We start from the raw sequence: 115,343 nt of genomic DNA, 5'->3' as shown, positions 1-115,343 counted from the left end.
TCCCTTGTGGTTTCCTCGATTATGATCGGCGTCATCACCTATATCAGTGTTCTGGAACGCAAGAAAGAGATCGGTATCCTGCGCGCGATCGGTGCTTCGAAACGCAATATTTCGCAGGTCTTCAATGCCGAAACCTTCATCATCGGACTCTGTGCAGGACTGATCGGCATCGGGCTCTCGCTGCTTCTGATGATTCCGGGCAACCTTCTGATCCACCATCTGGCGGATACGACGAAGGTCAGTGCTTCTCTTCCGCTCGTCCCGGCGCTTGTTCTGATTGCACTCAGCGTCGTTCTGACCCTGATCGGCGGTCTGATTCCGTCGAAGAAAGCGGCAAAAAGCGATCCGGTTACGGCACTCCGGACAGAATAATCTGATCCTTAAAACACACTTTGCAAGTACGCAAAAAGCGGCCGGCAGAGGCTTTTCAAAAGTCCCGCCGGCCGCTTTTTTCTATCTTAAACTTTTATTTTTCTTCCAGAAAAAATCCATGCTCTGTCCGCACCAGTGTCGTCTCATAGAAGGTCTTTGCGAACTGCACCAGATAAGCAGTATCTTTGGCGCCTGCCGTCTCATACGGGGAATGCATCGCAAGCTGAGCCATTCCGATATCCACGCTTGTCACCGAGACAAGAGAGTTCAGAATTGCGCCGAGCGTGCTTCCGCCCGGAATGTCGGCGTGGTTTGCGAATACCTGGCACGGTACGCCGGCCTTCTCGCAAATCATCTTTGTTACGGCTTCCGAAACAGCATCGGTCGTGTATTTCTGGTTTGCACTCTGTTTGATGACAACGCCGCCGTTCATGTAGACGCGGCTCTTCGGATCGTATTTCTCCGCATGCGCCGGATGGAACGCATGTGCATTATCGGCAGAAACCATAAAGCTTCCCGCAAGATCTCTGTGGTAAGCGATCGTATCTTTTCCGCACGCTGCGTTGATGTGCTGCAGGGTCTCAGTCAGGAACGACGAATCTGCGCCCTGTTTGGTAAGGCTTCCGACTTCCTCGTTGTCAAAGATTGCACAGACATTAACCTGACCTGTCGCTTTTGCGGCAAGGAATCCTTTTAAGGAACCGAATGCGCTCTGCAGATCGTCGAGGCGGCCGCTGGACAGAAATTCTTTGCTGGCGCCCCAGATAGAGCCCTCCACGCGGTTGTACAGATAAAGTTCCATCGAGAGGATGTCCTCTTTTGCCGTATCCGGCAGAAACAGCTCATAGAAATGATCTTTCGCTGTCTCATCACCGAGAATCGGGAGCATGTCGGTCTGCACACTGTATTTGATTCCGTTGTTGATGTCGCGGTTCAGATGAATCGGCAAATTCGGGATCGTCACCAGATCTCGTCCGGCATCAACCAGCACGGATTTCACGCTGTTTCCGTCACGTACCACCATGCGGCCCGCCAGGGAAAGCGGACGGTCAAACCATGGGGAACGGATCATTCCGCCGTAGCCCTCCACGTTCAGGCGGGTATAATGACCATCCGTCACGAATGGGTCCTCTCCCTTTACTTTAAACGTCGGACAGTCGCTGTGGCTTGCGATGATCTGGTAGCTGGAAAATGCGCTCTCCGGGATCTGGAACGCAATCACCGAGGATTCATTTCTCGTCACATAATATTTTCCGCCCGGAACGAGACTCCATTCTTTTGTCTCCTCCAGTTTTGTATATCCATTTTCGTTCAGCAGATCACTGGCTTCTTTTACCACATGAAACGGGCTTTTGCACCGCATGATAAAATCGAGCAGCTCCTGCGCTGTATTCAGGTATTCCATAGTTTTTCTCCTTTGCATATATTCAAACGCTTCTTCTATTTTATAAAATCCCGCTGTCTTTTTCAAGACCCAAAAACCTGTGGGAACTTACTGTATCACTCGCAATCATCGTTTCGAATCGGATATTCGCAATCCGCTTCGCTACTCGCACATAAAACCAGCCGCTGCTTCACAAAAAAATCCCGCACAGACAGATTTTTATTTTCTGTCGTGCGGGACTTACTTTTTCCGTTTTTTCTGCTATGCAGAAACCTGATTTCCGGTATACAACTGATAATATTTTCCTTTCTGTTCCATCAGCTGATCATGGGTACCGCGCTCAATAATTTGTCCCTGCTCAAGAACCATGATACAATCGGCGTTTCGTACGGTAGACAGACGATGTGCGATAACAAAGGTTGTTCTTCCGCTCATCAGCTTATCCATACCATCCTGAACAATGCGCTCGGTACGGGTATCAATGGAGCTTGTCGCCTCATCGAGAATCAGTACCGGCGGATCCGCAATGGCTGCACGCGCGATCGCAAGAAGCTGCCGCTGACCCTGGGACAGATTCGCACCGTCTCCGGTCAGCATTGTGTCATAGCCCTGCGGCAGACGCATAATGAACCCGTGCGCATTCGCCAGTTTTGCTGCTGCTACAACCTCATCCTCCGTCGCATCGAGCTTTCCGAAGGCAATATTTTCTCTTACCGTTCCCGTAAACAGATGTGTATCCTGCAAAACAATGCCAAGCGATCTTCTCAGATCGTCTTTTTTGATCTTTCCAATATTGATCTCATCGTAACGGATCTTACCTTTCTGAATATCATAAAAACGGTTGATCAGATTGGTAATGGTTGTTTTTCCGGCTCCGGTGGAACCGACAAACGCGATCTTCTGACCCGGCTCCGCAAACAGTGATACATCGTGCAGAACGATTTTATCCGGGTTATAGCCGAAATCAACATGTTCGAATACCACACGGCCCTGCAGCTCGCGGTAATCCACAGATCCATCTGCCTGGTGCGTATGCTTCCATGCCCATTTTCCGGTACGCTCTTTCGTCTCGGTGAGTTTTCCGTTTTCTTCCTTCGCATTGACAAGCGTTACATACCCCTCGTCCAGCTCCGGCTCTTCATCCATCAGGCGGAAAATACGTTCGGCTCCTGCAAGTGCCATAACGATTGCGTTCAACTGCTGGCTGACCTGGTTGATCGGCATGTTAAAACTCTTGTTGAAGGTCAGAAAGCTTGCCAGACCACCGAGCGTAAAGCCACCGACATTGCCAAGGGCAAGTGCACCGCCGACAATCGCACAGACAACATAGCTCATATTTCCAAGCTGTGCATTGATCGGTCCGATGACATTCGCAAACGCATTGGCATTGTAAGCACTCTCATACAGATTGTTATTAATTTCTTTGAATTTTTCGATATTCTCCTCTTCATGACAGAATACCTTGACAACCTTCTGGCCATCCATCATCTCTTCGATAAAGCCGTTGACTTTACCAAGATCCCTCTGCTGTTTTACAAAGAAATTTCCGGAAAATCCGGCCACCTTTTTTGTCACTCCCAGCATGATAGATACCATAACCAGCGTTGTAATCGTCAGCGGGATGTTCAGAATCAGCATACTGACAAAGACACTGACAATCGTGATTGCACTGTTGATGATCTGCGGGATACTCTGACTGATCATCTGGCGCAGAGTATCAATATCATTTGTATAAATCGACATAATATCGCCGTGCGCATGCGTATCAAAATATTTGATTGGCAGCTTTTCCATATTGCCGAACAGATCATTTCTCAGATTCCGCAGGGTTCCCTGGGACACATAAATCATGGTACGGTTCTGAATGAACGCAGCCACAATACCGATCCCGTAAAATCCGGCCACCCGCAAAATTGCGTGGAGCAGCGGGCCAAAATCCGGATCCGGCTGGGTCAGCATCGGCGTGATATAGCCGTCAATCAGCGTTTTCATAAACATCGTTCCCTGTACGTTTGCCAGGACGTTGACAAAAATCGCAATGACAACAGCGATGCAATGTACGGTATAATCCTTTAATGCATATTTCATAATTCTGGTAAAGATCTTCATCGGATTCTTGACCTGCGGTTTCACCCCTCTTGGAGGTCTTGCGCCCGGCCCCTTTACCTGCTGTACTCTCTCTGCCATTCCTTACTCACCTCTCTTTTCGTCAAAGTCTCCGCCGCCACCGGTCTGAGACTCATATACTTCCCGGTAAATTTCATTGGTTTTCAGTAATTCCTCATGGCTTCCAAAACCATTTACTTTTCCGTTCTCCATGACAATGATACGGTCTGCGTCCTGCACACTGGAAATACGCTGTGCAATGATCAGCTTTGTCGTTTCAGGAATCTCGGTCAGGAATGCCTTCCGGATTTTTGCATCGGTTGCGGTATCGACAGCACTTGTACTGTCATCCAGAATCAGCACCTTTGGTTTTTTCAGCAGCGCTCGTGCGATACAGAGGCGCTGTTTCTGGCCGCCGGATACGTTGGATCCGCCCTGCTCGATGTAGGTGTTGTAGCCCTCCGGCATCCGGTCGATAAATTCATCAGCGCAGGCAAGACGGCAGACACGCTTGCACTCTTCTTCCGAAGCATTTTTATCACCCCAGCGAAGATTGTCGAGAATGGTACCGGAAAACAGCACATTTTTCTGTAAAACAACGGCTACTTCATTTCGCAGAGTTTCCATATCGTAGGAACGGACATCCTTTCCGCCGACTTTGATGGAGCCTTCCGTGACATCGTACAGACGGCTGATCAGGTTGACAAGACTCGTCTTCGCACTTCCGGTTCCGCCGATGATACCGATGGTCTCACCGGATTTGATCGAAAGGTTGATATCCGAAAGAACCGGCTCGCCTGCTCCCTTTTTGTAGTTGAAGTAGACGTGATCGAAGGTAATGCTTCCGTCCGGAATATCAAAGTCCGGATTCTCCGGATTGTCGAGATCGCTCTTCTCATTCAGAACCTCGGTAATACGGCGCGCACTCGCAAGGCTCATCGTGATCATAACGAATACCATCGAAAGCATCATGAGGCTCATCAAAATGTTCATGCAGTAGGTCAGAAGGCTCATCAGCTCTCCTGTTGTCAGGCTGCTTCCGACGATCATCTTCGCACCGAGCCAGCTGATCAGAAGAATACAGCTGTAAACGGTAAGCTGCATCAGCGGCGCGTTGAAGGAAAGGTTTTCCTCTGCTTTACAGAAAATTTTGTAGATGTTCTCTGCTGCTTTGTGGAACTTACTTGTTTCATGATCCTCACGCACATACGCTTTTACTACGCGGATGGCGGATACGTTTTCCTGTACGCTCGCATTCAGCTCATCGTACTTCGGAAATGCCTGATCGAAATATTTCATCGCGGAACGCATGATCAAAAACAGACACGTTCCGAGGATAAGAATGGCTACCAGATAAACGCTTGCAAGACGTGCATTGATATAAAACGACATAATCATCGCGATAATCATGCTCGACGGTGCACGCATGCACATACGAAGAATCATCTGATAGGCATTCTGCAGGTTGGTGACGTCTGTCGTCAGGCGGGTGACAAGACCTGCGGTGCTGAATTTGTCGATATTCGAAAATGAATATTCCTGAATGTTTTCAAACATGGCCTGACGCAGATTTCTTGCAAATCCGGCAGACGCTTTTGCTCCATATTTTCCGCCCATGATACCGGCAAACAGACCGATGGCTGCTGCTGCCACCATGAACGCTCCCACCACGTAGATGTGATGGAGATCGCCTTTTTCTACACCATCATCGATAATGGATGCCATCATAAGAGGAATGATCATCTCCATGATAACTTCCAGAATCATGAAAAGCGGAGTGGCAATGGAGGCTTTTTTAAACTCTTTTACCTGTGCTCCAAGTGTTTTTAACATGATGTCTCTCCTAACATATTTTTTACATTGCTTTTGAGCTGGTCGATGACACGGTAGAAGGTATCGAGATCTTCTTTTGCAATTCCTTCAATTGTCTGTTCTTCCAGAATATCGATCATATCTTTCGTCTTCTCGTGAAGCTCTCTTCCGGTATCGGTCAGCACCAGTTTCTTCAGACGTGCATCATAGGGAACGGACTCCCGTCGGATGTAGCCCTTTTTCTCCATGAGCTTTAAAATATTCGTCACGGTGGACCGACAGATCTTAAACTCCGCCTCGATATCCTTCTGGAAAATATCTTTGTCTTCGTTCCGGCACAGATACCCTAAAATCCATCCGTGCATGGCGGTCAGTTCATCGACCCCCCGCTCTCTGGCGGCTGCCATCAGGTTCCGTGACATCATATTGTCCAGCGTCCGCAGTTCGTGGCCGATTTTTCTTTTTTTACAACACACGCTGCTTTTTTCCTCCTTTCCCCTTTGCTGCCGTCCCCATCTGTTCTTTATAAAACTGTTTGAACAAGGACTGTTCTATAAGCAACTGTTCTATAGATAACTGTTTCATATTAAACAGTTCGCTATAGAACATTCTAGGAGGTTTTGTGGGAAATGTCAACCTGTTTGCGTAAAAAAATTTGAAAAAAATGCTCCGGATAAAAGTTTTCCACTTTCCGCCCGGAGCATTCCGCTCGTTTATTCTTCGATTTTTCTTCTTAAATAGCTTCCCACCATATGGGAAAAGTTGCGGATGTCGCGCGCATATGCGAAATCCTTGCCGAAAATCTTCTGCTCCGCCATAAGCTCCGTCTCCTCGCCTACAAAGACCCCAAGCACCGAGACACCCTGCTGCCTAAGGCGCCGCACCTCAGTTGCCGTGTCATGCAGCGCATAGTCATCCCGGTACGGCTTTGGATTTCTCGCATTCGGCCGGTTCACCAGCACATCGTACGGCTTTCCGTCGCTTAAGAGGATCAGCAGCTTCCGGTCCTCCTGGCGTTTTAAAAGATCCATCCCCGCCGCCTTGACAGCAAGCCCGTCGCGGTTGTTTGATGATGTAATATACTCAAAAATATTGCTGTTCTTCTCCCGCGGATCGTCGTAATCGCGCATCCGGTGCAGAATCGTGTAATCCCAGAACGTACAGAAGCTCATCACGCGGAACGGGATGTGCAGGCGGCTTAAGGTCTCCGCCAGAATGTACGTCTGCAGTGTCACATTCTCCTGGCGCGGCCGCTGGGAACCGCTCGCATCCACGAGAATATCCACGACAAAATCCAGCGAATTCCGCCGCTGCTCCAGCCGGAACAGATCCGCATTCTGACTCCGTCCCACCTTCCACATCCGCGCGGGCTGTAAAATTCCGTGGTCTGCATCTGCAAACGACTGGTCCTCCTGCAGCAGCATCGCTTTTTTCAGTTCCTGATACAGCAGCGAAATGTTCTGCCGCACCGCGCGGTGCTGGTCGTAATAGGCATGAAGGTTTTTATCCTTCTGCTTCTGCGCGTAGGAGAGCTGATAATACTTTCCGACCGGATTTTTCAGCACACCCTCCGTGTAATAGAGGCTGCAGTCGCTGTGGATGCCGCGGCAGAGCTGGTAATTCCGGCTTTTCTCCTCACTCTCCGAGAGCCACGTTTTTCCGTAATTGCGCTGAATGTACTGATACATCCGTGCCAGCGCTTTCTCATCAACGACAACGACCTTTTTGGTATCGCTTCCCGCTGTTTTTTCTTTCTTCTCTTCCGCCTCTTTTGATGTGAAATTTGTCATATCAAGCGAAACTCGCTCCAGATATGTCTCGAGCCCGTCCTCGTACAGTTCCTCCGAAATGAAATCCTTCCAGGAATACTCGGTGAGCTCCTCGATCGTTACCGCAAGAACCGAGGCAAGATCACCGTGCTTTTTCACAAATGCGGGATCGACGACCTTATTGTACAGCTCGTCCGTCACCCGGATCAGTTCCATTGTATCCGCTGTTTCGGATGCGTGCTTCAGCAGCTCCATCCACTCCCGCGTTTTCCCCGAGTATGAAGGGCTTTTTTCCTCGTCCTCCTCTCTTCTTCCGCGCAGATACTCCAGTTTCAGGCGCCCTGTCTCATTTTTGGATAAAGATTCAAACGAGTGGTCCAGTATTTCCTCCGCTGCTCTCCTTCGAAAGCCCTTGACACCGGGGCGCTCGCTTTCGAGCCGCTTCGATACGGCCTCCTCCGTCACCAGCTGGGCGAGCATCATCAGTTCTCCCTCCGCTGCGCCGCTGTAAACCTTCTTCACCAGATACAGGCTGTAGGCTTCCCGATCAAAGTAACACGAAAAGGCACCCTGGCGGATCGTATCGTACAGCACCGTATCCGGCTCTTTCGCATACCGCTCCACGTCCGGGTTCAGCTTCAGCGTGTAGTCGCCGCTGACGGTCCAGACGAGATTGCGGATCCGGCTCTCCAGCTCCATCTCATGCGTTTTTAATGTTTCCTCTGTCACCATACGTATTTCCTCTAAAAAATATCCTGCGGCGTCCACTCTTCCGGAATCCGCGTGCGCACAACATCCCGCACGATCTCTTTTTCAAACAGGTCAAAGCATTTATTGACAATGCCGATCTGCACCGCAAGATACGGGGACAGCCCCTGGCGCATCGTACCGATCGCTCCGAACAGGCCGCGGAGGTCGAGCGCACGCGTGGTGATTTCCGCCTGTTTTGCCTTTTTCTGCAGATCGAGGTAAAGACCGGCCAGCGCATCGCGTGCCGCCGGTTTCAGATCCGGGAATTTTGACTGCATCAGATAAAACAGTGTCTCTTCCGTAAGCGACGGCATGTCAATCACCAGAAAGCGGGACACCAGCGCCTCGTTCAGCTCTCTCGTTCCCGCATAGCCGTAGTTCATCGTTCCGATCATCCGCGCCGCCGGGTGAAGCGGAATTTTATCGTAGCCCGGCACATCGATAATGCGGCGGTAGTCGAGCGCGGCGTGAAGAACACTGACTGCATCGTTTTTCGCCATGTTGATCTCATCGAGAATGCCAAAACCGCCTTCCTCTGCACAGCGGTAAATGCTGCCCTTCCGGAGTGTGACCTCCTGGTTCTGGAACGTATCGGTTCCGATCAGCTCGGCACTTCCTGTGTTTACATGGAAGGAAACGTTGTACGTCGGTCTTCCGAAAACATACGCCAGTGTCTCTGCCAGCACGTTTTTTCCCGTTGCCTTCTCGCCGGTCAGCAGCAGATTTTCGCCCTGCAGCAGCGCGGCAATTGCCATCTCCAGAATCTCTTTTCCAAAAAACGGGATTTCCGGCGTACTCATGCGGTTCTCTAAGCCCTCCGCCACCGGATAGCTCTCGCGGAATCTCCGCACGCTCTCAATTAACGCCCCGCTCACGCCCTGTTCCTGTAAAAATGAATCGTTCATCTTCTATTTTTTAATCCTCTCTGTCGTTAAAATATCTTTTTGCTTCTACCAGTATACGGGATCTGCCTTTTTTCTGCAAGACCTGTCGGACTTATAGTAATCCCCGAAAATAATGCAAAAAATTCGCGCTCTGCAGCACTGCCTTTTTTGCATTATTTTCGGGTCTTGCTATAGATTGAATTGAATTGAAACATAAAGACACCGGAAAACAGGCTTTATCCCGTTTCCCGGCGTCTTATTTCTGTCATTGATTCAGTTCATGCATCGCATTATCCGCGGATTCCGGAAAGAATTTCCTCTGTGGAAGCTTTTGCCTCCTCGTCCAGGTTCTCTTTCTTATAGTTCTCATATCTCTGTTTGTGATGCGGATTCTCTGCCCACAGCTCGTCTGCGGCTTTTTTCCACTCAGCAGCATACAGGTCACATTTTCCGCACAGATGCTCTGCGCTCTCCGGAGACTGCAGGTCGGTTGACTTCGCGCCGGTCTTCTCTACCATCTCACGCAGCAGTTCCGGATTTTCGAGCATCGGACATGGGCGCAGGTGGTTGCGGTTGAACGGCTGTCCATCGCGGTATGCCTGGAACAGCGGCTGCTGCAGTGCTTCAATCAGGGAAACTTCGTTGATGTTGGCGCCGGAGTAATGGATGAAAACACACGGCTCCACATCGCCGTTTGCATTGATATGGCAGTAGTTTCTTCCTCCTGCGATACAGCCTCCGACGAACTCACCGTCGTTCTGGAAGTCCATAACAAAGATCTGTTTGTCGCTCTTATCGGAACGGATCTCACGCAGTCTGTGATAGATATATTTTCTCTGCTCAACCGTCGGCATCAGCTCCGGTGCAGCGTCCATGCCGACCGGCATGAAGTGGAAATACCAGCTGTAACGGCATCCGTGCTCGATCAAAAGATCCAGGAACTCGTCACTTGTAACGGTCTCGAGGTTTGCTCTTGTGTAGCAGATGGAAGTACCAAAAAGCAGACCGTGTTTTTTCATCAGATCCATGGCTGCCAGAACTTTATCGAAAATACCCTCGCCGCGGCGTCCGTCGTTGACCTCCTCGAAGCCTTCCAGAGACAGGGAGAAGGAGATATTGCCGAGCTTCTGAACCGCCTCACAGAACTCCTCGTCGATCAGGGTTCCATTGGTGAAGCAGTGGAATTCACAGTCATGATGCTCTTCTGCCAGACGCAGGATGTCTTTTTTGCGCACAAGCGGTTCGCCGCCGGTGAACATGTAGAAGTAGGTTCCCAGCTCTTTTCCCTGGCTTATGATATCAGAAAGTTTCTCATAGGAAAGATTCAGCTTGTGGCCGTATTCTGCTGCCCAGCATCCGGTGCAGTGCAGGTTACAGGCACTTGTCGGGTCCATCAGCATCGTCCATGGGATGTTGCAGTTGTATTTTTCACGGTTCATACGGATCTGTTTCGTTCCGACGAAAGCTGCCTGGAATCCCAGGTTCAAAGCAGTCATTTTGATCACCTGCGGATCCAGCTCGTCCAGTCCGCGGTTGACATACTGTACCCATTTGTTGTCCGGATTCTGCAGCATGGTGCGGATGTTGTCGAAGGTTTTCTCCGCAAACATATTTCCGGTAAATTTCTGTACAAAATCCGTCAGATTCAACAGCGCTTTTGTTCTGTCGTCTCCGTGGTTCACATATTTTAAAACACCATCGATCGCAGCGCCTGCAGCGGCTCTTTCTACTTTCATTTTTGCATCCATTGTTCACGATCTCCTTTGTAATAGTTTAATATTTTCGCCCGGAATTGATCTGGTTTTGAATACCACATCCTGGCTTTTTCTCATTATATTCTCCATATTTGGAAAATACAACCCAAAATTCCCTCGTTTTGGACATATCAAAAAAAGTGTCCCACGCGGGAACACTTTTTCCTGTTTTTCTCTTTCTGTTATGTTTCACATTGCATTTTCGGATTCACACAGGGCATTTCCTAATTTTCGATCAGAACCGCACGGATCGGGCCGCCGTATTGGTGTTTCTTTTGGATCGGCGCAGCCACGAGAAAATAATGACCAGAGGTCACTTTCTCCAGATTCAGATTTTCAACAATCACCGTGCCTTTTTTCAGTAACTGCTGATGAACATCATTCCCTGATGTCTCATTTCCGACGGTTTCCTGCTCCACACCGAGCAGCACCAGTTTTTTCTCTGCCAGGTAATCTGCCCCATCGCGTGTAATCTGCGCATCGCCGCGGATCAGGAGACGTTCACAGTCTTCTTCCATGACCTCCTCGAGCACTTCTCTTGTCACTTTTCCCTCAAGCTCCGCCACCTGACAGATGCCAAGTGACCGGTCGAGCGTCGTCTGCGCCGTTCCTTCCTCCGTCATCAGATGACGCGGCGCGTCCATTGCGGAAAACTGCTCTCCGGAAATGTCATATAATTTCATATTTTCCTATCCTCAAACCGGGAAACTCCCGTCTTTCTTTTTTCCAATATTTGCCGATACTGCCAGATTCTGCCGGCAGCCAAACCTTGTTTAGTATAGCCTATTTTCGGACGCTTTACAAGGCTCATTTCTGCAAAAATTCTGACTTTTATACAGCAATCCTGTCTGCAATAAACAATTTGTCATTTTCACTCCCCTGATGTATAACAGAAAGATCCAAACGGTTACGCTATCTTTCAAAAGGGAGGGAAACCTTATGAAACTCCGGCTAAGCCCGTGGATCTGCGCCACGGCTTCGCCGGAGTTTTTTACACTCTTCTGGTTTACGGAATCAGACGGTGAATGTCTCTTGGAAACAGGGATGCGTTCCGCACATTTTCAAATCCGAGAAGCCGTGCCGTAAACCGCTCCAGCCCAAGACCGAGGCCGCCGTGCGGGGGCATGCCGCAGCGGTGCATCATTAGATAGCTCTCAAACGCTTCAACATGCATGCCGCGGCTTTCGAGCTTTTCCACCTGCTCCCGGTAATTGTGGATGCGCTGGCCGCCGGTCGTCACCTCAAGGCCGCGGAACAGAAGGTCAAAGCTTTCCGTCTCTGCCGGATTTTCTCTGCTGTCCATCGCGTAGAACGGGCGCTTGGCGCTTGGATAATGTGTCACAAATACGAAGTCACTGCCTGTCGTTTTCTTCACGTATTCGCACAGCAGTTTTTCCTCCTCCGGTTCAAAGTCCAGTTTCTCCGAAAAGGCTCTTTTGTATACGCGGCTCACCAGCTCTTTCGCCTCGGAAAAACGGATTCTCGGAATCTCCGTGATCACCGGCACCTCTGCTTTTAAAAGCGAAAGCTCCGCTCCGCATGTCTCCTGCAGCCGTCCAAATGTGTACCGCAGCATTTCCTGCTCCATCGCCATGATGTCCTCAAAATTCTCGATATAGCCCATCTCAAAGTCCACGCTTGTATATTCATTCAGATGACGCGCCGTGTCGTGCTTCTCCGCCCGGAAGACCGGTGCGATCTCGTAGACACGCTCGAAGACGCCGACCATCATCTGCTTGTAAAACTGCGGGCTCTGCGCCAGATATGCCTGTTCGCCGAAATACGACAGGGAGAAGATATTAGCTCCGCCCTCGGCTCCCGCTGCTACGAGCTTCGGTGTGTGGATTTCGGTGAAGTGCTGTCCATCCAGAAATTCGCGGAACGCCTGACAGATCCTGGCCTGAATCTGGAAAACCGCGCGCTCTTTTTCATTTCGCAGCGTGATAGGCCGGTAGTCCAGCAGGTTCTCGATGGAAGTGTTGACCCGCTTCTGGTTGATGACAACCGGCGGTACTTCTTCCGGCTCGGAGAGGATTTCCACGTCTAACAGATGCAGGTCATACCCGCTTCTGGAACGCTCTTCACGGATCACCTCCGCGGTAAACCGGACACACGCCTCTTCTTTTAATTCCTCCAATGCAAACCGGGCATACGCCGGCTCGTACACGCACTGTACCATCTGCCGTTTCGTCCGAAGCAGCACAAATGCAAATGAGCTCATTTTTCGGATTTTGTAAATGTTTCCATGCAGCCGCACGATTTCGCCGATGTGTGCTCCTAACTGCTCTGCTTCGAGTTCCTCTGTTTTTCTTACTTTTACGGTATTCATTTCTGTCTTCATAGTCTTTTCTGCCTTTCTGTTCTGATTTTTCTTTATCGCCGCAAAATCAGCAGAAAATCCATATGGACATAATCTGTATGTCCCATACGATCACAACCCTTCTCTGATGTAAATTTCAAGTCATTCCCGCATGGATAAAAAATGGCAAAGAAAAACCACACGGGGTATTTCTTTTTCTCCCAGTGTGGTTTCCCTTTGCCTTATCTTCCACACAGGTACAACACAATCAGCGCCTGTACCTGTGAAGTATAGTAGTCTTCACTTTGATACAAGCGCTATCAATCGTCGTCCCTGTGCATCTGTACGCTGTGCATCTCGTTCATCGTTGATAACCTCTGTTTCGTAGTTTTGTTGTATTATAATTCTGCGTTCCGGTTTTGTCAACCCTTATTTTCCGTAATCGATGATCACCACTTCCGCTTTCGTCCCGATCCGCATCGGCGGTCCCCAGAGACCCACGCCGGATGTGACGATGCTGTACATGTCTCCGACTTTCTTCATCCCGCAGGCATTCTCCCACATCAGGCCGGTAAGGATATTGCCTGGGAAGAGCTGTCCGTCGTGCGTATGGCCGCCAAGATCAAGGTCTGCGCCTGCCTCTGCCAGCTCGGTCAGCTCCGACGGCTGGTGGTCAATCACAAAAACTGGAAGCGACTGGTCCAGTCCGGTAAGCAGTTCGGACGGCGTGTCGCGTGTCTCCTGCGTTTTGCGGATCCGGTCGGGATCTTTTCGGCCCGCCAGATAAAAGGCATCATCGATACAGACCACATCATCCTCCAGCAGATGAATCTTCGCGCGGTCCAGAAACTCACCGAACCGGCGGTCGGCGATGCGCTCCTCCTTCGTCTCAAACGTAAAGCCCGCGAGAATCTTCTCATCGAGATCGTGGTTGCCGTAGCAGGCGTACGTGCCGTACCGGCTCTTTAAGCCCGCCAGAAGATCCGCCACGCGGTCCGGCTCATAGATGGCATCGTACTCATTATCAAAAATATCCCCGGCAATCACAACGACATCCGGCTCCTCAGCATTAATTTTTTCCACCATCTCTTCCATCTGATGACTGCCGATGCTGTACCCCAGATGAAGATCTGCGACGAGAGCAATTTTCAGATGTGCATCCTTTTTCGATGGAACCTCATATCGTGTCGTGTAAATATGGACTGCATGCACCATTCCGTAGATGCACATTCCCGTCACAAAAAGGATCGCGCCAAGCCGACCGCTTTCAATCCCATCGGAGAATACAGCCAAGTTTTCGTCAGTGCCGTATGCGCAAAAATGAAGCGCAGCAGCACCAGAATCGCGGTGAAGCCAAGAAAATACAGATACATGCCAAGCCAGCAGTTGCTGATGACCTTTAAAATCCGGTGAACGGGATCTCTTTTGATCAGAAAGCTCGTCAGCAGGGAAAGTGCAAAAAATGCATACAGCACCAAAATGACACCCAGCACGGCCGGATGGCGGAACAAAGGATGCACCTCCTTCATCCACCGCAGCAGCCAGTAGGCGGTAAATACATTTGCCAGTATGTAGACCGGCGCAAGAAATATTGCAAGCATACGTATGTTTCCTCTCTTTTTCGATTCAAATACAGGGCAGGAAAAAGCGTGCCGAACGAAACGTTTCCGGCACGCTTTTTTGCCAGGCATTCATCAGAGTTTTTTCTCTATGATATCAAACAGCTCACGTCTCCGCTTCCGCCAGCGCCAGCCATTTGCAAGTTTGTTGTAGAAATAGAACGAATCCACAAGCACCATGTTCAGGCGGCCGATCCGGTCTTTCGTCGTTCCGTTGTAATGTTCGCCGCCGCATTCGATCTGCGGGCACGTTTTTACGTAGGCGATCAGATCATCCTCACTTCTGATAGTATCTGGCAGCTCGGTATACGCTTTTCCGATGCAGTCCAGCCGGTGCGCATCGCTTCCGCCAAAGCCGGGCTTATTGAATTTCTCCGCCAGCCGTTTCGCTTTTGCGTTCGTCTCCGCGCTCTCACACGCATTGAAAATTTCAACAAAATCGAACTGCGGGAGAAGCTGGGCAATCCGCTGCTGATACTTTTTCTTCCGTTCATTCGTGCTGATCATGCTCATAAATTTTTCGCCGTACGGATGCGCCGGTCCTAAAATTCCGCCGTACGCATGGACGATCTTGACAAGGATCGATCCCGGCAGACCGCGCAGCTCCAGAATTTTTAATTTTACGCCGAACGGCATAATCACAAGAATGTGGCCGCAGTCGCACGTATCGTACTCAACACCTTTTAATACCACAAAATCCTGGTGTGCTCTTCCCTTGATGGCATTCTTCCACTCGCGGTATCCGTCATAGGAATCGTGGTCGGATACCAACATTCCTCCAAATCCTTTTCGTTTCAGTGTTCGGATGTACTCCTCAATCATGACTTTTCCATCCATCGAACCCTCTTTTGTGTGGCAGTGCATATCAAATTTCATGCAAAACGCCTCCTTTTATCTTCCATGTTCGAAAACCATTTCGTTTTTCCTATTTTTCTGGAATCGTTTCGGATGGTTCCGCCGCGTTTTTGGCGCGGCAGAATCGATAGTTTGTACCATCTAACTTTATTTTACCACTTTTTCCACAAAAGAAAAAGAAATTTCTTCTGAAGATCTGGTAAATTTTCCTTAAGGAATGGAGTTTTTAGACAATTCCTGTTCTTTGTCCCTGTTTTTACCGTGTTCTTTTTGCTATGATAAAAACAGCTTATTTTACTTGATCGGAGGAACACATTATGAATTCACAGGACATCACCCGCGCACTGATCGACACAACAGTTGCACGCGCGATGGTGGAGATGGACGCAGATCCGAAACGCAGCGTCCGCAAGCTCTGCGATCTTGGCCGCCAGTTTTCCCGCGGCCGCTTTCAGAATCAGATTTTTGCCATTTTTCAGGATCTTCTGCGCAACGATGAAAGCCCGTATTATCAGGCGATCGACTTTCTGCTGCGCAGCAACGATCCGGAAGCGCTTCGTCAGTTCGGCATCAACATCGGCTACAACAGTTTTACCTACGGTGCGCAGATTCTGCGCCAGAAGCAGAAAGAACTTTCCTTTGCTGTTCCCTGGGTTGTCAAGCTCCGTCTCGACAGCCGCATCCCGGACACTTACGATTCCTCGTTTTTTGCATCCGTGGTCAGAACCGGTCTGACATACGGCATCTACTCTTATCAGCTCCGCTCCATGGATCATCATGAGGATATGGAATCCTACCTTGCCGTCATCCAGTCGCATCCGGAATGCGCGTTTCTCTGGTTTCTTTCCAATACGCCGCTTACCGAAAAACAGCAGAAACTGCTTTTATCCTGCCCGAACCTGATGGTTTCTCTTCCAATTGATGCCCCCTCAACGGCTTCCATGGCAAAAGCCCTGCGCCATCAGAAAACGCTGTTCGGTATGCACAAAGTCTATCAGGATGCAGATGCTGCCGCTTATCTGCTCTCTTTTGACCACCTGTATTCCCAGATGGAACAGAGTGTCTTTTTCTTTCTGGTCGCAGATGATTCGTGCTCAAAAGAAAGTATCCGGGCTGTTTCCGATGTTGTTCAACAGTACCGCTTCACCCCCATACAGCCATTCTTCCCGATCGAAGTGCAGGAAGACTCCCGCAAAATTGAGCAGATTATCACCGCCCATCCGGCGTATCTGCTGCTTCTGCCGGATCACATGGCCCGCACACTCGATACGCCCACCGTTTCCTTTGAAGAGTTGTCTCTTCGGAATATATTTTACCGTGAACTGCTCGCAGATGCATAAAAGTACAGCCAAAGCGGAATTTTATTTCTTTGGTTCCGCTTTGGCTGCTATTTTTTCTGATGATCTATATATCACTTCTTTCAGTTCTTCGACAAACGTTTCCGGTTCCAGCTCGCTTTCCATGGAAAACCAGCGCAGAACTGCGGTCAGGAAGGCATCACAGAAGAACGTTACAAACAGTTTCTGATTCTGTACCTGAAAGAGATCCTGTACAAAAAACGCCATGACCGGCTCGAGCATCTCGTAAAAGTAATCCTTAAAACTGTTCTGCCCTTCGATCCTCAGGGCACTCTGGTAAAATGCTTTATTCTGATAGAAAATATTGCAGACCGCCACCAGCACATCCCATTCATTCTCAAAGTTCTTTCCGCCCATGTTTGTCAGAAAGTCCACATAAAAGATCCAGTTTACCAGATCGTATTTATCTTTAAAATGATAATAAAAGCTTTTCCGGTTCAGACCGCATTCCTCGCAGAGATCTGAAATACTGATTTTTGCAAAAGACTTGCGTACCATCAATTTTTTCATTGCATCTGCAAGCGCACTCTTTGTACTGTTGGAATCCGCCATCTCTTCTCTCCCTCTCTTTTTGACCGTTTGTGCTATTATTCTACACCATCTTTTTCCTTTATGCAAGAAAAGCGCACCAGGAAAAGGCTGTATTTCCTTTTTCTGGCACGCTTTTTGCAATCATGCTTCTTCCGTTTTTCCATCTGCCTCCAGTGTGAACCAGAATGCCACACCGTTGTCGTAATTCTGGCAGCCGCACTGCTGCTGGAAGGAATCCATAATGGCTTTTACGATGGAAAGGCCGATGCCGCTTCCGCCGTATTCCCTTGTTCTCGCTTTGTCCACCTTGAAGAATTTCACCCATACCTTGTCGAGATCCTCCTCCGGGATCGGGTCCCCGGTATTGAAAACGGTTGTCTTTACGACATTCCCTTCTTTTTTGCAGGTGATCTCAATCGTGTGGTCGTAGTCCAGATGGTTTAGGGCATTCGTCAGATAGTTGGTGATAACCTCCTCGACTTTGAATTCATCGCCCCAGACATAGAGCGGGTCGCCGCCGGTAAAGAGCACTTTTGCCTCTTTCTGGCGGATCAGGATGTCGGAGGACTGCAGCACGCCTCTGATCACGGCGTTCAGATCGAACCGTTCCATATTGACCTGATCCTCACCGAACTCGAGTTGGTTCAGGTTCAGGAGTTTTTTGACCATCTCGTTCATCTTTGCCGCCTCGTCGATGATGACATCACAGTAGAACTCGCGGCTTTCCTCATCGTCGTTGATGTTGTCTTTCAGGCCTTCCGCATAACCCTGAATCAGAGCGATCGGGGTTTTCAGCTCATGTGTGACATTTGAGAGGAACTCGCGGCGCATTTCATCAATCTGCGTTTTTTTGTCAATATCTTTCTGCAGCTCAACGTTCGCACTTTTCAGCTCGGAAATCGCCTGCTCAAGCTGTTCGGACATGACATTGAAGTTGTTTCCAAGCTCGCCGATCTCGTCTTTTCCGCCGCTCACGTAGCGGGCATCGAAGTCAAGGGCTGCCATTTTTTTCGAAATTTCGGTCAGCTCCTGCACCGGACGGACGATCTGGCGGGTGATGATCCAGATCACAATGGCACCGATGATGATGATCGGAATGCCGATAAAGAGGTAAAACTGGTTGGAAAGGCCGACCGCATCCGTGATGCTCTCCAGCGGGCATCTTGCAAAGTAGCAATTTCCATTGTCAAACCAGCCGATGATCTGCAGATACTCGGCATCGGCGTGGCTGTCGTAGAATTTCTGGATCTGATAGTTGTCTTTGCTGTCAACGACTTTGGTATTTGCCTGCTCGTTTCCGCTGATCAGGCCGAAGATCAGGGTCTGGAGGCTCTGGCGGTCGGTTGCGTTGGAATAGACGAAGCTGCTGAGCTCCGGTCCGGTGATAATGACTTTCAGGTTGTTGGTAGCGCAGAACTGCTCGAAGGTATCAGGGATATTGTCGCTGTCTCCGCCTGTCGCATTCAGTTTCTGAAAGCTCTCTGCCAGAATGTGTTCTTTATCCCGGATATAAAAGGACCCGAGAAAGAAGTAATTGATCAGGCCGATGATAAGCAGGGTAGCTGCCATGGTCGCAATAAAAGTGTAGGCAATTCGTTTTTTGACGGAGTGTTTTCTTCCCTTTTGTGGCATTTTCAAGTGAAACCGGTGCTTTTTCTCCGTCTGGTTTCCCATTGTCACACGGGAATCTTCTGCAGGCATCTCCACGGAAGTCTCATTTTGTTTTTCTGTTCCGTTCATGATTCGTCCGCCTCGAATTTATAGCCCATGCCCCAGATGGTCTTGATTAAATCGCCTTTGTCGCCCATTTTGCTGCGGAGTTTTTTGACGTGGGTGTCGATGGTGCGGGCGTCGCCGTAGTAGTCGTAGTTCCAGACGTTGTTCAGGATTTTTTCTCTGGAGAGGGCGATTCCCTGGTTTTCGAGGAAGTAGGTGAGGAGTTCGAATTCTTTATAGCTTAACTCCATTGGTTTTCCGTCGATGGATGCCATGTGGGCGGCTTTGTCGATGCGGATGCCGCCGGCTTCTAATACGTCGTCTTCGCCGGTTTTGCCGCTGCGGCGCAGGATGGCTTCGACGCGGGCGACGAGGATTTTCGGGGAGAATGGTTTTGAGATGTATTCGTCTACGCCGAGGTCAAAGCCGAGGAGTTCATCGCGTTCTTCGCTTTTGGCGGTGAGCATGATGATCGGGACTTTGGAGTTCTGGCGGATTTCGCGGCAGACCTGCCAGCCATCCATTTTGGGCATCATGACGTCGAGGATGATGAGGGCGATGTCTTTCTGGGCGTAGAAGGTGTCTACGGCCTGTTCGCCGTCACCGGCTTCGATGACGTCGTATCCGGCTTTTACTAAGAAATCTTTGACGAGTTTGCGCATGCGGCTTTCGTCGTCTACTACTAGGATTTTTAATTTTTCCATGAGTTTTGTCTCCTTTATATGACGGACGGAAAACGCCCGGCTGCCCGCCCGCTCGTGCTTTTTCCTGATCTCGTTGTGTTTTTACTTCTGATATTTTTACCATTTTACTTTAACATGGGTTTATGTTTTTTTTGTGAAATAGGATGAGTTTATTTTAACATATAGGAAGGGAGTTGGGAACTTCTATTTTTGTGTTGATTAAATTTGAGTATAAAAAAAGATCTCCTGAGGTTGGCAGGAGATCTTTTTTCATACGGGTTATTCTTCTTCGTCGAGATAGTATCTGCCGTAGGCGTCGGCTGCTTTGATGGCGGCGAAGACGGTCTCCGGGGTTACTTCGAATGGCATGTTGTGGAGGGTGTCGTTCTCTGCGCATGCGGTTTTGGCTACTTCCATGAGCTGGTCGTCGGTTACGTTTCCGGCACCGAGTTCAGCCAAGGTGACTGGGAGACCGACTTCGATGCACCATAAGATGATGTCTTCGAGTTCATCGAGCGGTACGTTTTCCAGGACGAGCTGAGTCAGGGTTCCGAAGGCTACTTTTTCACCGTGGTACATGTGATGGCACTCTTCGAGTACGGTGAAGCCGTTGTGGATGGCGTGGGCTCCTGCGAGGCCTGCGCTTTCAAAACCGATTCCGGAAAGGAGGGTGTTGGCCTCGATGACTTTCTCGACTGCCGGGGTGCATACGCCGGCTTCAAGAGCGATTTTGGCTTTTACGCCTTCTTCCATCAGAGTGTCAAAGCAGAGTTTCGCGAGTGCCATCGCTGCCTCGGTTGTTTTTCCACCGGCGCAGGAAGTAGCTCCGCTTCTCTGGCAGGCTCTTGCTTCAAAATAGGTGGCAAGTGCATCACCCATTCCGGCTACGGTCAGGCGGACTGGAGATTTTACGATGATGTCGGTATCCATCAGAACCAGGTTCGGGTTTGCCGGAAGGAAGAGGTATTTCTCGAATACACCCTCTTCTGTGTATACAACAGACAGTGCGCTGCACGGTGCATCGGTCGATGCAATGGTCGGGCAGATGAATACTGGTGTTTCTGCGTAGTAGGCAACTGCTTTTGCGGTATCAAAAATTTTGCCTCCGCCGACACCGATAACCAGATCACAGCCTTTTTCTTTCACGATAGCAACCAGACGGTTGATCTCACTCTCACAGCACTCGCCGTTGAAATAATCAAAAACAACGTCGCAGTCGCTTCCCGCAAAGCTTTCTTCGATCATTGCTCCGATCCGTCTGTAGCCTCCCTGGCTGATCAGAACCAGTGCTTTCTTTCCGCATTTTGCCGCATATGTTCCGATGTTTTTCATTTCCCCTGCGCCCTGTAAATATTTAGAAGGCTAATTAAAATTTTTGCCATTTCTCTTACGCTCCTTTTTTGTTTTTTGAACGTCAGCCTCCGCTTCTGGCGTTTTCTGCGAAAAATGAGTTTACCGCAGAACTTGTCTTTATTATAATAACTGCGCTGTAAAATTGCAAGAATATTTCCATCCAAAATGAACCCCGGAAGTTCACATATTTCCCCGGGATTTTTCGGTTTATTCTGCCTGATCGTAAATGATTTTGCAACGCAGCAGTCCTGTGCGTCGTTTGGGTAGGTATACGGTGCAAACAGATAGACAACTGTCGGGGCATCGTAAAAAGCATTCTGGATTGTGCTGTCATCAGCGATGCTGTCGGCTTCGAGAATTTTGTCCAGTTCTTCCTTTTTGATCTTCTCCGGCTGGTAAAACGGGTGGAACGTCTGGCTTTGATTAAAGTAACCGCCCCTCTGATACGTTTTCACGTAAATTGGCTAAGGGTTGGCTGTGTTGACGATCGCATCGGCATGAACTTTTGTGATGTCGTTTCGGATGATTTTAAATGGCATGGGGATCACCTTCTTTCGTGGGATTTATAGCTGTTTTAATTTATAAGTTGCAAACAGCGTATAATGGTATATTTACCATCCGCTCCTGCTCTTTATACTTCAATGTTGAAAATCGAACTGCTTCTTCCGGCTGGAATTTTTCGCAATATGTTTTAAGACTATGGGATCGAATGTTCTGTTCCGCCTTTACTTCAATCGGCACAATACTCTTTGCCTTCTGAATCAGAAAATCCTGCTCGAAAGTTGCTTTTTCATTTCCATAATAATATGGCGTATAAGGGGTATCTGAAATCAACTGCTGCAGAACGTACTGTTCTGTAAGCGCGCCTTTAAATTCAACAAAAATATCGTTACCCTCCAATATGGATTCTGCTGGCAGTTCACTCATTGCTCCGAGCAGTCCTACATCCAGTACGAATAATTTATATGCATTCATATTTTTATACGCCTTCAGCGGCATATGAGGCTCATTTACCCGGTTGACTTTATATACTAATCCACAATCCAGAAGCCACTGAATTGCTATTTCAAATTCGCTGCTTCTGGCTCCTTTCTTTATCTGTCCAAAGAAAAATTTTTTATTCTCCTTCGCCAGCTGCATCGGAATAGAATCCCATACCATTCGTATTCTTGGGAGAACTTTTGCTTCAATATGCTTTCCAAAATCACCCTCATACTGCCGTACAATATCACTCTGTATCTGTCGTACTTCTGCATAATCTTTATTCAAGCGAAATGCATCTACAACTGCTGGCATGCCGCCTGTATAATAATAATTTTTCAGCCAGAACAAATATTTATCCGCAAAATTGTCAATTAAATTGTAATCCTTTGTTTCCAATGCACTTTCCAGCCCTTCTTCGTCCATAGCGCACAGGAATTCTCTAAAATTGAATGGATATAAATCCAGTAAATCTACTTTTCCCACCGGATAGGATATTCCCTCATGAAGCGCCACGCCAAGAAGTGAACCTGCTGCTATTACATGATATTCCGGTGCTTCTTCGCAAAAATATTTCAAAGATTCCAACGCTTTCGGTGCATTTTGAATTTCATCCAGAACAATCAATGTATTCTCTGGGGTGATCGTTACGCCTGATTCAATATTGAGGTTCATAATAATACGTTTTATATCGAAATCCGTATCGAAAACCGCCTGCATTCTCTGATTATTGTAAAAAGAAATGTAGGCGGTTTTTTCATAATATGTCTTACCAAATTCTTTCATTAACCACGTTTTACCAACCTGCCGGGCTCCCATTAAAATCAGTGGTTTTCTGTTACTTTTTTTCTTCCAGTCTAATAGTTTATCCATTGCAAATCGACGCATGCTGATCTTCCTCCATTTCTCTTTTTTATTATTTCACATTTTTCCCTGGTTATTCTTACTCTAATTTAACATTTTTCCCGACCTAATTCAATATAAAATTAACATTTTTCCCAACTTCACCGGAACAGAATCTGCTGTGAAACCTTCTCTTAAGACAAACATAATCTCTCCACGGAAAAATACGACGGCCAGCCACCGTCGTATTTTTCGTTATCAAATATTTTTATTTTTCTTCTCTGATCAGTCTGAGTCCGTCTTTTTCCAGCAGATACTCCTTCCCGCACACCTCTCCGATATACTTTCTGTCATGCGAAATGCTGATGATGGCGCCTGGAAATTCGCGGAGCATTTTTCTTATGACCGGTCCCGATAAGGGTGAAAAGTTTCGGGTTGGTTCATCCAGAATCAGCACATTGGCATTGCCAAGGCTCATTTTCAGAAGCAATACTTTTGCCTTCTGGCCGCCGGACAGTTCGCGGATGGGGTGATCCATCTCGTCTGCCGTGTACTTCAGCGATCCGAGATACGTCCGAATCTTCGTCCTCTCACTCTTCTCCCCGGTGGAATCCAGAAAATCGACCGGCGTCATGGAAAGATCCAGCTGATCCTCGTAGTTCTGCGGCATGTAATCTACGCGGAGATCCTCCCGTTCTTTCAGCTCTGCCGCAATCTTTTTCAGCAGTGTTGTCTTGCCTGCCCCGTTCGGGCCGACAATGCATATTTTTTCCGGTCCTCTTATCTTTAAGGTGATATTTTCCGCCAGAACCCGCTCCCCATCCGGCGTTTCCAGTTTCGGAAGCTGATATTCGATGACCGTTTTCCCGGCGGGCATGACTGCCTCTGCTCCTCCAGCTGGAAATAAATCGCTTCCTCCTGCTCCGGCATTTCTGTCATGCGGGCATCTTCTTTTTCAAATCTGCGGTTCATCGCCTTTACGGTATGCATTTTGTCCTTCAGATTTTTCGCCACGGACGGTGCCTGACGGGAACAGTTGTTCAAGGCGTTCTCCACGCTCTGGTATACCTTTCGGTATTTCTCATCGCGCAGCGCTTTCTCTCTCCTGTCACTCTGCGCCTTCTGTTCCTGGCGCTCGAAATTCTGCAGGCGCTCCTCTACATACGTCCGATAGGGAAGTTTCGCAACCGTGTATCTCGATTTTGTCTTCCGCACAATCTGTTCAATATGAATGACCATATTTGCCGTGTTTTCAATCAGCGTTTCATCGTGCGAAATAAAAACAACAATATGCTCCCATTCGCGGATCAGTTTCTCCAGAAGTTCCAGTGTCGCAAGATCAATATCATTTGACGGCTCATCCAGCAGAAGGACCGTGACATCCTCCATGAGAAGACGCATCATCTGCGCTTTCACCTTCTCGCCGCCGGAAAGCTCACTCATCTGCTGATCCCGATAGAAAAACTCTTCCGTCAGACCAAATTTTCTTGCCAGCACCGCCAGATCCTTCGGTGTCTGATCCCAGAACTTTTCTTTTTCATAGAAATACTCATACACCGTCTTCGTTTTCTCCGCCTCCGGAAGTTCCTGCGGCAGATATCCAAGCCGCTCCTTTCCGATGATGCGCTCGCCTGTGGATTCGATGTAATCTTCCGTCAGTGCGGGATCGTACATCCACTTCAGCAGCGTCGATTTTCCGTTTCCCTCCTCTCCAATGATAACGGCCTTATCACCGTCATTCAGTACAAGCTGAAAATCTTCGAGAATCACCCGCAGATCTTTTTTATGTGTCAGTGTTAATTTTTTTATCTGCATCATACAGAAGTCCCCTTTGCTCCGGCAGCCTCTTTTCTGCTTTTTTACGCAAAACGAGCCTGCCCTGCGTACGCAAAACAGACCCGCAAAAAAATATCCCTGTTCTATTCTCATAAAAAAGGGAAATGATTCAGCGATTCTCGTCTTTAAGCGTACACGAAAAACAGGCCTGTTTTCCAGGCTGTCCGTTCTTTGTGTTTTTCTTAAAGTCGATTATCGCAGAAACATTCCCTCACCTTTACACCAATGATGCTCTTTCTTTTTATTTTCTGTTCCCTATTATAGGACAACTTACAGATAAATGCAATCCGTTTTTTTACAAATTGAGAAGTTCCTCTGCCAGCGCCTGTGCATGCTCCAGATACCAGCCGTCTTCGTCCTCTTCTGCTTCCACAAACTCGATATACTCATTCAGCGTGGCCAGCTTCACATCCAGATTGAACTGTTCGCGTGAAATCTTTGTCTTTAACGCTTCATACATCCGATCCAGAAACAGCTCTTTCTGTGCATCGTTCATGTAGAACGGGAAAGTACTCCGTGTCTCGGTCGCATGTGCCAGGAATCTTGCAATGTCCAGAGAATACGGCATCATTCCACCAAATCCCCAGTCAATCATGACAACATTTTCGCCGTCATAGATCACATTCCACTGCAGGAAATCACCGTTTGACATCGTACATGGACAGGTCAGCTGGCGGTCCAGGAACATCTGATACGCTTTCCGCAGAATTGGATCATCCGCTACGGACGATGCTCGGCGCAGAACGCGTTTCCAGTATTCGACAAATCTCTGCTCCACTTCATTTTCCGGCGCTTTGTCCATCGACGGTGTCCAGAAATACGACTGAATTTTACTTAAGGTTTCTGCCGCTTTTTCTGTTGTCTCGTCCGTCATATCCCGCATGTCGTTTCCTTCTACATACTTCATGCAGATCCAGTCCGCATCCTCTGCCTGCCGCATGCCGACATACTGCGGTACGTGAAACTCTCCTTTTGACAGATACTGCGCATAAATCTGCGCTTCTTTGCTGCCGGTTTTCTTCAGTGTATATTTTCCTGCATCTGTCTCGATCACATACACATCGTACTCCCGCACTTCATCTTCCGCCTCGCCCCACTGCTCGCAGATGCGGGAAACTGCTTTTACCGGTTCTCCGATGATTTCAAATGCCATTGTTTTGATTTCATCTGAATCTACTGATTTCTGAAAATTTCCTAACTCCATCTCTTTTGTCAAATCCTTCTCTTTTTCACATTATTCTACTACTATATCACATCTGTGACACTTTTGTCATTCTATCTTTCTGGCTTTTAAAAGCTTTGGAAAGTTTTTTCACAAAAAAGCAGGCGCACCAGACATTGCCGTCTGATGCGCCCGTATCTGTCAATTTTATGATCCAATCGAGTATTCCATCGATGCCACGCTTAAGATAACGGTTGCGCTTTCATCCCCTTCCGTAAAAGCCGTCAGCTGCAGAACCGTATCCTGCTCCCCCTGCCACTGATAAATCTGATTTCCGAGTCCAGTTGCAATTCCTCCGCCGTATAAAGAATTCAGTTCGTCTACTTCTTTCTGAATCCATGTATTGGCATCCTGTTCGATGTCAAAAGTAAAGGAAACCTGACTCAGCTGACCGTCCGAAAATTCCAGATCCATGTTAGATTCTGCATTTTCCAGGGAAAATTTTTCTTTGCTCTCGTATGTCTTTGTGCTGCTCTCATCACCCTGTCCCAGATCTTTTTCATCAAACTTCAGGAAGCTCTGTTTGAAAAGCTGTTCCGAATCCGTTCCCCATTCAAAATCCGCATACTGGAAAACCTGCTCCTCTGTACAGAGTTCCTTTAAATCCAGATCTCTGCTCTGTGATCCTCCTGCAGATGCGCAGCCCGCCAGCAAAAACAAAGGTAATAAAAAGATTGTCTGTCTTATCTTCATAAACTTCCCCCCTTCTGTTTCCTGATTTTTTAATTAATACTGAATATTCTATCGTTTCTTTATTTTTTCTGTAAATTTATGGTATCATACTTTATTCTGCTGCGCAATACTTTTATCATGTTTCTATTTGCATCAAAGGAATGGCCGCCTCATGATATGCATAGAAAAAGACCGGTAACCCGATCTTTTTCCATACACCTTTTATCCAATTACACTCGTGCCAAATGGCATAAACGAAAGCCTTGCCATCTTGAAAAACTGCCGTCCAAACGGGATTCCAACAATCGTAATACACCAGATGTATCCTGCAAAAATCCATGCAAGTCCGCCGAACATGCCTCCAAATATAAACCACAGAATATTTCCCAAAGTTCTCATATCCGCATCTCCCCTGACGCCATTCCAGACACCACCAGCTATCCATTATTTTGTGAACAGTTTGCCGCATCGATCGCCAGCACCAGTAATAATGCCGGAATTTCATTGCTCGGATTATCATATTCGATGACATACATGTCACCCCAGCTCAGAAGTTTTTTATGTACGTGGACGACTGCACTGCAGGCTTCATATACATCGTAATCCCATCCCATGAAGTCACCTTCTGCACGCCATCCCATGAAATCTACATCGTATTTGGGGCGGAACAGTGCAAAACGTTTTTCGATATGTCCCATTAACTGCCCGTTCCATTCAATTTCGAAAGTCGGAAGAAAGCAAAATAATTTCTGTTTGATAAACCCAATTTCATTATGCGCCGCATCGTACACATGCAGACGGTGTCCCAGCGAGATAAATTCATTTTTCACAAAATACTTTTGGTTCCCCTGCTCGTCATAGATATCATACGTGTCTGACCAGGAAAATACACGTTGTTTGATTAGTAACTGCATATCTGCTCCCCTTTTCATTTTTCTATCAGATAATCAACTTTTTTATGGAAAATTTTTCCTTTTCCCCTTAATTTTCGACCGCGATTTTGACCCCATTTTTTTCGGTCTGAAACAGTCTATAGCAAAACCTCCATATATCGCAGCACCTTTGGCTTCACACGAAGCTGATCTGCGTACTGCATCAGTCTGTGAATGTTCTTATCCTTGGATGCTGCATAGCGTTTCATAGCTTCTCCGACAATCTGTATATCACTGCCGCTGCCGCGCAGGATGTCACACAGCGTCCGTTCCAAATTGTAAACACGAATTGGATTGCCGGATGGGGATTTCATTTCAATTCTGCCAAGTTCATAGTTCTCCGGCACAACGCGCTTGACAATTAGATTTTCCCGTTTCAAGGATGAAGCATTGTAGCCTTTGGGAAAGGTCATCGTATATTTTGCCGGGGTACGATCCGAATAGCCCCGCAGATACAAAGCAGTATCGTGCGAATAAATTCCGCGCCCATACTTTCGCTGTAAAAGGTAGAAATCATCCTCCCATACGTCGCTCCACACATACAGGCCACGCCCGAAGCGGTATATCTCGCCGCTCTTGACAAACTTCTGTAAAACGCTGCGGTGCAGTCCGGCTTCTGTTACTTGCGCTGCGGTAATCGTACCGTCCTCTGACGCTTCTCGCAGTTCTTCGATTTTCTCCTTAACATTCATGTTTCTCACCCCTCTTTGACAATCACACATTATATTATATTGAAATAATGTGTGATTGTCAACTGTAAAGCGACGAACACACATTAAATTACGCAAAAATAATGTGTGATTGTCAGATACCAGGGAATTTCTAACATGTACTTAAGTAAAAAACAAAGAACGGCATAGCCGTTAAGCTATATCGTTCCTTGTTTCCATATTTTTTAAATTACCACCGCATTACTGGCGTTTTTTCTGCGGACGGTTTCTTCCAGCACACCGAAAAATCCTGCCACCAGCGCCATTAAAATGCCGGTCAAGGTCGCATCTCCTGTTTCTAGGCTTCCGGCTTTGGTGATAGTCGTACATTTTTCATTGTCATTCACAATGTTTCCAGTTCTTACGATTAGGACCGTAGTTCTTATGAAGCGGTTATGGCATAATCAATATATAGAAGCAAATGCAATTGATAAGTTACGGAATATATTGGGCTACAATGCGAAAGGTATCATGACGCATTATTCGGATGACAATGTGTTTTAAAGCCTGTATAAATCGGCACATGCATAGAACATAATGAAACAGCCTCACCCCTGAAAGTCCCGGTAGTGAGGCTGTATTCTTTTCCTTAATCTTTTTCTGTTAATTTCACCCGTTCTCCATTTGTCAGTTCTGATGTGCTTACGACCATCGGTTCGTCTACTTCTGATAAAAGTACCACGAAATCTGAATTTCTATTTGGAAAACATGTCACAGCTTTTTCTTCCAGAATATTTTCATACCCCCAGGCTCCCTTCTGACGCTTAATATAATAGACACACGTTTTTCCAAAGTCTCCTTCATGAATCGCCTGCCGTGTGATCACTTTTGGAAAAACATCTTCAGAAGTGATTTCGATTTTTCCCTCAACGTTTTCACCAATCGAATGTTTTTCATACAGATCTACCGTAAGCTCATACAAATCATCCTTTCGAATGACAGAACACACTTTTCCAACCAGAAGATCTCTGCCCTCCTGCAGCAAAGATTCCGGAACGTTATCATACATGCTGATATAGCCAATTGCCTGATCAGCTGCGCTTACTTCCAAATCAACTGGAAATTCATACTCAATGCTGCCTTCCTGTGCCTCCTCTGTCCAGACGGAAGGAAGCGTTTTGTTCTCTTCTTTGACCGACCAAAACGTTGCGGCAGTTAAAAACAGAAACCACAGAGCGATTAACCCTATACTTATTTTTTTGAACTTCATCGTACTTTCTTCCCCTCTACGCTTTCACACCGGACATACTGATTCCCTGTATCAAATAGTCCTGTCCCATTAAGAATATCAATAAAACTGGTACTGCGTAAAAAACGGACGCTGCATAAAAGATATCCGGCTGTTCCTCTAAAATCTGGCAAAGATACACGGATAACGGCTGCTGATATGGCTCTCTCAAAAAAATGACCGCCTGGTCTACAATATTCCAATTGTCAATAAAAATCAGGATTAATGCAGCAGCAATGGCTGAACTCAAATTAGGCTTTACAATGGAACGATAAATTCTGTATTCGCTGGCTCCGTCCAGTCTGGCTGCTTCTAACGTTTCCTGCGGAAAATCCTGTATCTGCTGACGAATCAGAAATACCCCCAATGGCTGAAACATTGCCGGAAGAATAATTGCCAAGGACGAATTTTGAATGCCCAGCCAATTCGCCACTAAATAATTTGGCACTAAAGTCAGCTGCAGCGGCATAAGCATGACAATCATGTAAAGATAGAACAAAATCTCCTTGTATTTCCACCTGCATTGCCAAAAGCCGTATGCGGCAAGCGGTGCAAGCAAAAGCTGTCCAATCAAAACCGGAATAGTAATAATCAGGGAATTCCACATCATCCGCAAATACAAAGGTCTCTTAAAGAGCAATATAAGATACTCTTCTGGAACTTGTACCGACTTTCCAGCCACAAACAACAACGGAATGACTGCCAAAATGACAGCTCCCATGCAGATCAGCTTTTCGAAAAAATTCGAATATCTCTTTTTCATAAAATCACCCACAAAAGATCTTTACAAATAATCCAGATTCTTCCTCTGGACCCGATAAATGATGCCCAGAAAGATTCCCAGTATGAGAAACATACACCATGCTGCAGCAGACAATTTCTGCATATTAAGTGACAAAAACTGGTTATTCATATAGTGCTGCAGCATATAAACATACGGTGATGGATAGGCCCCATACAGCATATAGATCTCTTTAAAAACCTTAAAAGAATTCACGATCGACATCAACAGCACAACTAACGTCGTTGGTTTTAATAAGATCCATGTAATATATTGGAATTCCTGCCGCCCTGTAGCTCCATCCAGCTGGCACTGCTCATGATAGATCTGCGGAATCCAGTTTATCCCGGACCAGAAAAGGACAATCGAAAAACTGATATTTTTCCACAGATACATCAGGATAATAATCAAAATGGCCCATCTGGAATTCTCAATATCGAACATGTTTTTTCCAAAAAGCTGTAAAAACCCATCCAGAAAACCATTTCTCTCAAACAAATATTTCCAGAAAGCAATCACCGTTCCAGATGGAACGATTAATGGGATCAGGAGCAGGATAAGAAGAATTCGACCTCTCCTCTGCTTTTTCAAAACCAGTACCAGAAGCAAAGCAATCGCCATTCCCAGCGGTATTGCAATCCCGCAAAAAATTCCGGTATTACGGAGTGCTGAAAGGAATAACTCATTTTCGAATAACAGTTTAAAGTTTTTAAGACCCACCCATTCCTTGTTCATCATGTTGTCAATCACTGCAAAATACAAGGACAGAAGAAACGGCACGATGTAAAAAGCCATGATCCCGATAAAACTTGGAAGGATAAAACACATATAAATAAAATTTCGTTTTTTCATTTCATATACCTGATTCCATGGATTAAGGACAGCTTCTACTCATTAACATAAAGCTCTGCTCTTTGCTGGAAAAGCTTCGCACATTCCTCTGGGGTGATTTTCTGCTCCATACATTCGTTTCGAATTTCAGTCAAAATACTGTCTAACTGTAAATCCCGAAAAGCTTTTGCAGAAACTTTTTCATTGTATGCTTCCCATTTTTCTGCTGTGTCGTCATCATTTTCCAATTGATACGCAACAAGCTGCCGTGTGTTTTCTTTGTTCAGCATACTGCCATAGGTAAAGAAATTTCTGTAGTAAGAATCACTGTTTGCATCTTCGAACTCAAATTGTTTCTGACCAATGCAGAATTTGATAAATTCCCATGCAAGCGCTTTATCTTTGCAGCCTGAACTCATGGAAAAGTCCTCACCAATTCTCCAGAAAGGAATTTTTCCATCCGTTGATTTCAACAGGATCGGTTTTGTTGCCGTATCGGTTTCTTCAAACATTCCGCTCGTAGAACCTTCGAGTAAATTTGTAAATGTATTCAGCAGGACACTCTTTCCGGAAAAGCTTTTAATATCCGTAAATGCATGGGTCGCATAGGATGGTTGATATTGATACAGTTCCTGCATTTTTCTCAGAAAATCCACATAATTTTCTGAATCAAAATTTACTTCTTCCTTCTTCAAATAAGCTCTGTCCTCTGTCATCGGCAGAAACACGTAAATATTGTTTTGTACATCAATCGTAAAATCATCATCTGCAATTGGCTTGGCCTGCTGATATAACTCATATAAATCATTGATATCCATTTCGTCCGGGACTTCATAATTCAGTTCATCCGTTATGTTTCTATTCAACCGAAGCATAACATAATAAAAACCTTCCGGAATTTGATACAGTTTTCCATCGACTTCTGCTGCTCGCAGGATATTATCGTAATAATCATCTCTGTTAAAATTAGGATCTGCATCAATATACTGATTTAAGTCCTCGAAATAGCCGCTGCCTTTCGTCTTAATTTCCGATGGTAAATACGTTGCATCATAAATATCCGCCCGTTGATCCGATGCAAGTTCTGTAAGCAAGGTATTTAAGCCTTCATTATACTGTTCATCCGTAACATCATTGTCAAAAACAACCTTTGTTTCAATTTTTACGCCTGGATGCTCCTTCATAAATAAATCAATCATATGCTGGGTCTGCGGCTCAATAAATAAGGTTCCATATGTAAGCGTTCCTTCCAAATCAGCTCCCTCTTCATAGACAGAAATATCATTTCTCACATCTTTTTCATCTTGGGACCCACTTTGTGTGCTTCCACAGGCGCCAATCGCTGCTGCACATAGCATTCCAATTACCACGCAGGATACCTTTTTACCATATTTTCCGAGTTTTTTCATAGGCACTTTTCCTTTCAATTTTTCTCACCGCTTATATTTCTATATTTTATTATATACCCTCCGTTTCATTTGACAATATGCTTATTTTTACTATATTTTCAGAATTATTTTTATTAGTTTTGCACATAAAAATGCCCTGACACTTTTTCCTTTTTGAAAAATAGCATCCGGGCATATCTCCTAATATTATCAAATCACTTTATTTCACTCTCTGATAATTTTATCTTCTAAACTCTTTTCCTTCTTTCTCCTGTATCATCCCTAACATTTTTTCAAAAGACTGTTCAAATCCCTCAGTATCCGCCTTTTTTCGCTTCTTTGTCCTTCTGACACGATGATGCGGGTATTTTTTCACTTCGTTGTTTAAATAACGCTCCATGAGCATCTAATCGATATTCTTATTCGTGTACCATTTACCAGAATGATGAATCGCATAAGAACCTCTTCCCAACGCTATCGCCGTCACACCATAATCCTGCGATACGACAATATCGCCTTTATGACAGACACGGATCAGTTCATAATCCACAGCATCTGCTCCATCACCAACCACGACTATTTCGCTATAATCCGATATCAAATATCAAATCATGATTGGTATCGCACAACAGTGTTACCGGAACACAATGCTCTTTTGCAATTTTCTCAACCGTCTCAATTACCGGACAGGCATCTGCATCGACCAATATTTGCATTCTTCTGTTTCTCCTACTTTATGATTACCCAATTCGATTTTCTGTTTGTTCCATTTTGTACCAACACACCATTTTGCTGTAAAGAAACAAATATTCGTGAAACAGTTCTTTTGGACACACCGATCTGTTCCGCATAATACGCCTGGGTTGCAAATGGGTTCTTTTCTATAGCCTGTAACAGTTTTTCTATCTGAACCTGTTCCTTCGTTCGTGATATTTTAACGCCATCAATGCCATTTTTTATATCATTAACGCCATTTTTTGTTTTCTTGGCGTTGATTCTGGCGTTATTTGTATCGTTTTGTCCTCGATAGATATTGATACGCAAGTCAACTTCTCCACCAATAAACTCCGGTTCCTGTAGTCCAGCAGATTTTACCTTGTCTATAATTCTCGGAATCCCGCTTCCCCAATGTTCAATCAGATTCATATACGAAAAGGCATGTGCAAGGGCTTCATTCCTGATTTTGGAATAGCCTTCTTTCATACGCTCCAACGTTTGTCCCATCGGCAATTTCCCCGGCGATGTGATTTCCAGTCGGTTGTCATACACCGCAATCTGTATTGTACCATGATCCAGATAGCTGCGATGCACCACCGCGTTGATAATCAGCTCACGAATTGCATCCGGCGGGATTTCATAAATATCCTGACGGTAAATGCCGACAAGCGTAGCTCCCAGATGAATATTTCGCAGAACAAACTGAAATGCTTCCTCTATTTGTTCCCACAAAGGACCCGTATATTCCCTTCGATCAACAAAAACCGCTTTCGTTGTTCCCTTAAACACACCGCACTGAATGGCAACATGAAGCCCTCCACAGCCCGTTAAGATAGCATAAGCGTTAGAAGGGTAGTCTTTTCCATCACGTTCAATCAAAATACCCCAGGACCGAAGCTGCTGCTTTCCAACGTCTTTTACCGATGCTTTCTGCTCCTCATTATGGGCATTTTTGACTGCCTGCTCCTTCATCGCTTTACAAAGCGTATCAATTTCTTCTTCTGTAACACTCAGTCCAGTACATAACGCCTGATCAAAATAACGATTGCTTCCCTCAAGCATCAGCTCTTTGATCATATACTCGTCAGCAAGCCGGGTTGTTCCAGCAACACGGACATATACGCCTCTCTCTCGTCCAAGCGCTTTAATGTAATATGGCCGCTGTCTGCCTTCAGAAATTTCTGCCACAATAACCGTCTTGCCATCAACTGTCTGCAGCGTAATATCTGGAATAATTGCCGGTTCACAGCTATCCGAGACGGCATTGGCAATCGCATCCATCTTTTTGAATACATCTTCCTTGTCAAAGCCAACCACTTCTCGGGTTTTGTCCGCAATTCCAAAAATAATTTTTCCTCCGGTTCCATTTGCAAAGGCAACCACAGACTTCATATATTTGATGCTCTTTTCCGGCAGGTTCTCTTTGAATTCTACGTTTTTGGATTCTCCTGCAAGAATTTCTTCTATGGTCATAAATACACCTCGCTATCCGTGTTTATTTTAATAAATCAATGCTTAAAGTTCTCTTTATATCTGTTACCTTAACATATAATTCTCATTCAAGCAATGCAGTACTTTTAAAAATCGTAATTCATTTTTTCAAGTCTGTCAATTCTATTATTTTCCTTTTCTCGCGCATGATCAGATTCAATCATAGGGCGAAAAGTACAGAATCTATTAGTCCCTTACCAACTCAAAACATCCTTAAGCATTTGTTTTACCGCTTCAAAAGTTAACCTGCTGGATATTTTTTTATATTGTGAACAGAAATCTTTGTTATAAGGAGCCACCGTTTTTAAATAGTGCATATGCACTATTTTCTTACCGAGATGACGATCTTGATGAGGATGAATTTGAAGAAGGCTTTTACATTGACTTCTTTTAATCTATCGTCTGTTTGCCATGCCCGCCTTTGTGCGGGCTCTTTTTATCAAGAGTTCGACGGAAGTCGAACTTTCCTATTGTACAAAAAAGCAGGCACATCAAGTATCTCTACTTCATGTGCCTGCAGCACTTTGAAACGGTCTCTTTTACGTTCTTAACAGTGCGAATAAAGATAAAGTTTGACAAAATTTCGAATTTTTCCTTTCTTTTTTGACCAAAATTCATGCGGTTTTAAACGGTCTGAAACGGTCTAAAGCGGCATTTTTGCCCTGTTTTTTCCATCAAAATGTACAAAAAAACCGCTAAAACACTGGATTTTAGCGGTTTTTCAGGTATGGACCTGAGGGGAATCGAACCCCTGTCCGAAAGCCTATTCATTCAGGCATCTCCCATTACAGTCATTCTATTAAAGGTTCCCCCATCGGCACGCCGGATGACAGGCTTGCCGCTTCGGTAGCTTCATAAAATCTTCCATCTCCGCAAAGCTTTGGAAACGAAGTGCTCCGCATCTGTTTGATGCCAGGAGAATAGCCGCGGAAAACTATTCAGCTGACAACGCCGCACTTAGGCAGCGTACGCTACGTAATTATCGTCTGCGTTTAAATTTAGGTTCCAGGTTGATGACGCGGTCCCGGAGTCCACGAATGGCTTCCCAAACTTCAAAACCCCCGTCGAAACCAGTACAAGCCCGTGCTGGTTCTACAGACGCTTTTCTTTGATACGGGGACGCAAACAGATCGTCCCGGTGCAGTGAAAACTCTCTTTCAACTGCCGTATATTGTATTATAGTCTTTCCCCATACTTTTTGTCAAGGATTTTTAATACAGATTTTTAACTTTGAAATCTCTCTCCGCCTCACGTCTCTGATCCTTCTTTGCGATATCCTGCCGTTTATCATACAGTTTTTTACCGCGCGCCAGACCGATCTCGACTTTTACGAGGCTGCCTTTAAAATACACCTGCAGCGGAACGAGCGTGTAGCCTTTTTCCTTGATCTGCGCCTCAAGTTTGCGGATCTCATAGTCGTGCAGCAGCAGTTTCCGGATGCGCAGCGGGTCTTTATTGAATATGTTGCCCTTCTCGTACGGACTGATGTGCATGCCGTAGATGAATACCTCATCACGCTCAATGCGGATGAAGGACTCCTTGATGCTGCATTTTCCCATGCGGAGGGATTTTACCTCGGTACCGGCAAGGGAGATGCCGGCCTCGTATTTATCCTCGATAAAATAGTCATGATATGCCTTTTTATTGTTGGCAATCATTCGATTTCCTTTTTGTTTTGCCATAGCTTTTTCCTCCAGGGATTTATTCTGTCTCGGTTTCTTTTTCTACATACGTAAAATCGATTGTCCGGTTGGCAGGCTCGGCGTTTCGTACACGGACACGCACCGGCTCACCAAGGCGGAATACTCTTCCGTGCTGCTCTCCGACCAGACGGTAATTTTCTTCATCAAAATTATAATAATCGTCTTTCAGTGTCATGATGTGAACGAGTCCCTCAACGGTATTTGGCAACTCCACATAGAAGCCCCATCCGGTCACGCCGGAAATGACGCCGTCGTACTCTTCGCCGACATGCTCCAGCATATATTCGGCTTTCTTCAGTTTCACAGCCTCTCTTTCTGCCTCTGCAGCACGCTGCTCCATCGCACTCGACTGCTCCGCCACATGCTGCAAAATGGACGAATATTTGCCGATTCTGCCGCCCTTGTCGAGACGTCCCCGCAGATCATCCTTGATAATGCGGTGGATCTGCAGATCCGGGTAACGGCGGATTGGTGAGGTAAAATGGCAGTAATATGACGCTGCAAGTCCGAAGTGGCCGCTGCATTCCGGGGTATAAATGGCTCTTGCCATCGACCGGAGCAGCAGGCGGCTGATCAGCGGCTCTTCCGGGGTTCCCTCGATGCTGGTGAGAATCTTCTGCACCTCACCCGGCGTAATCTCATGGGAACGCTTTTCGACTTTGATGCCCTGTTCACGGATCAGCGTCAGCGTTGCCTCCATGCGGTCTCCGTCCGGCTTGTCATGCGTCCGGTATAAGAACGGGATTTCGCGTGTGCAGTATTCCTCTGCCACGGTCTCGTTCGCCATCAGCATGAAGTCCTCGATCATCCGTGTTGCCACGTTCGACGGATACGGGCGGATCTCCACCGGCGTCCCTTCTGCATCAAGAATTACTTTGCTCTCCGGGAATTCAAAATCAATTGCTCCGCGTTCTTTCCGACAGCTCCGGATCAATGCAGACAGTTCCTGCATCTGGCGGAACATCGGAACCAGCTCATGATATTCCTCCAGCAGCTCCGGATGTGCTTCCGGCTCGGTCAGGATTGCATTGACGGCGGTGTAGGTCATGCGGCGGTCCACGCGGATCACCGTCTCAGCGATCTGATGGCCGATCACACGGCCTTTCTCGTTGATCGTCATAATACAGGAGAGTGCCAGGCGCTCCTGTCCTTCATTCAGGGAACAGATGCCGTTTGACAGACGCTTCGGCAGCATCGGAATGACGCGGTCCGGCAGATAGACACTGGTGCCGCGCTTTAACGCCTCACGGTCGAGGGCGGAATTTTCCTGCACATAGTTGCTGACATCAGCGATATGAACGCCAAGCGTCCACGTATCGCCCGCTTTTGTGACGGATACGGCGTCATCGAGGTCTTTGGCATCCTCGCCGTCGATTGTCACCATCTGCCAGCTTTTCAGATCGAGGCGGCCGTTGTAATCGTTTGGAATTACTTCCTCCGGGCATTTTTCTGCCTGTGTGATCACGCGTGCCGGGAACTCCTCCGGGATCTGGTAAGCGTCCACGACTGCCTGGATATCGACAGTCTGGATACGCGGCTTCTTCTCTGTGTCGCCGTCCTTTCCATTCTTTCTGCGGAATCGGTCATCGCGTCCTCTTCTGCCCTGCTCTCCGGCGCGGCGGTCTCTTTTTTCCCGTTTTTCCGTCGTTGTGGATGCACCGCGGCTCTTCTGGTAACGGCCGTCGGAGATCACATCGATTTTTCCTTCTTTTACCAGGATTTCCATAACCTCCGCAAGCTCCGACCGTTTTGCTTTCGGCACCTGCAGCAGCATGGCAATGTCTTTCAGACGCATCGGCTCATAGTTTTTCGAGCTTACGAGATCCATCAGCAGCGTCTTGCGGTTTTTCAGCAGTTTCGAACTTCTGGAACGCGGATGGCCCGCATGACCGCCATGGTTCCCGCTGTTCTGTCCTGCATGGGACGCCGCGCTGCCCTGCGGATATTTCCTCCGATCTTTTTTCTTCTTATTATCTTTCATCTATTATCTCCTCTTTGTAGAAAAAGACACCCTTACGCCTTCTCGTGGGAATAAGGATGTCTTTACTTTGCTAAAAATTCATGTTTAATACAACCGACAGTACAATAAACAGAACTGCCATGATTTTTGTTGCACGGATCAGAGTTCCTTCTGCAGAACGGCTTTTGTTTCTTCCCCAGTAAGTGTCTGAGATACCTGCGATAGCACCGAGACCCTGCTGTTTTCCTTCCTGCATCAATACAACAACGGTTAAAGCAATACAATCAATGACATAAATGACTGTCAAAATCGTTCTTAAAATTTCCACAATTACACCTCCTACGGCCAACTTATATTATTTTACCATAGCGGAAGAACGATTTCAACTGTTATTTGCCTGTTTTACGCCATTTTTCACCATTCTCTTACGCCGGTTCCCTTTTGCGGGAACGGATTCCGGTATTTCGCTTCCTCACCGAGGCGTTCCTCGATGCGGAGAAGCTCATTGTATTTCGCATTCCGCTCCGACCGGCACGGTGCTCCGGTTTTGATCTGGCCGGCGCCTGTCGCGACGGCAAGGTCTGCCAGAAAATCATCCTCTGTCTCTCCGGACCGGTGGGAAATGACGGCGCGGTACCCTGCTCTCTGCGCCATCTCCACCGCATCCAGCGCCTCAGAGAGCGTTCCGATCTGGTTTACCTTGATCAGAACCGCATTTGCCGTGCCAAGTGCAATGCCGCAGGAAAGCCTTCTTACATTCGTCACAAACAGATCATCCCCGACCAGCTGTACTCTGTTCCCGAGCGCTTCCGTCATCTGTTTCCAGCCTTCGAAATCGTCCTCGCACAGCCCGTCTTCGATGGATACGATCGGGTATTTTTCGATCAGTTCCTCATAGTAGGCAACCATTTCTGCGGTATCCCGAAATACTGTCTTTCCGCACTGACGGGATTCCCCGGGAAAGTAGTAGACGTTCCTGCTCTCCTCGTAGAGCTCGCTTGCCGCCGCATCGATCGCGATCATCACGTCGTTTCCGGGCGCATAGCCGGCTTTCTGGACCGCATTGACAATGAGCTGCAGTGCTTCATCGGAATCCTTTAAATCCGGCGCAAAGCCGCCCTCATCGCCGACAGAAGTCGAGTATCCCTTCTCCTTCAGGAGCTGCTTCAGCGTATGGTAAATCTCCGCGCACATGGAAAGACCCTCCCGGAATGAGGGAGCGCCGCACGGCATAATCATAAATTCCTGCAGATCGACGGTGTTGTCGGCATGACGGCCGCCGTTTAAAATATTCATCATCGGCACGGGCATACGGCTTGTGTGGCAGCCGCCCAGGTACTGGTACAGCGGCAGATGAAGCGCATTTGCCGCCGCGCGCGCCACAGCAAGTGAGACACCGAGAATGGCGTTTGCCCCGAGGTTTTCTTTCGTTTCGGTTCCGTCTGCCTGGCACAGGATATGGTCAATCCGCTCCTGCTCGAGCGCATTCTCGCCGACAACGGCATCGGCCAGCACGGTATTGACCGCTTCTACAGCCTTTCTCACGCCCTGCCCCAGATAGCGCACTTCCTGATCTCTTTTTTCCAGTGCCTCAAATTTTCCTGTCGATGCCCCGGACGGCACCTGGGCACGCCCCATATGGCCTTCCAGCCCGAGAATCCCCTCCCCGACGGCCACTTCCACCTCTACGGTCGGATTTCCGCGCGAATCCAGAATTTCTCTTCCTGTCACGCTTCGAATTGGTAAATATCGAAACATAGTTTTCCCTCCTGTTTTGCTGCAAAGTGAACAGTAACCAAGTTTCTTCTCTGCGTTCACAGTATGACCGTGCTATGGGAAAAATATGTTGCTCTCTCTGTCGAAACCTCTTTTTTCCAGTCCTTATTCTTTTCAAACATAAAAAAACGCAATATGAAAGCCATCCGATTTTTCCATTTTCGGATGGCTTTCATAAGTTAGAACTGTGCATTGGACTGAATCCTTTCTTTTTTTGTTCTTTTGTTCTTTTGTTTCGCTTTGTGGTACTTCGTTACGTTTTCTTGGGTCCATACCTTCGCTTTCTTAGTTTATGGGGTAATTCGTTATGTTCTCGGTGGTCCGTCCTCTCTTTCTGTTTTTTTCTTCCGTTTTCTTTTGTTGACTTTACTATATCAGTTTTCTCACCGTTTGTCAACACTTTATTTTGATTTTTTATCTGTTTTTCATTTTTATTCTGTCTCTTATTGCGTAATTATTTTTATTTTCAGATTATTATGATAAAATATCCCTGCCGCACCCGTTTCAAAACGAATCCGGCAGGGACATTTTCACGATTTCTCTTTATTTCTTAATCAGCAGGGATTTTCCTGTCATTTCTTTTGGCTGCTCCATTCCCATCAGCTCGATCAGGGTCGGTGCGATGTCTGCCAGGCATCCGCCCTCTCTTAACGTGTAGGATGGGTCTGCATTAACCAGAATGAACGGAACCGGATTGGTGGTATGAGCGGTGTATGGCTCGCCGGTCTCATAGTCTACAAGCTGCTCTGCATTTCCGTGGTCCGCACAGATAAACATCTGGCCGTCAACCTCTTTTAATGCATCAACTGCTTTGCCTACGCACTCATCAACAGCCTCAACTGCCTGGATTGCTGCGCTCTCAACGCCGGTATGGCCAACCATATCCGGATTTGCAAAGTTGATGATGATGACATCGTATTTCTGGGAACGGATGGCATCCGTCAGCTTGTCGCATACTTCGTAAGCACTCATCTCTGGTTTCAGGTCATAAGTAGCAACCTCGGGGATTTCACAAGGATTCTGTCCTCACCTTTATTTGGCTCCTCAACGCCGCCATTGAAGAAGAAGGTTACATGTGCATATTTCTCGGTCTCGGCGATACGAGCCTGCGTCATGTTATGTGCTGCCAGATACTCACCGAAGGTATTGGTGATCTCTTCTTTTTTGAATGCAACGGATTTGTTCGGGATGGTCTCATCGTATTCCGTGAAGCATACGTAGGTCAGATCCAGACGTTTTTCTCTCTCAAATCCGGTGAACTCATCTGCACAGAATGCTCTTGTCAGCTCTCTTGCACGGTCCGGGCGGAAGTTGAAGAAAATCACAGAATCTTTATCCTGAATCGTTGCAACCGGTTTTCCGTCTTTTTTCAGAACGGTCGGCAGAACGAACTCATCGGTTTTTTCAGCATCATAAGAAGCCTGAACAGCCTCTGCCGCATCGGTTCCTTCTACGCCTTCCCCTTTTGTCAGAGCTTTGTAAGCCAGCTCGACACGATCCCAGCGGTTATCACGGTCCATTGCATAGTAACGGCCGGAGATCACGCCGATTTCGCCGACACCGATCTCATCCATTTTTGCCTGCAGCTGCTCAACATAGGATTTTCCGGATGCCGGAGGAGTGTCACGGCCATCCAGGAAGCAGTGTACATAAACTTTCTCGAGACCCTTACGTTTTGCCAGCTCCAGAAGTCCGAATACGTGGGTGATGTGGCTGTGAACACCGCCGTCAGAAAGAAGTCCGAACAGGTGCAGTGCGGAATTATTTGCTTTTGCATTTTCAACAGCCTTTACCAGCTCTTCATTCTCGAAGAAATCGCCGTCCTGGATTGCTTTTGTGATTCTGGTCAGCTCCTGGTATACAACACGGCCTGCGCCCATGTTCAGATGACCTACCTCAGAGTTACCCATCTGTCCGTCCGGAAGACCTACAGCAAGTCCGCTGGCCTGTCCTTTTACGTACGGGCACTGGCTCATCAGCTGGTCCATAATCGGAGTTTTTGCTTCGCAGACAGCGTTATGCTCGCATTTGTCATTCAGTCCATATCCGTCAAGAATCATTAATACGGTTGGTTTTTTACTCATTGTGAATTCCCTTCTTTGATTTAATTTTGGGGTAACAATCCAGATCCCCATCTCGATTCCGCTTACGCTGCATCTCGATGTTGCTTTTCGCCATATGAAACTCCAGAAAAAGCGCTCCTTCATGCAAGCATGATTCGCGATTTTTCTTCCATTTCGCATGGATCTGAATTGTTACATTTTGTTAGTATACCCGGATTGTCGAAGAAATCTCCTGGATCATCGACATTCCGCCTAAAATCTGCATGGCATCCTCAAAATGGCGCTCTTTGACCTCGTCCGTAATGACGACGATCTCGGCGTATTTTCCATTGACACGTTTCTGAAGCATCTGTGCAATCGAAACCTTGTTGTTTCCAAAGACAGAAGCTACCGATGCCAGCGTTCCATACCGATTTTCAATCTGCATGCGTACAAAATATTTCGACTTAATTTCGCCGACACGCTTGATCGGGCATTCCCGGTAGCATGTGCAGCCGATTCTGCCGCAGCAGTTCCATAAAATATTGCGCACAACATCGAAAATATCGCCCACAACGGCACTCGCAGTCGGAAGCTCTCCGGCACCTCGTCCGTAAAACATCGTATCCTGTACGGCATCGCCTGTCAGGAATACGGCATTGTAGGAATCATTGACAGTCGCGAGCGGATGATTGCTGTCGATCAGCATCGGATGAACGCGGGCTTCGATTCCTTCCGGGGTATCTTTTGCCACGCCAAGCAGCTTGATCGTGCATCCCATCTCTTTTGCATACTCGATATCAGTCGCCGTGATTTTGGTAATGCCTTCGGTGTAAACATCTTCAAATGTCACTCTGGAGTTGAACGCTGCCGAAGCTAGGATTGCTACCTTGCGGCCGGCATCAAGACCTTCCACATCTGCGGTCGGGTCTGCTTCTGCATAGCCCATGTCCTGCGCCAGACGGAGCGCATCACCAAACTCCATGCCTTCCTGCGACATTTTTGTGAGAATGAAATTTGTGGTACCGTTGAAAATACCCATCAGCTCTGTGATATGATTGGCGGCAAGGCACTGTTTCACCGGACGGATGATCGGAATTCCTCCCGCCACGGATGCCTCATAGAGAAAATCTTTTCCGTTTCTCTTTGCTGTCGCAAGGATTTTTTTGCCCTCGGATGCCACCAGATCTTTATTTGCCGTTACAACATTCTTTCCAGCATCCAGGCAGGCAAGAATGTAATTCATGGCCGGCTGTTTTCCACCCATAACCTCAACAACAATCTCGATTTCCGGGTCATTGGCAATCTCCTCGAAGCTGGTGGTAATGATGGAGGGATCGTCAACCTTTGCAGCTGCTTTTTCCACATTGCGCACAAGAATTTTTTTCAGCTCTACACGTGCTCCCAGCTTCGGAAGCATTTCCTCCTGCTGGCTTTTCAGCACTTTATACACACCGGTACCGACAGTACCAAGACCCAGCATTCCGATTTTAATTACTCTTTCCTCTGCCATACTCATCTCTCTCTCTTATTTCAGGGATACGATGCATTCAATTTCCACTTTTGCTGCTTTCGGAAGAGCGGCAACTGCTACACAGGAACGAGCCGGTTTGGACTCGCCAAAGAAAGCACCGTATACTTCATTTACCTTGGCAAAATCGTTCATATCGGTCAGGAAAATGGTTGTTTTCATCACTTTCGTGCGGTCAGTTCCTGCTGCTGTCATGATTGCGTCCAGATTCTTTAAAGAGAGGGTTGCCTGCTCTTCTACGGTTTCCGGGATCACGCTGTCATGCTCTACATCAAAGCCAAGCTGTCCGGAAATAAATAAAAGGCCGTTGTCTGCGACCGCCTGTACATAAGGTCCGATTGCTGCCGGTGCTTTTTCTGTATTAATGATTTCTCTTGCCATAATCATATTCTCCTTTATGCTTTCTTTCGCGTCGTCTGATTTGCCGCGTTTTTTCCCTCTATCATGCGGTTTTTCCGACACTTTTTGTCGTTCCCATCATATCACATGTGGAAGATGTCCGCAAGTGCGAAAAAGCATTGCAGAAGTTTATTACGCCAGATCCTAAAGAGCGGTATTGCCATCACGTCGTAAAACAGCAAACGCACCAAACACTTTCCCTTTGACATTTCTGCCAAATTTCACCGTGTTTGGTGGCGTTTTAGCCTGTTTTATTGATTGATTTCGTACAAAATCTAATTATTTATTGTAGTTTACGATAGCTCCGAAATCTGGTTTCAGGGATGCTCCGCCTACCAGACCGCCGTCGATGTTCTCCTGTGCGAACAGTTCCGGTGCGGTTTTTGCGTTTACAGAGCCGCCGTACTGGATACGGATAGCTGCTGCTGTTGCATCATCATAGATTTCAGCGATGCACTCGCGGATGCCTTTGCAAACTTCCTCAGCCTGCTCTGTTGTAGCAGTTTTGCCGGTTCCGATTGCCCAGATTGGCTCGTAAGCGATAACGGCTGTTTTTGCCTGATCTGCTGTTACATTCAGGAATCCAACCTTTACCTGCTGACGGATGAAATCCATCGTTACACCCTGCTCTCTCTGCTCCAGAGTTTCTCCGCAGCACATGATCGGGGTGATGCCGTGCTCGAAAGCTTTCAGCATTTTTTTGTTTACGGTCTCGCTGGTCTCTGCGAAGTATTCTCTTCTCTCAGAGTGGCCAAGTACAACGTATTTCACGCCAGCGTCTGTCAGCATAGCCGGGGAGATTTCGCCTGTGAAAGCACCTTTCTCCTCAAAATACATATTTTCAGCACCAATCTGGATGTTGGAGCCTTTTGCAGCCTCTACAACCGGGATGATATCGATGGCCGGTACGCAGAAAACCACGTCAACGTCGTCATTTGCCACCAGTGGTTTTAATGTATTAACTAACTCTACTGCCTCGCTCGGAGTCATGTTCATTTTCCAGTTTCCGGCGATAATTTTCTTTCTTGCCATGATCGTTTGATCTCCTTAGTTTTACTTATTGAAACGGTTCAGAGCCACCTCTCGATTCCGCTTGCGCTCTGAATCGTTGTTTTATTTGTCGTTTGCTGCTGCAACGCCCGGCAGTTCTTTTCCTTCCAGGAACTCCAGAGAAGCGCCGCCGCCAGTGGAGATATGAGTCATCTTATCGCCATATCCAAGCTGGTTTACAGCTGCTGCGGAATCTCCGCCGCCGATGATCGTAACTGCATCTGTTTCAGCCAGTGCTGCTGCAACTGCTTTGGTTCCTGCTGCAAAATTCGGCATCTCGAAGCATCCCATCGGTCCGTTCCATACAACGGTTTTAGCAGTTTTAACAGCATCAGCGAACAGTTTTGCAGTTTCCGGTCCGATATCCAGACCTTCCCAGCCATCCGGAATCTGTCCGGCCGGAACAACCTGTGTATTTGCGTCGTTTGAGAATGCATCTGCAACAACGTTGTCTACCGGAAGAAGCAGTTTCACGCCTTTTGCTGCTGCTTTTTCTTTCATTTTGTTTGCATAATCCAGATAATCCATCTCAAGCAGAGAATCACCAACGGTGCCGCCTGCTGCTTTTGCGAAGGTATAAGCCATACCACCGCCGATGATCAGGACATCAACTTTATCGATCAGGTTGTCGATAACAGAAATCTTGCTGGATACTTTGGATCCACCAAGGATGGCAACAAACGGACGCTCCGGATTGTTGACAGCATTTCCAAGGAATGCGATCTCTTTCTCCATCAGATAACCAACAACTGCAGTGTCAACATATTTAGTAACACCAACATTGGAGCAATGAGCACGATGTGCGGTTCCGAATGCATCATTTACGAATACGTCGCACAGGGAAGCCAGTTCTTTGCTGAACTCCTCACCGTTTTTGGTCTCTTCTGCACGATAACGGGTGTTCTCCAGAAGGATTACATCTCCGTCTTTCATAGCCTCAACAGCTGCTTTTGCGTTCGGTCCTACAACCTCAGGATCTGCTGCAAATTTAACTTCCTGTCCGAGAAGCTCGGAAAGGCGAACTGCAACCGGTGCAAGAGAAAGCTCTGGTTTTGGTTCTCCTTTCGGTTTTCCAAGATGAGAGCAGAGAATTACTTTTCCGCCGTCAGCGATCAGTTTTTTGATCGTCGGAAGAGCAGCTACCAGACGGTTCTCATCTGTGATTTTTCCATCGATCAGCGGAACGTTGAAGTCGCATCTTACAAGGACTCTTTTTCCTTTTACGTTGATATCATCTACGGTTTTTTTGTTTAACATGGGCGTTTCCCTCCATATATCCAACTGCATCTGCCGCGCCGTTTCTTTGTTTTTGCGGCATCGCGGTCCTTATTTAAAAATGCAGTTTATAATTTTTGCACACGGAAAATGGCTGTTTTTATGCCGTATTTTTCCGCCGCATTCGCAAAAAGGGCCCGGTCCTTAACAGACCGGACCCTTTGGGCTCTGAAATTTTGCCGTTCAGTTTGTTAAATTATGCTAACTCGCTGAAGTATTTGATGGTACGAACCATCTGGCTTGTGTAGGAGTTCTCGTTATCATACCAAGAAACAACCTGTACCTCTGTTGTTCCGTTGTCCAGCGGAAGAACCATGGTCTGAGTTGCATCGAACAGAGAACCATATCTCATACCAACGATGTCGCTGGATACGATTTCATCTGTGTTGTATCCGAAGGACTCGGTTGCAGATGCTTTCATTTTTGCGTTGATCTCGTCAACAGTTACAGTTCCTTCTACAACTGCTGTAAGGATTGTGGTAGAACCGGTTGGGGTTGGAACACGCTGTGCAGAACCGATCAGTTTGCCGTTCAGTTCCGGAATAACAAGGCCGATTGCTTTTGCAGCACCGGTGCTGTTTGGAACGATGTTAACTGCAGCTGCACGGGATCTTCTCAGATCGCCTTTTCTCTGCGGTCCGTCCAGAGTCATCTGATCTCCAGTGTAAGCATGGATAGTAACCATGATACCGGATTTGATCGGAGCCAGTTCGTTCAGAGCTTTTGCCATAGGTGCAAGGCAGTTTGTGGTGCAGGATGCAGCGGAGATGATGTTGTCGTCTGCTGTCAGGGTCTCATGGTTTACATTGTAAACGATGGTCGGAAGGTCGTTACCAGCCGGAGCGGAGATAACTACTTTACGAGCGCCTGCATTGATGTGTGCCTGAGCTTTTGCTTTGGAGGTGTAGAATCCGGAGCACTCCAGAACTACGTCTACGCCAAGCTCTCCCCATGGGCAGTTGTTAGCATCCGGGAAAGCATAGATTTTGATGTTTTTGCCATCTACTGTGATGGAATCTTCATCGGATGTTACGGTATCAGCCAGAGCATATTTTCCCTGAGAAGAGTCATATTTTAACAGATGAGCTAACATCTTCGGGGATGTTAAATCGTTGATTGCTACTACTTCATAACCTTCTGCTCCAAACATCTGTCTGAATGCAAGACGTCCGATACGGCCAAAACCATTGATTGCTACTTTTACTGCCATGATTTTCAATTCCTCCTAAAAAGTGAATTTTAATTTTGAGTCTCTGTACTTTGTTAAAGAAACATCAACCTTATCTGTATAATACCTAATTTCGTCGGAAAATTCAAGTTCTATTTTCAAGAAAATACGAAATTATTTCTAAAATTTGTGAAGAAGCCGGATGCCAATCCGTATTTCTGCAAAATTTCGAAAGATCCGTCTATTGCAGAAAGAGCCGGAATCCAGCCTTTCTGGGGCTTTTTCCGGCTTTTCCTGCGTGTTTTCTATTGGATCGGCAGATATTCCGGCTTTTTCTCTTTAAACCGCACGTAGTACCGGAATCCGGCTTCCTGCGCGATAGCTGCCGCGTCCGCGAAATGAAACGCTATATGTTCCGGTTTGTGGGCATCGGCACCGAAGGTGATCTTTTCGCCGCCCAGTTCCCGGTATCTTCTGATGACATCCGGCGTCGGATTCGGCACGCCAAGGCCTGCCTTGTAGCCGCCGGTGTTGATTTCCAGCGCGATATCGTACTGAATCAGCTCTTTTAAAATGGTATCGATCTCGTCCGTAAATGCGCGGTAGCTGTAATCTTTTCCCTTTTCTCTGCAGTAGCGTACCACATAATCCAGATGACCAAGCGTCTGGAAATTGTGGAAGAACCGGATATTTTCTGCTGTAGCCCGAAAATACGCCCGGTACAGCTCTTCTGCTGTCCAGTCCGGGAAAGCATCCTCATAATAGGGGTCTTTTCCGTCAATGACATGCATGGAGCCGATCACGTAGTCGAACGGCCACGCATTTACATACTCTTCCATCCGTTCTTTTAAGTGGAGCTGCAGTCCCAGTTCCACGCCGAATCGGATATCAATTCTGTCGTGGTATTTTTCCTGCAGTTCCCGGATTTTTGCCGCATATGCCGGTGTATCGAGCTGGAACTCGCCGGTACTGTAATCCATATCGTAGTGATCCGTCAGGCAGATTGCCGGAAGTCCCAGCTCGACTGCCCGTTTTACCATCTCTTCTGTTGGTGCTTCGCTGTCACTTGAAAAGAAACTGTGCATATGACAGTCCGCTATTTTCATCTTTCGGCCTCCGTAATCGTTCCGCCTCCGCCGACACAGCCGTCCACGTAGAAGACAACAGCCTGTCCCGGTGTCGGAGCACGCACGCCGTCCGGGAAGGTACAGGTAATCTCATCTTCCCCGGTCCGTTTGATCACGCACGGGGAGCCTTTGTGCCCGTACCGGATTTTTGCGGTGCAGGAGAGCTCTTCTCCAAGTTCCAGCGGCGGAATTGCCATATAGTTTACTTTGTTTGCTTTTACTACTTTTGCGAAAACCTCTTCATTTTCGCCGACCACAACCTCGTTCGTCTCCGGACGGATTTCCAGTACGAACACGCGGTGTCCCATCGGAAGGCCGAGTCCGCGGCGCTGTCCTACGGTGTAATGGGTAATCCCCTCATGGGTACCGAGGATTTCACCCTTTGTATTCACGAAATTGCCTTTCGGTGCCACGATTCCTGTCTCGTTCTGGATAAAGGAAGCGTAATCCTGATCCGGCACGAAGCAGATTTCCTGGGAATCCTTCTTTTTTGCTACCGGAAGACCGATTTTTGCTGCAATCTCACGAATCTGATCTTTTGTGTAGTCTCCGACCGGCATCAGCGTATGCGAAAGCTGCTCCTGGGTCAGATTATACAGTGCATACGTCTGGTCTTTTGCCGCTGTTACCGAATTTGCAATCGCATACCGTCCATTGGCAAGCTGTTCGATTCTTGCATAATGTCCGGTCGCAATGTAGTCCGCTCCAATGGAAAGACTGCGCTGAAGCAACGCTTCCCATTTCACATAGCGGTTGCAGGCGATACACGGGTTCGGTGTTCTGCCGCAGAGATATTCGTTCGTGAAATAGTCCATGACGTTCTCACGGAACTCTTTTTTGAAGTTCATGACATAATACGGAATGTCCAGCACCTGTGCCACGCGCCTTGCATCATCAACAGCAGAGAGGCCGCAACAGCCCCCGTTTTCCTCCTGGACTGTCTCGGCCTCATCCTGCCAGATCTGCATGGTCACCCCGATGACATCGTATCCTGCTTTTTTCAGGAGATACGCTGCCACCGAGGAATCTACGCCGCCGGACATTCCAACGACTACTTTCTTTTTTCCCATACTTAGTATTCTTCCTCTTCCTCGCCCTCGCTGATATCAGACTTCGGTTTTGCAAGACCTCGATCTTGATGTGGTGTTTCTCTGCGTAATCCCAGAGTGCAGCGTGAATTGCTTCTTCTGCAAGCAGAGAACAGTGAACTTTGACCGGCGGAAGTCCGTCGAGTGCTTCCATAACAGCTTTGTTGGTTACTTCCAGAGCTTCCTGGATGGTTTTTCCTTTTACCAGCTCGGTTGCCATACTGCTGGTTGCAACTGCGGCGCCGCAGCCGAAGGTTTTGAATTTGCAGTCCTGAATGATGCCGTTATCGTCGATGTCAAGATACATTCTCATGATATCGCCGCATTTTGCATTTCCAACGGTACCTACACCGCTTGCGTTCTCAATTTCTCCTACATTTCTCGGATGCTGGAAATGATCCATTACTTTTTCACTGTACATTGTTATTCTTCCTCCTGAACTATTTCAAAGCAGTCCTCCTCCGGCACAGCTTTTACCTGAATTTTTCTGTACCGGCTTTCTGGATGGACTGTCTTATTTTTTTAAACTTATTTACCCTGCTGTTTTTTGATGTAATCCTCATACAGCGGGGACATGCTGCGCAGACGGTCTACGATCGCTTTAATCTGCTCTACAACAAAATCAACGTCCTCTTTTGTGATCTCCTCACTTAAAGTCAGACGTAAGGAACCGTGTGCTTTCTCGTGCGGCAGTCCGATGGCCAGCAGTACATGGGACGGATCCAGGGATCCGGAAGTACATGCAGAACCGCTGGATGCGCAGATACCTTTCATATCCAGCATGATCAGAAGGGACTCTCCCTCGATGAATTCAAAGCTGATGTTGCAGTTGTTCGGCAGACGTTTTACCGGATCGCCGTTCAGACGGCAGTTCGGAATCTCGGTTAAAATACGGTTGATCAGATAATCACGTACTTCGATTTCTTTTGCGGTACGCTCCGCCATAGTTCTTGCCGCACGCTCTGCCGCAACTCCATATCCTACGATGCCCGGTACATTTTCTGTTCCGGCACGGCGTTTTCTTTCCTGCGCACCGCCGTGTACGAAGGAGCGGATTTTCACACCCTTTCGGATGTAAAGGAAGCCGATTCCTTTCGGTCCGTTAATCTTATGACCGCTGGAACTGAGCATATCAATATTGCACTCATCCACATTGATCGGGATCTGGCCAAATGCCTGTACGGCATCTGTGTGAAATAAAATATTGTGTTCTTTTGCAATTCTTCCGATTTCCTTGATCGGCTGAATCGTTCCGATTTCGTTGTTTGCCGCCATAACGGAAATCAGAATGGTCTCAGGTGTGATGGCTGCTTCGAGTTCATCCAGATTGACAACGCCGTTCTCATCGACGCGATATAGGTGATTTTCGCACCGCGCTCTTTTTCCAGATACTCACAGGTATGAAGAATCGCATGATGCTCGATTTTTGTGGTGATGATGTGGTTTCCTTTATTTTTATATGCTTCAAAGGTAGCTTTTAACGCCCAGTTATCGGACTCGCTGCCGCCGGCTGTGAAATAAATTTCCTCCGGTTTTGCGCCGAGCACGTTTGCGATCTGCTCTCTTCCTTTGGTGATGGCTTCTTTGCTTTTCCTGCAATTGCATAAATACTGGATGGATTTCCGTAGTATTCGCTGAAATAAGGAAGCATAGCCTCGACAACTTCCGGGGCTGTTTTTGTTGTTGCCGCATTGTCCAGATAAATCATTGTTGTTCACTCCTTGTCATTTCTATCGCTGTTTCTGTTTTTCTCTAATTGCCGGCTCTGCTGAACCAGCTCTCCGAGGCTGATGGAATCCACAGCGTTCGTAATTCCCTCATTGATCCTCTGCCACACAAAACGCGTGACGCAGAAATCGGCCGCATCGCAGCCGCCCAGGCCTTCATTGACCGAGCACGTGACTGCCTCGAGTCCGCCCTCCAGCACACGGAGAACATCTCCTACCGAAATGGAATCTGCCGGTTTTGCAAGTACATATCCACCGCCTGCTCCCCGCACACTCTCAATGAATCCGGCTTTTCGAAGCGGACGCACCAGCTGCTCCAGATAGCTCTCTGAGATATTCTGGCGTTCTGAAATGCTGGCAATGGACACTGCACCCTCTTCTTCGTGACTCGCCAGATCGATCATGGCACGCAGACCATATCTTCCTTTGGTCGATAATTTCATTCCTGGTTCTCCTTTTTCCTGTGCTGTCGTTTTCCAATTCCGACAGTTTTAATCGGATTTATTTCTCACTCAGAATAGCACCTATCACGGGGTTCTGTCAAGGAGTTTTTTCGCATATTTTAGACTATCTGCGCAATGCCGTGAAAGGAGTCTATCCCATGCTGAAAATCACAAGAAAGAACACGCTTCTTCTTGGCACACTGATCCTGACCGCGTCCGGGATCATCTGCAGAATTCTTGGATTTCTCTATAGAATATTCCTGTCGCGCCGGATCGGTGCGGAAGCCTTTGGTATCTACCAGCTCGCCACACCACTCTACGCACTGATGCTCTCCCTTGGCGCAGGCGGCATGCAGACGGTGCTCTCGCGCTTTGTCGCATCGTACCTTGCCAAAAAGGATTCCAGACGGGCAAAGATCTGTCTGGCGGCCGGATGCGGCATTGTAGTGATACTTTCCTTCTCCGCCTCCATCTTTCTCTTTTTCAGCGCGGATTTTATCGGAACACGGCTTCTTTTTGAGCCGCGGACGATTCTGCTCCTCCGGATTTTATCACTCGGCATTCTCCCCTCCGGGATCCACAACTGTCTCTCGGCATGGTATCTTGGCCAGAATCAGACGGCACTGCCTTCTTTTTGCCAGCTTTTGGAACAGTTCGTGCGCATGGGCGCTTCCTACCTTGCCTGGCTTTTCTGTCTTTCCACAAGCCTCCCCTCTGCCGCTGTCGCTGCATTCGGTACTGCCGCCGGCGAACTCTTTTCGTGTCTCTTTCTGATGGCCTGCCTGTCCGTCTCGCACAGCAGGTCCCCTCAGAAACACCGCCCGATTTCTGTTTTTTTCAAAGAAAAGACCCTCTGGTACGATACCTTCCGAGAGCTTGCCGTTTTGAATCTTCCGCTTACGCTGAACCGTATTCTTCTGAATGTCCTCCACAGCATTGAAAGTGCTCTGCTCCCCGGCTGTCTGGTCACCTTCGGTCTTTCCCGGAAAGCAGCGCTCTCGCAGTATGGCATTCTCACCGGTATGGCACTTCCGATGATCTTTTTTCCATCTGCCATCACCCACGCGGTGTCCGTCATGCTTCTGCCCGGCGTAGCAAAACAGCAGGCCGACGGTACGCCGGAGCAAATATCAGACACGATCCGTTATACAATTTCTTTCTGTGTGCTGCTTGGCACTTCCGCTGTTTTTGCCTTTTTCTTTTTCGGTCCGTGGCTTGGACGTTTCCTTTTTCAAAACGAAGAAGTCGGCGTTTTTCTGCGTATCCTTTCATTTTTAAGTCCTTTTCTCTATCTGGAAACGACACTTGGAAGCATTTTAAACGGCCTTGGAAAAACTTCTCTCGTTTTTTTCCAGAACCTTGCCGGAGATGTAATTCGTATTCTTGCAATTCTTTTTCTCGTCCCGGTTTTCGGCATCCGTGGCTATCTCTATGGTATTCTTGCAAGTGAACTTACCATTATGACAATGGCACTTTTGTTCCTGCATCGGGAATCTGCAAACGGATTTGCTGTTCATTGATACCTTTTTTCTATCTTTTTTAAGAGAAACAGAATTTTCGCCGAAAAAATATCGACAATCTTCGCGTTATGTATTATAATTTATAGATAGTTTGCGACGGGGCACACAAGAACGCTCCTCTGTCCGCAGCTAGAAAAGAAGTGCATCTAAGATAAAGGAGAACGAAAATGAGCCTTGAATTTGTAAGAAAACTTCCCACCCCAACAGAGATCCGGGAACAATATCCCTTAAGCGCCCGCGCAACTGAAATCAAAAAACAGCGTGACGCTGAAATCGCAAAAGTCTTTACCGGGGATTCCGATAAATTTCTTGTTATCGTAGGACCTTGCTCCGCAGACAACGAAGACGCTGTTCTGGAGTACAATCACCGTCTGGCAAAGGTTGCTGACAAAGTATCCGACAAACTGATCATCATCCCGCGTGTGTATACCAACAAACCGCGTACCACAGGTGAAGGCTACAAAGGTATCGTTCATCAGCCAGACCCGGAAGGAAAGCCGGACCTGCTGCACGGCCTGATCGCCATGCGTAAAATGCATATGCGTGTAGTAGAAGAGACTGATCTGACTTCTGCAGACGAAATGCTGTATCCGTCCAACTGGAGCTATCTGTCCGATATTCTCTCCTATGTTGCGGTCGGCGCACGTTCCGTAGAAAACCAGGAGCACCGTCTGACTGTTTCCGGCATCGACATTCCGGCCGGCATGAAAAACCCGACCAGCGGTGATCTTTCTGTTATGATCAACTCCGTCATTGCCGCACAGGGCTCCCACTCCTTTATTTACCGTACCTGGGAGGTAAAGACAAGCGGAAATCCGCTGGCGCACACCATTCTCCGCGGTGCGACCAACAAGCACGGCAACTCCGTGCCGAACTATCACTACGAGGACATTCAGCTTCTGCTGGAGAAATACAACGAAACACATCTCGTAAACCCGGCTACCATCATCGATGCCAACCATTCCAACTCCGGAAAGAAATACGAGCAGCAGATCCGTATCGTCAAAGACGTTCTGCACACAAGACGATGCAACAAGGATATCGAAAGTCTCGTAAAAGGTGTTATGATCGAAAGCTATCTGGAGCCTGGCAATCAGAAAATCGGATGCGGAAATCATGTCTATGGTAAATCCATCACTGACCCGTGCCTTGGCTGGGATCAGACCGAACGCCTGATTTATGATATCGCTGAGGAGTGCTAAATTTTCTCAACACCCTAAAAACATCAAAAACCTTCGCTGCAGTTTTTCACCAGTCTGCGGCGGAGGTTTTTCTATCGTTTTACTTTTCTGTTCCACCTTTACTTTCTCGGATGTGCCTTCCGGTACACATCCCTGATTTTATTCACACCAAGGTGGAGATACATCTGCGTCGTCGAAATATCGGCGTGTCCCATCATCTCCTGGACACTCTTTAAGTCCGCACCGTTTTGCAGCAGATGGGTTGCAAACGAATGACGCAGGGTATGCGGCGTAATATCCGCCGTAATGCCTGCGGATTTCGCATAGGATTTCAGAATTTTCCAGAATCCCTGACGGCTCATCGGACCTCCGGAGCAGTTGACAAACAATACATCATCATCCCGTCCATGCATCAGGGCTGCGCGCGCACTCCCCAGATACTGCTCCAACGCCTTTTTCGCCGGTCCGCCGAACGGAACGATCCGCTCCTTTTCATCGCGGCAGGTGATGTAGCCCATCATAAGGTTGACATCCTGTATCTTCAAATGGATCAGCTCACTGACGCGGATACCGGTCGCATACAGCATTTCCAGCATTGCTTTGTCGCGGATCCCCTTTGGCGTGTCGGTTTTGGGCTGGCGAAGCAGCAGATCGACCTCTGCGATGGAAAGGATCTCCGGCATTTTTCGCTCAACCCTCGGTGGCTGCAACGCTTTCGACGGGTCAGATACCATTTTTCCCTCCTGACATGCATATTGGCAAAACATATGAATCGCCGCAATGCTGCGCGAGATCGTTGCCGGGGAGAAGTGTTCCCGCTCCAGATATAATAAATAAGAATTTAAAACCGTTGCATTCATCTGCTCCGGTTTTTCTATTCCGTGCTCCTTCAAAAAAACTGCCAGCTTTCGAAGATCGCGCTGATAGGAGACTTCTGTATTTTTTGACGCTTTCTTTTCCGTCTGTAGATAGTCCGTAAATGACTGTATCGTTTCCTGCATAGCTTTTTTCCTTTTTGCTTTTTTCTCCCTCTCACTGCCCGATAAAGGGTAACAATGCTTTTAATTATATACACGTTTTTTCAAAAATGCAATTCCCTTTTCCGACCGTTTTTACAGGATTTTCGCAAGAAACCACGGATTGACATAACTCTCAAGCAGAATACCCCACAGAAGCAGGATCAGTGCAAAGAAGTAGCGCACGCCGAAGCAAAAATATTCCTTTTTCTGTATGCCGCCGGCAAGGTGATTCGTCTCTGCCATCCGGCTGCACGCAGCAGCCATCAGAAATAACGCGGCAAGGTAGAGGAAAATCTGCGGAAAAAGAGCCAGAAAAAAGAATAAAAGACCTGCCATTCCGTTCTGCAGATAGGCAGCCGAGAGAAAGACGCCACACAGAAAACCATATGCCCAAACGGCAGCAGTGGCAAAATACGCACCGATTGCCGTCAATCCAAAGAGAAGTCCCGCAAATGCCGGTGCTAACCGTACCTTTAGAAGATAGGAAAAGCAGGCCTTTGCGGAAATTTTTCTTCCAAAAAACGCCTCCGCCTGAAAGAGGCGGACGCTATTTCCCTCCTTCATTCCCGTGTGGGATGCCGCAAGCAGCAGCAGTACACCGAGAGTCATACCGGCCGCAAACCAGAGGGCAAAAAAAACGAATATATGCATTCTCATCCCGTTCTCTCATTTGCTTTTTGCGCCTCCTTATTTTCTGCCTTACTGTCAATGTATTCACGGTTCATAGACAATATACGTAAAAGAAGTGCCTGCTCCGCAGACCCCCATCTGCGAATGGCACTTCTTTCCTCTTTTCAGGGTCCCCCAATGTCTCACGCACCGAAATGTCCGTTCATTTCAAACCCTGCTTTTTGTATATCCCCATAAGATATTTTTCACTTCTTTTATTTCACGACAAGATAGGTATCCAGATCATCGAACTGATCAAGGTAGCTGACTGCGCCCTCGTACATATTGGACTGCAGTACGATATTTACCGTGTTATAGATGCAGCGTTTCAGTTCTGCCATCGTCAGAGTTCCATCTGCAAGTTCTTTTTTGATGTTCTCGTGATCCTCCGGCAGACCCGGCATTACCATGTCATTTCCGGCTCTCATGCAGCCCGCTGCCGTACACTCGCCCTGGATCTGTACGTTGGTGGTTGTCCAGTCGGTCATGATAGCTCCTGCAAATCCCCACTCATCTCTCGCTGCTTTCGTGCAGGTATCGTAGCAGTTTGCAGCGTGCACACCATTGATCAGGTTGTAAGATGTCATAATGGACATCGGCTGTGCATCTTTGACTGCGATTTCAAAGCCTTTCAGATAGATCTCACGCAGTGCACGCTCGGACAGGATGGAATCGGAGCCCATACGGTTATCCTCCTGATTGTTGCATGCGAAGTGTTTGATCGTGGTTCCGCAGCCCGGTACCTTCTGTACACCGAGCGTCATAGCAGCCGCCATCATACCGGCAAGCAGCGGATCCTCGGAATAATATTCAAAGTTTCTTCCGCAGAGCGGATTTCTGTGGATGTTCATGCCAGGTGCCAGCCACAGTGTTACGTTGAACAGCTCCATCTCATGGCCGATCATCTCGCCGACTCTCTTGATCAGTTCTACATCCCAGCTCTGTGCCAGAAGTGTTCCAACCGGAATTGCGGTACAGAACTGATAATAGGTTGTTCCGCGTTTTTCCTGCGGTTTGCTGAAGAATCCGCCTTCCAGTGCCGCCAGGAAATCGCTCGCTACGATCTCTCCGTTGTCTACCTGGTATTCTCTCTTCAGACGAAGACCTGCAGGTCCGTCGACCAGAGCAATCGTGGTTACATTCCACGGCTCCTCCGAAGCACACGGGGATGTCTCCGCTGCTGCTCCCGGAACAGAAATTCCTGCGGAGCCAAGCGCGTTGCCCTGTGCTCTTCCCGGATCACCGGTTGCAAGGAGTGCCAGCTGATCCACAGAAAGGGATTCCACAATCTTTCCTGCTTTTCCAGGAAGCTCTTCCGGTACCGCTGGTAATCTACTTTCTCAGTTGGGATCTCAGATGCTTTAAGCTCGATCACGCTCATTCTCTTTTCTTTTACTTCCTTCTGCCATACAGCCTCTCTTGCCTGAACTTTTTCTGCATCAGGAACAATCTCATTCAATTCCTCTTTCAGCGGGCAGATATTTTCACACGCTGTCATGACTGCTTTCTCGTCCAGCTCCAGCGCGCCGGAGAGAACAGATGTATTCAGATCATTTCCAATCCAGATACCATACATGCCCGGCTCCAGAATCCAGGATGCGCTTTCCTCCTCATAGGAAGTCAGCTGATACAGCGGGAAGGTGATGGTCATGGTCTGGGATTCCTTCGGAGCCAGCAGTTTTGTTTTTCCAAAGCCTGCCAGACGGCGGAACTCTTTCACCAGTCTGCCCTGCGGGCAGGAAGCGTAGATCTGTACAACTTCTTTTCCTGCATAAGTATCGCCGGTGTTGGTGACGGTAACAGTCACGCTTACTTTCGGATTCATCATACCGCGGCCGCTTACTTTGATGTCATCGGTTCTGATCTCGAAATCGGTGTAGGACATACCGTAACCGAAGGAGTAACGGACTGGTACTTCAAAGGTATCGAAGTAACGGTATCCAACGAAGATACCCTCTTCGTATTTTTCTTTCATGAGGTCGCCGCTCTTGTAGCTGTAAACCTCTGCACCCGGATAATCATAGTAATCTTTTGCCCAGGTATCTGTCATTTTTCCGGATGGGGTTACATCGCCGCTTACAACATCAGCAAATGCATTTCCGCCTTCCTGGCCTGCCTGTACGTACTGTAAAATAGAGCGGATATTGTCAAATTCTTCTACGAATGCCAGATCCATCAGGCCGCCGGTGTTGATAACAAGAACAACGTTTTTATAGCATCTGGAAACCTGTGCCAGAATAGCTTTCTCTTCTTTGGAGATAAAGTAGTCACCCTCCGTATCAAAACGGTCTTTGTTCTCTCCTGCGATACGTGCCAGAACGAAGAATGCGGTGTCTGCACCGTCGGCTGCTGCTTTCTCTTCATCGATTGGGTTTCCGGATGGCATAAAGAACGGGGTTGCAGAGTACGCATCAAAGAATTTTGTGTCGTCTCCGTTCAATTTTGTGAAAATCTCATTTTTCCAGTCCAGTCTTGCCTGTACGTAGAGTTTATCGTAATCCTCCAGCCATTCACTGCTTGTTACGTCGTAGCCTGCATTTTTCATGCCCTGGAAAATATTAACGCTGTCACGCTCATTGACATCGCCGGAACCGGTGCCTCCTTTGATGGTGCGGATCGCACCTGCTCCGTAAAGACCTACCTTGCTGCCCTTTGCCAGCGGCAGGAAATGATCTTTGTTTTCCAGAAGAACGAATCCCTCTGCTGCTGCCTCGCGGGCAAGTTTGCGGTGATCTGTTTCACGCTGGGTTACTTCCGGAGATGTAGTTCCGTTAAAGGTTCTTACCTTTGCTTTCATGTCTTTGTTCCTCCCAAACTTTGTTTCGTACTAATGTCTCCATTATCTTCCCTTTTTCGTGTAACTTCTAGTTCCTTTCTTGTCCTTTCTCTGGTTGATATTGATATTTCGCCCAATTTCTGGTACAATATTCTTATCTTTTTTGATTATAATTGATGTATATTTCTATCACATCCTGGAGGTACTTATGGAATCCTGCTTTTACGAAACAATACACGAAACCGATCTGCTGCACGTCCGTTTTGAGCTGCAGGATGCGCCCGCTTTTGTTTTTCCGGCGCACTGGCACGAATATGTGGAAATTCTCTATCTGATCAGGGGACAGTTTTCCGCGATTGTCCAGGCAACGGAGTATCGGTTAAACGAGGGCGATCTGATTATCATCAACTCCGGCGACCTCCATATGACGCGCTCCAACACCTGTACATATCTTCTGCTGCAGATTTCCGCAAGCCAGATGCGCCAATATCTGCCGGACTTTGATACGATGCGTTTCGACACGATCATTCCCTACTCGGAACAGCCGGCTCCGCTCCGCGCACTGCTCTCGGAGATGAACGAGATCCGGCAGAATCCTTCCGATTCATACCAGCTTCTCTTTACCTCACGACTGTACGAATTTCTGTACCATCTCTGCCGGTCGTATTCCCACCAGATCCCTTCGGCATCCCTCACGGGTTCACAGCGCGATCTGCAGCGCGTGACACACGTTATGAACTGGGTGAAAGTGCATTACCCGGAACCGTTAAGCCTCGAAACAGCCGCGGATTCCCTGGCGCTCTCGAAGGAGTATTTCTGCCGGCTCTTTAAAAAGTATACCGGACAGACCTTTCTCGAATATCTGAACGATGTGCGCACGATGCACCTGTACGAAGATTTACAGAATTCCGACGAAACGATCACGGTACTGATGGAGAAAAACGGGCTGTCGAATTACAAAATTTTTATGCGGACCTTCAAAAAGCTGTATGGCTCTACACCTCAGAAAATGCGCTCGAACCGGATACGGCACGTATAAATTCTTTTGAAACTTACTGTTCTTATACACACTGAAAAGGCTGTGGAACATGATTGCTCATGTCCACAGCCTCTTTTTGATTTCGTTATTAAATTATTTCGTAGAAAGTCTTTTATTTCGCGTAATCCGTTACACGGCTCTCGCGGATAACATTGACCTTGATCTGTCCCGGGTATTCCAGTTCAGCTTCGATCTGTTTCGAGATATCCCTTGCGAGCAGTACCATTTCAGAATCGGATACCTGCTCAGGAACAACCATGATGCGGACTTCTCTACCAGCCTGAATAGCAAAAGATTTTTCGACACCCTTGAACGAATTCGTGATGTCTTCCAACTGTTTTAATCTGTTGGTATATGTTTCGAGTGTTTCTCTTCTTGCACCCGGTCTTGCTGCGGAAATTGCATCCGCTGCCTGAACGATACATGCAATCAGAGACTGGGGCTCTACATCCCCGTGATGTGATTCTACTGTGTTGATCACAATCTGAGATTCTTTGTACTTTTTGCAGAGATCTGCACCGATCTGAATGTGAGATCCTTCTACCTCATGGTCGATGGATTTACCGATATCATGAAGCAGTCCGGCACGTTTTGCCATGCGGACATCGCATCCTACCTCTCCTGCGAGGAGACCGGAAAGCTGTGCTACCTCGATCGAATGCTTTAATGCATTCTGTCCGTAGCTGGAACGGAATTTCATTCTTCCAAGGAGACGGATCAGCTCCGGATGAAGTCCGTGTACACCGACTTCCAGTGCGGCTGCCTCGCCTTCCTCGCGAATATTCTGTTCTACTTCTTTGCGGGCCTTTTCTACCATCTCTTCGATGCGGGCCGGATGGATTCTTCCGTCTACGATCAGTTTTTCCAGAGCAATTCTTGCCACCTCACGGCGAATCGGATCGAATGAGGAAAGAACGACGGCTTCCGGTGTATCGTCGATGATCAGATCTACACCTGTCATGGTTTCGAGGGTACGGATGTTTCGTCCTTCACGGCCGATGATACGGCCTTTCATCTCATCGCTTGGAAGCTGTACAACAGAAATTGTACTTTCGGATACATGGTCAACGGCACATTTCTGAATCGCTGTTACCACATACTCTTTTGCCTTGCGGCCTGCTTCTTCTTTCGCTCTGCTCTCCAGCTCTTTGTAGAGCTTTGCTGTGTCGATTTTTACTTCGTCTTCCACAGATTTTAACAGATACTCTTTTGCTTCCTCGGAGGTAAAACCGGAAATTCTTTCCAGTTCCTGTACTCCTTTTTCGTGTAGACCGTCTACTTCCTTTTCTTTCCTTCTGACGCTTGCCTCTTTTGCTGCAATTTCGTTTTCACGACGCTCCAATACGTCCGCTTTTTTATCTACAGATTCTTCTTTCGATAAAACGCGCTTCTCATATTTCTGCAGTTCCGCTCTGCGCTCTCGGGTCTCTTTTTCTACTTCATTCTTCGTACGAAGAGACTCCTCCTTCGCCTCCAGCAGGGCTTCCCGTTTCTTAGTTTCGGCAGTTTTCAGTGCTTCATCTATGATGTTTCTCGCCTTTTCTTCCGCTGTGCCAATTTTTTCAGCATCCTGCTTGATTTTATTGTCCACAGCAATTTTCCTGGTAACAGGAACCGCAATAAGCAGCGTGACTACTACAGCAATGAATACCAGCAGAATTGTAATACCTGTACTCATTACCGGAGCACCTCCTTATTTAGTTTTCATTGCACATTTACAACACTACAATTTTATACTGTTTTCACAAATTTGTCAATGTTTTAAAAATATTCATGTAATTTATTGCACATAATTTCGCGGCATGTGGCGGAATCGCCGGGAATATTCAGGATTCTTCGTCAGCGGAATCTTGGTATTCTTCCAGTGCCCGACGGATTTCGGAACTGCCGAATCCCTTCCGCGTCAGAAAACCGGCGGCACGGCGGTACTCTTTTTCATCCAGCCGGTGCGGCGTGCCGAGCTTTGCGAAGGCGGCACTTTTTGCAAGTTCATACTCATCGCGGGCATCCTCCTGCTCTTCCAGGACGGATTCCACCAGTTCCCGGTCCACGCCTTTCTGTGCCAGCGCATAGAGGACTGCCTTTTTCCCTTTTTTCGCACCGCTGCCCGCAAGATACTGCTCCACGTATGCGCGGTCGTCGATATAGTGAAAGCTCTCCACGTACGAGACAGCCTCTTCAATGGCTCTCTCGGGATAGCCGTCTTTTCGTAACTTATCTTCCAGCTCTTTTTTCGTCCGCATCTGTCCGAGCAGCAGATACATCGCGCGGTGTTTGGCCCTTTTAGTCAGCACTTCCCCTGCCAGCTTTTCGTAAACCTCATCGGGAAGCTCCTCCTGCTCTTTGATGCGGGAAGCGCGGATTTCCCCGTTATAAAGAACCAGATCCTCTCCGTCATCGAAGAGGATCCGTGATTTCTTTTTATTCAGAGGACGAATCTCTGTCACAAACATTTATTCGTCGTCTCCTTCGGTTTCCGGAACTGCTGCTGTTTCTTCTGTGCCTTCCGGCGCTTCTTCCTTGATCAGGCCGTAAGCCACGCGCACTTTGTGCTCGATCTCATCCATGATTTCCGGATGCTCGCGCAGGTATGCTTTCGCATTTTCGCGTCCCTGGCCGATCTTGTCGCCGCCGTATGCGAACCATGCGCCGCTCTTCTGTACGATGCCGACGGAAGCTGCCAGATCCAGAACGTCTCCTTCTTTGGAGATTCCTTTTCCGAACATGATATCAAATTCTGCCTCGCGGAACGGCGGAGCTACTTTGTTTTTCACGACTTTGATTCTGGTACGGTTTCCGACCATCTCTCCGCCCTGCTTTAAGGCTTCGATTCTTCTGACATCGAGACGGATGGAAGAATAGAATTTCAGTGCACGGCCGCCGGTTGTGGTCTCCGGATTTCCGAACATGACACCGACTTTTTCACGCAGCTGGTTGATAAAGATAACAATACAATTGGATTTGCTGATCGCTGCAGTCAGTTTCCGGAGTGCCTGAGACATCAGACGCGCCTGAAGTCCGACGTGGGAATCTCCCATGTCGCCGTCGATCTCGGCTTTTGGAACGAGTGCTGCAACAGAGTCCACGATGATGATGTCTACCGCACCGGAACGGACCATCGTCTCGGTGATCTCAAGTGCCTGCTCGCCGTTGTCCGGCTGTGAGATATAGAGGTTTTCAATATCAACACCGATGTTTTTGGCATAGGCCGGATCGAGCGCATGCTCTGCATCGATGAAGCCGGCGATTCCGCCGCGTTTCTGTACTTCGGCTACCATGTGGAGCGCTACGGTTGTTTTACCGGAAGACTCCGGTCCATATACCTCGATGATTCTTCCCTTCGGCACACCGCCAAGACCGAGTGCGATATCCAGGCTTAAAGAGCCGGTCGGGATGGTTTCCACGTTCATGTTTGCTGCGGAATCTCCGAGCTTCATGACAGCTCCTTTTCCGTACTGTTTTTCAATCTGTCCAAGTGCGGCATCGAGTGCACGCAGTTTATCTTCGTTATTATTTCCCATACTGAATATTCTCCTTACCATGCGAACGTCCGTTCGCTTCTGTATCCATACTATTACAAATCTGCTTTGTTGTCAACTGTTTTTCTTTTTTTCCTGTGTCTTTTTTCAGCCCCCAAATCCTCTGCACCGGAGCTGCTTCGAATATATCCTTATGCACAAGTGTAGCATATTCCACTCTCCTGCCGCAACCCAAAAATACTGCAAAAAATCCCGAAACGGCTTTTCTTTCCTCTTCTGCCATTTCGGGATTTTTTTCTTATTTTTCAGAATGCAGACCAGCTTATCCGATCAGCCAGTTGTACATTTCCTCGTACTGTTTTGCGGAATTCGCCCAGGAGAAATCCTGTGCCATTGCGCGGTCGATCATCTTGTTCCACTCGCGTTTTTTGTCGTAATAGATGCGCTCTGCGTACCGCACGGTACCCATCATCTCATGCGCATTGTAGTTTGTGAAGCTGAATCCAGTTCCTGTTCCCTCGTACTCATTGTACGGCTCTACGGTGTCTTTGAGGCCGCCGGTCTCGCGGACAATCGGAAGGGTTCCGTAGCGGAGGCTCATGAGCTGGGAGAGTCCGCATGGCTCAAACAGGGACGGCATCAGGAAGGCATCGCAGGATGCATAGATCTTGTGTGACATTGCATCGGAATAGTAGATGTTTGCCGAAACCTTCTTGTCGTATTTCCATGCGAAGTGGCGGAACATGTTCTCGTAGCGCTCCTCGCCGGTTCCAAGGATCACAAACTGTACGGCATCCTGGCACATCTCATCCATCATATAGCTGATGAGGTCGAAGCCCTTCTGATCGGTCAGACGGGATACGATACCGATCATCATCGTCTTCGGATTGACCTCGAGTCCTAACTCCTCCTGCAGTGCCAGTTTATTTTTCACTTTCTCTTTACGGAAGTTCTTTACATTGAAATTCTTTGCAATCTGAGCGTCTGTCTCCGGGTTCCACTCATTGTAGTCGAGTCCGTTTACAATACCGCGCAGATCGTTTGCTCTTGCACACATCAGACCGTCGAGTCCTTCGCCATAGAACGGGGTCTGAATCTCCTGCGCGTATGTATTGCTGACGGTGGTGATCGCATCTGCGTAAACCAGACCGCCCTTCAAGTAGCTGGCATCGTGTTTGAACTCCAGCTTATCCGGTGTGAAGTAGTAGTCGGAAAGGCCGGTAATGCTCTGAATCGTCTTGCGGTCCCAGATGCCCTGGAATTTCAGGTTGTGGATCGTCATGACGGTTTTGATTCCCCGATAGAATTCATCTGCCTGGAAACGCTCGTGCAGGTAAACCGGAACAAGACCGGTCTGCCAGTCGTGGCAGTGGATGAGATCCGGGCGGAAGCCGATGGTCGGTAAAATGGAAAGCGCTGCTTTACTGAAGTAAGCAAATTTTTCCAGATCCCACGGCATGCCCGCATATGGAGTGCTTCCTCCGAAATGCTCCTCGTTGTCGATAAAGTAGAATTTGATGCCTTCATATTCCATCTCGAAAATGCCGACATACTGCTGTCTCCAGTTCAGATCCATGTAGAAGTTTGTCACATACTGCATCTGATTTCTAAACTGTTCTTTGATTCCTGCGTATTTTGGAATCACCACGCGCACATCAAAATACTCTTTCGGGAAGTATTTCGGCAGAGAACCTACTACATCCGCCAGACCGCCTGTTTTGATGAACGGTACACACTCTGAAGCCACGAACAAAATATTTTTCATGAAAAGAATCCTCCTGTAATTTCATGCTGATTATCGCATCTTTGTTTTTCTGTAATTCCTTCCTTTTTGTCACGATCCTATGAAACGCGAAAGGATAATCAACGTCCTGTCTGTATTATACCGTACTTTGTCCAGAAAAAAAAGTCTAAACTTCTGTAATTTCTCCGTTTGTTCGGATTTTTTTGTTACTTTTTACTGATTTTTCAGTTCAAGACGTATTTTATCTGCAATTAATGCAATAAATTCAGAATTTGTCGGTTTACCCTTGCGGTTGTTCACGGTATAGCCGAACAGCTCGTCGATTGTGTCCATTTTGCCGCGGCTCCAGGCCACTTCAATCGCATGGCGGATGGCACGCTCGACACGACTTGACGTTGTCTGGTGGCGTTTCGCGATGGTCGGATAGAGAATCTTGGTAATGGAATTGAGCATTTCCGTGTCCTCTACGGAAAGCAGAATCGCATCGCGCAGGTACTGGTATCCTTTGATATGGGCAGGAACGCCGATCTCGTGGATCATATTTGTCACATCGATTTCCAGACTGTTTTCCGGTGGACAGATCGGCTCTTTTCCGGAGTTTGTAAAATTTCTTGGATGGTATCTTCTTACTGCTGTCATTCCTTTTGTTGCTTTGATCCGGTTCAGAAGAGTTTCGTTGTCGAACGGTTTTAAGACGTAATAGTAAGCACCGAGCCGGAACGCATCTTCGGTGATCCTCTCCTCTCCTACGGCGGAGACAACGATAAAGGCAGGTCTTTTTTTCAGATTTTTATCCTCATTGACTTTCTCCATTACAGTCAGACCATCCATCTTCGGCATGAAAATGTCAAGCAGTACGACGTCCGGTTCTTTGTCGCGGATGATACTGTAGATATCATTTCCGTTTCCGGTCTGCCCGATCAGTTCAAGCGTGTCATCCTGTTTTATGACGTTCCCAAGCATTTCCTGCATGCGTTCGTTATCATCCGCGATGGCAATGTTGATCTTTTCCATAAAGCTCTCCTTTGCAAAAACTCATAGTCTTTCCGGAATTTCACTGCATCCGTTTTCTTCTGAACTTTTTCCAATCACACAGACATTATAATTTTATTTTTTCGCATTTTCAATATATTTCCCGTAATTTTTTGAAAATTCGATCGACATTTTCCGTAAAAATTCGGAAGTTTGTAACAATTTCAACCAAATTAACGCATATTTTTTCAGTTCCGTGCAAGCATGTTTTCCGCAAAGACACCGTAGCCTTTTTCTGGATGGTTTACGAAAACATGGGTAATGGCGCCGATCAGCCTTCCGTTCTGGAGCACCGGCGAGCCGGAATTTCCCTGTACGATGCCGCCGGTTTTCTGCAGCAGCCGTTGATCGGTAATTTCGAGCACAAAATTTTTGTTCGTATTCTCGCTTCCAAGATCGATTTCCGTAATCTCCGCCTCATACTCTTCTACCGTATTGTCCACGCACATCCGCACGGTGGCCGGGCCCGTCTCGATCTCCTGCCGGTAGGCAATTTCCGTCACGGTAAGCGGCAGTGCACTGCTTTTTTCCCTGTCCAGAACGCCGTGGATACCGTAGATGGTATTCTCCGCCACTGACCCGATACGGTTCTTTTCTTCGTAATGGATCACGCCCTGCAGTTCACCCGGTACACCCGCTTTTCCCGGGATCACAGACAGAATCTGTGTCAGATACAGTTCTCCGCCGTTCAATTGGAGCATTTTTCCGGTATCGATATCACTGATTCCATGGCCGAGCGCTGCAAAGGTTCCGTCCGGTTCCACGAAAGTCAGTGTTCCGATTCCCTGCATATTGTCGCGGACCCAGGCCCCGAGGCGGCAGGTGCCGTCCTGGCTTTTCTGCGGTGTCACCTGCACTTCGATCGTTTCCCCGTCCCGAAGCAGGGAAAGACACACCGGGGAACCGTTTGATACTTTTACTGCATCAATCAGATCCTGCTTGCTGCGGATGCTCTGTCCGTTTACTTTTGTGATATAGTCGCCTTCCCGCAGAATATTTTCTGACGGACGGCTGACGGTTCCGTCGGACGAACGGATTTCGGCTGTACGGATCACCATCACACCGTCGGTCTCCATATAGATACCGACCGGCGCTCCGCAGACGGCAACTTTCGGCCGTTCTTCCTGGATCACACGGATCTTTTTCAGCGGGATCCCGGCGGCGGAACATTCTACAACCGTTTCACCCGTTTCTCCGAATCGGTTTTTTCTGCTTCCTTCGTATCTTCCGAAATCGTCAGAAGCGGATGTTTCGTGAGCGGCTGAAACGGGCTTTCGCTGTTCTCATCCACATACATCGTATCCGGCAGGGATTCGCGCATGGCATCGTAGCCAAGAAGAACGGCGAGGATCAGAAACAGCGCCGCCAGCGCAAGCAGGACTCTTCGGTATTTTTGTTTTCTCGTCATTTGCATTCCCATCCTTTCCGCCGCAGGGCAGAACTGCGGCATTTCTTTTGTTTTCGCGGCGGTCGTCAAGTTCTCGTGCAGGCACGGACTTTGACTCGCCGCCCGCGAAAAAGAGGGAAACCACGCTTTGTTTCGTGATTTCCCTCTTAGTATGCGGACTTCTCTTTATTTGAGTCTTGCAGATTTTTGTACCTGTGCCAATTCCTTCATCTCGCTGGCATTTGCCAGAACAGAATCCGTAATTTTCGCGCCGCCGAGCATTCTTGCCAGTTCTCTGACAGAATCTTCCTCGGATAATGGATGGATCGATGTGACGGTCTCGTTTTCTTCGACGTTTTTTTCGATTTCAAAATGAGAATCTGCCATCGCTGCGATCTGCGGCAGATGGGTGATGCAGATGACCTGATGGCGCTGCCCGATCTGTGCCATTTTTTCGGAAACCTTCTGCGCCGTCCTTCCGCTGATTCCGGTGTCGATTTCATCGAAAATCAGGGTTTCTGTCTCGTCGCGGTCGGCAAGAATCGTCTTGATTGCAAGCATGATTCGCGACAATTCACCGCCGGAAACAACTTTCGCCAGCGGACGGATCGCTTCGCCCGGGTTTGTGGAGATTAAGAACTCCACAGCATCGGTTCCGTTTTCGGTGTAGCTTTTTGTCTTTTCAAATGAAATTTCAAATGCGACATGCAGGAAATTCAGGTCGCGCAGACCTTCGATAATCTGTGTTTCGAGCCGTTTTGCATAGTTTCTGCGGATTTTGGACAGATTATGTGCGGCCGCATCCAGTTTCTGCTCCGTTTTCTGTAACTGCTCCTGCAGTGCGGCACGGCAGCTCTCAAAGTTTTCCAGTTTTTCCAGTTTTTTCTGCTGTTCTTCGCGATATGCGGTGATCTCTTCCATCGTCTTTCCATACTTTGCTTTCAGGCGGTTGATCTCATCGAGCCGCTTTTCCGTCTCGTAATACTCTTCTTCGGAAAAGGTCAGTTCGGAAAGATATGCGGAAATTTCGCGGTTGAAATCATTCAGCAGTCCGTCAATATCGGAAAGGGTCTGCGACGGACCGGAAAGTGCATCGTCGTACACCGCGGCCTGCTGCAGCTCCCGGATTGCGCGGCCGACCTGCTCCCCGGCGCTGTTCTCTGCACCGTAGCCGGTGATCGCATATACCGTCTGCAGAGATTCCGCGATCTTTTTCGCATGGCCCATTTTCCGGTACGCAGTTTCCAACGCTTCGTCCTCGCCCTCTTTTAGCTCTGCCTGATCAATCTCGTTGATTTCAAACGTAAGAAATGCTGCCTCCCGCTTTCTTGCCTCCTCGTCGAGTTCGTACGCCGAGAGCTCCTTTCGGACATTCTTCCACTCCTGGTACAGCGCCCGGACCTCTCCTTTTGCCGTGGCCGCCTCGGTTCCCGCAAACGCGTCAAGAATCGCGATCTGCCGGTCCGGATAGAGCAGCGACTGGTGCTCATGCTGGCCGTGGATGTCGAGCAGCAGGGACGCAAGAGCTTTTACCTGCGAGATATTGCATGCCTCGCCATTGATGCGGCAGACGCTGCGGGATCCGGTGATCTTTCTGGAAATAATCACCTGACCCTCCTCCGCCTCGAGATCCATCTCTTTTAACAGCTCCAGCACATGCGGATTTTCGGTTTCAAAGACCAGTTCCACCAGCGCGCTTGTCTCTCCCGTCCGGATCATCTCGCGGGATATCTTCTTTCCAAGCGCCGCGTTGATCGAACCGATCAGGATGGATTTTCCGGCTCCGGTTTCTCCGGTCAGTATATTCAGGCCCGGACCGAACTCCACTTCCGCTTCGTCGATCAGGGCCAGATTTTTTACGTGTAAGTTTGTGAGCATTCTTTTCCTCCGGTGTCACACCTGCTGTCATCTTTTTGTCTCTTTTTGCAGAGACGTGCGTTCTTTAGAACTCTTCGCCCGTCTCCTCCATGCCGTCCACCATTTTTTTCAGTCGTTCTGCTGCCACAAGCGCCGCATCATCGTCTCTTGCCACGCAGAGAATCGTATCGTCTCCGCCGATGCAGCCGACAATTTCATTCCAGTTCATCTCATCGAAAGCCGCTGCCGCCGCCATCGCCATTCCAGACACGGTTTTGATGACCAGAATATTCTTGGCAAGATCAACGGAAATATACGCGTCTTTTAACACGCGCGCATAGCGGCTCCCAACCTCGGACGGTGCGTTCTGCAGAACCGCATAGCGGCTTCCGCCGTTCTCTTTTGGTACTTTTGTGAGCTTCAGCTGGCGGATATCCCTCGAAATCGTCGCCTGCGTTACGGCAAAGCCGCTCTCCTCCAGCTTCTTTGCCAGCTCCTCCTGTGTTTCAATGTCATATTGGTTAATTAATTTGATAATCTGTGCATGTCTCGCGATTTTCATTTCAAGCATCCTTCCCCAGTAACTATATCTTAAATGTTTGCCATTTTCTTTCTTAATGTCTCCAGAAAACTGATGTTGCTGATCTTCACAATCAGAGTATCCCGTCTGGCCTTTTTGATCACGATCCGGTCGCCGGTTTTCATCGGAACGCGGGTGCCGCCGTCAAAATATGCCATGCCCTGTTCAATGCCGCCGTCTCTCGAAGGCCCGAGCTCCACCTCGATCACATCCTCTGCCGGAAAGACAATGCTTCTCGTATTCAGGGTGTGCGGGGCAAGCGGTGTCATCAGCATCAGGCTGGCTGACGGTGAGATGATCGGGCCGCCCGCGGAGAGGCTGTAGCCGGTCGAACCGGTCGGCGTTGCGATGATAATGCCGTCGGCGCTGTAGGAATTTAAAAACTCCCCGTTGACGTAATTGTCGAACCGGACGACACGCAGGTTTCCCTCACGGGTGATCGTAATGTCGTTGAGTGCCGCGTCCTCCGCAATCAGCTTTCCGTCCCGGTAAATCGATCCGCAGAGCATCATGCGGTGCTCAATCGTATACTCATCTGCCATCAGATGATCCAGCGCCGGATAAAGCGTGTCACGGTCGATTTCCGCAAGATAGCCGAGCGTTCCCAGATTGATGCCGAGCAGTGGAATCTGTAAATCCACCACGTCGCCTGCTGCCTGCAGAAGCGTGCCGTCACCACCGAGCACCAGAATGCCGTCGATATCTGACGGAACCTTCGCCGGATCCGTATAATGGTATTTTTCCCCTTTTTCGCTGTTATCGCAGAGAAGACACGTTTTTCCGCGCTCCTCCAGATATTGCCTGATCTGGTCTGTCACGGTAAGGTCCGGGTCTTTTGCTCTGTTTGTGATCAGGTAAAATCGCTCCATATCATGCTCCTTAACCCTTTTATTTATCCAGTGTATCGTGTGCGCTCTTTACAACGGCGTCTACATCGACATTGGTCTCTTCCTCTGTCACGCCGTCCGGCAGCCGGACAAGATGAACGAGATACTCGATATTTCCCTCCGGTCCTTTGATCGGAGAAAATTCCAGATGGCGCACGCCGAAGGAAATGCTTTTCGCATAGGAAATGACCATCTCAATGACTTCTTTGTGTACAGCCGGATCACGGACAACACCCTTTTTGCCGACTTTTTCGCGTCCTGCCTCAAACTGCGGCTTGATCAGAGCTGCAATTTCGCCGTTCTCTTCCATCAGATTCCGGACCGGAAGCAGCACCTTGGTCAGGGAGATAAACGATACGTCGATCGATACGAAGGACGGTCTCTCCTCGATATCCTCCGTCACGACGTAACGGATGTTCGTGCGCTCCATACAGACAACGCGCGGATCGTTCCGCAGCTTCCAGTCGAGCTGGCCGTGGCCGACATCCACGGAATATACCTTGACGGCGCCGTTCTGCAGCATACAGTCGGTAAAGCCGCCGGTGGATGCTCCGACATCCATGCAGACCTTTCCATCCAGGGTAAGGTCAAAGTTTTTCATTGCTTTCTCTAACTTTAAGCCGCCGCGGCTCACATACGGCAGTGGTTTTCCTTTTAAGACAATCTCCACTTCTTCCGGGAACATGGAACCGGCTTTGTCCTCCCGCTCATTGTCCACCAGAACTTCTCCTGCCATAATCATGGCTTTCGCTTTTTCCCGCGATGCGGCAAGGCCCCGTTCTACCAGTAATACATCTAATCGTTTTTTCATCTTTCTTCCTGCCCCCGTTTTCTATAGTATTCCTCAATTCTGCCGCAGATATCTTCCGGCGTAAAGCCGACCTGTTTCATCTGGTATGATACACTTCCGTGCGGAATAAAGCGGTCCGGCAGTGCAATGATCTCCACGCCGAACGGAAGGTCTTCTTCCTCGGCAAAAGCAAGGACGCGCTCTCCAAAGCCGCCGTCTTTTACATTTTCCTCGAGTGTTACGACAAGCTCATACGTATCGGCAAAGCTTCGAAGAAGTTCTTCATCGATTGGTTTGACGAACCGCGCATTCACAAGCGCCGCATCCATATCCATCCGCTCTTTTAACTGTTTCTGCACTTCTTCTGCCATTTTTACCATACTGCCGACGGCAAGAAGTGCAACACGGCTTCCCTCATGGATCACTTCTGATTTTCCGAGGCAGATGGGCGCACGGAACTCTTTTAATCCCGTATACGCTTCCCCTCTCGGGTAGCGCACCGCGATCGGGCCGTCGTAATCGACCGCAAATTTGATCATATCCGAAAGCTCCCAGAGGTTCTTCGGTGCAAGAATTGTCATATTCGGCATCGAACCCAGATAGGAAAGGTCGAAAATGCCGTGGTGTGTCTCCCCGTCGTAGCCCACAAGACCGGCGCGGTCAATCGCAAAGACGACATGGAGATTCTGCATACAGACGTCATGCATGATCTGATCGTACGCCCGCTGCAGGAATGAAGAATAAATCGCAACGACAGGCGTAATGCCGCCGAGTGACAGTGCCGCTGCAAATGTCACCGCGTGCTCTTCTGCGATTCCCACATCGAAACAGCGGTCCGGGAACATGTTGGAGAAGCGTTTCAGTCCGACACCGGTCATCATCGCCGCCGTGACTGCCGCAACATCCTTTCTTCGATCTCCCATTTTCCGCATGACTGTGGAAAAGACATCCGTGTACGTCGGATTGGATTTTCCAACCGGCAATCCTGTTTTCACATCGAACGGACCCGCACCGTGGAATCTTGCCGGGTGGCGCATCGCCGGCTCATAGCCGCGGCCCTTCTGTGTCAGGACATGCACCAGAATCGGTCCTTCAAACCGTTTTGCTTCCTGGAAGGTCTTGATCAGCTGAGGAATGTTGTGGCCGTCCACAGGACCTAAATACGTAAGTCCCATATCCTCAAACAGCATGCCCGGAATGATGATCTGTTTGATGCTGCTTTTCGTCTTCCGCATCGCATCCACCATGCCAGGTCCGATGCCCGGAATGCGGTTCAATGCCTTTGTGACGTCCATCTTGAAATCCGTGTACGCCGATGCCGTCCGAAGGCCGGACAGGTACGATGACATACCGCCGACATTCTCGGTGATCGACATTTCGTTGTCATTTAAAACGATAATAAAATTCGATTTCAGGCTGGCCGCATTGTTCAGCGCCTCGTACGCCATGCCGCCGGTCAGCGCACCATCTCCGATGATCGAAACAACGGAATAATTTTCTTTTTTCAGTTCCCGTGCACGCACATAGCCGACGCCTGCGGAAATCGAGGTCGAGCTGTGGCCGGTGTCAAATACATCGCAGTCACTCTCGCTCCGCTTCGGGAATCCGCTGATGCCGCCTTCCCGGCGCAGCGTTTCAAACCCGTCTTTCCGCCCGGTCAGAATCTTGTGCGTGTAGGACTGGTGTCCCACATCCCAGATCAGCTTGTCTTTTGGAAGATCGAAGACGCGGTGCATCGCAATCGTCAGTTCCACGACACCAAGATTGGACGCCAGATGGCCGCCGGTTTTACTCAAAGACTCGATAATAAATTCCCGGATTTCCTCTGCAAGCGCCGGAAGCTGGTCCGCCGGAATCTTCTTAATATCGTTTGGTTTCTGTATTTTTTCTAACATGAAATCATCCCTTACTTTTTTCTGGAAGTCAGAGATTCAAACAGCTCTTCCAGAAATATTTTATCTCCCGGACAGGACAGATTTTTCAGTTCGTCTACGGCCTCTTTCGTGAGCCGTTTTACCTCCTGCTCCGCCCCGTCTGTGCCAAACATCGTCACATACGTTGTTTTTTCATTCTTTTCATCACTGAAAACCGGCTTTCCAAGCTCCTCCATCGTGGATGTGACATCCAGGATGTCGTCCCGGATCTGGAACGCGATTCCGACTTTGGAGGCAATCCGGCAGAGCGCGTCAAGATCATCGTCGTTTGCTCCTGCAAGTGCCGCACCTGCCATCATGGCAGCCTCTAAAAGCGCCGAAGTCTTGTTCTCGTAAATGTAGTCCAGCATCTCACGGTCGATGGCGAAATGGCCGGCTTTTTCATTCATCACGTCAACACTCTGACCGCCCAACATGCCGGAAATTCCGGTTTTCTGACAGAGAATGCCAAAAGCACGCACTACGCGGTCGGTGTGCTCCTCCAGTGGAAAGGCTTTCCAGGCTGTCTCGTATGCATAGTTTAAAAGGGCGTCTCCTGCCAGCACGCCGACGGCCTCCCCGAAGACGACATGGGTCGTTTTTCTGCCGCGGCGGTAATCGTCGTTGTCGATCGCAGGGAGATCATCGTGGATCAGGGAATGGGTGTGAATCATCTCCATGGCTGCCATAAATGGTTTTACAGCCTCCCCGGTTCCGCCGAACAGACAGAAACTCTCCTGCAAAAGCAGCGGACGAAGCCTCTTTCCGCCCGCTGTCATACTGTAATTCATGGCTTTTGCCAGTTCCTTTGCAAAGCCTTCCTCTTTCGGCAGGTAAGCGGCAATGATACTTTCCGCTTCCCGCGTTTTTTCTTCGAGTACCGCTTTAAAATTCTCTGAATGTTCCATCCTCATTCATCTGGAGCATTTTTTTCTCGACGCGGTCAATTTTCTGACTGCATTCGTTCAAAAGCTCCATTCCCTCCTTGTATAAACGAAAGGAGTCTTCCAGGCTGACATCGCTGCTCTCCAGCGTTTCGAGCATCTGATCCAGTTTTCCAAATGCTGCTTCCAGTGTCTCACCGGAAGGGGTTCCTTCTTCTTTTCTCTCTTCTGCTTCCATATTTCCCATGTTTTCTCGATTCTCTGCTTTTTCACGATTGTTCCATCCAGGATACGGCCGATGTCTTCTCTGCGCGCGCTGTGATCTTTCCGTCTGATACACAGATTTCGAGCAGATCACCTTCTTTGACATCCTGCACCGAAGTGATGGCTTTTCCTTCTTTTTCCACGTAGGAATAGCCCTGGTTCAGCTTGTCCAGCGGGGACAGACCCTTCATCGCCTGAATGTAAAGGGCAAGGCGGTGGCGCGCTTCTTTGAGCTTTTCTTCCATCGCATCTGTATACCGACGCTCCAGCTCGGCGTGGCGTGCTCTCTGGTCACGGATCTTATTTTCCGGTCCGAGATACTTCCACTTTGTCTCGTACTGCAGAAGGCGGCTTCTCGCTCTCTGCGTCTGGTTTGCCATCGCATGGTTCATGCGGCTTTTATAATTTTCCAGTGTGTTGAGTACCGCGCGGACATCAGCGACCGCCAGCTCCGCCGCTGCGGACGGGGTCGGGGCGCGCAGATCTGCCACGAAATCGATGATCGTTGTGTCGGTCTCATGGCCGACGGCGGAGATCACCGGCGTATGGCAGGAAAAAACGGCACGCGCTACTTTTTCCTCATTGAACGCCCAAAGATCCTCGATCGAACCGCCTCCGCGGCCCACGATCAGCACATCCAGATTCAGTGCGTCCAGACGGCGGATGCCCTCCACGATGCTGTCCGCCGCTCCCTCTCCCTGCACCAGGGCCGGGTAGAGGATGATCTGGACAAAGGGATTCCGGCGGAGTGCAATGTTTTTGATATCCTGTACAGCAGCTCCCGTCGGTGCTGTGACAACGCCGATTTTCTTTACATACGCAGGAATCGGCTGCTTGTACTCCGGGGCAAACATGCCCATCTCTTCCAGTTCTGCTTTTAGGGCCAGATACTTTTCGTATAAAAGGCCGGCGCCCTCTTTTGTGATCTCTTTTGCATAGATCTGATACTTTCCGTCCCGCTCATAGACGCTGATGCTGCCGCCGACAATCACGTTATCGCCGTCCCGCATCGGGAAGGCAAGGCCGCGCCGCGAACCGGCGAACATGACACAGGAAATGGTTCCTTCCGCATCTTTTAAGGAAAAATAGATGTGGCCGGACGGATGGTATTTACAGTTGCTTACTTCTCCGCTGACGTAAATCCGGCGGAGCATATAGTCCTGGTCAAAGATGTTTTTGATGTATGAATTGACCTGGCCTACGGTGTAAACATTCTGATTTTTATTTCTCATCTTCTTCTCTTGCCAGTTTTCCAAGAATACCGTTGATAAAGGACGGAGACTGGTCTCTGCCGAAGCGTTTTGCCAGCTCAACGGCCTCGTTGATGGCTACACCGACCGGAACGTCCTCGTCGAATTTCATCTCGTAAACGGCAAGACGCAGGATCGCCAGGTCTACTTTTCCCATACGGGTCGTTTTCCAGCCCTCGGAAGTACGGTTCAGCATCTCGTCGATTTCCGGGATGTGCTCGGTCACATGATGGTATTTCTCTTCCATATAGGTCTGATCTTTTTCGCTTACGGTTACTTCTTCATCCTCGTCGTTGTCGTCAGAGTACGTAAAGTAAAGAGACATCTGCTGCGGCATCTCCTCTTTCTCCTGGAACTCTGCGGTATAGAGAAGTTTAAAAATATTTTCGCGAAGTTTGCTTCTGTTCATTGTCTGTTTTAATTCCTTCCTGTATAGTTAATTAACTATTTTTCTTCCATTTCATCTGGCTCTGAATAGTTAACAAGAACCGCGGGGTTGTAAGGGGTCGCCTTATTCCCTCGCGGTTCGTTGTTTTTTATTTCGTCTGTTCCATATTCACGCCTGCAATGGCTACATTGACATCGGAAACTTCCAGGCCTGTCATATTCTCGATCGCTGTTTTTACTTTTTCCTGTACGTTTTTGCAGGTTGCCGGAATCTCGTATCCATATTTGAGATTGAGGGCAAGATCCACGCAGACAACGCCGTCGAGTACATCAACTTTGACACCCTTGGAAAGATTTTTCATGCCAAGCTTGCTGACTAATTCGTTGGTAATATTTCCGGCCATGGAGGCTACCCCGTCCACTTCCGTTGCCGCAAGTCCTGCGATAATAGCTACCACCTCGTCTGCAATCTGCACGGTTCCGATTCCTTCGTCATCATATATCGTATAAGTGTTTCTTTTCTGAATTTTTGCCTCTGCCATCTTAAAGAACCTCCTCCTTGGCTGACTTTCCTTTATTATACCAAAAGTTTTCCGAAAATAAAAGTTTTTTTTATTCTTCTTCCTGTGCCGCGCACCACTCGCGTGCTGCCGGCGTGTTGGCAAGGCCGCCCTGGCCGGTTTCGCGCAGACTCGGATGCATCTGGTCGCCGACTTCCCGCATCGCATCGATCACCTGATCCGGCGGAATGCGGCTTATGATTCCCGCAAGTGCCATGTCCGCCGCAGAAAGTGCATTCACGGAACCGATCACATTCCGCTTGACGCACGGGACCTCGACAAGACCGCCGACCGGGTCACACACGAGACCGAGCAGGTTCTTTAATGCCATCGCTGCCGCATGCGTGATCTGGGACGGAGTGCCGCCGCCAAGTGCGGTCAGTGCGCCTGCCGCCATCGCGCTTGCTGTTCCGATTTCGGCCTGGCAGCCGCCGGAAGCGCCCGCAATGTAGGCCCGCGCCGCAACGACCTGGCCGATACCGGCTGCCGTGTAGAGCGCACGCACGATCTGCTCATCCGCTGTCCCCTTCTCTTTCTGGTAATTCACGAGCACAGCCGGAAGCACACCGCACGCTCCTGCGGTCGGTGCTGCAACGATCCGCTTCATGCAGGCGTTTGACTCACCCATCGCAAGTGCAGATGCCATAACTTTTCCGACAAACGGTCCGCAGAGCGTGTTCCCGCTCTCGACATACGTGCGCATCGTCTTTCCGGCGCCGCCCACAAGACCGCTTCTCGACTGCAGCGAACCGTCGTAATTCCGTTCAGCGCCTTTCATGGCTTCCCACATGCCGCGCATCGTCTCAATGGACTCTTCGCGGCTTACATTTCTCTCATTCATATCGTCCAGAAGGATAACTTCATCAAACGGCAGGTCTTTTTCCTGGCACTCCCGGACAATTTCTTCCAGTGAATTATAAGACATCGTCCTCTTCTCCTTCCGTTACGTTGATGTATGTTACCTTTACAATGCCCTCAAGATGCTCCAGCCATTCCAGCGACTCTTTGGGAAGCGGCTGATCCATCTCCACGACCATGACGGCCGATCCGCCTCTCTTGTCGCGGTAGAGGGACATATTCGCAATGTTGACTGACTTATGTGCCAGCATCGACGTAACCTCGGCTACGTGGCCCGGCTGGTCCAGATTGTGGACGATCAGGGTCGGAATCTCGCAGCTGCAGTTGACATCCAGCCCGTCGAGGCGGTTGATCATGATACGGCCGCCGCCAAGGGAGCACGCCTGCACCTCGAGCGTCCGGCCGCTCTTTCCCTTTACTTCCAGAACGACGCTGTTCGGATGGGCACTCGTCAGATTGGCGATGCCGAATGAATAGGAAAGACCCATCTTCCGGGCAATTTCAAAGCTGTCCGGAATCCGCTCGTCATCCGGCCGCATGCCGAGAAGACCCGCGACGAGACCGCGGTCCGTTCCATGGCCCTTTCCCGTTGCGGCAAAGGAACCGTACATCAGTATTTTTGCTTCCACCGGCTGTTCCCCGAGAAGTTTCTGCGTCATCCATCCAATCCGCACTGCCCCCGCTGTGTGCGAACTCGACGGACCGACCATCACAGGGCCCAGAATATCGAATAAGTTCATTCCTTCTCCTTTTTAAGCGGCATCCCGCTCTTTTGTTCTTAGTTTTTGCTGAATTCGGTCAGCACAAGGTCTTTGTTTCGATCCTGTACCATGCCGACACTCCACGGATTGACAAAGAGAAGCAGCGGATTTCCCTTGAGGTCCATGACCTTCTTCATATCGGATGTACCCTGAATACGGTCCAGGTTGATCTCCTCTTTGTTTGCGATCCAGCGGATATGCTCATACGGCAGGTTCTCCAGACGGATATCCACGTTGTACTCGTTCTCCAGACGGTATTTTAAAACGTCAAACTGCAGGACGCCGACAACGCCGACGATGATCTCCTCCATGCCGCCTTTGTACTCCTGGAAAATCTGGATCGCACCTTCCTGTGCAATCTGGGAAATTCCCTTGACGAACTGTTTTCTCTTCATCGTATCGAGCTGGCGCACTCTTGCAAAATGCTCCGGCGCGAAGGTCGGAATTCCCTCGTATGCGAATTTTTTGCCCGGCATACAGATCGTATCTCCGATAGAGAAGATGCCCGGGTCAAATACACCGATGATATCGCCGGCGTATGCTTCATCAACAATATGACGGTCACTCGCCATCATCTGCTGCGGCTGGGAAAGACGCATTTTCTTTCCTCCCTGCACATGGAAGACTTCCATTCCGGCGTCGAATTTGCCGGAGCAGATGCGCATGAATGCGATACGGTCACGGTGTGCTTTGTTCATGTTTGCCTGGATTTTAAAGACAAACGCAGAGAAATCCTCTTTGACCGGATCGATTACGCCGCAGTCTGCCGTACGCGGAAGCGGCGGCATCGTCATCGTGAGGAAGTGCTGCAGGAAAGTCTCCACACCAAAGTTGGTGAGCGCAGATCCGAAGAATACCGGGGAGAGCTCTCCCTTGCTGACAAGCTCCTGGTCAAACTCTGCACTTGCGCCGTCGAGCAGCTCGATCTCATCCATGAGCTGTTCTTTCTGGTCCTCATCGACCACATCGAGAAGATGCGGATCGTCGATATCGATTTCTTCCTCGATACCTTCCTTTGTTCCCTTCATTGTATCGGAGAAGGTAAGGACTTTCTTTTTGTCACGGTCGTAAACACCACGGAATTTCTTTCCGGAACCGATCGGCCAGTTGATCGGGCAGGTTGCAATGCCGAGCTCTTTTTCAATCTCGTCGAGCAGCTCGAAGGTATCGTTCGCATCGCGGTCCATCTTGTTGATGAAGGTAAAGATCGGGATGTGGCGCATGACACAGACTTTAAACAGCTTTCTGGTCTGTGCCTCGACACCCTTCGATGCATCGATAACCATGACGGCGGAATCGGCTGCCATCAGGGTACGGTACGTATCCTCCGAGAAGTCCTGGTGTCCCGGGGTATCCAGAATGTTGATGCAGTAGCCGTCGTAATTGAACTGCAGAACGGAAGAGGTAACGGAAATACCACGCTCTTTCTCGATCTCCATCCAGTCGGATACGGCATGGCGCGCAGTCGCTTTTCCTTTTACGGAACCGGCGAGATTGATCGCTCCTCCGTACAGCAGGAATTTCTCAGTCAGTGTGGTTTTACCGGCATCCGGGTGGGAAATGATGGCAAAGGTACGCCGTCTTTCAATTTCTTTTGTATAATCAGGCACGGTTTTATCTCCTTTAGAATATAAAATCTTATTTACTATGTTTTCCATGTTTATGCTTTTTAGACATACTAATTTATTCTATTATATGCCACCATTCCTGTCAATCGTTATCTTGACAGTTCATTCATAATCGAAGCATAAATCTTCTGACTCCGGTTTTCCCAGTTGCTGCAGATCTTTTTGGCCGCCTCCTCGGACGGAACCGTCACGACAATCTCAAAAATAGTCGTCTTCCGCTCTCTTGCCTGACAGCGGACCTCGTAGTCATCTCCCGCGGTCTTGTAGTAATCGGCCACAACGGACGCTTTTTTCCGCAGTTCATAGGAGTGTTCCTTCATATAGCGGTCGATTTCCTCCCGGATTTCCGGAGAGATCTCGTTTTCGAAGAAGGAAAGCGTCTTGCTGCCCTCCTCAGTCATGTGGTAGTACGAGGTGTTGCGCACCTTCTCGATCTCGATCAGCTTTGTATCCTGCAGCTCGCTTAACGCCTCCTGGAGATGAAAGTAGTTCGTGTACTCTTTTTCCAGGATAAAATCCGAAATCTGTGTATTTGACAGCGGAAAATTCACATTCTGCAGCATGTAGAGAATAATCAGTTTGTATAACGTAAAGGATGATTCAATCACGGTGTGTTTCCTCCTTTTTCTTCGTCCAGAAGCTGTCCCTGATACGCATGTTCTTCTTTCATGCGATGATGCAGCTCATTTAAGACGGTGCGTTTTGCCTGGCTCCATGTTGGTGCAATCAGAAGATCCCCGGGGCCGTCTCCCGTCACACGGTGGATCACAAGATCGGGACGGAGGCGCCGCAGGCAGTCGATGACAAGGGTAAGATACGCCTCCTGCTCCAGCACCTCAAATTTTCCGGCCGCGTAGTCCGCCGCAAGATCCGTGTTTTTCAGCACATGAAGCAGCTGAAGCTTGATGCCGGAAATGGAAAGTCCATTCAGGTAATCCATTGTTGCAAAGACTTCTTCCTGTCCCTCCCCCGGCAGACCGAGGATCGTGTGGACAATCACGGGAATCCCCCGCCTGTGCAGCTCGTTTACTGCCTGTTCAAAACAGGAAAGCGGATAGCCCCTTCGGATATACTGTGCCGTTTTTTCATGCATCGTCTGCAGTCCCAGCTCCACCCAGACCGGTTTGATCCGGTTCAGCTCTTCTAACATAGAAAGAACCTCTTCCCCTAAGCAGTCCGGTCTCGTTCCGATCGAAAGGACCACGACCTCCTCGTCCGAAATTGCCTCCCGGAAAATTTTTTCCAGATATTCTACCGGCGCGTACGTGTTCGTATACGCCTGGAAATAGGCGATGAACTTATGCACCGGCCGCTTTTGCTGCAGGAGGGATTTCTGCTCCCGGATCTGTTCCGGGATGGATTTGTTTCTGTCCCCGGCAAAATCACCGGAGCCGCCCGCACTGCAGAAAATGCAGCCCCGGTCACCGCAGGTGCCGTCCCGGTTCGGACACGTCATCCCCCCGTCGAGCGAGAGCTTGTACACTTTTTCCCCGAACGTCTTTTTCAGATAGGCGTCCAGCGAATAATACGGCTTTCCAAGCCAGTCTGTCATGATTTCTTCCCCTTTTATTCGATGTCTTTTCCAATTTTTTTGAAGTTTTCCCGGATCTTCTGCTCATAGCCGTTCGTTCCAAGATGAAGGAAACGGCTTCCTAAGATCTCGTCCGGCAGATACTGCTGCTCGACGTAGTGATTCGGGTAATCATGTGCATACTGATAGCCTTGACCGTGGCCGAGTTTGGCAGAACCTTTGTAATGGGCGTCCTGCAGATGCGGCGGAACCGACGTCCGCACACTTCCGACCGTCTTCATCGCCGCAAAGACTGCCTCGCACGAAGAATTACTCTTCGGTGCACAGGCAACATACGTGGCTGCCTCCGCCAGAATAATCTGCGCCTCCGGCATGCCGACGCGTTCCACGGCAAGGGACGCGGAAACTGCTACATTTAAGGCATTCGGATCGGCAAGGCCGACATCCTCCGCCGCGCAGATCATGATGCGGCGGGCGATAAACTTGATATCCTCCCCGGCATACAGCATTTTGGCCAGATAAAAGACCGCCGCATCCGGGTCAGAACCGCGCATGCTCTTGATAAATGCAGAGATCGTATCGTAATGCTGATCGCCCGTCTTGTCGTACCGCACGACGCGCTTCTGGATGCACTCCGATGCCGTTTCGAGATCGATATGGATTTTTCCGTCCGCCTGACGTTCCGTCGAGAGGACGCCCAGCTCGATTGCATTTAAGGCCGCTCTCGCGTCACCGCCTGCGATGTCGGCGAGGAACTCTTTTGCATCCGCATCGAGCACAACGTTGTACGTCCCGAGCCCCTTTACCGGGTCCGTCACCGCGCGCTCCAGCAGTTTTTCGATGTCCTCTTTTTCGAGCGGCTTTAATTCAAAGATAATGGAACGCGAAATCAGCGCCCCGTTGACCTCGAAATACGGGTTTTCCGTCGTCGCGCCAATCAGAACGAGTGTGCCGTCCTCCACAAACGGAAGCAGATAATCCTGTTGCCCCTTGTTGAAGCGGTGGATCTCGTCGACAAAAAGAATCGTCTTTTTGCCGTACATGCCGATCCGCTGCTGCGCTTCTTTTACGACTTCTTCCATATCCTTTTTGCCGGCTGTCGTGGCATTCAGCTGGGTAAACTCTGCGCTTGTCGTGTTGGCGATGACGCGGGCAAGCGTCGTTTTTCCCGTTCCCGGAGGGCCGTAGAAAATGACGGAGCCGAGTTTATCCGCCTTGATCGCACGGTACAACAGCTTTCCAGGGCCGATGATGTGCTCCTGTCCAACCACCTCGTCCAGCGTTGTCGGGCGCATGCGCGATGCGAGGGGGGACTCTTTTTCCATTGTGGTTTCTTTCATATAATCAAACAAATCCATGTATTTTTCACCCCATTTTTCTTCCTGCCATTTATCTTATCACATTTTGGCGGGTATCCTCAACCCCTTAATCTCGGATTCTCCGCAACTATGTTCGATGGAATCCGCGGAAGCTATTCTTCAATCAGCTCACGCACCGTCACAAACGTGTATCCCTCTTCTTTTAATTCTTTTACGATCCGCCGCAGCGCTTCCACCGTCGCGCGGTAGCCGTCATGCATGAGAATAATGCTGCCATCCTTCACATTCGGAAGCACCGCGCTGCAGATCGACGCAGTGTTCTGGCTCTCCCAGTCGCGGGAATCCACATCCCAGAGTACCGGGATCATCGTCACTGCAAGGTCCAGCCCCTCTCTCCATTCCCCGAACGGCGGACGGATATAGACGGGATATTCCCCTGTGATCTCGTAGATTGCATTGCTTGTTTTCACGACCTCCTCCCTCGCTTCCTCTTCTGATACTTTCGTAAGCTGAACATGATGAAACGTATGATTTCCGATCAGATGGCCTTCCGCATGCATCCGGCGGACGATTTCTTCGTTTCCGGCAAGACACTGCCCCTGCAGAAAAAACGTTGCCGGAATTTCATTTTCTTTTAAAATTTCAAGCACCTCCGGCGTATAGCACGCATTCGGCCCGTCATCAAATGTCAGCGCCGCACGGCGGGGCACACTTTTTTCTACTTCCGCCGCTGTCTCTTTCGCGCCTTCTCTTTCACACCGTGCCAGCTCTGCAAACAGAATAGCCGCCATTATCACAGCCAGAAGCGGCAGAGGAACGTGCCGCACTTTTCGGAATCTCCGCATGGTCTGCCCTTCGCACTTTCTTCTGCATTCTCTGTATTATATGAAAAACAGGAGAAAAGATGCCGCACCCGGCGGTTCTTTTCTCCTGTTTTTGTTCTTTATGTATCCTGTACCTGAAGAATATACGTACCGGACGCAGTATCCTGGTAAACGATATCTCCGATGGACTGCAGCAGCGATTCGTTCAGCGCATCGCCATATTTCTCCTTTTCTTTGCTTCCCACAAAAATGTAGGTCACATGATACTGCTCCAGCAGGCGCAGCACTTCATTCGTATCGGTCGAGGTGTACATCTGTTTCACATCCTCGGCGCGGACATTTAAGTCTGCGGGATCCCCTCTCCAGAGCCATTCATGGACATACCATCCAAGCACGGTCGGAAGACCGGTCATTGCGGAAACGCGCTCGTAATCGCTGTAGCTGTCGCCGTTCGCCTCAAGCACAACCGGCTGTCCTTCTATTGTTTCATCCAGCCAGCGGATGGCACCTGCGTCCTCGGAAAAGACATTTTCCAGATACGCTGTCGCATCGAGTCCGCGGTACTCGGACAGATCGAAAATATTTCCGAACCAGGAGTACACGCTCGTTCCAAAATAGCCGAAGGTCCATAAAAGCAGTACCAGCCCGATTCCGCCGAACACCTGCAGAATCCGCTCTTTTTTCCAGAGCAGGAACCGCGTGATGATGTAGCTCATGCAGATGCCGAACAGGATAAATGCCTGATACGTCAGCTTGAACATCGTGTTGGAGCGCGCATACGATTCTTCGTAGATATCGCGCACATAGACGAGTTCCGGAATGATGATAAGGCCGATGGCACAGAGGCCTAAAATACCGATCACCATATCGCTCACCGCAATCTCTCTCCAGAAATTACAGAAGGCAGAAACTTTTTTGGGCTTTTCCGCCGTTTCTTTTTCGCCCGGCTCCGGTTTTTTCTCTCCCAGAATCAGGGCAACGGCCTGCTCTTCTACCTCTTCCTGCGTCTTTCCATCGGCAAGTACAATCTGTCCCTGCCGCTCCATGCCCGGAAGATGACAGTTTTTCCGCCATGCTAGCAGAACGGCTGCGATAAACAGCACAACGAGCACCGTCGGAAGGCCCCAGAGAATCGCCAGCTGATACAGCATCGAATGGTGCCTGGCAATGCCGACACCGGAAACCATCGTCTCAAACTTCATTGTAAACGGAAGGGCGACAATCGTTCCAATTGCAAAAACTTCTGCAGCCTGCAGGAGAACCGTTCCGATCGTCTCTTTCGCCCGCGCATGATACCGGTACAGCGCACCGTACAGAGAGAAGCCTGCAATCACGACGAAATAGATAACAAAATCCCAGTAGTTGGACCAGTGGAACACACCGATCAGAAAGCCCGCCGCGATGATCTGCGGCTGAAGCAGAACGCCTTTTAACGACCATTTCCACTCTTTTTCCGGATCACGGCAGGTATTTTTCACGTAGGAATATAAAAGGCCCAGCACCAGCAGGACGAACATGACATTCACCACATGGGCATGCAGGTCGCCGAGCACAAAGGAATACGATGGAAACTCATGAATCGTGCGGTCATTTTCCACAAGCGGGTCATACCCGATATAGCGGGTCGAACTCGGGAACCAGTAAGCCGATTCGTTCAGTCCCAGCCACTGGCGGATGCAGCCGTAAATCACATAGTGCATATTTCCGGCAAGGGAAACGGCTCCTCCCGAAAGAAGACCGCCAATCACCGGTGCAATCTGGCTTTTATTGCCGCCCTCTTTCCGGATGCGGTGGCACGCACGCGACTCTGCCAGATGGTAGGTGATCGAAAACGGCAGAACAAACGCGAACGATGCCACCATCGTACGCATCAGATGGTACGTCTGCTTTACATCCGTGAAGGTAATCTTCGTCAGAAATACGGCATAGAACTGGCCGCCGTAATAGTAGTTAATACCGCTTCCGCTGTACCAGAGATCCTCTGCCGGAACGGCGGTGCTGCGCATCATGGCCTTCATAAAACCATAATCCATGAATTTTTCGGTTCCGTGTGCCTCCGGGTGAAAGCCCGCAAGATAGGTCCAGAGAAGGAAAAAGGCGAAAAACAACACTTCTTCCATCATCAGGAAGTCGATTTCCGGCGCATGGACGCGTACCTTAAAACATCCGAAAATCCAAGAAGCCAGGATCAGTACACCGACTGTGATCAGGCAGACCGGTGCGGTAAACGGAACCAGTCCGAAGCTTCCAAGAGCAAATACAGCAAAACCGGAAACAACGATGCCAAGCACTTTAGAAAACATCCATCCCCGGTCATGAAACCGCGGAAACAGCGCTGCGGCAGCCGGATAAAATCCAATACCGAGCACCAGGGTCATAAGCCACCACTTCAGGAACGAAACGTTGTCCGTTCCAAGAAGCGGCGTTGTGGCCAGCACAAGCAACACCAGCAGAATGCCGGAAACTGTCGTCTTTTTGCTCATCTTTAATTATCTTCCTCTGTCATTGTGTAGACATGACGTTTTCTTGCCATCTCATCGCTTGCAAGATACTCGTCGTAGGTGGTCATCTTATCGATCAGCGCGCCGTTCGGAAGGATCTCCATGATACGGTTTGCTGTGGTCTGTACAAACTGATGGTCGTGGCAGGTGAACAGCAGCACGCCCGGGAATTTGATCAGACCGTTGTTCAGTGCAGTGATGGACTCCATATCCAGATGGTTGGTCGGCTCGTCAAGAACGAGAACGTTTGCACCGGAAATCATCATCTTGGAGAGCAGGCAGCGCACTTTCTCTCCTCCGGAAAGGACTCTGACACGTTTCACGCCGTCCTCACCGGCAAAAAGCATTCTTCCGAGGAATCCGCGGACATACGTTACGTCCTTGATCTCGGAATACTGGGTCAGCCAGTCTGCGATAGTCAGGTCGCAGTCGAATTCTGCGGTGTTGTCCTTCGGGAAGTAAGCCTGTGTGGTAGTTACGCCCCATTTGTAGTAACCGGAATCCGGCTCTTCTTCTCCGGTCAGAATCTTGAACAGCATGGTGATCGCCTGCTCGTTGCTTCCGACGAAAGCAACTTTATCTTCTCTTCCGAGGGTGAAGCTTAAATTATCCAGGATTTTCACGCCGTCTACGGTTTTGGTCAGTCCCTCTACCTGCAGAACGTCGTTTCCGATCTCACGGTTCGGACGGAAATCGATGTAAGGATATTTCCGGCTGGACGGTTTGATATCGTCGAGCTGGATTTTCTCCAGGGCTTTTTTACGGGAAGTAGCCTGTTTACTCTTCGATGCGTTGGCGCTGAATCTAGAGATGAAGTCCTGTAACTCTTTGATCTTCTCCTCTTTCTTCTTGTTCGCCTCTTTCATCTGTTTTACCAGCAGCTGGCTGGACTCAAACCAGAAGTCGTAGTTTCCGGCATAGAGCTGGATTTTTCCGTAATCTATATCTGCGATCTGGGTGCAGACTTTATTCAGGAAGTAACGGTCGTGGGATACGACGATAACGGTATTCTCGAAGTTGATCAGGAACTCCTCAAGCCACTCGATCGCATCGAGGTCCAAGTGGTTGGTCGGCTCGTCGAGAAGAAGGATGTCCGGGTTTCCGAACAGGGCTCTTGCAAGAAGAACTTTGACCTTCTGGCTGCCGGTCAGGTCTGCCATCTGTGCGTAGTGCAGTTCCGGCTCAATGCCAAGGCCGTTTAAGAGCTGCTCTGCATCGGTCTCTGCCTCCCAGCCGTTCATCTCTGCAAACTCACCCTCGAGCTCGCTCGCTTTGATACCGTCCTCATCGGTGAGTCTTCTTTTGCGTACAGCGCCTCTTTCTCTTTCATGATCTCATAGAGACGGGCATTTCCCATGATAACGGTGTCGAGTACCGGATAGCTGTCGTATTTGAAGTGGTCCTGCTCGAGGAAGGAAAGACGCTGGCCCGGTGTGATGGTTACGTCTCCGTTTGTCGGTTCAAGCTGGCCGGACAGGATTTTCAGGAAGGTTGATTTTCCCGCTCCGTTGGCACCGATCATGCCGTAGCAGTTTCCCTCGGTGAATTTGATATTGACATCTTCAAACAACGCTTTTTTTCCGACACGAAGTGTCACATTATTTGCTGCAATCATACTTTTTAAAACCTCATTTTCTTATTCTTAATTGTAAACGTGAAGTTACCGCCGGGGTTTCCCGGTCATACGGAGTATAGTCTACCATAGGTTTCCGTTTTCTGGCAAGTAGGGAAAGTCCTTATTCTTCGTCTTTTTCACCGGAAATTGTAAAAAAGCTGTCATCCCGGTCTTTTTTGTCGATCAGTTCATTGTACTGCAGGCATTCATACTGCCGTTCGTACTCGAGATCCTCCTCCGGCGCATCGCTGTCGTTCCAGCGGTACCAGGTTCCGTCACTTGCTAAAAAGCCGAGGTGATTGAGCGCCGGCATCTTCTCGCGCAGGTCAAGCAGATACTCGTTGTACGGCGTCAGTTCCAGGCCGGTAAGGCTTAACGCATAGCTTGAGAGATAGTTTGTGCTGATCCAGACATTGCTCTCGGATTTCATGCTGTAGTTGGTCCAGATGAAGAACGGGGTTCCATAGAACTTCTCCTGATCCTCGACCGAAAGATTCTGATAGGCGTCTCCGGCAATCCATGTTTCAAACGCATCCGGCAGTTTCGGGGAATGATCGCCGAACATAATGATCATCGTCGGCTCGTCCACCTGCTGGAAATACCGGATCAGATAGGAAATTGCCTCATCGGAAAGCTTTAACAGGGAGAAATACTGATCGGCCTCATCACTGTCGTAGCCGTTGCAGTTGATATCCGCCTGGAAATAACGGTTCGTGTAGCCACTGTGGTTCTGCATCGTCACATCAAAGAGGAAGAACGGGCTGCCCGGCTCCTTGTTCTCGTAGGTTTCCACGATCTTCTCATAGTTCGCCTGATCGCTGATCATGCCGCGGTACCGCTTGGCCGTATCGGAGAACTGATCAATCGAGATGAACTCATCAAAATCAAGGAAACGGTATGCCGTGCTCCGCTTCCAGTTTGTCGCCTTGTTCGGATGCATCGCGATTGCCTGATAACCCTGGTCTTTTAACGTCGTGACAAGGGAATACTGGCTGTGCGTAAAGTAGCTGACGTACGGCACCATGCCCGGGAACCGCTTGCAGGAGTTCCGGTCAGGAACTCATACTCCGTTTTTGCTGTTCCGCCGCCCTTGGTACACGTCAGCGTGTGCCCTTTGATGATATTTTCGGTCAGCGAGTCGAGGAACGGCATGTAGCTCTCGCTCGTCTGCGGATCGCCGACGGAACGGTAGTCAAACCACGACTCGTTCATGATCGCGATGATGTTGACGGGTGTCACGCTATCCGCATTATCTTTTCGAAGATCTTCTGTTTTCGTCTCTTTCTCGCTCGTATCGGCAATCGCTGTCACTTCGTCTTTCGAATAGCCGTCCGGCGGTGTCAGGCGCATGTATTTGGCGACCGCGGTAAAACCGACCGTCGTTCCGTACTGGCGGTATGTCTTCGCCGGATTCCAGAGGTCACTGATGACACCGAACTCGGCGTTCCAGTTCAGATTCATGTACGCCAGGTATGTTCCGAGCGTCAGCGCAGCAGCAGCCACGCGGAGCAGAATTTTATTTCTCGTTTTCCGTGCAAAACGGTATTCCCGGCCCTGCAGCCAGAGGCGCACAACGAGCATCATCGTGATAAACGAAGTCACGATTTCACCTGTGATCTCGAATTTGTAACCGCCGACTACGTCCGCCGCCGTCGCAATGCTGTACAGGTCGATGAGCTGGAACGCTTCTCCGCGGAACAGATAAACATAGTAGAATACCAGACTCATGCAGAAATAAAAGATGTTCATGAAAATCATCGCGCGGCGGATGGAGTTCAGAAAGAGGGAAACGAGAATGGAAAGTACGAAAATGACACCGATATTCAACAACGCATAATACCATTTCATCTCCCGGAACTGGCTGTTTGTGACAAATTCCAGTGTGGCAAACAGATAGGCTGCGTTTGCCAGCATCAGAATCGGCTGTTTCCATCCCACATAGCGCGGTTTTGGTTTCTGGTCCGGCTTTGCAGCAAACCGGCAGAAACTGACGACTGTCGTCAGTATGATACACGCCAGCAGGCACGGGAACAGAAAGTGAATACTCCACTCCCGGTCTGCCGCCGTCGTATCCAGCAGCGGGCGCGCCAGAAACAGCAGCACCGCCAGCACGCCGAAATACAAAACAAGAAACGCGCACCGGACGCGCTCCTTTTGATTCTCTTTTAATCTCTGATAAAACTTCTGCATCGAAACTTTATGCTCCTTTTATAAACAAGAATTATAATCCTTCCGTAAACGGCTCGTCCGCCGGATAGCCGCCGCCTAATTTTTGCATACAGCGCTGGATGGAATCTTTTGAATTTCCCCAGTCCTTATCCTTGTTGCGGTAATCGAATTTGTCAGTAAACCATGTTACCTCTTCCTGCAGCCGCTGGTAATTTTCTTTCATGATTTTGAACAGAACCGGGTAAAATTCCGCTTTCTGTTTATCATTCAGCTTTTTCTCCGCCGTTTCTACCAGATCCGCAAAATGCGGCAGACAGAAGCCTTTTCCCTCGCGGAACAGTCTTGCAAACTCCTCATCTTTTTTGTAGAGATCAAAGAACGTATCAAGATAGCGGTTATAGTTTGCCTTGAAGTGATCGCAGACGTAGCACGAATGCGTCTTCTCATCAATCCACTGGCCGATCGCAGTCTCACGGCCCTGTTTGTCGAGGGATGTCTTCTGCATCCGCTTGAACACCGAGGATTTTCCCGGTGCAAACAGATCCATCTGTGCGGCAAGCTCCTGGTTCAGTTTTTTCAGATGGGTGGATAAAATCAGACCGCTTCCGAGACGGTTTCCGTAATCGTACATCATTTTATAGTGGTGGCGGCAGAATCCCATCGCGTCTGTTTCCGCACGCACATCATCCTCCATATAGGATGCGCCGGAACCGAGCGCAAACGAAATCGCATGCTGCTCTGCTTCCCGCTCCAGATAGCAGAACGGGCACTCATCTTCCGCCTTGAATGCATCCATCAGCGGAATGGTATGGATCGACTCTTTCATATGCAAAAACCTCCGATTTTATTTGTTGGTGCTTTCTACAGCATACACAAAAACCTCTCATTTGTCAAAAGAACTCTTTTTCCTGTTTTCCTATTATTCTGATGGATAATTTCTATATTTTGCACAATTTACATGTGCATTATAAAAATTTGAAGTTGTTTCTTTTTGGTATTTAATCGTTTAAGATAAATATTATATAAGTCTTTGTATCACTCTGTTCAGAAAGGAGCCATAGCAATGGGAGAACGTCATACGGAGGAGATGCGCCTCCTCGGTCTTACCATCGCTTTTTATCGCAGAGCACGCGGATTAACGCAAAGTGAGCTTGCCGAAGCTGTCCAGATCAGCCGTACACATATGAGCAACATCGAAGCGCCAAACAGTCATACCTCTCTGTCTCTAAACAAGCTGATGGATATTGCGGAAGCACTCGAAATTCCGCTGAAAACATTATTTGATTTCAAACGGTAAGCCCGGAAAGCTTCCGTTTTTTATAGCAGATTTTTACAGCAACCCCCCGCAGCCGGTGTGCGCCCGGTGCGGGGGGCTTTTTCTCTCTTATTTTCCCGAAAAATCCGGAGTTCCGTCAAGATTATACGGGGTCACCTGGTATACATAGTAGTTCAGCCAGTTCGTGTACAGATTGTTCGCATGTGACCGCCATAAAAGCACTGGTTTTGTATTTGGATCGTCGTTTTTATAATAGTTCTTCGGAATCTCAATCGGAAGTCCTTTGTCTTTATCGCGGTGGTACTCGCCGTCGAGCGTCATACGGTCGTACTCCGGATGACCCATCACAAAAATCTTTCTTCCCTCTTCCGCCATGCCAAGATAGAATCCGGCTTCGTCGGACTCTGCGAGAATCGTGACATCTTTGCAGGCACGGATATCGTCGATCGGTACTTCTGTGTGGCGGGAATGCGGTGCCAAAAACTCGTCATCGAAGCCTCGCACAAGCGGGATCTTGCGGTTGTTGACTTTGTGCCAGAACAGCCCGAATTTCTTCTCCGGAAGCATCCGTTTCTTCAGTCCGTAGAAATGATACAGACTCGCCTGGGCTCCCCAGCAGAGGAACATCGTGGAGGTAACGTGTGTGTTCGTCCAGTCCATGATCTTTGTCAGTTCATCCCAGTAGTCAACTTCTTCAAATTCCATCTGCTCGACCGGTGCACCGGTGATGATCATACCGTCGTAATAATTTTTCCGCACATCCTCAAATTTCACATAGAACGTGTTCAGATGGCTGGTCGATGTATTTTTCGCCTCGTGGCTTGCCACCATCAGAAAGGTGACATCAACCTGCAGGGAGGTGTTGGAAAGGGAGCGCAGAAGCTGCAGCTCGGTATCTTCTTTGAGCGGCATCAGATTCAGGATCATAATCTTCAGCGGACGGATGTCCTGATGAACCGCTCTTGTCTCGTCCATGACGAATATATTTTCGCTTTCGAGTATTTCTTTTACAGGTAAATCTGCCTGAACTTTAACCGGCATATTCTTTTTCCTCGTTTCTATTCTTCTTGATCTGCCGCGCTTTTCTCTGCGCAGACAGGCGGTTTGCTTTTTCCGGCAGGAATTTCTGCCGTCCGTTTCCGATTATAGCAGATTCCCGCGCGGGATGCAAACCGCCTTTGCAGATATTTCGTTATTCTTCTGTCATCTTCAGAAATTCCTCTTCTGAGATCACCGGCACGCCGAGTTCGCGTGCTTTCCGGTTTTTGGAGGAACTGGATGTCGTGTCGTTGTTGATCAGATAGCTCGTCTTTCCCGTTACACTTCCGGTGGCTTTTCCGCCGAGCTCCTCGATTCTTGCCTTTAATGCATTCCGGTTCGGGAAATGTTCCACACTTCCGGTGATAACGAAGGTAAGACCGGCTAATTTCTGTTCTTCCTGGCTTGCCTGCGGCTTCTCAATCGTCAGATACGACAGAATGCGCTCAAGGCGTTCTTTATTTTCCTCATCCGCAAAGTAATCCACGATGCTTTTTGCAATCACTTCTCCGACACCGTCGATCTGCGCGAAATCCTCCGCCGATGCATTCCGGATCCGGTCGAGATCGAAATCGAAGGCTTTGCAGATCATTCTCGCGTTTGCAAGACCGATATTTAAGATGCCAAGTCCGAAAATCAGACGGGGCAGCGTTGTGTTTTTCGCGCGCTCGATGCTGTCGATCAGATTCTGGTATGATTTTTCACCGAAACCGTCCATCTCCACAATCTCGTCGCGGTAGCGGTCGAGACGGAAAATATCGGCAAACTCACGGATGAAGCCGTGGCCCACGAATTTTTCGAGCGTTGCCTCCGACATGCCGTCGATGTTCATCGCGTCGCGGCTTACAAACAGGGTGAATGCCTTCATGAATTTTGCCGGGCACTCCGGATTCGTACAGTAGAGGGTCTCGACATTATTCATCATCTGAATCCGGGTGGCACCGCCGCAGGCAGGACACGTTTCCGGAATATCGCGCACGCCGCTTCTCGTCAGATTCTCTGAGATCTGTGGAATGATCATGTTTGCTTTGTAGACAAGGATTTTATCACCCACACCGAGATCCAGCGAACGCATGATACTGATGTTGTGGACGCTTGCGCGGGAAACCGAAGTTCCTTCCAGCTCGACCGGCTCAAAAACCGCAACCGGATTGATGAGACCGGTTCTCGACGGGCTCCACTCAATTTCAAGCAGAGTGGTCTCCTTCTGTTCATCCGCCCATTTGAAGGCGAAAGCGTTCCGCGGGAATTTCGCGGTTGTGCCAAGTGATTCTCCGTAGGCGATATCGTCATACAACGCGACAAGGCCATCGGACGGAAAATCGTTTGTCTCGATTTTCGTGGAGAAATATTGCATCGCCTCGTCGAGGTTATCTTTGGTGACAGCCTTGTATTCCACCACCTCGAAGCCCTGCTCTTTCAGCCACTCCATCTGACGGATTCTGGAATTTTCGAAATCCTGTTCCGGAGCGCTCACAAGCGCAAATGCCATAAAATGAACGTGGCGTTTTGCCGTAATCTCATTGTTCAGCTGGCGCACAGAACCGCTGCAGAGGTTCCTCGGATTCTTGTATTTCGCATCGACATCCTCGATCTCCTCGTTGATCTTCTCAAAATCGGAATAGCGGATGATCGCCTCGCCGCGCAGAACCAGCTCTCCCTGGTACGGGATTTTTAAGGGAATATTTTCAAACACTTTTGCATTGTTCGTGACAACCTCTCCGATCACGCCGTTTCCACGGGTGACGGCCTTTGCGAGGGTACCGCCGCGGTACGTCAGAACGACGGTCAGACCGTCCATCTTCCAGGATAGCAGCGTTTTGTGATCCCCGATGAAGCTGCGGAGCACTTCCACATCTTTCGTTTTATCAAGGGAAAGCATCGGCGACTCGTGCGCTTCTTTCGGCAGTTCGTCCATCGCCTCGTAGCCGACTTTTGTGGTCGGGCTTCCGGCGAGTGTTACGCCTGTTTTTTCCTCTAATACCTGCAGTTCGTCATACAGCGTGTCGTACTCCAGGTTGCTCATGATCTCCCGGTCTTCCTGGTAATAGGCTTTTGCCGCTTCGTTCAGCTTTTTGACCAGTTCCTTCATCCGTTCTGTCTCGTTCATCGCTTTTCCTCCCCGATCTGCTTTTTCAGTTCTGCTAATTCTTTTTCCGTTAAAGGGCGGTACTCCCCTGTTTTCAGGTCTTTCAAGTGAATATTCATGATCCGCACACGTTTCAGCTTTGTGACACGATATCCTAATGCTTCGCACATCCGCCGGATCTGACGGTTCAGCCCTTGCGTCAGAATAATCGTAAAGCTGCGCTCTCCCGTTTTCTGGATCCGGCACGGGCGCGTCACGGTATCGAGAATCGGCACGCCGGATGCCATTTTTTTCAGAAATTCCGGTGTAGTCTCTTTGTTTACCTCGACCTGGTATTCTTTTTCGTGGCGGTTTCTGGCACGCATGATACCATTTACAATCGCACCGTCGTTCGTCATCAGAAGGAGGCCTCAGAATCTTTATCGAGTCTTCCCACCGGATAAATCCGCACCGGGTAGGACAGATAATCGATGACGTTGTTTTTCTCCCGTTTTTCCGCAGTACAGACGATGCCGCGCGGTTTGTTGAAGGCGAGATAGACTTTTTTCTCCTCCGGGACAACGGTTTTGCCTTTCACAACAACAACGTCGCCAGGCTCCACCTGCATGCCGGTTTCCGCGCGTTTTCCGTTTATAGTAATCTCGCCCGCTTCTGTCAGACGGTCCGCCTCCCGCCGCGAGCAGACGCCCGCATCACTTAAGTATTTGTTTAAGCGCATGGTTTTATCCTTCCAAAAAAGCAGTTTCATAAAAACCAGAAACTGCTTTTTTTGTTTTGTATTATTCTATTGTTCCTACTGAATGCTCTCTACATATGCTCTCAGGGAAGCATCTGCATCGAGTGCATTCTGATAATCGTTCTGAACCTGTTCGATCAGATTTTTGACTTCTTCGTTTTCGAGCGCCGCTTTCATAGCCTCGGTTACGGCCGCATCGCTGTCGGTATCATCCATGATTTTCAGGCTGCCGTCTTCTGTCGTGTAGAGATAATACTCCGAAAGCATCGGCAGGGTCTGGTTGATTCCCAGATATTTGCATCTGCTGCTGACAAACGCGATGTACGTTCCGTCATTTGGACCGCTGATCGTGTAGGCCTTTACATCTCCGTATGACTCCACATCGCTTTCTGCCTCAATCTGCGCCTGCTCCTCCGCGGTCAGATTATCTGTTACTGCAAAAAGACCGTTGATATCCCTTGCACCGAGCGCGGTGTAATACTGCTCCAGAACGGTGCTTACTTCCGGGACATTGTCCGCGGCAAAGGAGACAGCCGTATTATCGGTATTCTCTGTATTGCTGGTATCGTCTGCCGCTTCCGGCTCACTTGTCGGCTCAGCCTCTGCATCCGGCGCGCTGGCGGTATCGGTACTGGAAGCATCTGCACTGGAATCATTCGCGGAATCCGAAACGTCCGATGAAATGCCTGTGCTGTCCTCAGAATCTGCTTTGCTGTCTGCTTTTACCTGTGTCTTTTTATCCGGCACATTGCTTCCGGTGCTGCTGCTTGTTACGGTTCCGCCGCTCGATTTTCCATCGTTTTTTGGTGATACCAGATGAACGATGAGAAGAACCGCTGCCACAATCAGGAGAATTGCTCCGATCAGAAGCATGTAGCGCAGATTATCGGAAATCCATTCCCGGATTTTATCTTTTGTTGTCATTGGTTTTGCCATATTTTTCCTCCTTCATCAAAACTGATCCGCCGGATCAGTTATTGATATGCTCAGTAAGCAAAAAAACCTCTACTTCACACCGAAGCAGGGGCTTTCCTTGTCCTGCGCCGGTCCTGCCCGCCGCAGCATGCCATGTAGCAAAAACGCGTCTGGAGGGATTCGAACCCCCGACACACGGTACCGGAAACCGTTGCTCTATCCCCTGAGCTACAGACGCTGATGTGATCTGTTTTCTCAACCACACTATGACAGTTTACCACAGACTCCTGCAATTGTAAAGTATTTTTCCCACCCAGCCGCCCATTTTTTTCTTAAATTATTCGCAGACTATTCTGCCACGCAGCTTACGTTTCTTTCTCACACAGCGTCAGTTCCCCGCTTTCCCGGTGGTAATAATAAACGTGATCCGACAGAATCTCCTGCGGCTTGACCGTCTTTTCATTCACGTCCCGTACCATGTCGGAAAGACACTCCTCTGGGAACACATCATAATCTGGAATCACCATGCACTCGTGGATACTGCTCGGAATCACATAAAGACTTGCCTCAAAGCGCTGCGAAAGACTCTCCAGCACGCCGGGATAGCACATGCAGATTGCACCCAGCTTTCCTCTGCGGTTGCTGACCAGGTAAAACTGTTCCGCCAGCGGACCAAGCTCGAACAGGGGAAACGTTACTCCGTACTCCTCTTTCAAATACACCATAAGGCTGTCTGTGCGCACCGGCAGATCCCGCAGGGTGTTCTCCCAGGCACGGGCATCCAGCTCCTCCGCCGAAATTCCCCACAGCTCCCGGTGCGTCTCGTGGATCAGAATTGTCGCATCCGGCACGCGGTTTCCCCGCATCTGGTAATAGTACACGACCGCGAGATCGAGAAATTTTCTGTGTGGAACTTCGGAGAGCAGCGTACGGTTTTTCTCCGCATGAATGAGCTCGCAGTAGATCTGCGGCGCAGCATTTTTCCAGTTGGTAAAAAAGGCAGCTTTCTCCGGTCTTCTCGCCTCCGCTTCCACTTTCCGGTACTGCTCCAGTACCTTTTCTGCAATCTGAGAAAGCGGCACGCCCTGCAGACAGCATTCATACAGAAGCTCCACGTAGATCGTCGGTGCAATCCAGTCCTTCTTTCTGCTGATGACAAACGCCTCTTTTTCGATACCGTTCAGCTTCTGCACCGATTCTACCTTCACCTCAAAATCATCGCCGGCTTTTCTTTTCAGCAGCGCGGCAAGCTGCTCTTTGAACATCTGATAGTCCATTTTTTCCCACCTTTCCTGTTTGATTGCCTTTTGTATTTTTGCTTTACGGAACAAAAAAAGCTCCGGAAAACACAACTTAAAAACCTCTGTACAAATCTGTATATGCCAGAGATTCGTTGGTTCGCGGAACTTCGAACGATGAGAAAAACGGGCCCGGGCTGCTTCCGACAGCCTTTATCAGCCATTTTTCAGACGAATATTCTATTTATTTAGAAAACCATGTCCGCCACAAAGAAAGTTGTGACGGACAACGGCGGGAACATTCTTACTTATACACGGGACAGATATTCACCTGTTCTGGTATCAATTTTGATTTTGTCTCCCTGGTTTACGAACAGCGGAACGCTTACGGTAGCACCAGTCTCAACGGTAGCCGGTTTGGAAGCACCCTGTGCAGTATCTCCCTTGAAGCCTGGCTCAGTCTCGGTGATCTCAAGCTCTACAAACAGAGGCGGCTCGATTGCGAATACATTTCCGTTGTAGGAACATACTTTAACCATTTCGTTTTCTTTTACGAATTTCAGAGCATCTCCGATGGTCTCTTCGTTCAGAGCGATCTGCTCATAGTTTTCTACGTTCATGAAGTAGAATAAATCGCCATCGCTGTACAGATACTGCATGTCTACACGCTCGATACGAGCCTGCGGGAATTTCTCGGTCGGACGGAAGGTACGCTCTACTACACCACCGTTGATGACATTTTTTAATTTGGTTCTTACGAATGCAGCTCCTTTACCAGGTTTTACATGCTGAAATTCAAGAATCTGAACGACCTGACCATCGATCTCGAGGGTAACGCCGTTTCTAAAATCTCCTGCTGAAATCATTCTGATTTTTCCTCCTTAACATAGTACGATGCGCCAAATGCGCACCATAGGCTTATCTTATAATATAATATTTTTCCCGATTTTTCAACTGTTTTTTTTCGTAATCCTGCCGCGGGCCAGATCACGCTCATAAAAGAACAGTACAATGTGTTCCAGATACCGTTTCAGAACGATCTGAATTTCCTCTTTCGGATCGATCGGCTCGGTCAGAATATTGTAAAGTCCGGTCCGTTTTGCACCGTACACATCGGTGAAAAGCTGATCCCCGACAAAGACCGCCTGCTCCTCTTTGATCCCCATTCTCCGGCATGCTCCTGGTAGTTTTTCACCGAAGGCTTGTGCGCATTTTCGATATAGATAGAACCGACCGCATCGGCAAACGGAGCCACGCGCGGTTTCTGATTGTTGGAAAGCAGACAGGTGGAAAAACCAGTCTCCCGGAGAGACGCAAAGAACGCAGCCGCCTCCTTCGTCGCCGGCGCACCGTGCGGAACAAGCGTATTATCGATATCAAAAATCACGCCCCGGTATCCTTTCCGGTACAGATCCGCGTAATCGATCGTATAGGCACTTTTTTCTCTCCGGTCCGGGTAAAACATCCGCATCAGTATAGTTCCCCGGTTCTTCTGGTTTTTTCCACTCATCTTCTTTCTCCAATCCTCTTTTCGTTTATACAGTAACTTTATTCTTCTTTCAGAAACTCCTGCAGAGCCTCAAAATTTGCTTTCATCTGGTCATAGCCGTGCTGGTAAAATTCCCGCAGCCTCTCCTCGTCCTTTTCGAGACGCGATACCGCCGGTATCTCCGGGCGGATCACAAAGACGGAGCCTTCTTCTTCCCATTTTTCGATGCATTCGAGCACCTGGTTATAATGTTTCGCGCGGTTTACAAGCGCACGCACGAGATTCGGGTATTTGCGGAATGCCGCCACATACAGCTCCCAGCCTCTCGTCCCCTCTTTTTTGCGGTAACCGAAATTCCGTGTCAGAATAATGACATTTTTTCGGTGTCCCGTCTTTAAGGAACGAATAATCGGGATCGAATCGGCAACACCGCCGTCGACGTACTCGTTTCCGTCGATCTCCACCATCGGGCAGGCGATCGGCATGCTCGATGATGCACGGCCAATTGCAAGCAGACGTTCTTTATTTTCGCGGTCATCCAGATATTCCGCGCGTCCCGTCTCACAGTTTGTCACAACCAGCTCACACGTCTGCGGCGATGCAAAATACGTATCAAAATCAAATGGAAAAACCTCATACGGATACCGTTCGAACACCATATCCATGTCGAGCAGTGCTTTTTTCTCAACGATTGTCTTGATATTCTTATTGACGTAGCGGTTTTTCTCATCCGTGACAATCATACAGTCCCTCGTTCTGCCAATCTGGCGCGATACATAGTCCAGCGCATTGCAGGCTCCGGCGGAAACGCCGATCACATGAGGGATATAATACTCCTGCTCCATCAGAAAGTCCAGCGCTCCTGCTGTAAAGACGCCGCGATTGGCCCCTCCTTCCAGTATGACTGCTCCGGATTTTGTTATGCTGTAATTTTTTGTCTCATTCATTCTCCTGCACTCTCCTATTTTTCACAATGACACATTACTTCCCGCACAGAGCAATGCCGGAGCAGATCGGAAAATCCCGACACGCTCCGGCCCTTCTGCCTGTTTTATCTGTTTTCCAGCGGAACATAGTCCACTTCATCTTTGACACTCTTGTACGCCGGGCGGATGATCTTGTCGGTGTTGATCAGTTCCTCCATCCGGTGTGCACTCCAGCCGACGATACGCGCGCAGGCGAACATCGGGGTGTAGAGCTCCAGCGGAAGATCCAGCATGCTGTAAACGAAGCCGCTGTAGAAGTCGACGTTTGCGGATACACCTTTGTAAATATGGCGCTCCTCGCCGATGATCTTCGGAGCCAGTTCCTCGACCATAGCGTACAGCCGGTAATCTTTCTCTCTGTGTTTTTCTTTTGCCAGCTGCTCAACGAAGGTTTTGAAGATGCGCGCACGCGGGTCGGAAATGGAGTAAACCGCATGGCCCATACCGTAAATCAGACCTTTCTGGTCGAACGCCTCTTTGTGCAGCAGCTTTCTTAAGTAATTCGATACTTCTTCCTCATCCGTCCAGTCTTTGACGTGTGACTTCATATCGTCGAACATCCGCACAACCTTGATGTTTGCACCGCCGTGCTTCGGTCCCTTTAAGGAGCCGAGCGCCGCTGCAATTACGGAGTACGTATCGGTTCCGGAAGAAGAAACAACATGTGTTGTAAAGGTCGAGTTGTTACCGCCGCCGTGCTCCATGTGGAGGACGAGGGCAAGATCGAGGATCTTCGCCTCCAGCGGGGTGTATTTCTGATCCGGACGGAGCATCAGCAGAATGTTTTCTGCGGTGGAAAGCTTCTTCGACGGATTGTGGATATATAAACTTTTTCCCTTGATATAATGGTTGTACGCCTGATAGCCATAGACGGACAGCATCGGGAAAACAGAAATCAGGTTAATGCACTGGCGAAGCACATTCGGAAGGGAGGTATCATCTGCGTGGTTGTCGTACGCGTACAGGGTCAGAACGCTTCGGGACAGAGTGTTCATCATGTCCTTGGTCGGCGCTTTCATAACAACGTCACGCACAAAGTTCTTCGGCAGGGACTGCTGCTGTTTTAAGATTGTCTTAAAATGATTGAGCTGCTCTTCATTCGGCAGATTTCCAAATAAGAGCAGATACGCAACTTCTTCGAATCCCATACGGTTTTCACTTAAAAAGCCCTGGGTCAGTTTTTCCACGTTGATGCCGCGGTAGTACAGACGTCCGTCACACGGCGTTTTGACGCCGTTAATGATATCCGAAGACACAACGTTTGAAATCTGTGTCAGTCCCGCAAGGACGCCAACGCCGTTGATATCGCGCAGTCCGCGTTTTACATCGTATTGCCCATACAGCGAAACATCCATTTTGGAGTTATCCAGACAGATGTTTGTCAGTTCCTCTATTTCCGGTGTTACTTTCATGCTAAAAGCCATATGCATTCCCCTTTCTCTTCTCTTTTTTTACTCACTTTCGCTCATTATAGCATTAAACCAGGGGATTCGTATACTGAAATTTTTATAAACATTCGAAAAATTTTCGTAAGATTTTGTCTCACAAAAGGTATCAGGCTTCTGTTTTACATGCATCGAAGGCTTGATCCAGTGCGTCCAGGAAATCTCCCATCACGTAATACAGCGTCTCAAACCGCAGATAATCGAGGACGTTTTCATCCCACATAAACTTCAGCACCGGCGGGAATTCCTCATCGGACTCCCAGAACTGGAAGACGAGCGGCAGAAACGGAAAGACATGAAAAACAAAAGCAGCGTCTCCCGGGAAATATGGTTTTCCGCCAAGGGAAACGCATGCTTTTTTCAGCTGTTCCACATGCCCGTCATACCGTGCGGCGCGGCTGTCGTGAACGCCGGACGCAATCGTGCGGCCTTTGATCGTTCCCTTTAAGGAACTGGTACGCGCATACGTGCCGGCGAGCACAATCTCCTTCTTTCCGCAGCAGAGCAGGTCGAAAATCGTCAGCGTCTCATTGAAACTGCCCTGATGTACATGAAGAAAATGGTCTTTTGAGCCCTCTGCAACGCCGGTATGGCGGTTCACTCTCCATTCTTCAAAAAGATACGGCACATAGAAATAATCGTCATCAAACGCAAAGCCATACTTTCCTTCGATCTCCTTCTGATCGTATGTCAGAAAACGTTCCTGCATCTGATCACGCATTTTAATATAGTTCGACACTTCCATTTTTTGCCTCCCGCTATTTGTCGAGCATCTTTTTCAGCTCGTCCATGAACGTGTTGACGTCCTTGAACTCACGGTAAATCGACGCAAAGCGGACGTACGCCACCTGATCCAGGTCTTTTAAGTAATGCATGACCTTCTCTCCGATCACAGAGCTTGGAATCTCGCGTTCCTCGCCGTTGAAAAGCTCCGTCTCCACCTTGTTGACCATCTCGTTGATCTTCTCGGCGGACACCGGCCGTTTGTGGCAGGCGCGCAGGATGCCGGTCTCGATTTTCGAGCGGTCATACTGCTCGCGGTTCATATCTTTTTTGATGACGATCAAAGGGATCGTCTCCACTTTTTCGTATGTCGTAAAGCGTCTGCCGCAGACATCGCACATCCGGCGGCGGCGGATCGCATTGCTGTCTTCAATCGGGCGTGAATCCACAACCCGGGTATTATCCTGATTACAAAATGGACATCTCATATCTTTCGTCCTCGTTTCTAAATAAGTATTTCGGAAAGTTTTCTACTTTTACAGTATACGCATTTTTCCGTGAAATTCAAGTCAACTGCAGCAACATTTTCGCATATGTTTTTCCATAGGAATCAGTAAAAAGGAGCACCGCATGCGCGTTGTAGATCTCCGCCAGAAAGAAGTTATCAATATCTGCACCTGCAAAACGCTCGGCTGTCCGATTGATGTGGAATTCAATCCAAAAACGGGACATCTTACCGGACTCGTTCTTCCGGGTCCTGTGAAATTCTGCGGCTTTTTCTGCCACGGCGAGGATTTTGTGATCCCATGGGACCGCATCTGCCAGATCGGCAACGATATCATTCTCGTCGAAATTCCGGAAAAAGAGAAAAAACAGCCCTGATCAACGGATATGAAAACCGAATTCCGATTCCAGCGGAATCTTCGTCCATTTTGCATCCGTGATTTCGATGTAGCTGGAGGTGCGGATCCTTTTGATCATCTCCGTGATCGTCTCCTCATCACCCTGCACCTCCATCTCCACCGTCTCATCCCAGCAGTTTCTCACCCAGCCTGTCAGCCCGAGCTGGTAGGCAGCATAATACGCCCGGTAACGGAACCCCACGCCCTGCACCTGGCCGTAGAAAATCACATGGTACCGGATTTCTTCTTTTTCGTCTCTTCTGTCTCGTTTCGCTGTCTCGTTCATATTTCTCTGCCTCCCAACAGTCATTGCCTAAAATTCGTCTGCCGTCGCACAGTACAGCGGAAGCGGGAACCAGTCGGATGGAATGTTCTTCCAGATTTCAGATGGAACCTTGCTTCCCTTACTTGCCAGCGGTGAAAGAAGCAGTTCCTGCGCCTGCTCCCGGTTGAGTACATCTGCCCCCGGATGGGCTTCCCGTGTCACGGTCACAGTTCCATCTTTTACCGTCACGGTCAGCGGCTGTCCCTCCAGTACGGCAGACCACGTTCCATCGCTGATGCCCATCGTCTCTGCTTTCATGGTCAGCATTGCCTCGATGACGTCTGCAAACTCAAAAATGCGGTACATCGCGGAACCGCAGCGCTCTTTTGTGAAGCCTTCGCAGACTTCCGATAACGCTGCTGCTTTTCCGGTCTCATACACCGGAATGGAAATGAAAAGAGAGTCAAGCGCATTTTCTTTTAAATAAGCGGCAAGTGCAGGAACGAAATCCTGTTCCTCCAACACTTCTGCTTCCACAACCTGGTTTCCGCCGCAAAGTGCCAGATATCCGATCCGCTCACCGTTTTTCCAGATTGCAATTGCCTGCTCGCCGAACGTTTTCAGGCAGGCTTTCACATCCTCTCTTACCACGTAAAGCGGTTTTTCCTCATTCAGCTTCTTTGCAAAGGCTGCCGCCTCTTCGTCCGCTTCGCCGTTTTCCGGAAACAGCGGCGCAAAGGTGTAAGCGGAGAGTTCCCCGTTTTTCCAGGTATGGCGCACATTTGCCACATCCAGGTAAAACGTGTATTTTTCACTTCCCGGCGTAAAGCCAAAGTAGGCATACCGCTGTCTCTGGCCGTCCAGTGCCAGAAGATCACACGTTCCTTCCAGATCCGTAATCCAGTCGCCAAGAAGACGCTTCATGTGGCCTTCGCCCCTTGCCTTTGGATGCACGGAAACGCTTCCCACATATCCTGCGCGGAGCAGCTTACCCCCTGCTGCCATTTGCTGCGGAAGCACCGCAATCTCGGCCCGGAGTCTGCCGTTTTCCGCAACAGCGACGCGGTGGATCCGTGCCATTTCCGGTCCTGCCTGATAAACCCTTGGAATTAACTGCTCAAAGTCGTGCGGACGGTGTGCCGTGCTGAACACGTAGTTTGCAAGTTCGATGCAGTCCTCCCACTCTTCCGGCTTTGCAAGTCTGTACTCTGTCATAATGTAAAAACCTCCTGATCCTAAAAACCCTTTTGTTTTTGCTCTTCTTTTTCTCTATCCTAACGGATTTTTGTCCTTTTGTCACGAAAATTCCGAACAAATTGCAATATTTTTGCTATATCTGGTAAAAAAAAGAAACGCGCCCGGAAATTTTCATTCCAGGCGCGTTTCCCTTTTCTCAACGTTTCCTGTTTTACTGGATTCCTTTTACGGTGTAATCCTGTGCCTCTACGGCTGTTTTCAGCACATCGTCTGATACAGGAGCTGTCAGTGTTACAACGGCTGTTCCTTTTTCATGGCTTACTTCTGCGGATGCAACACCCTCGATTGCCTCAAGTGTTTTCTTCACTCTTGCCTCGCAGTGGCCGCACATCATGCCCTCGATTGTCATGGTTTTTACCATTCCCTGTTCTGTTGTCATGTTCAGATCCTCCTTTAGAATTTCGTTTTTGATTCTTTTATCTTTTGACGCGTCGTGCATCCGAAACAGATTCAGACGCAGGGCGTTTGTCACAACGCAGAAGCTCGAAAGGCTCATCGCCGCCGCACCGAACATCGGGTTCAGCTTCCAGCCGAACAGCGGGATCCATACGCCCGCAGCCAGCGGAATACCGATGATATTGTAAATGAGGCCCAGAACAAATTCTCGTGAATGTTCCTGAGGGTCGCACGGCTTAAGCGGATCGCTGCCGGTACATCGGAGAGGCGGCTCTTCATCAGGACAACGTCTGCCGCATCGATCGCGATATCGGTTCCTGCTCCGATGGCAATACCGATATCCGCACTGGTCAGAGCCGGTGCATCGTTGATGCCGTCTCCTACCATCGCTACTTTTCCTTTTTCTTTCAGGCGGCTGATGACCGCTTCTTTTCCATCCGGCAGAACGCCTGCAATGACTTCGTCCACACCCGCCTCAGCGCCGATGGCACGCGCGGTGCGCTCATTGTCTCCGGTCAGCATCACGACACGGATTCCCATATTCTGCAGCTCTTTCACCGCACGCGGGCTGTCCTCTTTGATGACATCCGCAACCGCGATCATACCGAGCATCTTTCCATCTTCACTGAAGAACAGCGGTGTCTTTCCTTCTTCGGAAAGTTTTGCTGCCTGCTCTTCCATCTGTTTCGCGAGAACCGCTTTTTTCGTAATCAGTGCGCGGTTGCCTCCGCAGAGCTCTTTTCCGTTCCGTTTTGCCACAAGGCCGTTTCCAGGAAGCGCAGAGAAATCACTGACTTCTTCGCGGGCCAGGCCTTTTTCCTCTGCAAGTGCAAGAATCGCACGGGCCAGCGGATGCTCACTTTTCCGCTCCAGTGCAAAGGCACCTTTTAAAAGCTCCTCCTCACTTACACCGTCCGCCGGGACAAGATCGGTTACCTGCGGCTCTCCGCTTGTGATGGTTCCAGTCTTATCGAGTGCAACGATCTGTGTTTTTCCTGTCTCCTCGAGAGAAACTGCGGTTTTGAACATCGTTCCGTGTTTTGCTCCCATTCCGTTTCCGACCATGATCGCAACCGGTGTTGCAAGGCCGAGCGCACACGGGCAGCTGATAACGAGAACGGAAATACCTCTTGCAAGAGCAAAGCTGACGCTCTCTCCTGCAAACAGCCAGATCACAATCGTAGCAAGTGCAATGCAGATAACGGCCGGCACAAAAATACCGGAAACTTTATCGGCCACTTTGGCGATCGGCGCTTTTGTCGCTGCCGCATCGCTGACCATCTGAATGATCTGGGAGAGTGTTGTGTCTTCTCCGACTCTCGTCGCCTCACAGGTCAGGAAACCGGACTGGTTTAAGGTCGCCGCCGATACGCGGTCGCCGGCCTCTTTATCCACCGGAATACTCTCGCCAGTCAGCGCGGATTCGTTGACGGCACTCGTTCCCTCCAGGACAACGCCGTCCACCGGAATATTTTCGCCCGGGCGGACGATGAAATGATCGCCCTTTTTCACCTGATCAATGCCGACTTCCACTTCTTTTCCGTCTCTTAAGAGAACGGCGGTCTTCGGAGCCAGCTTCATCAGACTCTTTAACGCATCGGTCGTTTTTCCTTTGGAAATCGACTCCAGCATTTTTCCGACGGTAATCAGGGTCAGAATCATGGCTGCGGACTCGAAGTAAAATTCATGCATATAGCTCATGACTGCATCCATGTCCCCCTGTACCTGCGCTCCCGTCATGGCAAACAGGGCGTAGACGCTGTATACAAACGATGCGGTAGAACCAAGCGCTACCAGCGTGTCCATGTTCGGTGCTTTATGCCAGAGGCTCTTGAAACCGCTGATAAAGAATTTCTGGTTGATGACCATGACCGCAATGGTAAGCAGGAGCTGTACCAGTCCCATTGCGATGTGATTTCCTTCAAAGAATTTCGGCAGCGGCCATCCCCACATCATATGGCCCATGGAGAAATACATGAGCGGAATCAAAAGAAGAACGGAGCTCAACAGACGGCGTTTCATGACCGGTGTTTCCTTGTCTTTCAGCATCTCTTCGTATTCTGCTGTGGAAGCCGACTGTGATGTGCTTCCCTTCTCGCCTTTTTTCGACGCACCGTAGCCTGCATTTTCCACGGCGGCAATAATCTCTGCCGGGGAGGCCGTTCCCTCCACGCCCATGGAATTTGTCAGAAGGCTGACTGCGCAGGATGTGACACCGGGTACCTTTGACACGGCTTTTTCGACACGGGTCTGGCAGGCGGCGCAGCTCATGCCGGTTACATTGTACTGTTCCATCGTATGTCTTCCTTTCTGTAGTTCTGGATTTTCTATTTCATATACCCTAATGGGGTATCTTGTTTTCTTCTACACTATATACCCTGTCCGGGTATTTTGCAAGTGTTTTTTCAAAAAATTTCCACTTCTCTTCTGCCATCCCCCGCACAATCCGGCCGGACCATCCTCAGAAATCCCTTGACAACCCGGCGCATGTATTTTATATTGAAGCAATCATGGATGATTTTTTCTTCTTCATCCTTCGGAGGTTTTTATGATTACATATGATTATTATCGCATTTTTTACTTCGTAGCACAATATCACAGCTTTACAAAAGCCGCGGAAATTCTGAAAAACAACCAGCCCAACATCACACGGTGCATGAACAATCTGGAAAGTGAGCTTGGCTGCAAACTTTTTATCCGTTCCCACCAGGGTGTCACACTGACAGCGGAGGGCGAAAAGGTGTATGAGCGTGTGGCCGTTGCCTACGAACAGCTCCGCACGGTTGAGGAGGAGCTGGCTCTTGAGCGGTCTCTTGAGAGCGGCCTTATCACAATCGGTGCGAGCGAGACGGCACTTCGTCTGATGCTGCTCTCCCGCCTGGAGCACTTCCACACCCGCTATCCGCACGTCCGCCTGCGCATCTCCAACCACTCGACGCCGCAGGCCATCCAGGCGCTCGAAAACGGTCTGGTCGACTTCGCAGTCGTCACAAGCCCGGTGGAAATCCGCAAACCGCTGCACAAGATCCCGATTTTCCCATTCCAGGAAATTCTGATCGGCGGATCGAAATATGCATCCCTTTCCGCAGAGCCGCATCATCTCGGCGAATTGTCAGAATATCCTTTTATCTCGCTTGCCAAAGACACCGGCACGCGGGAGCTGTACGCCGAGTACTTTCTGAATCACAACCTCGCCTTCCACCCCGATATGGAGGCGGCGACGACGGATCAGATTCTTCCTATGGTCGAGTATAACCTCGGCATCGGATTTTATCCGGAGGAGCTGGCACGCGATGCCTTAAAGAGCCGTACCGTCTGTCGGATTCCGCTCATCGAGGAGGCCCCCAAACGTGAAATCTGTCTTATCATCAACCCGCGGCAGCACCAGAACGCGGCGGCAAAAGAGCTGATCGAGGAGCTTCTGGAACGCGTATAAGATTTTATGAACTTTTGTTTGAAACAGAAAAAGACCCTGTCTACCGGCGGACGGAACATCGCTGCTCCATCCTTCCCGTATACAGGGTCTCTTTTTTATTTATGCCTGCTGTCCGGCAATCTGCTCTTTTTTGTGCGGCATGGCAAATACCATCGCCGTGTAGGAAAGCATTGCGCCTGTGATGTAGAAAAACATCAGAAATCCGCTCCGGTTCAGCACAGCGATGCGGACAATTCCAATCCAGAAACCGACGTTGGACGCCAGGGAGAACACACGCGCAAACATCATGTTTTTCTCCTCACCCTTTGCCAGGCGGACGATCAGCAGCAGCATGGCCGCTGAAAAGAACAGTGTCATACAGCACTCCAGAAATACTTCCATTTTTTCAGCCTTCTTTCTTCACTCTCTCTTATTTCTCAGCGGTACTTTTCCAGTGACATCAGAAGGAAGCTCACCAGAAGAAGTCCGCAGGAAATCCAGATTACATGGATTCCATACAGCATGGAGAACACGCCTCCGATTCCGGCGCCGATGGCGAAAGCCAGAATCACGCCGAAATAGTATCCGGCCTGACGGAGCTGTTCTTTTTTCTTATCCCGCATATACATAGACAGCGCTGCGGTTCCGCTTCGCAGGTTTCCGATGCACATGGTGCTTGCATACGAATAACCGCCGACCTTGCGGAAGGTCTGTACCTGAATCGCGCACGCAAACGATACAAGCATCGCCGCGAGCATATTATAAGAAGACGGAATAAATCCGACGATCGCAAGGATCACAATTTCCGCCGCGAGAAGTACCTGCGCCAGTGCAGCCTCTTTGCATACCGGTAATGCTCCTGGAAATTTTCTGCCAGAAATACACCCATCGCAAAAAAGAGGATCGGGAAGAGATACCGAAGACCTGCCGTAAAGTTTCCTTCCAGAAAGTTCTGGCTCATCAGCACAACGTTTCCCGTCTGGGCATTTGAGAATACTTCATCTCTGCAATTGTACGTGTAGGCATCCTGAAAACCGCCGGACAGCGCCAGAAACATACTGTTGATAAATGCTTCCGACATCTGATTTTCCGAGAGCAGGCGTCCTACAAGGCTTGCTTTCTTTTCCATAAATTTTCCCTTTCTTTCAACAGACGGCCCGGCTTTTTGGTGCCTGCCGTTTTGCTTCCCTTATTATAACCGCCCGCTTTTTGAGATGGAAAAACGGATATCGTATTATGCTCATATTTTTTTCATATGACTATATTGATTTAAAATCATTTTAATATGATACACCGTAAAAAAAAGGAGAAATTTTGTCACTTTGCACAAACAAAATTTCTCCCTTTTTGTAAATTGTCTTTATTGTTCTAAAATTTTCTTACTTTCTTCCTCTCTGTTTCTCACTCTGCTCGCGGTGGTACTGCAGCGTGTAGAGCTGGTAATATCTTCCCTGCGCTGCTAAAAGCTCCTGATGCGTTCCATGCTCCACGATTTTTCCGTGGGACAGTACGATAATCTCATCCGCATGCTGGATCGTCGAAAGACGGTGCGCTACGATCAGCATCGTTCCGATGTTCTTCATCTTTTCCATGGAATCCTGGATCAGAAGCTCGGTTTCGGTGTCGATGTTCGCCGTCGCCTCGTCAAGGATCATGACCGAAGGCTTATGGATGATGGTACGCGCAAACGAGAGAAGCTGGCGCTGTCCGGCGGAGAAGTTGTTTCCTCTCTCCCGCACCGGCTCGTCGAGGCCGTGATCCAGCTTGTTGATAAACTGGTCAGCATTCACGTAATGGCAGACGTCCATGATCTCTTCATCGGAAATCCCCTCCTCGCGGAGAATAATGTTGCTACGGATCGTTCCCGAGAACAGAAAGACATCCTGCAGCATCTGGCCGAATTTTTTCCGCAGGGAATCGATCTTGATCCTTCGGATGTCGATGCCGTCGATCAGAATCTCACCCTTCTGGAACTCGTAGTTCCGGCAGATCAGGGAAAGAATCGTCGATTTTCCAGAACCGGTGGAACCCACAAATGCGATTGTCTCTTTCGGATTGACGTGGAACGAAACGCCTTTTAACACCCACTCGCCCGGGATATAGGAAAACCATACGTCGCGGAACTCAATTTCACCCCTGATGCCGGTAAGCTCGATCGCATCCGGCGCATCCTGCATTTTTGGCTCAAGATCCAGAATCGAGAATACTTTCTCGGCGGATGCAAATGCAGACTGCAGCCAGTTGAACTGCTCCGCCAGGTTCTGGATCGGGTTGAAGAATTTTGAAATATACATGTAAAAGCTGACGATCATACCGCTGGTAAGCGTCTGGCCGAGGAACGACGTTCCCTCCAGATAGCCCTTGCCGCCTAAATACAAAAGGCAGAGCACGGAGCTGATATACAGCATGTAGACGAGCGGACGGAAAATACCAAACACGAAAATCTGCTCCTGCTGTGCGCGGCCGAGTGCGTTGCTCTTGTCGGTAAACTCGCGCATCTTGGCATCCTCGCGGTTGAAGATCTGTGTGATTTTCATACCGGAAAGGTTCTCCGACAGATACGTGTTGATGTCCGTAGTACAGTCTTTTACTTTCCGGTGTGCTCTTCGCGAGAATTTGCGGAAAATAATCGAGAACAGCATGATAAACGGCACGAAGCAGAGCACCATCAGCGTCAGCTCATAGTTCAGAAACAGCATCGCAATCAGAATACCGATGATCACGAAGAAGTTCTTCAGAAGATTGACCAGAAGATTGGTGAACATCAGCGAAATCGCGTTCGTATCGTTTGTCGTTCTCGTGACAAGCTTTCCGACCGGAATCTCATTTAACTGCTCGTGGGAAAGGCGCTCGATGTGGACGAACAGATCCTCCCTCATATTGGAAATGATTTTCTGACCCGTCTTCTGCAGAATCACGGCCTGGAAATACGTGCACGCCATCGAGACAAGAAGGATTGCCGCATAGCCCGCTACCCACAGAATCAGGGTATTCAGCGCGAATTTTCCAACGACGAGCTCCTCAATTTTGCCGACGATCAGCGGCGAAATGATATCGTACGCGATCGAAAACAGCATCAGAAAACCAACAACGATAAACTGGCGGTAAAACGGCTTTGCGTAATCCATCAGACGCTGCATGATTTCACTGTCTTTCATGTTCCGCTCAAAGCCGGTTTCTTTTTCTCCATCTTTCACTACAAACGCGGCCACAATCAGCAGGGTGGAAATCACGCCGATGATCGCGCCGACCCAGAGAATCGGATAATAATTGTGCATTTCTACTCCTCCCCCGCTTCCTCTTCAAGTTTCTGCAGATCGACCATCTTGCGGTACGCCGTGCAGGTCCGGTACAGATCCTCGTGTTTTCCGACTGCATGGACTTCTCCGTCCTCGACGAACACGATCTTGTCCATCTGCTCCACCGTTGAAATCCGGTGTGCGATCAGAATTGTCGTCAGTCCCTCACGTTTTTTGAGATTGTCGAGAATCGTGCGCTCTGTTTTGGTATCGACCGCAGAAACGGAATCGTCGAGAATCAGAATCGGTGCGTGTTTCATCAGCGCACGCGCAATCGAGATTCGCTGCTTCTGTCCGCCGGAAACCGTCACACCGCGCTCGCCAAGAACGGTGCGGTAGCCCTCTTTGAACTCTGCGATATTGTCATGGACATCGGACATCATCGCCGCATCCTCAATGGCCTCCTGGTTTTCGTCATCAAAGGCGAAGGAAATATTGCCGGAAATCGTGTCGGAGAACAGGAAGTTGTCCTGCGGCACGTAGGCACAGCCCTCACGCACGGTGTGGATGGAAACGGTGTTGACATCGTGGTCATCAATGAACAGCGTTCCGTCCGGCACGTTGTAGGTGCGGAGCAGCAGATCGACGATGGTCGTTTTTCCGGAACCGGTCTTTCCGACGATGCCGACACTCTCGCCCGGCTCAATGGTAAACGATACGTTTTTCAGCACATCGTACTCCCCGTCCGGATAGCGGAAGGTCAGATTGCGGAACTCGATTTTTCCATGGATGGACGGCAGATCCTGCACACCGCCGCGGTCCTTCACATCGACTTTTGCGTCAAGCAGTTCCGTAATACGGTTTAAGGACGCTTTTCCACGGGATGTTTTCTCGATCAGCATGGAGACCGCCATGATCGGCCATACAACGGCCGAGAAATAGCCGATATACTCGACAAGCTGGCCGGCGTCGAAGCTTCCGCAGTAAACGAGATAGCCGCCGTAGCCTAAGATTACACAGATGACGGACTCGACGAACAGCGTTACCATAATGTTCAGCAGTGTGGAAATTTTGGTATATTCTACGTTGATGTCCTCGTTCTCGCGGTTCAGTCTACGGAACATCATCAGCTCTTTCGTCTCTTTGACGAATGCTTTGATGACAGCAAGACCGGAATAGTTTTCCTGCGCGAAATCGGACAGCTCGGAAAAGGCCGCCTGGCGCTCTTCCCACTTTTTCATCAGGTATTTGCCGAGCGTTGTACCGGCGGCCATCAGAAATGCCATCGGGATCATGGAAAGGCCGGTCAGGAAGTGGTTCATGCGCCACATTTTGATCACGGCAAGCAGGCCTAAAAACAGCGCATCGCAGAACATCAGAATACCGTCGCCGAAGCACTCCTGCACGGTATCGAGATCGTTCGTGTAAAGACTCATCAGGTTTCCGACTTTGTTGACCTGATAATACTCCTGGGACAGCTCCTTGCTGTGCGCGAACATGCAGGTACGAAGATCGGTCACCACGCGGATTGCGGAGCCGAAAAAGCAGACTCGCCACAGGAAACGGCCGACTACCATGACGATAATGGTAATAATCATGGGCCGGCAGACCTGATCCAGCAGAAATTCCATATCAAACACCGCCGCCTGGCCGTTGACCAGAACAGGGTCGCCGTTCATGCCGTTGATGACCATGCGGTACAGCTCCGGTATGAAAAGCTGGAAATAATCTACGAGAATCAGCGCTGCAAGACCGAGAATCAGAATGGGCGCATTCTTCAGGTAGTATTTGTTAATGTACTTTCCAAATATCATATATTTTCTCCCTCTTTTTGTTTTTGCCATTGTCTGCTATGATCTTTCTGACCATAACAGTCCTTCCCTTTTCCAAAGCGTTTTCGCCCCGGAATGCCTCCTTTCTTCTCCTGCATTTCACAGCTCCGATGCAATTTTAACAGAGATAAACAGAAGGAACTGGACTTTGAAAAATCCAATTCCTTCTGTTCCAATTCACATTCCTGCTCCAAAAGCGTTCCGCTTCTTCTTTGCAGGACACCGTTGTCCTGTGAATATTTGTTCTATTTTTTAGTATACGGTTCTTTTTCTCTCCCGTCAAGCATTTCACGCGTTTTTCTGTTTTCTTTTTTATTTTTTGCCGTTTTCCGCTTTTTTTGCGCAAAATCTGCGCATTCCGGTTAAAACAGCCAAAAGAAGAAGAAGGCTGACGCCAAGTGTGATCCACCACGTTCTGGTCACGGCTGCAATCAGATATCCCACCAGGCAGACACACGCCGTAACGGCCGCATACTGCATCTGCGTCGATACGTGGTTCAGATGGTTGCTCTGCGCACCCGCACTTGACATAACCGTCGTATCCGAGATCGGCGAAATATGGTCACCGCAGACCGCCCCTGCCAGGACGGCGGATACCGAGATAATCATCATCTCCAGATTTGTTCCGGCGGCGAACATGCCCGTTGCAATCGGCACAAGAATCGCGAACGTTCCCCAGGAGGTTCCCGTCGAAAAGGAAAGGAACACCGCCACGGCGAACAGCACCACCGGGATAAAAATACTTGCGGATGCATGGTCTCCCACGACGCTTCCGACAAACTGGGCCAGGCCCATCGCATCACCGACGCCTTTTAAGGTCCACGCAAAGACGAGAATCGTAACCGCCGGAACCATCAGCTTGAAGCCCTCGGACAGGCTGTCCATAAAGCTCTTGAAGGTGATGACCTTCCGCGGCAGATACAGCGCCATCATAAACAGGATCGTCACGACGGAGGCAAAAATCAGACTCGTCTCTGCATCACATCCTGCGAACGCGGAAATCACATTGTCCGCGCCGCCGAGGAAGCCAGTGTAAACCATCGCTCCGATCGCTGATACAATCAGTACGGCAACCGGGAGCACGAGGTCGATGACTTTTCCGTTCGGATTGACCTCCTGCTCGGAAACCTGCTCAAACTCCTCGCCTCCGGTCGTGAAAACATCACCTTTGGCGGCATTATCCTCGTGGAGCTTCATCTGACCAAAATCAAAGCCGGTGTAGCAGATGTAAAAGACCATCGCAATTGTAAGGATCGCATACAGGTTATACGGAATTGTCCGCAGAAACAGCTGGAATCCGCTGATTCCCGCATCCGCCGGCACATACGAGTTGACGGCTGCCGCCCAGCTTGAGATCGGCGCGATAATACAGATCGGCGCTGCGGTGGAGTCGATGATGTATGCGAGTTTCGCGCGGGAAACCTTGTGGCTGTCCGTGACCGGGCGCATGACAGAGCCGACTGTCAGACAGTTGAAATAGTCATCCACAAAAATCAGAACACCAAGCCCCAT

General features: G+C 48.9%; 97 protein-coding genes, 1 tRNA gene, 1 other RNA gene and 10 pseudogenes (2 of these 109 running past the window's edge). 8 read left to right on the top strand and 101 right to left on the bottom strand.

Annotated elements, in window-relative coordinates:
* Positions 1 to 372 carry the 3' end of an ABC transporter ATP-binding protein/permease gene (locus tag DW965_RS06250; protein WP_119198151.1) on the top strand. 3,219 nt of this gene lie to the left of the window's left edge, so 372 of the gene's 3,591 nt are visible here — the last part of the coding sequence; its start codon lies off the left edge, out of view; the stop codon is at positions 370 to 372.
* Positions 373 to 466: 94 nt separating this feature from the next.
* Here DW965_RS06250 and DW965_RS06245 read toward each other — a convergent pair whose 3' ends face one another.
* The 12 genes from DW965_RS06245 to DW965_RS06195 all read right to left on the bottom strand — a co-directional run bounded on the left by DW965_RS06245 (position 467) and on the right by DW965_RS06195 (position 15,625).
* Positions 467 to 1,777, bottom strand: a complete 1,311-nt coding sequence (locus tag DW965_RS06245; protein WP_119198150.1) for a M18 family aminopeptidase — start codon at positions 1,775 to 1,777, stop codon at positions 467 to 469.
* Between the two features lie 240 nt (positions 1,778 to 2,017).
* Complete coding sequence (locus tag DW965_RS06240) at positions 2,018 to 3,943, bottom strand: ABC transporter ATP-binding protein (RefSeq protein ID WP_022463286.1); 1,926 nt, start codon at positions 3,941 to 3,943, stop codon at positions 2,018 to 2,020.
* A gap of 3 nt (positions 3,944 to 3,946) precedes the next feature.
* The gene (locus DW965_RS06235) at positions 3,947 to 5,695 is read right to left on the bottom strand and encodes an ABC transporter ATP-binding protein (protein ID WP_022463287.1); all 1,749 of its coding nucleotides are present in this window, start codon (positions 5,693 to 5,695) and stop codon (positions 3,947 to 3,949) included.
* Positions 5,689 to 6,150, bottom strand: a complete 462-nt coding sequence (locus DW965_RS06230) for a MarR family winged helix-turn-helix transcriptional regulator (protein ID WP_022463288.1) — start codon at positions 6,148 to 6,150, stop codon at positions 5,689 to 5,691. The genes DW965_RS06235 and DW965_RS06230 overlap by 7 nt, the downstream gene beginning before the upstream one ends.
* Before the next feature lie 237 nt (positions 6,151 to 6,387).
* Positions 6,388 to 8,175 carry a cobaltochelatase CobT-related protein gene (locus tag DW965_RS06225; RefSeq protein WP_119198149.1) on the bottom strand — a complete coding sequence of 596 codons (1,788 nt, stop codon included), beginning with the start codon at positions 8,173 to 8,175 and terminating at the stop codon, positions 6,388 to 6,390.
* Positions 8,176 to 8,186: 11 nt separating this feature from the next.
* Positions 8,187 to 9,098: an AAA family ATPase gene (locus tag DW965_RS06220; protein ID WP_119198148.1), complete on the bottom strand. Its 912-nt coding sequence runs from the start codon at positions 9,096 to 9,098 to the stop codon at positions 8,187 to 8,189.
* Between the two features lie 269 nt (positions 9,099 to 9,367).
* Complete coding sequence (locus tag DW965_RS06215) at positions 9,368 to 10,825, bottom strand: radical SAM protein (protein WP_055226489.1); 1,458 nt, start codon at positions 10,823 to 10,825, stop codon at positions 9,368 to 9,370.
* 230 nt (positions 10,826 to 11,055) lie between these two features.
* The gene (locus tag DW965_RS06210; RefSeq protein ID WP_117800885.1) at positions 11,056 to 11,514 is read right to left on the bottom strand and encodes a hypothetical protein; all 459 of its coding nucleotides are present in this window, start codon (positions 11,512 to 11,514) and stop codon (positions 11,056 to 11,058) included.
* Positions 11,515 to 11,837: 323 nt separating this feature from the next.
* Positions 11,838 to 13,172, bottom strand: coding sequence for an aspartate--tRNA(Asn) ligase (gene aspS / locus DW965_RS06205; RefSeq protein ID WP_330420953.1), 1,335 nt, complete (start codon positions 13,170 to 13,172; stop codon positions 11,838 to 11,840).
* 387 nt (positions 13,173 to 13,559) lie between these two features.
* Positions 13,560 to 14,360 carry a metallophosphoesterase gene (locus DW965_RS06200; RefSeq protein WP_242998340.1) on the bottom strand — a complete coding sequence of 267 codons (801 nt, stop codon included), beginning with the start codon at positions 14,358 to 14,360 and terminating at the stop codon, positions 13,560 to 13,562.
* A gap of 5 nt (positions 14,361 to 14,365) precedes the next feature.
* Complete coding sequence (locus DW965_RS19805) at positions 14,366 to 14,731, bottom strand: hypothetical protein (RefSeq protein WP_243036450.1); 366 nt, start codon at positions 14,729 to 14,731, stop codon at positions 14,366 to 14,368.
* A gap of 93 nt (positions 14,732 to 14,824) precedes the next feature.
* The gene (locus DW965_RS06195; RefSeq protein WP_055218178.1) at positions 14,825 to 15,625 is read right to left on the bottom strand and encodes a PHP-associated domain-containing protein; all 801 of its coding nucleotides are present in this window, start codon (positions 15,623 to 15,625) and stop codon (positions 14,825 to 14,827) included.
* A gap of 296 nt (positions 15,626 to 15,921) precedes the next feature.
* Between DW965_RS06195 and DW965_RS06190 the strand changes: the two genes are divergently transcribed.
* On the top strand, positions 15,922 to 16,944 hold the full coding sequence (locus DW965_RS06190; RefSeq protein ID WP_118749852.1) for a hypothetical protein: 1,023 nt from the start codon (positions 15,922 to 15,924) through the stop codon (positions 16,942 to 16,944).
* Positions 16,945 to 16,965: 21 nt separating this feature from the next.
* Here the strand turns inward: DW965_RS06190 and DW965_RS06185 are convergent, their stop codons facing one another.
* The 35 genes and pseudogenes from DW965_RS06185 to DW965_RS06015 all read right to left on the bottom strand — a co-directional run bounded on the left by DW965_RS06185 (position 16,966) and on the right by DW965_RS06015 (position 52,166).
* A complete protein-coding gene (locus DW965_RS06185; protein ID WP_055226495.1) occupies positions 16,966 to 17,514 on the bottom strand; it encodes a TetR/AcrR family transcriptional regulator C-terminal domain-containing protein in 549 nt (182 codons plus the stop codon).
* A gap of 120 nt (positions 17,515 to 17,634) precedes the next feature.
* The gene (locus DW965_RS06180) at positions 17,635 to 19,233 is read right to left on the bottom strand and encodes a sensor histidine kinase (RefSeq protein ID WP_243036448.1); all 1,599 of its coding nucleotides are present in this window, start codon (positions 19,231 to 19,233) and stop codon (positions 17,635 to 17,637) included.
* Positions 19,230 to 19,913, bottom strand: coding sequence for a response regulator transcription factor (locus DW965_RS06175; RefSeq protein WP_055218183.1), 684 nt, complete (start codon positions 19,911 to 19,913; stop codon positions 19,230 to 19,232). Before DW965_RS06175 ends, DW965_RS06180 begins: the two co-directional genes overlap by 4 nt.
* Before the next feature lie 258 nt (positions 19,914 to 20,171).
* Positions 20,172 to 21,274 (bottom strand): annotated as a pseudogene (locus DW965_RS06170) (glycerol dehydrogenase).
* 550 nt (positions 21,275 to 21,824) lie between these two features.
* The gene (locus tag DW965_RS06155) at positions 21,825 to 23,114 is read right to left on the bottom strand and encodes an ATP-binding protein (RefSeq protein ID WP_118594709.1); all 1,290 of its coding nucleotides are present in this window, start codon (positions 23,112 to 23,114) and stop codon (positions 21,825 to 21,827) included.
* 223 nt (positions 23,115 to 23,337) lie between these two features.
* The gene (locus DW965_RS20975; protein WP_330420952.1) at positions 23,338 to 23,946 is read right to left on the bottom strand and encodes an ATP-binding cassette domain-containing protein; all 609 of its coding nucleotides are present in this window, start codon (positions 23,944 to 23,946) and stop codon (positions 23,338 to 23,340) included.
* Entirely contained in the window at positions 23,856 to 24,887 is a 1,032-nt protein-coding gene (locus DW965_RS06150) for an ATP-binding cassette domain-containing protein (protein ID WP_330420951.1), read from the bottom strand. Before DW965_RS06150 ends, DW965_RS20975 begins: the two co-directional genes overlap by 91 nt.
* Before the next feature lie 313 nt (positions 24,888 to 25,200).
* Positions 25,201 to 26,121, bottom strand: a complete 921-nt coding sequence (locus DW965_RS06145) for an aminoglycoside phosphotransferase family protein (protein WP_055226501.1) — start codon at positions 26,119 to 26,121, stop codon at positions 25,201 to 25,203.
* Between the two features lie 153 nt (positions 26,122 to 26,274).
* Positions 26,275 to 26,820 (bottom strand): hypothetical protein, encoded by a 546-nt coding sequence (locus tag DW965_RS06140; RefSeq protein ID WP_117509083.1) that lies wholly within the window; start codon positions 26,818 to 26,820, stop codon positions 26,275 to 26,277.
* A 201-nt stretch (positions 26,821 to 27,021) separates the two neighbouring features.
* Positions 27,022 to 27,198, bottom strand: coding sequence for a YccF domain-containing protein (locus tag DW965_RS06135; RefSeq protein ID WP_119198147.1), 177 nt, complete (start codon positions 27,196 to 27,198; stop codon positions 27,022 to 27,024).
* A gap of 38 nt (positions 27,199 to 27,236) precedes the next feature.
* The gene (locus DW965_RS06130) at positions 27,237 to 27,713 is read right to left on the bottom strand and encodes an LURP-one-related/scramblase family protein (protein ID WP_117509084.1); all 477 of its coding nucleotides are present in this window, start codon (positions 27,711 to 27,713) and stop codon (positions 27,237 to 27,239) included.
* A gap of 116 nt (positions 27,714 to 27,829) precedes the next feature.
* Entirely contained in the window at positions 27,830 to 28,423 is a 594-nt protein-coding gene (locus DW965_RS06125) for a type IV toxin-antitoxin system AbiEi family antitoxin domain-containing protein (protein WP_022463308.1), read from the bottom strand.
* Between the two features lie 203 nt (positions 28,424 to 28,626).
* The gene (locus DW965_RS19090; RefSeq protein WP_156338048.1) at positions 28,627 to 28,788 is read right to left on the bottom strand and encodes a hypothetical protein; all 162 of its coding nucleotides are present in this window, start codon (positions 28,786 to 28,788) and stop codon (positions 28,627 to 28,629) included.
* 242 nt (positions 28,789 to 29,030) lie between these two features.
* Entirely contained in the window at positions 29,031 to 29,651 is a 621-nt protein-coding gene (locus tag DW965_RS06120; protein WP_117509085.1) for a hypothetical protein, read from the bottom strand.
* 16 nt (positions 29,652 to 29,667) lie between these two features.
* The gene (locus DW965_RS06115; protein ID WP_147326093.1) at positions 29,668 to 30,432 is read right to left on the bottom strand and encodes a carbohydrate ABC transporter permease; all 765 of its coding nucleotides are present in this window, start codon (positions 30,430 to 30,432) and stop codon (positions 29,668 to 29,670) included.
* Between the two features lie 21 nt (positions 30,433 to 30,453).
* The gene (locus DW965_RS06110; protein ID WP_055266562.1) at positions 30,454 to 31,302 is read right to left on the bottom strand and encodes a carbohydrate ABC transporter permease; all 849 of its coding nucleotides are present in this window, start codon (positions 31,300 to 31,302) and stop codon (positions 30,454 to 30,456) included.
* Positions 31,303 to 31,337: 35 nt separating this feature from the next.
* On the bottom strand, positions 31,338 to 32,690 hold the full coding sequence (locus tag DW965_RS06105) for an ABC transporter substrate-binding protein (RefSeq protein ID WP_118594707.1): 1,353 nt from the start codon (positions 32,688 to 32,690) through the stop codon (positions 31,338 to 31,340).
* 220 nt (positions 32,691 to 32,910) lie between these two features.
* A pseudogene (locus tag DW965_RS22050) lies at positions 32,911 to 33,385 on the bottom strand (YaiI/YqxD family protein).
* 13 nt (positions 33,386 to 33,398) lie between these two features.
* A complete protein-coding gene (locus DW965_RS06095; protein ID WP_119198146.1) occupies positions 33,399 to 34,859 on the bottom strand; it encodes an RNA-binding domain-containing protein in 1,461 nt (486 codons plus the stop codon).
* Positions 34,860 to 35,602: 743 nt separating this feature from the next.
* Positions 35,603 to 35,960, bottom strand: a transfer-messenger RNA (tmRNA) gene (gene ssrA / locus DW965_RS06090).
* Between the two features lie 128 nt (positions 35,961 to 36,088).
* The gene (gene smpB / locus DW965_RS06085; protein WP_022463315.1) at positions 36,089 to 36,559 is read right to left on the bottom strand and encodes an SsrA-binding protein SmpB; all 471 of its coding nucleotides are present in this window, start codon (positions 36,557 to 36,559) and stop codon (positions 36,089 to 36,091) included.
* 19 nt (positions 36,560 to 36,578) lie between these two features.
* The gene (rnr, locus tag DW965_RS06080; protein WP_055226555.1) at positions 36,579 to 38,408 is read right to left on the bottom strand and encodes a ribonuclease R; all 1,830 of its coding nucleotides are present in this window, start codon (positions 38,406 to 38,408) and stop codon (positions 36,579 to 36,581) included.
* A gap of 223 nt (positions 38,409 to 38,631) precedes the next feature.
* Positions 38,632 to 38,868: a preprotein translocase subunit SecG gene (gene secG, locus DW965_RS06075; RefSeq protein ID WP_055226503.1), complete on the bottom strand. Its 237-nt coding sequence runs from the start codon at positions 38,866 to 38,868 to the stop codon at positions 38,632 to 38,634.
* Between the two features lie 86 nt (positions 38,869 to 38,954).
* Positions 38,955 to 40,298, bottom strand: a complete 1,344-nt coding sequence (gene eno / locus DW965_RS06070) for a phosphopyruvate hydratase (protein WP_022463318.1) — start codon at positions 40,296 to 40,298, stop codon at positions 38,955 to 38,957.
* Between the two features lie 561 nt (positions 40,299 to 40,859).
* Positions 40,860 to 42,400: pseudogene (gene gpmI / locus DW965_RS06065) on the bottom strand (2,3-bisphosphoglycerate-independent phosphoglycerate mutase).
* Positions 42,401 to 42,581: 181 nt separating this feature from the next.
* Positions 42,582 to 43,871, bottom strand: a complete 1,290-nt coding sequence (locus DW965_RS06060; protein ID WP_055267016.1) for a homoserine dehydrogenase — start codon at positions 43,869 to 43,871, stop codon at positions 42,582 to 42,584.
* A gap of 15 nt (positions 43,872 to 43,886) precedes the next feature.
* Positions 43,887 to 44,270 (bottom strand): RidA family protein, encoded by a 384-nt coding sequence (locus tag DW965_RS06055; RefSeq protein ID WP_022463321.1) that lies wholly within the window; start codon positions 44,268 to 44,270, stop codon positions 43,887 to 43,889.
* Positions 44,271 to 44,567: 297 nt separating this feature from the next.
* On the bottom strand, positions 44,568 to 45,320 hold the full coding sequence (tpiA, locus tag DW965_RS06050) for a triose-phosphate isomerase (protein WP_022463322.1): 753 nt from the start codon (positions 45,318 to 45,320) through the stop codon (positions 44,568 to 44,570).
* Positions 45,321 to 45,401: 81 nt separating this feature from the next.
* A complete protein-coding gene (locus DW965_RS06045) occupies positions 45,402 to 46,595 on the bottom strand; it encodes a phosphoglycerate kinase (RefSeq protein ID WP_022463323.1) in 1,194 nt (397 codons plus the stop codon).
* Positions 46,596 to 46,809: 214 nt separating this feature from the next.
* Positions 46,810 to 47,823, bottom strand: a complete 1,014-nt coding sequence (gap, locus tag DW965_RS06040) for a type I glyceraldehyde-3-phosphate dehydrogenase (RefSeq protein ID WP_022463324.1) — start codon at positions 47,821 to 47,823, stop codon at positions 46,810 to 46,812.
* A 263-nt stretch (positions 47,824 to 48,086) separates the two neighbouring features.
* Positions 48,087 to 48,887, bottom strand: coding sequence for a histidinol-phosphatase HisJ family protein (locus DW965_RS06035; protein ID WP_117800863.1), 801 nt, complete (start codon positions 48,885 to 48,887; stop codon positions 48,087 to 48,089).
* Positions 48,884 to 49,978 (bottom strand): tRNA 2-thiouridine(34) synthase MnmA, encoded by a 1,095-nt coding sequence (mnmA, locus tag DW965_RS06030; RefSeq protein WP_055218213.1) that lies wholly within the window; start codon positions 49,976 to 49,978, stop codon positions 48,884 to 48,886. The genes DW965_RS06035 and mnmA overlap by 4 nt, the downstream gene beginning before the upstream one ends.
* Before the next feature lie 2 nt (positions 49,979 to 49,980).
* Positions 49,981 to 50,417 (bottom strand): annotated as a pseudogene (gene nifU / locus DW965_RS06025) (Fe-S cluster assembly scaffold protein NifU).
* 107 nt (positions 50,418 to 50,524) lie between these two features.
* A pseudogene (nifS, locus tag DW965_RS06020) lies at positions 50,525 to 51,704 on the bottom strand (cysteine desulfurase NifS).
* A gap of 6 nt (positions 51,705 to 51,710) precedes the next feature.
* Positions 51,711 to 52,166 carry an RrF2 family transcriptional regulator gene (locus tag DW965_RS06015; protein ID WP_022463329.1) on the bottom strand — a complete coding sequence of 152 codons (456 nt, stop codon included), beginning with the start codon at positions 52,164 to 52,166 and terminating at the stop codon, positions 51,711 to 51,713.
* 158 nt (positions 52,167 to 52,324) lie between these two features.
* Here DW965_RS06015 and DW965_RS06010 point away from each other — a divergent pair, with 158 nt between their 5' ends.
* Positions 52,325 to 53,686 carry a polysaccharide biosynthesis protein gene (locus DW965_RS06010; protein WP_055218215.1) on the top strand — a complete coding sequence of 454 codons (1,362 nt, stop codon included), beginning with the start codon at positions 52,325 to 52,327 and terminating at the stop codon, positions 53,684 to 53,686.
* A 167-nt stretch (positions 53,687 to 53,853) separates the two neighbouring features.
* Positions 53,854 to 54,888, top strand: a complete 1,035-nt coding sequence (locus DW965_RS06005; RefSeq protein ID WP_022463331.1) for a 3-deoxy-7-phosphoheptulonate synthase — start codon at positions 53,854 to 53,856, stop codon at positions 54,886 to 54,888.
* Positions 54,889 to 54,986: 98 nt separating this feature from the next.
* Here DW965_RS06005 and xerD read toward each other — a convergent pair whose 3' ends face one another.
* The 4 genes from xerD to DW965_RS19790 form a co-directional block, all read right to left on the bottom strand.
* On the bottom strand, positions 54,987 to 55,868 hold the full coding sequence (gene xerD / locus DW965_RS06000; RefSeq protein ID WP_117509101.1) for a site-specific tyrosine recombinase XerD: 882 nt from the start codon (positions 55,866 to 55,868) through the stop codon (positions 54,987 to 54,989).
* Positions 55,869 to 55,979: 111 nt separating this feature from the next.
* Positions 55,980 to 56,543: a stage II sporulation protein M gene (locus DW965_RS05995; protein ID WP_119198145.1), complete on the bottom strand. Its 564-nt coding sequence runs from the start codon at positions 56,541 to 56,543 to the stop codon at positions 55,980 to 55,982.
* A 227-nt stretch (positions 56,544 to 56,770) separates the two neighbouring features.
* Positions 56,771 to 57,478, bottom strand: coding sequence for a glycoside hydrolase family 3 protein (locus DW965_RS19795; protein WP_243036457.1), 708 nt, complete (start codon positions 57,476 to 57,478; stop codon positions 56,771 to 56,773).
* A 212-nt stretch (positions 57,479 to 57,690) separates the two neighbouring features.
* Entirely contained in the window at positions 57,691 to 59,352 is a 1,662-nt protein-coding gene (locus DW965_RS19790; RefSeq protein ID WP_243036444.1) for a glycoside hydrolase family 3 C-terminal domain-containing protein, read from the bottom strand.
* A gap of 187 nt (positions 59,353 to 59,539) precedes the next feature.
* Between DW965_RS19790 and DW965_RS05985 the strand changes: the two genes are divergently transcribed.
* Positions 59,540 to 60,370 (top strand): helix-turn-helix transcriptional regulator, encoded by an 831-nt coding sequence (locus DW965_RS05985; protein ID WP_117760398.1) that lies wholly within the window; start codon positions 59,540 to 59,542, stop codon positions 60,368 to 60,370.
* A 112-nt stretch (positions 60,371 to 60,482) separates the two neighbouring features.
* Here the strand turns inward: DW965_RS05985 and rny are convergent, their stop codons facing one another.
* The 30 genes and pseudogenes from rny to DW965_RS05835 form a co-directional block, all read right to left on the bottom strand.
* Entirely contained in the window at positions 60,483 to 62,048 is a 1,566-nt protein-coding gene (rny, locus tag DW965_RS05980) for a ribonuclease Y (protein WP_119198144.1), read from the bottom strand.
* Positions 62,049 to 62,196: 148 nt separating this feature from the next.
* Positions 62,197 to 62,823, bottom strand: a complete 627-nt coding sequence (locus DW965_RS05975; protein WP_055218226.1) for a regulatory protein RecX — start codon at positions 62,821 to 62,823, stop codon at positions 62,197 to 62,199.
* The gene (gene recA, locus DW965_RS05970) at positions 62,824 to 63,891 is read right to left on the bottom strand and encodes a recombinase RecA (protein ID WP_022463338.1); all 1,068 of its coding nucleotides are present in this window, start codon (positions 63,889 to 63,891) and stop codon (positions 62,824 to 62,826) included. It lies immediately after the preceding gene.
* A complete protein-coding gene (locus DW965_RS05965; protein ID WP_118749858.1) occupies positions 63,881 to 64,132 on the bottom strand; it encodes a hypothetical protein in 252 nt (83 codons plus the stop codon). Before DW965_RS05965 ends, recA begins: the two co-directional genes overlap by 11 nt.
* A gap of 39 nt (positions 64,133 to 64,171) precedes the next feature.
* On the bottom strand, positions 64,172 to 65,614 hold the full coding sequence (glgA, locus tag DW965_RS05960; RefSeq protein WP_055218231.1) for a glycogen synthase GlgA: 1,443 nt from the start codon (positions 65,612 to 65,614) through the stop codon (positions 64,172 to 64,174).
* A gap of 192 nt (positions 65,615 to 65,806) precedes the next feature.
* Positions 65,807 to 66,607 carry a sporulation transcription factor Spo0A gene (gene spo0A, locus DW965_RS05955; RefSeq protein WP_119198143.1) on the bottom strand — a complete coding sequence of 267 codons (801 nt, stop codon included), beginning with the start codon at positions 66,605 to 66,607 and terminating at the stop codon, positions 65,807 to 65,809.
* Positions 66,608 to 66,813: 206 nt separating this feature from the next.
* On the bottom strand, positions 66,814 to 67,758 hold the full coding sequence (gene spoIVB / locus DW965_RS05950; protein WP_243036442.1) for a SpoIVB peptidase: 945 nt from the start codon (positions 67,756 to 67,758) through the stop codon (positions 66,814 to 66,816).
* 38 nt (positions 67,759 to 67,796) lie between these two features.
* The gene (locus tag DW965_RS05945) at positions 67,797 to 68,033 is read right to left on the bottom strand and encodes a hypothetical protein (RefSeq protein WP_147398772.1); all 237 of its coding nucleotides are present in this window, start codon (positions 68,031 to 68,033) and stop codon (positions 67,797 to 67,799) included.
* Positions 68,034 to 68,198: 165 nt separating this feature from the next.
* Positions 68,199 to 69,890, bottom strand: a complete 1,692-nt coding sequence (gene recN / locus DW965_RS05940) for a DNA repair protein RecN (RefSeq protein ID WP_055218237.1) — start codon at positions 69,888 to 69,890, stop codon at positions 68,199 to 68,201.
* Positions 69,891 to 69,954: 64 nt separating this feature from the next.
* Positions 69,955 to 70,431, bottom strand: a complete 477-nt coding sequence (gene argR, locus DW965_RS05935; RefSeq protein ID WP_022463344.1) for an arginine repressor — start codon at positions 70,429 to 70,431, stop codon at positions 69,955 to 69,957.
* 29 nt (positions 70,432 to 70,460) lie between these two features.
* A complete protein-coding gene (locus tag DW965_RS05930) occupies positions 70,461 to 71,318 on the bottom strand; it encodes an NAD(+)/NADH kinase (RefSeq protein WP_119198140.1) in 858 nt (285 codons plus the stop codon).
* A 19-nt stretch (positions 71,319 to 71,337) separates the two neighbouring features.
* Positions 71,338 to 72,147: a TlyA family RNA methyltransferase gene (locus DW965_RS05925; RefSeq protein ID WP_119188735.1), complete on the bottom strand. Its 810-nt coding sequence runs from the start codon at positions 72,145 to 72,147 to the stop codon at positions 71,338 to 71,340.
* Positions 72,144 to 74,021 (bottom strand): 1-deoxy-D-xylulose-5-phosphate synthase, encoded by a 1,878-nt coding sequence (gene dxs, locus DW965_RS05920; RefSeq protein ID WP_118699899.1) that lies wholly within the window; start codon positions 74,019 to 74,021, stop codon positions 72,144 to 72,146. The genes DW965_RS05925 and dxs overlap by 4 nt, the downstream gene beginning before the upstream one ends.
* Positions 74,022 to 74,032: 11 nt before the next feature.
* Positions 74,033 to 74,947 carry a polyprenyl synthetase family protein gene (locus tag DW965_RS05915; RefSeq protein ID WP_330420947.1) on the bottom strand — a complete coding sequence of 305 codons (915 nt, stop codon included), beginning with the start codon at positions 74,945 to 74,947 and terminating at the stop codon, positions 74,033 to 74,035.
* Complete coding sequence (xseB, locus tag DW965_RS05910) at positions 74,925 to 75,170, bottom strand: exodeoxyribonuclease VII small subunit (protein WP_226906307.1); 246 nt, start codon at positions 75,168 to 75,170, stop codon at positions 74,925 to 74,927. Before xseB ends, DW965_RS05915 begins: the two co-directional genes overlap by 23 nt.
* Before the next feature lie 22 nt (positions 75,171 to 75,192).
* Complete coding sequence (gene xseA / locus DW965_RS05905; protein ID WP_022463350.1) at positions 75,193 to 76,419, bottom strand: exodeoxyribonuclease VII large subunit; 1,227 nt, start codon at positions 76,417 to 76,419, stop codon at positions 75,193 to 75,195.
* Entirely contained in the window at positions 76,409 to 76,846 is a 438-nt protein-coding gene (gene nusB, locus DW965_RS05900) for a transcription antitermination factor NusB (protein ID WP_022463351.1), read from the bottom strand. The genes xseA and nusB overlap by 11 nt, the downstream gene beginning before the upstream one ends.
* A gap of 127 nt (positions 76,847 to 76,973) precedes the next feature.
* Positions 76,974 to 77,366, bottom strand: coding sequence for an Asp23/Gls24 family envelope stress response protein (locus DW965_RS05895; RefSeq protein WP_022463352.1), 393 nt, complete (start codon positions 77,364 to 77,366; stop codon positions 76,974 to 76,976).
* 70 nt (positions 77,367 to 77,436) lie between these two features.
* Positions 77,437 to 78,309 (bottom strand): L-serine ammonia-lyase, iron-sulfur-dependent, subunit alpha, encoded by an 873-nt coding sequence (sdaAA, locus tag DW965_RS05890; RefSeq protein WP_118749862.1) that lies wholly within the window; start codon positions 78,307 to 78,309, stop codon positions 77,437 to 77,439.
* Positions 78,299 to 78,982 carry an L-serine ammonia-lyase, iron-sulfur-dependent subunit beta gene (gene sdaAB / locus DW965_RS05885; protein WP_055218253.1) on the bottom strand — a complete coding sequence of 228 codons (684 nt, stop codon included), beginning with the start codon at positions 78,980 to 78,982 and terminating at the stop codon, positions 78,299 to 78,301. The genes sdaAA and sdaAB overlap by 11 nt, the downstream gene beginning before the upstream one ends.
* Positions 78,983 to 79,020: 38 nt before the next feature.
* The gene (locus DW965_RS05880) at positions 79,021 to 80,613 is read right to left on the bottom strand and encodes a peptide chain release factor 3 (protein ID WP_022462532.1); all 1,593 of its coding nucleotides are present in this window, start codon (positions 80,611 to 80,613) and stop codon (positions 79,021 to 79,023) included.
* A 107-nt stretch (positions 80,614 to 80,720) separates the two neighbouring features.
* A complete protein-coding gene (locus DW965_RS05875; RefSeq protein ID WP_022462531.1) occupies positions 80,721 to 81,239 on the bottom strand; it encodes a DUF4364 family protein in 519 nt (172 codons plus the stop codon).
* Positions 81,236 to 82,183, bottom strand: a complete 948-nt coding sequence (locus tag DW965_RS05870) for a TIGR01212 family radical SAM protein (RefSeq protein WP_118749863.1) — start codon at positions 82,181 to 82,183, stop codon at positions 81,236 to 81,238. The genes DW965_RS05875 and DW965_RS05870 overlap by 4 nt, the downstream gene beginning before the upstream one ends.
* A 14-nt stretch (positions 82,184 to 82,197) precedes the next feature.
* Positions 82,198 to 83,520, bottom strand: coding sequence for a replication-associated recombination protein A (locus DW965_RS05865; protein WP_022462529.1), 1,323 nt, complete (start codon positions 83,518 to 83,520; stop codon positions 82,198 to 82,200).
* Between the two features lie 113 nt (positions 83,521 to 83,633).
* The gene (locus DW965_RS05860) at positions 83,634 to 84,326 is read right to left on the bottom strand and encodes a polysaccharide deacetylase family protein (protein WP_117509113.1); all 693 of its coding nucleotides are present in this window, start codon (positions 84,324 to 84,326) and stop codon (positions 83,634 to 83,636) included.
* Positions 84,327 to 84,424: 98 nt separating this feature from the next.
* Positions 84,425 to 86,788, bottom strand: a complete 2,364-nt coding sequence (locus DW965_RS05855) for a DUF2298 domain-containing protein (RefSeq protein WP_119198139.1) — start codon at positions 86,786 to 86,788, stop codon at positions 84,425 to 84,427.
* 2 nt (positions 86,789 to 86,790) lie between these two features.
* Positions 86,791 to 88,421 (bottom strand): annotated as a pseudogene (locus DW965_RS05850) (ABC-F family ATP-binding cassette domain-containing protein).
* Positions 88,422 to 88,542: 121 nt separating this feature from the next.
* Positions 88,543 to 89,445, bottom strand: a complete 903-nt coding sequence (locus tag DW965_RS05845) for an LTA synthase family protein (protein ID WP_119198138.1) — start codon at positions 89,443 to 89,445, stop codon at positions 88,543 to 88,545.
* Positions 89,388 to 90,611: a hypothetical protein gene (locus DW965_RS05840; protein ID WP_119198137.1), complete on the bottom strand. Its 1,224-nt coding sequence runs from the start codon at positions 90,609 to 90,611 to the stop codon at positions 89,388 to 89,390. Before DW965_RS05840 ends, DW965_RS05845 begins: the two co-directional genes overlap by 58 nt.
* A gap of 31 nt (positions 90,612 to 90,642) precedes the next feature.
* Positions 90,643 to 91,416 (bottom strand): DUF6062 family protein, encoded by a 774-nt coding sequence (locus tag DW965_RS05835; protein ID WP_117814054.1) that lies wholly within the window; start codon positions 91,414 to 91,416, stop codon positions 90,643 to 90,645.
* Positions 91,417 to 91,653: 237 nt separating this feature from the next.
* Here DW965_RS05835 and DW965_RS05830 point away from each other — a divergent pair, with 237 nt between their 5' ends.
* Positions 91,654 to 91,887, top strand: a complete 234-nt coding sequence (locus DW965_RS05830) for a helix-turn-helix domain-containing protein (RefSeq protein WP_022462523.1) — start codon at positions 91,654 to 91,656, stop codon at positions 91,885 to 91,887.
* A gap of 87 nt (positions 91,888 to 91,974) precedes the next feature.
* Here the strand turns inward: DW965_RS05830 and metA are convergent, their stop codons facing one another.
* The 12 genes and pseudogenes from metA to nrdR all read right to left on the bottom strand — a co-directional run bounded on the left by metA (position 91,975) and on the right by nrdR (position 103,013).
* Positions 91,975 to 92,907, bottom strand: a complete 933-nt coding sequence (gene metA / locus DW965_RS05825; protein ID WP_055228462.1) for a homoserine O-acetyltransferase MetA — start codon at positions 92,905 to 92,907, stop codon at positions 91,975 to 91,977.
* A 151-nt stretch (positions 92,908 to 93,058) separates the two neighbouring features.
* Complete coding sequence (gene ligA, locus DW965_RS05820) at positions 93,059 to 95,014, bottom strand: NAD-dependent DNA ligase LigA (RefSeq protein ID WP_119198136.1); 1,956 nt, start codon at positions 95,012 to 95,014, stop codon at positions 93,059 to 93,061.
* Positions 95,011 to 95,741 (bottom strand): annotated as a pseudogene (locus DW965_RS22045) (pseudouridine synthase). Before DW965_RS22045 ends, ligA begins: the two are co-directional and overlap by 4 nt.
* 45 nt (positions 95,742 to 95,786) lie before the next feature.
* Entirely contained in the window at positions 95,787 to 96,665 is an 879-nt protein-coding gene (locus DW965_RS05810) for a hypothetical protein (protein WP_022462519.1), read from the bottom strand.
* 144 nt (positions 96,666 to 96,809) lie between these two features.
* A tRNA-Arg gene (locus tag DW965_RS05805) sits at positions 96,810 to 96,882 on the bottom strand.
* A gap of 127 nt (positions 96,883 to 97,009) precedes the next feature.
* On the bottom strand, positions 97,010 to 97,921 hold the full coding sequence (locus DW965_RS05800; RefSeq protein ID WP_022462518.1) for a DUF5688 family protein: 912 nt from the start codon (positions 97,919 to 97,921) through the stop codon (positions 97,010 to 97,012).
* Positions 97,922 to 98,190: 269 nt separating this feature from the next.
* Positions 98,191 to 98,748 (bottom strand): elongation factor P, encoded by a 558-nt coding sequence (gene efp, locus DW965_RS05795; RefSeq protein WP_022462517.1) that lies wholly within the window; start codon positions 98,746 to 98,748, stop codon positions 98,191 to 98,193.
* Positions 98,749 to 98,832: 84 nt separating this feature from the next.
* A pseudogene (locus DW965_RS05790) lies at positions 98,833 to 99,356 on the bottom strand (YqeG family HAD IIIA-type phosphatase).
* 74 nt (positions 99,357 to 99,430) lie between these two features.
* A complete protein-coding gene (locus DW965_RS05785; RefSeq protein ID WP_022462515.1) occupies positions 99,431 to 100,318 on the bottom strand; it encodes a patatin-like phospholipase family protein in 888 nt (295 codons plus the stop codon).
* Positions 100,319 to 100,422: 104 nt separating this feature from the next.
* Positions 100,423 to 101,781, bottom strand: a complete 1,359-nt coding sequence (locus tag DW965_RS05780) for a citrate/2-methylcitrate synthase (RefSeq protein WP_022462514.1) — start codon at positions 101,779 to 101,781, stop codon at positions 100,423 to 100,425.
* Positions 101,782 to 101,911: 130 nt separating this feature from the next.
* A complete protein-coding gene (locus DW965_RS05775; protein WP_022462513.1) occupies positions 101,912 to 102,547 on the bottom strand; it encodes a DUF3786 domain-containing protein in 636 nt (211 codons plus the stop codon).
* A 13-nt stretch (positions 102,548 to 102,560) separates the two neighbouring features.
* Positions 102,561 to 103,013, bottom strand: coding sequence for a transcriptional regulator NrdR (gene nrdR, locus DW965_RS05770; RefSeq protein ID WP_022462512.1), 453 nt, complete (start codon positions 103,011 to 103,013; stop codon positions 102,561 to 102,563).
* A 142-nt stretch (positions 103,014 to 103,155) separates the two neighbouring features.
* On the opposite strand from nrdR, the gene DW965_RS05765 reads away from it, so the two are divergent.
* Positions 103,156 to 103,407, top strand: a complete 252-nt coding sequence (locus DW965_RS05765; protein WP_022462511.1) for a YlmC/YmxH family sporulation protein — start codon at positions 103,156 to 103,158, stop codon at positions 103,405 to 103,407.
* Here the strand turns inward: DW965_RS05765 and DW965_RS05760 are convergent, their stop codons facing one another.
* The 3 genes and pseudogenes from DW965_RS05760 to DW965_RS05750 form a co-directional block, all read right to left on the bottom strand.
* Positions 103,408 to 103,713, bottom strand: a complete 306-nt coding sequence (locus DW965_RS05760; protein ID WP_022462510.1) for an acylphosphatase — start codon at positions 103,711 to 103,713, stop codon at positions 103,408 to 103,410.
* 27 nt (positions 103,714 to 103,740) lie between these two features.
* Positions 103,741 to 104,907, bottom strand: a complete 1,167-nt coding sequence (locus tag DW965_RS05755; protein WP_119198135.1) for a GNAT family N-acetyltransferase — start codon at positions 104,905 to 104,907, stop codon at positions 103,741 to 103,743.
* Positions 104,908 to 105,100: 193 nt separating this feature from the next.
* Positions 105,101 to 107,640, bottom strand: a pseudogene (locus DW965_RS05750) (heavy metal translocating P-type ATPase).
* Between the two features lie 253 nt (positions 107,641 to 107,893).
* Between DW965_RS05750 and DW965_RS05745 the strand changes: the two are divergent.
* A complete protein-coding gene (locus DW965_RS05745) occupies positions 107,894 to 108,781 on the top strand; it encodes a LysR family transcriptional regulator (protein WP_117509122.1) in 888 nt (295 codons plus the stop codon).
* A gap of 99 nt (positions 108,782 to 108,880) precedes the next feature.
* On the opposite strand, the gene DW965_RS05740 is transcribed toward DW965_RS05745, so the two are convergent.
* The 5 genes and pseudogenes from DW965_RS05740 to DW965_RS05720 all read right to left on the bottom strand — a co-directional run.
* The gene (locus tag DW965_RS05740; protein ID WP_022462506.1) at positions 108,881 to 109,162 is read right to left on the bottom strand and encodes a hypothetical protein; all 282 of its coding nucleotides are present in this window, start codon (positions 109,160 to 109,162) and stop codon (positions 108,881 to 108,883) included.
* A gap of 35 nt (positions 109,163 to 109,197) precedes the next feature.
* Positions 109,198 to 109,817 (bottom strand): annotated as a pseudogene (locus tag DW965_RS05735) (YoaK family protein).
* 322 nt (positions 109,818 to 110,139) lie between these two features.
* Positions 110,140 to 112,038, bottom strand: coding sequence for an ABC transporter ATP-binding protein (locus tag DW965_RS05730; RefSeq protein WP_119198134.1), 1,899 nt, complete (start codon positions 112,036 to 112,038; stop codon positions 110,140 to 110,142).
* Between the two features lie 2 nt (positions 112,039 to 112,040).
* A complete protein-coding gene (locus DW965_RS05725) occupies positions 112,041 to 113,813 on the bottom strand; it encodes an ABC transporter ATP-binding protein (protein WP_158568301.1) in 1,773 nt (590 codons plus the stop codon).
* A gap of 330 nt (positions 113,814 to 114,143) precedes the next feature.
* Positions 114,144 to 115,343 carry the 3' portion of a Na+/H+ antiporter NhaC family protein gene (locus DW965_RS05720; protein ID WP_118659115.1) on the bottom strand. 327 nt of this gene lie beyond the right edge of the window, so the window shows 1,200 of its 1,527 coding nt (coding positions 328-1,527); the start codon falls outside the window, past its right edge; its stop codon occupies positions 114,144 to 114,146.

The sequence above is a fragment of the Blautia sp. AM47-4 genome, assembly GCF_003479865.1.
Classification (GTDB): Bacteria; Bacillota; Clostridia; order Lachnospirales; family Lachnospiraceae; genus Fusicatenibacter; species Fusicatenibacter saccharivorans.
The sequence above is the reverse complement of the archived record's forward strand: the minus strand, read 5'-3'. Positions and strand labels throughout refer to the sequence as shown.

What these genes read in the sequence shown, in the direction of transcription:
- DW965_RS06130 (WP_117509084.1), bottom strand. Translation starts at nt 27,713, where the DNA reads ATGCAGTTACTAATCAAACAACGTGTATTTTCCTGGTCAGACACGTAT.
- tpiA (WP_022463322.1), bottom strand. Translation starts at nt 45,320, where the DNA reads ATGGCAAGAAAGAAAATTATCGCCGGAAACTGGAAAATGAACATGACT.
- DW965_RS06150 (WP_330420951.1), bottom strand. Translation starts at nt 24,887, where the DNA reads ATGATGCAGATAAAAAAATTAACACTGACACATAAAAAAGATCTGCGG.
- recA (WP_022463338.1), bottom strand. Translation starts at nt 63,891, where the DNA reads ATGGGAAATAATAACGAAGATAAACTGCGTGCACTCGATGCCGCACTT.
- DW965_RS05765 (WP_022462511.1), top strand. Translation starts at nt 103,156, where the DNA reads ATGCGCGTTGTAGATCTCCGCCAGAAAGAAGTTATCAATATCTGCACC.
- DW965_RS06175 (WP_055218183.1), bottom strand. Translation starts at nt 19,913, where the DNA reads ATGGAAAAATTAAAAATCCTAGTAGTAGACGACGAAAGCCGCATGCGC.
- DW965_RS06120 (WP_117509085.1), bottom strand. Translation starts at nt 29,651, where the DNA reads ATGAAGTTCAAAAAAATAAGTATAGGGTTAATCGCTCTGTGGTTTCTG.
- DW965_RS06125 (WP_022463308.1), bottom strand. Translation starts at nt 28,423, where the DNA reads ATGAATGTTAAGGAGAAAATCGAAGAACTGCGAGAAGCGTCAGAGGAC.
- DW965_RS05925 (WP_119188735.1), bottom strand. Translation starts at nt 72,147, where the DNA reads ATGAAAAAACGATTAGATGTATTACTGGTAGAACGGGGCCTTGCCGCA.
- xseB (WP_226906307.1), bottom strand. Translation starts at nt 75,170, where the DNA reads ATGGGAAATATGGAAGCAGAAGAGAGAAAAGAAGAAGGAACCCCTTCC.
- DW965_RS05930 (WP_119198140.1), bottom strand. Translation starts at nt 71,318, where the DNA reads ATGGAGCGATTTTACCTGATCACAAACAGAGCAAAAGACCCGGACCTT.
- DW965_RS05895 (WP_022463352.1), bottom strand. Translation starts at nt 77,366, where the DNA reads ATGGCAGAGGCAAAAATTCAGAAAAGAAACACTTATACGATATATGAT.
- DW965_RS06060 (WP_055267016.1), bottom strand. Translation starts at nt 43,871, where the DNA reads ATGGCAGAGGAAAGAGTAATTAAAATCGGAATGCTGGGTCTTGGTACT.
- DW965_RS05780 (WP_022462514.1), bottom strand. Translation starts at nt 101,781, where the DNA reads ATGGCTTTTAGCATGAAAGTAACACCGGAAATAGAGGAACTGACAAAC.
- spo0A (WP_119198143.1), bottom strand. Translation starts at nt 66,607, where the DNA reads ATGGAAAAGATCAACATTGCCATCGCGGATGATAACGAACGCATGCAG.
- DW965_RS05855 (WP_119198139.1), bottom strand. Translation starts at nt 86,788, where the DNA reads ATGAGCAAAAAGACGACAGTTTCCGGCATTCTGCTGGTGTTGCTTGTG.
- gap (WP_022463324.1), bottom strand. Translation starts at nt 47,823, where the DNA reads ATGGCAGTAAAAGTAGCAATCAATGGTTTTGGCCGTATCGGACGTCTT.
- DW965_RS06035 (WP_117800863.1), bottom strand. Translation starts at nt 48,887, where the DNA reads ATGAAAATAGCGGACTGTCATATGCACAGTTTCTTTTCAAGTGACAGC.
- DW965_RS06200 (WP_242998340.1), bottom strand. Translation starts at nt 14,360, where the DNA reads ATGTGCATCTACGGAATGGTGCATGCAGTCCATATTTACACGACACGA.
- DW965_RS06095 (WP_119198146.1), bottom strand. Translation starts at nt 34,859, where the DNA reads ATGACCATAGAAGAAATTCTTGCAGGAGAATCCAAAAACGTAGAATTC.
- DW965_RS05745 (WP_117509122.1), top strand. Translation starts at nt 107,894, where the DNA reads ATGATTACATATGATTATTATCGCATTTTTTACTTCGTAGCACAATAT.
- DW965_RS05975 (WP_055218226.1), bottom strand. Translation starts at nt 62,823, where the DNA reads ATGTTTGTGACAGAGATTCGTCCTCTGAATAAAAAGAAATCACGGATC.
- DW965_RS19790 (WP_243036444.1), bottom strand. Translation starts at nt 59,352, where the DNA reads ATGAAAGCAAAGGTAAGAACCTTTAACGGAACTACATCTCCGGAAGTA.
- nusB (WP_022463351.1), bottom strand. Translation starts at nt 76,846, where the DNA reads ATGAACAGAAGCAAACTTCGCGAAAATATTTTTAAACTTCTCTATACC.
- xseA (WP_022463350.1), bottom strand. Translation starts at nt 76,419, where the DNA reads ATGAGAAATAAAAATCAGAATGTTTACACCGTAGGCCAGGTCAATTCA.
- aspS (WP_330420953.1), bottom strand. Translation starts at nt 13,172, where the DNA reads ATGAAGACAGAAATGAATACCGTAAAAGTAAGAAAAACAGAGGAACTC.
- mnmA (WP_055218213.1), bottom strand. Translation starts at nt 49,978, where the DNA reads ATGGGAAAAAAGAAAGTAGTCGTTGGAATGTCCGGCGGCGTAGATTCC.
- DW965_RS06140 (WP_117509083.1), bottom strand. Translation starts at nt 26,820, where the DNA reads ATGAAGATAAGACAGACAATCTTTTTATTACCTTTGTTTTTGCTGGCG.
- DW965_RS05915 (WP_330420947.1), bottom strand. Translation starts at nt 74,947, where the DNA reads ATGGAACATTCAGAGAATTTTAAAGCGGTACTCGAAGAAAAAACGCGG.
- DW965_RS06005 (WP_022463331.1), top strand. Translation starts at nt 53,854, where the DNA reads ATGAGCCTTGAATTTGTAAGAAAACTTCCCACCCCAACAGAGATCCGG.
- DW965_RS06135 (WP_119198147.1), bottom strand. Translation starts at nt 27,198, where the DNA reads ATGAGAACTTTGGGAAATATTCTGTGGTTTATATTTGGAGGCATGTTC.
- dxs (WP_118699899.1), bottom strand. Translation starts at nt 74,021, where the DNA reads ATGTTAGAAAAAATACAGAAACCAAACGATATTAAGAAGATTCCGGCG.
- smpB (WP_022463315.1), bottom strand. Translation starts at nt 36,559, where the DNA reads ATGGCAAAACAAAAAGGAAATCGAATGATTGCCAACAATAAAAAGGCA.
- DW965_RS19805 (WP_243036450.1), bottom strand. Translation starts at nt 14,731, where the DNA reads ATGCTTGCAATATTTCTTGCGCCGGTCTACATACTGGCAAATGTATTT.
- DW965_RS06210 (WP_117800885.1), bottom strand. Translation starts at nt 11,514, where the DNA reads ATGAAATTATATGACATTTCCGGAGAGCAGTTTTCCGCAATGGACGCG.
- DW965_RS06155 (WP_118594709.1), bottom strand. Translation starts at nt 23,114, where the DNA reads ATGCGTCGATTTGCAATGGATAAACTATTAGACTGGAAGAAAAAAAGT.
- sdaAA (WP_118749862.1), bottom strand. Translation starts at nt 78,309, where the DNA reads ATGTCTTATAATTCACTGGAAGAAATTGTCCGGGAGTGCCAGGAAAAA.
- metA (WP_055228462.1), bottom strand. Translation starts at nt 92,907, where the DNA reads ATGCCGGTTAAAGTTCAGGCAGATTTACCTGTAAAAGAAATACTCGAA.
- DW965_RS05800 (WP_022462518.1), bottom strand. Translation starts at nt 97,921, where the DNA reads ATGGACTATCAGATGTTCAAAGAGCAGCTTGCCGCGCTGCTGAAAAGA.
- DW965_RS20975 (WP_330420952.1), bottom strand. Translation starts at nt 23,946, where the DNA reads ATGCCCGCCGGGAAAACGGTCATCGAATATCAGCTTCCGAAACTGGAA.
- nrdR (WP_022462512.1), bottom strand. Translation starts at nt 103,013, where the DNA reads ATGAGATGTCCATTTTGTAATCAGGATAATACCCGGGTTGTGGATTCA.
- DW965_RS05995 (WP_119198145.1), bottom strand. Translation starts at nt 56,543, where the DNA reads ATGAGAATGCATATATTCGTTTTTTTTGCCCTCTGGTTTGCGGCCGGT.
- sdaAB (WP_055218253.1), bottom strand. Translation starts at nt 78,982, where the DNA reads ATGAACTTATTCGATATTCTGGGCCCTGTGATGGTCGGTCCGTCGAGT.
- recN (WP_055218237.1), bottom strand. Translation starts at nt 69,890, where the DNA reads ATGCTCACAAACTTACACGTAAAAAATCTGGCCCTGATCGACGAAGCG.
- DW965_RS06220 (WP_119198148.1), bottom strand. Translation starts at nt 9,098, where the DNA reads ATGAACGATTCATTTTTACAGGAACAGGGCGTGAGCGGGGCGTTAATT.
- DW965_RS06115 (WP_147326093.1), bottom strand. Translation starts at nt 30,432, where the DNA reads ATGAAAAAGAGATATTCGAATTTTTTCGAAAAGCTGATCTGCATGGGA.
- DW965_RS05965 (WP_118749858.1), bottom strand. Translation starts at nt 64,132, where the DNA reads ATGGCAGAAGAGGAAAGAAAAGCCGTTTCGGGATTTTTTGCAGTATTT.
- DW965_RS05860 (WP_117509113.1), bottom strand. Translation starts at nt 84,326, where the DNA reads ATGCGGAGATTCCGAAAAGTGCGGCACGTTCCTCTGCCGCTTCTGGCT.
- DW965_RS05840 (WP_119198137.1), bottom strand. Translation starts at nt 90,611, where the DNA reads ATGCAGAAGTTTTATCAGAGATTAAAAGAGAATCAAAAGGAGCGCGTC.
- DW965_RS06105 (WP_118594707.1), bottom strand. Translation starts at nt 32,690, where the DNA reads ATGAAAAAACTCGGAAAATATGGTAAAAAGGTATCCTGCGTGGTAATT.
- DW965_RS05945 (WP_147398772.1), bottom strand. Translation starts at nt 68,033, where the DNA reads ATGACGAGAAAACAAAAATACCGAAGAGTCCTGCTTGCGCTGGCGGCG.
- DW965_RS06015 (WP_022463329.1), bottom strand. Translation starts at nt 52,166, where the DNA reads ATGAAATTATCGACCAAAGGAAGATATGGTCTGCGTGCCATGATCGAT.
- DW965_RS06240 (WP_022463286.1), bottom strand. Translation starts at nt 3,943, where the DNA reads ATGGCAGAGAGAGTACAGCAGGTAAAGGGGCCGGGCGCAAGACCTCCA.
- glgA (WP_055218231.1), bottom strand. Translation starts at nt 65,614, where the DNA reads ATGAAAAATATTTTGTTCGTGGCTTCAGAGTGTGTACCGTTCATCAAA.
- DW965_RS06215 (WP_055226489.1), bottom strand. Translation starts at nt 10,825, where the DNA reads ATGGATGCAAAAATGAAAGTAGAAAGAGCCGCTGCAGGCGCTGCGATC.
- DW965_RS05755 (WP_119198135.1), bottom strand. Translation starts at nt 104,907, where the DNA reads ATGACAGAGTACAGACTTGCAAAGCCGGAAGAGTGGGAGGACTGCATC.
- DW965_RS05725 (WP_158568301.1), bottom strand. Translation starts at nt 113,813, where the DNA reads ATGATATTTGGAAAGTACATTAACAAATACTACCTGAAGAATGCGCCC.
- DW965_RS06195 (WP_055218178.1), bottom strand. Translation starts at nt 15,625, where the DNA reads ATGAAATTTGATATGCACTGCCACACAAAAGAGGGTTCGATGGATGGA.
- argR (WP_022463344.1), bottom strand. Translation starts at nt 70,431, where the DNA reads ATGAAAATCGCGAGACATGCACAGATTATCAAATTAATTAACCAATAT.
- DW965_RS05775 (WP_022462513.1), bottom strand. Translation starts at nt 102,547, where the DNA reads ATGGAAGTGTCGAACTATATTAAAATGCGTGATCAGATGCAGGAACGT.
- xerD (WP_117509101.1), bottom strand. Translation starts at nt 55,868, where the DNA reads ATGCAGGAAACGATACAGTCATTTACGGACTATCTACAGACGGAAAAG.
- DW965_RS05785 (WP_022462515.1), bottom strand. Translation starts at nt 100,318, where the DNA reads ATGAATGAGACAAAAAATTACAGCATAACAAAATCCGGAGCAGTCATA.
- DW965_RS05870 (WP_118749863.1), bottom strand. Translation starts at nt 82,183, where the DNA reads ATGACAGACTGGCTTGGAAAGCCGTATTATTCGCTGGACGCCTATCTG.
- DW965_RS06185 (WP_055226495.1), bottom strand. Translation starts at nt 17,514, where the DNA reads ATGGCGGATTCCAACAGTACAAAGAGTGCGCTTGCAGATGCAATGAAA.
- DW965_RS06055 (WP_022463321.1), bottom strand. Translation starts at nt 44,270, where the DNA reads ATGGCAAGAGAAATCATTAATACAGAAAAAGCACCGGCAGCAATCGGA.
- ligA (WP_119198136.1), bottom strand. Translation starts at nt 95,014, where the DNA reads ATGAACGAGACAGAACGGATGAAGGAACTGGTCAAAAAGCTGAACGAA.
- DW965_RS05830 (WP_022462523.1), top strand. Translation starts at nt 91,654, where the DNA reads ATGGGAGAACGTCATACGGAGGAGATGCGCCTCCTCGGTCTTACCATC.
- DW965_RS06110 (WP_055266562.1), bottom strand. Translation starts at nt 31,302, where the DNA reads ATGAAAAAACGAAATTTTATTTATATGTGTTTTATCCTTCCAAGTTTT.
- DW965_RS05810 (WP_022462519.1), bottom strand. Translation starts at nt 96,665, where the DNA reads ATGGCAAAACCAATGACAACAAAAGATAAAATCCGGGAATGGATTTCC.
- DW965_RS05730 (WP_119198134.1), bottom strand. Translation starts at nt 112,038, where the DNA reads ATGCACAATTATTATCCGATTCTCTGGGTCGGCGCGATCATCGGCGTG.
- rnr (WP_055226555.1), bottom strand. Translation starts at nt 38,408, where the DNA reads ATGGATCTCGTAAGCTCGAAAAACTATGAGCCGATGCGTCTGAAAGAC.
- DW965_RS06225 (WP_119198149.1), bottom strand. Translation starts at nt 8,175, where the DNA reads ATGGTGACAGAGGAAACATTAAAAACGCATGAGATGGAGCTGGAGAGC.
- DW965_RS05740 (WP_022462506.1), bottom strand. Translation starts at nt 109,162, where the DNA reads ATGGAAGTATTTCTGGAGTGCTGTATGACACTGTTCTTTTCAGCGGCC.
- DW965_RS05835 (WP_117814054.1), bottom strand. Translation starts at nt 91,416, where the DNA reads ATGAAAGAGTCGATCCATACCATTCCGCTGATGGATGCATTCAAGGCG.
- rny (WP_119198144.1), bottom strand. Translation starts at nt 62,048, where the DNA reads ATGAGTACAGGTATTACAATTCTGCTGGTATTCATTGCTGTAGTAGTC.
- DW965_RS05760 (WP_022462510.1), bottom strand. Translation starts at nt 103,713, where the DNA reads ATGAACGAGACAGCGAAACGAGACAGAAGAGACGAAAAAGAAGAAATC.
- efp (WP_022462517.1), bottom strand. Translation starts at nt 98,748, where the DNA reads ATGATTTCAGCAGGAGATTTTAGAAACGGCGTTACCCTCGAGATCGAT.
- DW965_RS05985 (WP_117760398.1), top strand. Translation starts at nt 59,540, where the DNA reads ATGGAATCCTGCTTTTACGAAACAATACACGAAACCGATCTGCTGCAC.
- DW965_RS06010 (WP_055218215.1), top strand. Translation starts at nt 52,325, where the DNA reads ATGCTGAAAATCACAAGAAAGAACACGCTTCTTCTTGGCACACTGATC.
- DW965_RS06235 (WP_022463287.1), bottom strand. Translation starts at nt 5,695, where the DNA reads ATGTTAAAAACACTTGGAGCACAGGTAAAAGAGTTTAAAAAAGCCTCC.
- DW965_RS05865 (WP_022462529.1), bottom strand. Translation starts at nt 83,520, where the DNA reads ATGGATTTGTTTGATTATATGAAAGAAACCACAATGGAAAAAGAGTCC.
- DW965_RS06045 (WP_022463323.1), bottom strand. Translation starts at nt 46,595, where the DNA reads ATGTTAAACAAAAAAACCGTAGATGATATCAACGTAAAAGGAAAAAGA.
- eno (WP_022463318.1), bottom strand. Translation starts at nt 40,298, where the DNA reads ATGTTTCGATATTTACCAATTCGAAGCGTGACAGGAAGAGAAATTCTG.
- DW965_RS05845 (WP_119198138.1), bottom strand. Translation starts at nt 89,445, where the DNA reads ATGGTGCCGTACGTCAGCTACTTTACGCACAGCCAGTATTCCCTTGTC.
- DW965_RS06180 (WP_243036448.1), bottom strand. Translation starts at nt 19,233, where the DNA reads ATGAACGGAACAGAAAAACAAAATGAGACTTCCGTGGAGATGCCTGCA.
- DW965_RS06245 (WP_119198150.1), bottom strand. Translation starts at nt 1,777, where the DNA reads ATGGAATACCTGAATACAGCGCAGGAGCTGCTCGATTTTATCATGCGG.
- DW965_RS06190 (WP_118749852.1), top strand. Translation starts at nt 15,922, where the DNA reads ATGAATTCACAGGACATCACCCGCGCACTGATCGACACAACAGTTGCA.